Source organism: Rhodococcus sp. 15-725-2-2b, from assembly GCF_002259075.1.
Lineage (GTDB): Bacteria > Actinomycetota > Actinomycetes > Mycobacteriales > Mycobacteriaceae > Rhodococcoides.
Window position 1 is genome coordinate 57,414 of record NZ_NPFL01000009.1, and the last position, 111,418, is coordinate 168,831.

Annotated in this window: 110 protein-coding genes, 1 tRNA gene and 1 riboswitch (1 of these 112 running past the window's edge); of the genes, 75 read left to right on the forward strand and 36 right to left on the reverse strand. The window is 65.7% G+C overall.

Features of this window, described 5'->3' with window-relative positions; genetic code table 11:
• Window positions 1-668: the 5' portion of a DEAD/DEAH box helicase gene (locus CH306_RS11520; RefSeq protein WP_045198454.1), read on the reverse strand. It extends 1,702 nt beyond the left edge of the window; 668 of the gene's 2,370 nt are visible here — the first part of the coding sequence; the start codon lies at window positions 666-668; its stop codon lies off the left edge, out of view.
• 403 nt (window positions 669-1,071) lie between these two features.
• Here CH306_RS11520 and CH306_RS11525 point away from each other — a divergent pair, with 403 nt between their 5' ends.
• The 4 genes from CH306_RS11525 (at window position 1,072) to CH306_RS11540 (ending at window position 6,420) form a co-directional block, all read left to right on the forward strand.
• Complete coding sequence (locus CH306_RS11525) at window positions 1,072-1,275, forward strand: cold-shock protein (RefSeq protein ID WP_005248460.1); 204 nt, start codon at window positions 1,072-1,074, stop codon at window positions 1,273-1,275.
• A gap of 147 nt (window positions 1,276-1,422) precedes the next feature.
• Window positions 1,423-2,010, forward strand: coding sequence for a hypothetical protein (locus CH306_RS11530; protein ID WP_032395242.1), 588 nt, complete (start codon window positions 1,423-1,425; stop codon window positions 2,008-2,010).
• 109 nt (window positions 2,011-2,119) lie between these two features.
• Window positions 2,120-5,113, forward strand: coding sequence for a type I DNA topoisomerase (gene topA, locus CH306_RS11535; protein ID WP_032395241.1), 2,994 nt, complete (start codon window positions 2,120-2,122; stop codon window positions 5,111-5,113).
• A gap of 119 nt (window positions 5,114-5,232) precedes the next feature.
• Window positions 5,233-6,420 (forward strand): DNA polymerase III subunit delta', encoded by a 1,188-nt coding sequence (locus CH306_RS11540; protein ID WP_094646671.1) that lies wholly within the window; start codon window positions 5,233-5,235, stop codon window positions 6,418-6,420.
• Here CH306_RS11540 and CH306_RS11545 read toward each other — a convergent pair.
• The gene (locus CH306_RS11545; RefSeq protein WP_094646672.1) at window positions 6,417-6,935 is read right to left on the reverse strand and encodes a CGNR zinc finger domain-containing protein; all 519 of its coding nucleotides are present in this window, start codon (window positions 6,933-6,935) and stop codon (window positions 6,417-6,419) included. The two genes, CH306_RS11540 and CH306_RS11545, sit on opposite strands and share 4 nt — an antisense overlap.
• Before the next feature lie 88 nt (window positions 6,936-7,023).
• On the opposite strand from CH306_RS11545, the gene CH306_RS11550 reads away from it, so the two are divergent.
• The 4 genes from CH306_RS11550 to CH306_RS11565 all read left to right on the forward strand — a co-directional run bounded on the left by CH306_RS11550 (window position 7,024) and on the right by CH306_RS11565 (window position 9,839).
• Window positions 7,024-7,719, forward strand: a complete 696-nt coding sequence (locus CH306_RS11550; RefSeq protein WP_094646673.1) for an SDR family oxidoreductase — start codon at window positions 7,024-7,026, stop codon at window positions 7,717-7,719.
• Window positions 7,720-7,785: 66 nt separating this feature from the next.
• Window positions 7,786-7,861: transfer RNA gene (locus tag CH306_RS11555), tRNA-Thr, on the forward strand.
• 103 nt (window positions 7,862-7,964) lie between these two features.
• Window positions 7,965-9,008, forward strand: a complete 1,044-nt coding sequence (locus CH306_RS11560) for a zinc-binding dehydrogenase (protein WP_256981138.1) — start codon at window positions 7,965-7,967, stop codon at window positions 9,006-9,008.
• Between the two features lie 21 nt (window positions 9,009-9,029).
• Window positions 9,030-9,839 (forward strand): lipase family alpha/beta hydrolase, encoded by an 810-nt coding sequence (locus CH306_RS11565; protein ID WP_094646674.1) that lies wholly within the window; start codon window positions 9,030-9,032, stop codon window positions 9,837-9,839.
• Here CH306_RS11565 and CH306_RS11570 read toward each other — a convergent pair.
• The 4 genes from CH306_RS11570 to CH306_RS11585 are packed head-to-tail and all read right to left on the reverse strand — an operon-like array spanning window position 9,829 to window position 13,831.
• Window positions 9,829-10,641 carry an ABC transporter permease gene (locus CH306_RS11570; RefSeq protein ID WP_032395233.1) on the reverse strand — a complete coding sequence of 271 codons (813 nt, stop codon included), beginning with the start codon at window positions 10,639-10,641 and terminating at the stop codon, window positions 9,829-9,831. The two genes, CH306_RS11565 and CH306_RS11570, sit on opposite strands and share 11 nt — an antisense overlap.
• Complete coding sequence (locus tag CH306_RS11575) at window positions 10,638-11,588, reverse strand: ABC transporter ATP-binding protein (protein WP_094646675.1); 951 nt, start codon at window positions 11,586-11,588, stop codon at window positions 10,638-10,640. Before CH306_RS11575 ends, CH306_RS11570 begins: the two co-directional genes overlap by 4 nt.
• Entirely contained in the window at window positions 11,585-12,712 is a 1,128-nt protein-coding gene (locus CH306_RS11580; protein WP_094646676.1) for a LolA family protein, read from the reverse strand. Before CH306_RS11580 ends, CH306_RS11575 begins: the two co-directional genes overlap by 4 nt.
• Window positions 12,713-12,733: 21 nt before the next feature.
• Entirely contained in the window at window positions 12,734-13,831 is a 1,098-nt protein-coding gene (locus tag CH306_RS11585; protein ID WP_094646677.1) for a DNA alkylation repair protein, read from the reverse strand.
• 95 nt (window positions 13,832-13,926) lie between these two features.
• Here CH306_RS11585 and CH306_RS11590 point away from each other — a divergent pair, with 95 nt between their 5' ends.
• The gene (locus tag CH306_RS11590; protein WP_094646678.1) at window positions 13,927-14,544 is read left to right on the forward strand and encodes a hypothetical protein; all 618 of its coding nucleotides are present in this window, start codon (window positions 13,927-13,929) and stop codon (window positions 14,542-14,544) included.
• The gene (locus CH306_RS11595) at window positions 14,544-15,635 is read left to right on the forward strand and encodes a spore photoproduct lyase family protein (protein WP_094646679.1); all 1,092 of its coding nucleotides are present in this window, start codon (window positions 14,544-14,546) and stop codon (window positions 15,633-15,635) included. The genes CH306_RS11590 and CH306_RS11595 overlap by 1 nt, the downstream gene beginning before the upstream one ends.
• A 153-nt stretch (window positions 15,636-15,788) precedes the next feature.
• On the opposite strand, the gene CH306_RS29490 is transcribed toward CH306_RS11595, so the two are convergent.
• The gene (locus CH306_RS29490; RefSeq protein WP_306437705.1) at window positions 15,789-15,950 is read right to left on the reverse strand and encodes a hypothetical protein; all 162 of its coding nucleotides are present in this window, start codon (window positions 15,948-15,950) and stop codon (window positions 15,789-15,791) included.
• A gap of 214 nt (window positions 15,951-16,164) precedes the next feature.
• Between CH306_RS29490 and CH306_RS11605 the strand changes: the two genes are divergently transcribed.
• The 3 genes from CH306_RS11605 (at window position 16,165) to CH306_RS11615 (ending at window position 19,866) form a co-directional block, all read left to right on the forward strand.
• Window positions 16,165-16,722, forward strand: coding sequence for a dihydrofolate reductase family protein (locus tag CH306_RS11605; protein ID WP_045198477.1), 558 nt, complete (start codon window positions 16,165-16,167; stop codon window positions 16,720-16,722).
• A gap of 182 nt (window positions 16,723-16,904) precedes the next feature.
• Window positions 16,905-18,635: a diguanylate cyclase domain-containing protein gene (locus tag CH306_RS11610; RefSeq protein ID WP_094646680.1), complete on the forward strand. Its 1,731-nt coding sequence runs from the start codon at window positions 16,905-16,907 to the stop codon at window positions 18,633-18,635.
• 4 nt (window positions 18,636-18,639) lie between these two features.
• Window positions 18,640-19,866, forward strand: a complete 1,227-nt coding sequence (locus tag CH306_RS11615) for an AGE family epimerase/isomerase (protein ID WP_094628688.1) — start codon at window positions 18,640-18,642, stop codon at window positions 19,864-19,866.
• Between the two features lie 32 nt (window positions 19,867-19,898).
• Here the strand turns inward: CH306_RS11615 and CH306_RS11620 are convergent, their stop codons facing one another.
• Genes CH306_RS11620 through CH306_RS11635 form a run of 4 tightly spaced genes read right to left on the reverse strand, consistent with a single transcriptional unit; the run spans window position 19,899 to window position 23,755 of the window.
• The gene (locus CH306_RS11620; RefSeq protein ID WP_094646681.1) at window positions 19,899-20,726 is read right to left on the reverse strand and encodes a fumarylacetoacetate hydrolase family protein; all 828 of its coding nucleotides are present in this window, start codon (window positions 20,724-20,726) and stop codon (window positions 19,899-19,901) included.
• 3 nt (window positions 20,727-20,729) lie between these two features.
• Window positions 20,730-21,662, reverse strand: a complete 933-nt coding sequence (locus CH306_RS11625) for a VOC family protein (protein ID WP_094646682.1) — start codon at window positions 21,660-21,662, stop codon at window positions 20,730-20,732.
• 1 nt (window position 21,663) lies between these two features.
• The gene (locus CH306_RS11630; protein WP_218829674.1) at window positions 21,664-22,167 is read right to left on the reverse strand and encodes a DUF3237 domain-containing protein; all 504 of its coding nucleotides are present in this window, start codon (window positions 22,165-22,167) and stop codon (window positions 21,664-21,666) included.
• 1 nt (window position 22,168) lies between these two features.
• The gene (locus CH306_RS11635; RefSeq protein WP_094646684.1) at window positions 22,169-23,755 is read right to left on the reverse strand and encodes an MFS transporter; all 1,587 of its coding nucleotides are present in this window, start codon (window positions 23,753-23,755) and stop codon (window positions 22,169-22,171) included.
• 147 nt (window positions 23,756-23,902) lie between these two features.
• Here CH306_RS11635 and CH306_RS11640 point away from each other — a divergent pair, with 147 nt between their 5' ends.
• Genes CH306_RS11640 through CH306_RS11655 form a run of 4 tightly spaced genes read left to right on the forward strand, consistent with a single transcriptional unit; the run spans window position 23,903 to window position 29,373 of the window.
• Window positions 23,903-24,688 carry an IclR family transcriptional regulator gene (locus tag CH306_RS11640; protein WP_045198486.1) on the forward strand — a complete coding sequence of 262 codons (786 nt, stop codon included), beginning with the start codon at window positions 23,903-23,905 and terminating at the stop codon, window positions 24,686-24,688.
• Window positions 24,689-24,747: 59 nt separating this feature from the next.
• Window positions 24,748-26,367, forward strand: a complete 1,620-nt coding sequence (locus CH306_RS11645) for an FAD-dependent monooxygenase (protein ID WP_256981140.1) — start codon at window positions 24,748-24,750, stop codon at window positions 26,365-26,367.
• Window positions 26,360-27,904 (forward strand): carotenoid oxygenase family protein, encoded by a 1,545-nt coding sequence (locus tag CH306_RS11650; RefSeq protein WP_094646685.1) that lies wholly within the window; start codon window positions 26,360-26,362, stop codon window positions 27,902-27,904. Before CH306_RS11645 ends, CH306_RS11650 begins: the two co-directional genes overlap by 8 nt.
• Window positions 27,905-27,921: 17 nt before the next feature.
• Window positions 27,922-29,373, forward strand: a complete 1,452-nt coding sequence (locus tag CH306_RS11655) for an aldehyde dehydrogenase family protein (RefSeq protein ID WP_094646686.1) — start codon at window positions 27,922-27,924, stop codon at window positions 29,371-29,373.
• Between the two features lie 45 nt (window positions 29,374-29,418).
• Here the strand turns inward: CH306_RS11655 and CH306_RS11660 are convergent, their stop codons facing one another.
• Window positions 29,419-29,700 carry a hypothetical protein gene (locus CH306_RS11660; RefSeq protein ID WP_094646687.1) on the reverse strand — a complete coding sequence of 94 codons (282 nt, stop codon included), beginning with the start codon at window positions 29,698-29,700 and terminating at the stop codon, window positions 29,419-29,421.
• Window positions 29,701-29,798: 98 nt separating this feature from the next.
• Window positions 29,799-30,332, reverse strand: a complete 534-nt coding sequence (locus CH306_RS11665; protein WP_094646688.1) for a CGNR zinc finger domain-containing protein — start codon at window positions 30,330-30,332, stop codon at window positions 29,799-29,801.
• Between the two features lie 39 nt (window positions 30,333-30,371).
• Here CH306_RS11665 and CH306_RS11670 point away from each other — a divergent pair, with 39 nt between their 5' ends.
• Window positions 30,372-31,373 (forward strand): EamA family transporter, encoded by a 1,002-nt coding sequence (locus CH306_RS11670; protein WP_045198491.1) that lies wholly within the window; start codon window positions 30,372-30,374, stop codon window positions 31,371-31,373.
• A gap of 8 nt (window positions 31,374-31,381) precedes the next feature.
• Here CH306_RS11670 and CH306_RS11675 read toward each other — a convergent pair whose 3' ends face one another.
• Window positions 31,382-32,026 (reverse strand): TetR/AcrR family transcriptional regulator, encoded by a 645-nt coding sequence (locus CH306_RS11675; protein WP_032395220.1) that lies wholly within the window; start codon window positions 32,024-32,026, stop codon window positions 31,382-31,384.
• A 73-nt stretch (window positions 32,027-32,099) separates the two neighbouring features.
• On the opposite strand from CH306_RS11675, the gene CH306_RS11680 reads away from it, so the two are divergent.
• From CH306_RS11680 to CH306_RS11690, 3 genes are read left to right on the forward strand one after another with little or no spacing between them, the layout of a single operon-like run.
• Window positions 32,100-32,966 (forward strand): SDR family oxidoreductase, encoded by an 867-nt coding sequence (locus CH306_RS11680; protein ID WP_045198492.1) that lies wholly within the window; start codon window positions 32,100-32,102, stop codon window positions 32,964-32,966.
• Between the two features lie 27 nt (window positions 32,967-32,993).
• Window positions 32,994-34,484, forward strand: a complete 1,491-nt coding sequence (locus CH306_RS11685) for a flavin-containing monooxygenase (RefSeq protein ID WP_094628674.1) — start codon at window positions 32,994-32,996, stop codon at window positions 34,482-34,484.
• 37 nt (window positions 34,485-34,521) lie between these two features.
• On the forward strand, window positions 34,522-35,181 hold the full coding sequence (locus tag CH306_RS11690; RefSeq protein ID WP_094646737.1) for an NADPH-dependent F420 reductase: 660 nt from the start codon (window positions 34,522-34,524) through the stop codon (window positions 35,179-35,181).
• 14 nt (window positions 35,182-35,195) lie between these two features.
• Here the strand turns inward: CH306_RS11690 and CH306_RS11695 are convergent, their stop codons facing one another.
• The 5 genes from CH306_RS11695 to CH306_RS11715 form a co-directional block, all read right to left on the reverse strand.
• The gene (locus CH306_RS11695; protein WP_052049464.1) at window positions 35,196-35,477 is read right to left on the reverse strand and encodes a protealysin inhibitor emfourin; all 282 of its coding nucleotides are present in this window, start codon (window positions 35,475-35,477) and stop codon (window positions 35,196-35,198) included.
• 10 nt (window positions 35,478-35,487) lie between these two features.
• Complete coding sequence (locus CH306_RS11700; RefSeq protein WP_032395217.1) at window positions 35,488-36,540, reverse strand: M4 family metallopeptidase; 1,053 nt, start codon at window positions 36,538-36,540, stop codon at window positions 35,488-35,490.
• 94 nt (window positions 36,541-36,634) lie between these two features.
• Window positions 36,635-37,384, reverse strand: coding sequence for a 5'/3'-nucleotidase SurE (gene surE / locus CH306_RS11705; protein WP_032395216.1), 750 nt, complete (start codon window positions 37,382-37,384; stop codon window positions 36,635-36,637).
• Entirely contained in the window at window positions 37,381-38,334 is a 954-nt protein-coding gene (locus CH306_RS11710) for a 1-phosphofructokinase family hexose kinase (RefSeq protein ID WP_094646689.1), read from the reverse strand. The genes surE and CH306_RS11710 overlap by 4 nt, the downstream gene beginning before the upstream one ends.
• A gap of 44 nt (window positions 38,335-38,378) precedes the next feature.
• Window positions 38,379-40,052: a phospholipase D family protein gene (locus CH306_RS11715; RefSeq protein ID WP_032395214.1), complete on the reverse strand. Its 1,674-nt coding sequence runs from the start codon at window positions 40,050-40,052 to the stop codon at window positions 38,379-38,381.
• A gap of 54 nt (window positions 40,053-40,106) precedes the next feature.
• Here CH306_RS11715 and CH306_RS11720 point away from each other — a divergent pair, with 54 nt between their 5' ends.
• Complete coding sequence (locus CH306_RS11720) at window positions 40,107-40,955, forward strand: aldo/keto reductase (RefSeq protein ID WP_094646690.1); 849 nt, start codon at window positions 40,107-40,109, stop codon at window positions 40,953-40,955.
• Window positions 40,956-41,023: 68 nt separating this feature from the next.
• Here CH306_RS11720 and CH306_RS11725 read toward each other — a convergent pair whose 3' ends face one another.
• Window positions 41,024-41,665, reverse strand: a complete 642-nt coding sequence (locus CH306_RS11725) for a 3-oxoacid CoA-transferase subunit B (RefSeq protein ID WP_094646691.1) — start codon at window positions 41,663-41,665, stop codon at window positions 41,024-41,026.
• Complete coding sequence (locus CH306_RS11730; RefSeq protein ID WP_045198502.1) at window positions 41,662-42,423, reverse strand: CoA transferase subunit A; 762 nt, start codon at window positions 42,421-42,423, stop codon at window positions 41,662-41,664. The genes CH306_RS11725 and CH306_RS11730 overlap by 4 nt, the downstream gene beginning before the upstream one ends.
• A gap of 143 nt (window positions 42,424-42,566) precedes the next feature.
• On the opposite strand from CH306_RS11730, the gene CH306_RS11735 reads away from it, so the two are divergent.
• Window positions 42,567-43,349, forward strand: coding sequence for an IclR family transcriptional regulator (locus CH306_RS11735; protein ID WP_179272853.1), 783 nt, complete (start codon window positions 42,567-42,569; stop codon window positions 43,347-43,349).
• Here CH306_RS11735 and CH306_RS11740 read toward each other — a convergent pair.
• Window positions 43,346-43,618 (reverse strand): hypothetical protein, encoded by a 273-nt coding sequence (locus tag CH306_RS11740; protein ID WP_179272852.1) that lies wholly within the window; start codon window positions 43,616-43,618, stop codon window positions 43,346-43,348. The two genes, CH306_RS11735 and CH306_RS11740, sit on opposite strands and share 4 nt — an antisense overlap.
• 141 nt (window positions 43,619-43,759) lie before the next feature.
• Here CH306_RS11740 and CH306_RS11745 point away from each other — a divergent pair, with 141 nt between their 5' ends.
• Together CH306_RS11745 and CH306_RS11750 are read left to right on the forward strand one after the other, a co-directional pair.
• Window positions 43,760-44,446 carry a DUF222 domain-containing protein gene (locus CH306_RS11745; RefSeq protein ID WP_179272851.1) on the forward strand — a complete coding sequence of 229 codons (687 nt, stop codon included), beginning with the start codon at window positions 43,760-43,762 and terminating at the stop codon, window positions 44,444-44,446.
• A gap of 18 nt (window positions 44,447-44,464) precedes the next feature.
• A complete protein-coding gene (locus CH306_RS11750; protein ID WP_143545381.1) occupies window positions 44,465-45,967 on the forward strand; it encodes an HNH endonuclease signature motif containing protein in 1,503 nt (500 codons plus the stop codon).
• A 33-nt stretch (window positions 45,968-46,000) separates the two neighbouring features.
• Here CH306_RS11750 and CH306_RS11755 read toward each other — a convergent pair whose 3' ends face one another.
• Complete coding sequence (locus CH306_RS11755) at window positions 46,001-47,146, reverse strand: NADH:flavin oxidoreductase (RefSeq protein ID WP_032395209.1); 1,146 nt, start codon at window positions 47,144-47,146, stop codon at window positions 46,001-46,003.
• Window positions 47,147-47,211: 65 nt separating this feature from the next.
• On the opposite strand from CH306_RS11755, the gene CH306_RS11760 reads away from it, so the two are divergent.
• From CH306_RS11760 to CH306_RS11775, 4 genes are all read left to right on the forward strand, one after another.
• A complete protein-coding gene (locus tag CH306_RS11760) occupies window positions 47,212-48,033 on the forward strand; it encodes a sulfurtransferase (RefSeq protein ID WP_032395208.1) in 822 nt (273 codons plus the stop codon).
• 72 nt (window positions 48,034-48,105) lie between these two features.
• On the forward strand, window positions 48,106-48,927 hold the full coding sequence (locus CH306_RS11765; protein WP_094646694.1) for an SDR family oxidoreductase: 822 nt from the start codon (window positions 48,106-48,108) through the stop codon (window positions 48,925-48,927).
• A gap of 69 nt (window positions 48,928-48,996) precedes the next feature.
• A complete protein-coding gene (locus tag CH306_RS11770) occupies window positions 48,997-50,142 on the forward strand; it encodes an acyl-CoA dehydrogenase family protein (RefSeq protein ID WP_371828369.1) in 1,146 nt (381 codons plus the stop codon).
• 44 nt (window positions 50,143-50,186) lie between these two features.
• The gene (locus CH306_RS11775) at window positions 50,187-51,170 is read left to right on the forward strand and encodes an ABC transporter substrate-binding protein (RefSeq protein ID WP_094646696.1); all 984 of its coding nucleotides are present in this window, start codon (window positions 50,187-50,189) and stop codon (window positions 51,168-51,170) included.
• Here CH306_RS11775 and CH306_RS11780 read toward each other — a convergent pair.
• Both CH306_RS11780 and CH306_RS11785 read right to left on the reverse strand, forming a co-directional pair.
• Window positions 51,167-52,204: a TIGR03086 family metal-binding protein gene (locus CH306_RS11780; RefSeq protein ID WP_094646697.1), complete on the reverse strand. Its 1,038-nt coding sequence runs from the start codon at window positions 52,202-52,204 to the stop codon at window positions 51,167-51,169. The two genes, CH306_RS11775 and CH306_RS11780, sit on opposite strands and share 4 nt — an antisense overlap.
• The gene (locus CH306_RS11785; protein WP_032395205.1) at window positions 52,201-52,560 is read right to left on the reverse strand and encodes an ArsR/SmtB family transcription factor; all 360 of its coding nucleotides are present in this window, start codon (window positions 52,558-52,560) and stop codon (window positions 52,201-52,203) included. Before CH306_RS11785 ends, CH306_RS11780 begins: the two co-directional genes overlap by 4 nt.
• Window positions 52,561-52,652: 92 nt before the next feature.
• Here CH306_RS11785 and CH306_RS11790 point away from each other — a divergent pair, with 92 nt between their 5' ends.
• The 7 genes from CH306_RS11790 to CH306_RS11820 all read left to right on the forward strand — a co-directional run bounded on the left by CH306_RS11790 (window position 52,653) and on the right by CH306_RS11820 (window position 59,614).
• On the forward strand, window positions 52,653-53,297 hold the full coding sequence (locus CH306_RS11790; RefSeq protein ID WP_094646698.1) for a hypothetical protein: 645 nt from the start codon (window positions 52,653-52,655) through the stop codon (window positions 53,295-53,297).
• A gap of 40 nt (window positions 53,298-53,337) precedes the next feature.
• Entirely contained in the window at window positions 53,338-53,937 is a 600-nt protein-coding gene (locus CH306_RS11795; RefSeq protein ID WP_094646699.1) for a DJ-1/PfpI family protein, read from the forward strand.
• Window positions 53,934-54,398 carry a MarR family winged helix-turn-helix transcriptional regulator gene (locus tag CH306_RS11800; protein WP_094646700.1) on the forward strand — a complete coding sequence of 155 codons (465 nt, stop codon included), beginning with the start codon at window positions 53,934-53,936 and terminating at the stop codon, window positions 54,396-54,398. The genes CH306_RS11795 and CH306_RS11800 overlap by 4 nt, the downstream gene beginning before the upstream one ends.
• Before the next feature lie 7 nt (window positions 54,399-54,405).
• Entirely contained in the window at window positions 54,406-55,641 is a 1,236-nt protein-coding gene (locus tag CH306_RS11805) for a hypothetical protein (RefSeq protein ID WP_094646701.1), read from the forward strand.
• Between the two features lie 22 nt (window positions 55,642-55,663).
• Window positions 55,664-56,668, forward strand: coding sequence for an aldo/keto reductase family protein (locus CH306_RS11810; RefSeq protein WP_094646702.1), 1,005 nt, complete (start codon window positions 55,664-55,666; stop codon window positions 56,666-56,668).
• A 45-nt stretch (window positions 56,669-56,713) separates the two neighbouring features.
• Window positions 56,714-58,186, forward strand: coding sequence for a carboxylesterase/lipase family protein (locus tag CH306_RS11815; RefSeq protein WP_094646703.1), 1,473 nt, complete (start codon window positions 56,714-56,716; stop codon window positions 58,184-58,186).
• Window positions 58,187-58,249: 63 nt separating this feature from the next.
• Window positions 58,250-59,614 carry an NAD(P)/FAD-dependent oxidoreductase gene (locus tag CH306_RS11820; RefSeq protein WP_094646704.1) on the forward strand — a complete coding sequence of 455 codons (1,365 nt, stop codon included), beginning with the start codon at window positions 58,250-58,252 and terminating at the stop codon, window positions 59,612-59,614.
• 61 nt (window positions 59,615-59,675) lie between these two features.
• Here the strand turns inward: CH306_RS11820 and CH306_RS11825 are convergent, their stop codons facing one another.
• Entirely contained in the window at window positions 59,676-61,517 is a 1,842-nt protein-coding gene (locus CH306_RS11825; protein WP_094646705.1) for a flavin-containing monooxygenase, read from the reverse strand.
• A gap of 237 nt (window positions 61,518-61,754) precedes the next feature.
• On the opposite strand from CH306_RS11825, the gene CH306_RS11830 reads away from it, so the two are divergent.
• Window positions 61,755-62,540, forward strand: a complete 786-nt coding sequence (locus tag CH306_RS11830; protein WP_094646706.1) for a hypothetical protein — start codon at window positions 61,755-61,757, stop codon at window positions 62,538-62,540.
• 34 nt (window positions 62,541-62,574) lie between these two features.
• On the opposite strand, the gene CH306_RS11835 is transcribed toward CH306_RS11830, so the two are convergent.
• Complete coding sequence (locus CH306_RS11835) at window positions 62,575-63,690, reverse strand: hypothetical protein (protein ID WP_094646739.1); 1,116 nt, start codon at window positions 63,688-63,690, stop codon at window positions 62,575-62,577.
• Between the two features lie 182 nt (window positions 63,691-63,872).
• Here CH306_RS11835 and CH306_RS11840 point away from each other — a divergent pair, with 182 nt between their 5' ends.
• From CH306_RS11840 to CH306_RS11890, 11 genes are all read left to right on the forward strand, one after another.
• Window positions 63,873-64,931: a 2,3-butanediol dehydrogenase gene (locus CH306_RS11840; RefSeq protein WP_094646707.1), complete on the forward strand. Its 1,059-nt coding sequence runs from the start codon at window positions 63,873-63,875 to the stop codon at window positions 64,929-64,931.
• The gene (locus CH306_RS11845) at window positions 64,928-65,695 is read left to right on the forward strand and encodes an acetoin reductase (protein ID WP_094646708.1); all 768 of its coding nucleotides are present in this window, start codon (window positions 64,928-64,930) and stop codon (window positions 65,693-65,695) included. The genes CH306_RS11840 and CH306_RS11845 overlap by 4 nt, the downstream gene beginning before the upstream one ends.
• A gap of 44 nt (window positions 65,696-65,739) precedes the next feature.
• The gene (locus CH306_RS11850; RefSeq protein ID WP_094646709.1) at window positions 65,740-67,032 is read left to right on the forward strand and encodes a GAF domain-containing protein; all 1,293 of its coding nucleotides are present in this window, start codon (window positions 65,740-65,742) and stop codon (window positions 67,030-67,032) included.
• A 21-nt stretch (window positions 67,033-67,053) separates the two neighbouring features.
• Window positions 67,054-69,111: an FUSC family protein gene (locus CH306_RS11855; protein WP_094646710.1), complete on the forward strand. Its 2,058-nt coding sequence runs from the start codon at window positions 67,054-67,056 to the stop codon at window positions 69,109-69,111.
• Window positions 69,112-69,145: 34 nt separating this feature from the next.
• Complete coding sequence (locus tag CH306_RS11860) at window positions 69,146-69,790, forward strand: HEAT repeat domain-containing protein (protein ID WP_094646711.1); 645 nt, start codon at window positions 69,146-69,148, stop codon at window positions 69,788-69,790.
• 9 nt (window positions 69,791-69,799) lie between these two features.
• Complete coding sequence (locus CH306_RS11865) at window positions 69,800-70,774, forward strand: HEAT repeat domain-containing protein (RefSeq protein WP_094646712.1); 975 nt, start codon at window positions 69,800-69,802, stop codon at window positions 70,772-70,774.
• A 22-nt stretch (window positions 70,775-70,796) separates the two neighbouring features.
• Window positions 70,797-71,138 (forward strand): cupredoxin domain-containing protein, encoded by a 342-nt coding sequence (locus CH306_RS11870; protein ID WP_094628628.1) that lies wholly within the window; start codon window positions 70,797-70,799, stop codon window positions 71,136-71,138.
• Window positions 71,139-71,157: 19 nt separating this feature from the next.
• Window positions 71,158-71,568 carry a DUF2752 domain-containing protein gene (locus CH306_RS11875; RefSeq protein WP_094646713.1) on the forward strand — a complete coding sequence of 137 codons (411 nt, stop codon included), beginning with the start codon at window positions 71,158-71,160 and terminating at the stop codon, window positions 71,566-71,568.
• 112 nt (window positions 71,569-71,680) lie between these two features.
• Window positions 71,681-71,878 (forward strand): hypothetical protein, encoded by a 198-nt coding sequence (locus CH306_RS11880; RefSeq protein ID WP_032395188.1) that lies wholly within the window; start codon window positions 71,681-71,683, stop codon window positions 71,876-71,878.
• Window positions 71,879-72,028: 150 nt separating this feature from the next.
• Window positions 72,029-72,676: a GntR family transcriptional regulator gene (locus tag CH306_RS11885; RefSeq protein WP_179272866.1), complete on the forward strand. Its 648-nt coding sequence runs from the start codon at window positions 72,029-72,031 to the stop codon at window positions 72,674-72,676.
• A complete protein-coding gene (locus CH306_RS11890; protein WP_094646715.1) occupies window positions 72,673-73,923 on the forward strand; it encodes an MFS transporter in 1,251 nt (416 codons plus the stop codon). The genes CH306_RS11885 and CH306_RS11890 overlap by 4 nt, the downstream gene beginning before the upstream one ends.
• On the opposite strand, the gene CH306_RS11895 is transcribed toward CH306_RS11890, so the two are convergent.
• Window positions 73,844-74,524, reverse strand: a complete 681-nt coding sequence (locus CH306_RS11895) for a hypothetical protein (protein WP_179272850.1) — start codon at window positions 74,522-74,524, stop codon at window positions 73,844-73,846. The two genes, CH306_RS11890 and CH306_RS11895, sit on opposite strands and share 80 nt — an antisense overlap.
• A gap of 99 nt (window positions 74,525-74,623) precedes the next feature.
• Here CH306_RS11895 and CH306_RS11900 point away from each other — a divergent pair, with 99 nt between their 5' ends.
• Entirely contained in the window at window positions 74,624-75,238 is a 615-nt protein-coding gene (locus CH306_RS11900) for a hypothetical protein (protein ID WP_143544330.1), read from the forward strand.
• Window positions 75,239-75,337: 99 nt separating this feature from the next.
• On the opposite strand, the gene CH306_RS11905 is transcribed toward CH306_RS11900, so the two are convergent.
• Together CH306_RS11905 and CH306_RS11910 are read right to left on the reverse strand one after the other, a co-directional pair.
• Complete coding sequence (locus CH306_RS11905) at window positions 75,338-76,675, reverse strand: M1 family metallopeptidase (protein WP_094646717.1); 1,338 nt, start codon at window positions 76,673-76,675, stop codon at window positions 75,338-75,340.
• Window positions 76,676-76,681: 6 nt separating this feature from the next.
• Window positions 76,682-80,626, reverse strand: a complete 3,945-nt coding sequence (locus CH306_RS11910; RefSeq protein WP_235387266.1) for a Pls/PosA family non-ribosomal peptide synthetase — start codon at window positions 80,624-80,626, stop codon at window positions 76,682-76,684.
• Between the two features lie 212 nt (window positions 80,627-80,838).
• A riboswitch (SAM riboswitch) is annotated at window positions 80,839-80,954 on the forward strand.
• Between the two features lie 54 nt (window positions 80,955-81,008).
• Here CH306_RS11910 and CH306_RS11915 point away from each other — a divergent pair.
• A complete protein-coding gene (locus tag CH306_RS11915) occupies window positions 81,009-82,340 on the forward strand; it encodes an aminotransferase class V-fold PLP-dependent enzyme (RefSeq protein WP_094646718.1) in 1,332 nt (443 codons plus the stop codon).
• Window positions 82,341-82,495: 155 nt separating this feature from the next.
• Window positions 82,496-82,996: a hypothetical protein gene (locus CH306_RS11920; protein WP_094628608.1), complete on the forward strand. Its 501-nt coding sequence runs from the start codon at window positions 82,496-82,498 to the stop codon at window positions 82,994-82,996.
• Window positions 82,997-83,016: 20 nt separating this feature from the next.
• Here CH306_RS11920 and CH306_RS11925 read toward each other — a convergent pair whose 3' ends face one another.
• From CH306_RS11925 to CH306_RS11935, 3 genes are all read right to left on the reverse strand, one after another.
• Window positions 83,017-83,490, reverse strand: a complete 474-nt coding sequence (locus CH306_RS11925) for a YbaK/EbsC family protein (RefSeq protein ID WP_032395181.1) — start codon at window positions 83,488-83,490, stop codon at window positions 83,017-83,019.
• Between the two features lie 110 nt (window positions 83,491-83,600).
• A complete protein-coding gene (alc, locus tag CH306_RS11930) occupies window positions 83,601-84,584 on the reverse strand; it encodes an allantoicase (protein ID WP_032395180.1) in 984 nt (327 codons plus the stop codon).
• Window positions 84,585-84,588: 4 nt separating this feature from the next.
• Entirely contained in the window at window positions 84,589-85,593 is a 1,005-nt protein-coding gene (locus tag CH306_RS11935; RefSeq protein ID WP_094646719.1) for a hypothetical protein, read from the reverse strand.
• Window positions 85,594-85,645: 52 nt separating this feature from the next.
• On the opposite strand from CH306_RS11935, the gene CH306_RS11940 reads away from it, so the two are divergent.
• Window positions 85,646-86,290 (forward strand): TetR/AcrR family transcriptional regulator, encoded by a 645-nt coding sequence (locus CH306_RS11940; protein ID WP_176459165.1) that lies wholly within the window; start codon window positions 85,646-85,648, stop codon window positions 86,288-86,290.
• A gap of 28 nt (window positions 86,291-86,318) precedes the next feature.
• Window positions 86,319-86,543, forward strand: coding sequence for a DUF6480 family protein (locus CH306_RS11945; protein ID WP_032395178.1), 225 nt, complete (start codon window positions 86,319-86,321; stop codon window positions 86,541-86,543).
• A gap of 13 nt (window positions 86,544-86,556) precedes the next feature.
• Here CH306_RS11945 and CH306_RS11950 read toward each other — a convergent pair whose 3' ends face one another.
• Window positions 86,557-87,054 (reverse strand): 2-oxo-4-hydroxy-4-carboxy-5-ureidoimidazoline decarboxylase, encoded by a 498-nt coding sequence (locus CH306_RS11950; RefSeq protein WP_094646720.1) that lies wholly within the window; start codon window positions 87,052-87,054, stop codon window positions 86,557-86,559.
• Window positions 87,055-87,173: 119 nt separating this feature from the next.
• Between CH306_RS11950 and CH306_RS11955 the strand changes: the two genes are divergently transcribed.
• The 3 genes from CH306_RS11955 to CH306_RS11965 all read left to right on the forward strand — a co-directional run bounded on the left by CH306_RS11955 (window position 87,174) and on the right by CH306_RS11965 (window position 89,623).
• Entirely contained in the window at window positions 87,174-88,001 is an 828-nt protein-coding gene (locus tag CH306_RS11955; RefSeq protein WP_032395176.1) for a crotonase/enoyl-CoA hydratase family protein, read from the forward strand.
• 1 nt (window position 88,002) lies between these two features.
• Entirely contained in the window at window positions 88,003-88,467 is a 465-nt protein-coding gene (locus CH306_RS11960; protein WP_032395175.1) for a MarR family winged helix-turn-helix transcriptional regulator, read from the forward strand.
• An 85-nt stretch (window positions 88,468-88,552) separates the two neighbouring features.
• Entirely contained in the window at window positions 88,553-89,623 is a 1,071-nt protein-coding gene (locus tag CH306_RS11965; protein ID WP_094628598.1) for a GGDEF domain-containing protein, read from the forward strand.
• Between the two features lie 48 nt (window positions 89,624-89,671).
• On the opposite strand, the gene CH306_RS11970 is transcribed toward CH306_RS11965, so the two are convergent.
• On the reverse strand, window positions 89,672-90,121 hold the full coding sequence (locus tag CH306_RS11970) for a PAS domain-containing protein (protein WP_032395173.1): 450 nt from the start codon (window positions 90,119-90,121) through the stop codon (window positions 89,672-89,674).
• A 63-nt stretch (window positions 90,122-90,184) separates the two neighbouring features.
• Complete coding sequence (locus tag CH306_RS11975) at window positions 90,185-90,676, reverse strand: inorganic diphosphatase (RefSeq protein WP_032395172.1); 492 nt, start codon at window positions 90,674-90,676, stop codon at window positions 90,185-90,187.
• A 144-nt stretch (window positions 90,677-90,820) separates the two neighbouring features.
• On the opposite strand from CH306_RS11975, the gene dacB reads away from it, so the two are divergent.
• From dacB to CH306_RS12070, 19 genes are all read left to right on the forward strand, one after another.
• A complete protein-coding gene (gene dacB, locus CH306_RS11980; RefSeq protein ID WP_032395171.1) occupies window positions 90,821-92,224 on the forward strand; it encodes a D-alanyl-D-alanine carboxypeptidase/D-alanyl-D-alanine endopeptidase in 1,404 nt (467 codons plus the stop codon).
• Window positions 92,221-93,306 (forward strand): zinc-dependent metalloprotease, encoded by a 1,086-nt coding sequence (locus tag CH306_RS11985; protein ID WP_256981141.1) that lies wholly within the window; start codon window positions 92,221-92,223, stop codon window positions 93,304-93,306. The genes dacB and CH306_RS11985 overlap by 4 nt, the downstream gene beginning before the upstream one ends.
• Window positions 93,306-94,268, forward strand: a complete 963-nt coding sequence (tilS, locus tag CH306_RS11990; protein WP_094628592.1) for a tRNA lysidine(34) synthetase TilS — start codon at window positions 93,306-93,308, stop codon at window positions 94,266-94,268. Before CH306_RS11985 ends, tilS begins: the two co-directional genes overlap by 1 nt.
• An 11-nt stretch (window positions 94,269-94,279) precedes the next feature.
• The gene (hpt, locus tag CH306_RS11995) at window positions 94,280-94,831 is read left to right on the forward strand and encodes a hypoxanthine phosphoribosyltransferase (protein ID WP_032395535.1); all 552 of its coding nucleotides are present in this window, start codon (window positions 94,280-94,282) and stop codon (window positions 94,829-94,831) included.
• A gap of 289 nt (window positions 94,832-95,120) precedes the next feature.
• Entirely contained in the window at window positions 95,121-98,060 is a 2,940-nt protein-coding gene (gene ftsH / locus CH306_RS12000) for an ATP-dependent zinc metalloprotease FtsH (RefSeq protein WP_094646722.1), read from the forward strand.
• 218 nt (window positions 98,061-98,278) lie between these two features.
• Window positions 98,279-98,878 carry a GTP cyclohydrolase I FolE gene (folE, locus tag CH306_RS12005; protein ID WP_032395534.1) on the forward strand — a complete coding sequence of 200 codons (600 nt, stop codon included), beginning with the start codon at window positions 98,279-98,281 and terminating at the stop codon, window positions 98,876-98,878.
• Between the two features lie 19 nt (window positions 98,879-98,897).
• Window positions 98,898-99,746, forward strand: coding sequence for a dihydropteroate synthase (gene folP / locus CH306_RS12010; protein ID WP_176459166.1), 849 nt, complete (start codon window positions 98,898-98,900; stop codon window positions 99,744-99,746).
• Window positions 99,743-100,147 (forward strand): dihydroneopterin aldolase, encoded by a 405-nt coding sequence (gene folB, locus CH306_RS12015; RefSeq protein WP_094646723.1) that lies wholly within the window; start codon window positions 99,743-99,745, stop codon window positions 100,145-100,147. The genes folP and folB overlap by 4 nt, the downstream gene beginning before the upstream one ends.
• Window positions 100,144-100,686 carry a 2-amino-4-hydroxy-6-hydroxymethyldihydropteridine diphosphokinase gene (folK, locus tag CH306_RS12020; protein ID WP_094646724.1) on the forward strand — a complete coding sequence of 181 codons (543 nt, stop codon included), beginning with the start codon at window positions 100,144-100,146 and terminating at the stop codon, window positions 100,684-100,686. Before folB ends, folK begins: the two co-directional genes overlap by 4 nt.
• Window positions 100,683-101,153: a DUF3180 domain-containing protein gene (locus CH306_RS12025; protein WP_094628620.1), complete on the forward strand. Its 471-nt coding sequence runs from the start codon at window positions 100,683-100,685 to the stop codon at window positions 101,151-101,153. Before folK ends, CH306_RS12025 begins: the two co-directional genes overlap by 4 nt.
• Window positions 101,154-101,243: 90 nt before the next feature.
• Window positions 101,244-102,608, forward strand: coding sequence for a DUF6779 domain-containing protein (locus tag CH306_RS12030; RefSeq protein WP_094646740.1), 1,365 nt, complete (start codon window positions 101,244-101,246; stop codon window positions 102,606-102,608).
• A 114-nt stretch (window positions 102,609-102,722) separates the two neighbouring features.
• A complete protein-coding gene (locus tag CH306_RS12035) occupies window positions 102,723-103,637 on the forward strand; it encodes a Rossmann-like and DUF2520 domain-containing protein (protein ID WP_094646725.1) in 915 nt (304 codons plus the stop codon).
• Window positions 103,634-104,572, forward strand: a complete 939-nt coding sequence (gene panC, locus CH306_RS12040) for a pantoate--beta-alanine ligase (RefSeq protein ID WP_032395165.1) — start codon at window positions 103,634-103,636, stop codon at window positions 104,570-104,572. Before CH306_RS12035 ends, panC begins: the two co-directional genes overlap by 4 nt.
• A 9-nt stretch (window positions 104,573-104,581) precedes the next feature.
• Window positions 104,582-105,013: an aspartate 1-decarboxylase gene (gene panD / locus CH306_RS12045; RefSeq protein WP_032395164.1), complete on the forward strand. Its 432-nt coding sequence runs from the start codon at window positions 104,582-104,584 to the stop codon at window positions 105,011-105,013.
• Between the two features lie 4 nt (window positions 105,014-105,017).
• Window positions 105,018-105,818: a type III pantothenate kinase gene (locus CH306_RS12050; protein WP_032395163.1), complete on the forward strand. Its 801-nt coding sequence runs from the start codon at window positions 105,018-105,020 to the stop codon at window positions 105,816-105,818.
• A 122-nt stretch (window positions 105,819-105,940) separates the two neighbouring features.
• A complete protein-coding gene (locus tag CH306_RS12055; RefSeq protein ID WP_032395162.1) occupies window positions 105,941-106,510 on the forward strand; it encodes a cysteine dioxygenase in 570 nt (189 codons plus the stop codon).
• Between the two features lie 11 nt (window positions 106,511-106,521).
• On the forward strand, window positions 106,522-106,944 hold the full coding sequence (locus CH306_RS12060; protein ID WP_045200894.1) for a rhodanese-like domain-containing protein: 423 nt from the start codon (window positions 106,522-106,524) through the stop codon (window positions 106,942-106,944).
• Between the two features lie 36 nt (window positions 106,945-106,980).
• Window positions 106,981-108,504, forward strand: coding sequence for a lysine--tRNA ligase (lysS, locus tag CH306_RS12065; RefSeq protein WP_094646726.1), 1,524 nt, complete (start codon window positions 106,981-106,983; stop codon window positions 108,502-108,504).
• 274 nt (window positions 108,505-108,778) lie between these two features.
• Window positions 108,779-111,319 (forward strand): ATP-dependent Clp protease ATP-binding subunit, encoded by a 2,541-nt coding sequence (locus tag CH306_RS12070; RefSeq protein WP_032380134.1) that lies wholly within the window; start codon window positions 108,779-108,781, stop codon window positions 111,317-111,319.
• Window positions 111,320-111,418: the final 99 nt, after the last annotated feature.

A 111,418-nucleotide genomic window follows, 5' to 3' on the forward strand; every position in this document is an offset into this window, starting at 1 on the left:
AGCACCAGAGCGACGTTGGATCCGAAAACGCCTCGGTAGTAATGGCATTCGTCCACCACCACGTAGCGCAGATTGCGAAGGAACCGCGACCATCGCTCGTGCGAGCCGAGGATGCCGAGATGCAACATGTCGGGATTGGTGAAGATCCACCGCGCATTGGCGCGTGCCCACTGGCGAATCTCGATCGGCGTGTCACCGTCGTACGCGCTGGGGAACACTTCGGCGAGTTCTTCTGAGCACGAACGTAACTCGTCGGTGATCGAGATCGTGGTGCGTAGCTGGTCGGCACCGAGGGCCTTGGTGGGGGCCAGGTACAGCGCGGTCGCCCGGGCATCGGCGGACAGCGTCGTCAGAATCGGGAGTTGATATGCCAGCGATTTGCCCGACGCCGTGCTGGTCGAGAGCACCACGTGACTGCCTTCGGCCGCGAGTGTCGCCGCACGTGCCTGATGTGTCCACGGTTGTGCGATCCCACGAGAGGTGATCACCTGCACCACTTCCGGGCCGACCCACGACGGCCAGGAGGCGAACTGCGAGGCCCGTGCCGGCAGCTCCGCGACGTGGGTCAGCGGGCTCTTGTTCGCGGGCGAGCCCGCCAGCACCCGATCCAGCAACCGCTGCCCGTAAGTCTCTACATCCGCACCGCCCAGCGGATGCTTGTCGCTCACTGCCGGTCTCCATGCATTCGTTCGATCTACTGGCCACCCGTTCGAGCTCGATGCGACCTGGGGTCCTCATGCTATCGCGGACGCGAAACGGGCCGCTCGAGCCCTGGTGAGAGTGGTATTTCGCCCGTCCTGCGGTGTGTGCTCCCCCGACGCGGGCAATTTGTTCGAAAAGGGTCGGTTTTCGACTGTTGCGAACGCGGAGTTCATGGTTCACTTGACGCGGTCGCAGCTTCTGTGTTCGTTCTACGCTTCGCAGGATCTTATGTTGCGGGCGCGGTACTGGGAGAGCTCGTCCATCAGGGGGAATCCTGAGGGGGATTCGTACAAGTGCAGCGGTCGGAACCGGCCCGATGGATCGAAAGTGCGCTCCATCGAATCCGGTGTTAGAAAGAGAAGGAAAAGCATGGCACAGGGAACTGTGAAGTGGTTCAACGCCGAAAAGGGCTTTGGATTCATCGCACCAGAAGACGGCTCCGCTGACGTTTTCGTTCACTACTCCGAGATCCAGGGCAGCGGCTTCCGCACCCTCGAGGAGAACCAGCGCGTCGAGTTCGAGGTCGGACAGGGCACCAAGGGTCCTCAGGCCACGGGCGTTCGCGCAGTCTGATTCTCTTCTCTTCGGAGTCGAGATACTCATCCCCCTTTCCCATCGGCCTACTACAGGCGATGGGAAAGGGGGATGTTTCGTTCGGGCGAACCACCGGGGAGCGTCGAAAGCCGTGAGCGCGGACGCCGATGTCCTAATGTCCATGCTGTGAACCAGCTGTCCTTCTTCTCTGCCGAGTCGTTACCGCCCGCGGTGACCGATCTCAGCGGGCTGCTGGCTGCCACCGGGCATGTCGTCACCTCCTCGGGTTCGGCCCGTATCTCCGTCGTGGTCGACGCGCAGTGGCGCGCGGATGCCATCGCCGAACTCATCGAGCAATGCGGTCTGACGCCGGAGCTCGGTCGGTCGGAAGAGGACAGACCACTGGTGCGTACCGCGTCGGTGCCCGAACTGTCTGCACTGGCGTCTCTGTGGACCAAGGGCGCTGTCAAGGCCGTCCCGCCCGGTTGGGTACCGGGTTCCCGTGAACTGCGCGCCTGGGTGCTCGCATCGGGTCGTCCCGAGGCCGAGGGGGAGCGCTACGTGCTCGGCCTCGATCCCCATGCGCCGGAGACGCACGCCGTCCTGGCTCAGTCACTGATGCGCGCGGGTATCGCGCCGACGCTCATCGGCACGCGCGGATCCAATCCTGGCCTCCGAATCACCGGTCGACGTCGGCTGTTGCGACTGACCGAGAACGTCGGCGAGGCTCCACAGAACGTGGACGCACGTACCAATTGGCCCCACGCCGAGTAGAACGATCTGTGACTGATCTGCGAGTATTTGGCCGACGTATGTCAGTCTGTTAGTAGTGGGACAGGCAAATCTGCCTGTGAAAACGCACTAGGGAAGGTTCGGCAGCAAGGTGGCAGCACGTAACAACGGCACGGGGGACAGCTCCGCCGAGCCACGTCGTCTGGTCATCGTCGAGTCTCCGACCAAGGCAAAGAAGATCGCCCCGTACCTCGGGAGCAACTACGTCGTCGAGGCCTCCGTCGGCCACATTCGCGACCTTCCCCGCGGTGCCGCGGACGTTCCCGCGAAGTACAAGGGTGAGCCCTGGGCGCGTCTCGGCGTGGACGTCGACCACGACTTCGAGGCCCTCTACGTCGTCTCGCCGGAGAAGAAAGGCAAGGTCGCCGAGCTCAAGAGCCTGCTCAAGGACGCCGACGAGCTCTATCTCGCCACTGACCCCGACCGCGAGGGTGAGGCCATCGCCTGGCATCTCCTCGAGACCCTGAACCCCAAGATCCCCGTTCGACGCATGGTGTTCCACGAGATCACCAAGCCGGCCATCCTCGCCGCAGCGGCCGATACCCGCGACCTGGACCAAGACCTGGTCGACGCCCAGGAGACGCGTCGTATCCTCGACCGTCTCTACGGCTACGAGGTCAGCCCGGTGCTGTGGAAGAAGGTCATGCCGAAGCTCTCGGCAGGCCGAGTGCAGTCCGTCGCCACCCGCATCGTCGTCCAGCGTGAGCGCGAGCGAATGGCTTTCCGCAGCGCCGAGTACTGGGACATCTCCGCCACGCTCGACGCCGGAGCCGAGGCAACGCCGCGCAGTTTCGGTGCCCGTCTGGTCAATGTCGACGGCAATCGTGTCGCCGCCGGTCGCGACTTCGGGGCCGACGGCAAGCTCAAGTCCGACGCAGTGACCGTCCTCGACGAACCCCGTGCCCGACGCCTCGCCGAAGCTCTCGAGGGCGTCGATCTGACGGTCGCGTCCGCCGAGGACAAGCCCTACACCCGCAAGCCGTACCCGCCGTTCATGACGTCGACGCTGCAGCAGGAAGCCGCCCGCAAGTTGCGCTTCAGCTCCGAGCGCACCATGCGGGTCGCGCAGCGGCTGTACGAGAACGGCTACATCACCTACATGCGTACCGACTCGACGACGCTGTCGGCGTCGGCGATCTCCGCGGCACGCACACAGGCGACCGAGCTCTACGGGCCGGAGTACGTCCATCCCTCGCCGCGGCAGTACACCCGCAAGGTCAAGAACGCGCAGGAGGCCCACGAGGCCATCCGCCCGTCCGGTGACGTCTTCCAGACGCCCGGTCAGTTGCACTCGGCCCTGCAGACCGACGAATTCCGACTCTACGAGTTGATCTGGCAGCGCACGGTCGCGTCGCAGATGGCCGATGTTCGCGGCACCACGCTGACTTTGCGCATCACCGGAACGGCCGGAACCGGCGAGGAGTGCACGTTCTCGGCGTCCGGTCGCACCATCACGTTCGCCGGCTTCCTCAAGGCCTACGTGGAGAGCGTCGACGATCAGGCAGGCGGACAGTCCGACGACGCCGAATCCCGATTGCCTGCCCTGGTTCAGGGCCAGGCCGTCACCGCCACCCAGCTCGATCCCGACGGTCACACCACGAACCCGCCCGCACGATTCACCGAGGCGTCGCTCATCAAGACGCTCGAGGAACTGGGCATCGGTCGGCCGTCGACGTATTCGTCGATCATCAAGACCATCCTCGACCGCGGGTACGTCTACAAGCGCGGCAGTGCACTGGTGCCGTCGTGGGTGGCGTTCTCGGTGGTTGCCCTGCTGGAGGCGCACTTCGGGCGTCTGGTGGACTTCGACTTCACCGCAGGGATGGAGGACGACCTCGACGCGATCGCGGGAGGCCGTGAGCGACGCGGCAATTGGCTGCAGAGCTTCTACTTCGGCGGCGACACCGGTGCCGAGGGTTCGGTGGCCCGCTCCGGTGGTCTGAAGAAGATGGTGGGCCAGAATCTCGAAGAGATCGATGCGCGCACCATCAACTCCATTCGCCTGTTCGACGACTCCGAGGGTCGCGAAATCCATGTGCGCGTAGGCCGTTACGGCCCGTACCTCGAGCGCATGGTGCGCAACGACGACGATCCGGACGGCGATCCGATCAGCCAGCGCGCCAACCTGCCCGACGATCTTCCGCCGGACGAGTTGACGATCGACTTCGCCGAAAAGCTGTTCGCCACACCGCAAGAGGGCCGCAAGCTCGGTGTCGATCCGCTGACCGGTCACGACATCGTCGCCAAGGAAGGTCGTTTCGGGCCCTACGTCACCGAGATCCTGCCCGAGCCGGAGCCCGAACCGACGCCCCCCGAGCCCGACATCGTCCCGGTGCCGTCCGGCAACGACAGTGATGGCGGCGGCGGGGTCAAGACCGCGGTGAAGAAGGCCGCGGCCAAGAAAGCACCGGCCAAGAAGGCGGCTGCGAAGAAGGCGACCGGCCCCAAGCCGCGCACCGGTTCTCTGCTCAAGTCCATGGATCTGGCGACCATCACGCTCGACGATGCACTCAAGCTGCTGTCGCTGCCGCGTGTCGTCGGAGTCGATCCGGAGTCCAAGGAAGAGATCCTCGCGCAGAACGGTCGCTACGGCCCGTATCTGAAGAAGGGCACCGACTCTCGCTCGCTCGCCGACGAGGATCAGATGTTCACCGTCACGCTGGAAGAGGCGCTCAAGATCTACGCCGAGCCCAAGCGTCGCGGTCGTCAGGGTGAAGCCAAGCCGCCGCTACGCGAGATGGGCGTCGACCCGATCAGTGAGAAGCCGATGGTGATCAAGGACGGTCGCTTCGGGCCGTACGTCACCGACGGTGAGACCAACGCCAGCCTGCGCAAGGACGACGACGTGGAGTCGATCACCGACGATCGCGCGTCGGAGTTGTTGGCGGACAGGCGTGCTCGCGGACCGGTGAAGAAGAAGGCACCGGCGAAGAAGGCGGCTGCCAAGAAGGCACCGGCGAAGAAGGCCGCTGCGAAGAAGGCTCCGGCCAAGAAAGCTGCTGCGAAGAAGACGGCCACCAAGACCACTGCCGCGAAGAAGGCGCCGGTCAAGAAGGCTCCGGCCAAGAAGACCGACAGCGAATAGCTCGCGAGCTCGAAGTTATGGACGGGATTTCGGCCGAATGCGTCCATAACTTCGAGTTCGGCGCTGCTCGGGAACAGTGCGGCGGGGGGTAGTCGGTCCCAACCACTAGGGTTGCGTGCATGGCGGGTGTGTTCGATCGATTGGTCGGTCAGGAAGATGTCGAGGCCGATCTGACGGCGGCAGCGGTGGCGGCTCGCACCGGTGTCGACTCGTCGGCGATGACGCATTCCTGGCTGTTCACCGGCCCGCCCGGGTCCGGTCGTTCCATCGCGGCCCTGTGCTTCGCCGCGGCATTGCAATGCACGACCGAGGGCGTTCCGGGGTGCGGACACTGTCAGGCCTGCTCGACGACGATGGCCGGAACCCACGGCGATGTGCGACGCGTCGTGCCCGAGGGCTTGAGCATCAGCACCAAGGAGATGCGAGACATCGTCTCCATCGCCTCGCGTCGGCCGAGCACAGGTCTGTGGCAGGTGGTCGTCGTGGAGGACGCCGACCGCCTCACCGAAGGTGCCGGAAACGTGTTGCTGAAGGTGGTCGAGGAGCCGCCGGCGCGGACGGTGTTCCTGCTGTGTGCGCCGTCGGTCGATCCGCAGGACATCTCGGTGACCCTGCGCTCCCGATGCCGGCACGTCTCGCTGGTGACGCCCACGGTGCCGGCTATTGCCCAGGTGCTGCAGACCCGCGACAAGCTCGACGCCGAGACGGCGGAGTGGGCCGCATCGATCAGCGGCGGCCACGTGGGCAGAGCGCGTCGACTCGCCACCGACGAGGACGCGCGGGCGCGTCGCAAACGTGCGCTGGCTCTGGCGTCGGCTGCGGCTCGGCCCAATCATGCCTACCTCGCGGCCGAGGAGTTGGTGAAGGCCGCCGAGGACGAGGCCAAGGAGATGAGTGCCTCGCGCGACGAGGCCGAAACCGAGGAGCTGCGGACGGCCCTGGGTGCGGGCGGTACCGGTAAGGGTGCGGCGGGCGCGCTGCGCGGCTCGGCCGGGGTGCTCAAGGATCTGGAGAAGCGGCAGAAGTCGCGTGCCACCCGAACCGGTCGCGATTCACTCGATCGCGCGCTGATGGATCTGGTGGGCCTGTATCGAGATGCGCTCGCTCGCTCGTACGGATCGACCGCGACCGCGACGCACCCCGACATGGCCGAGCAGGTCGAACGCATGGCAAAAGCCGTCCCACCCGAGGCGTTGCTGAAGAGCATCGAAGCGATCCTCGAATGCCGAGAGTCGTTGGCGGTCAACGCGAAACCGAAGTTCGCGATCTATGCGATGGTCGCGACGCTGGGCGACGTGCTGCGTTAGTCCTGCGCTTTTTTCCGCGCCCGCGAAGCCCGAAGATTGGCGACGTTGCCGCAGGTCTTCACGTCGTGCCAGACGCCGCTGTTGTTGCGGGAGCGGTCGTAGAACGCTGATCCGCAGTCCGCGTTCCTGCATCGCTTGAGCCGACGCCACGTGTCCGCCTGTTGGGCGAGAAGCACTTCGGACCAGATCTGCGACGCGATCCAGTCGGCCCCGGTGCCGGTGGGGGAGAGCCGGACGGTGCCGTCGGTACCCGGAACGAGCTCGACTCGGACTGCCGGCTGCGCGGCCATATCGCCTGCAATGGCCGCTTCCACATCGGATCTCAGTATCCGTAGAGCGGCTGCGTCTGCGTCCGACAAAGACGTCCCCCAGGTAGCGGATGCTGACCTGCCGTCTGCGATGAGGTCGGGCAGGTCGTAGGCATCGATGGCCCGCGTGTTGAGCAGATCCTGAACCACCTGCAAGCCGTCGGGTGCCGGCGCGAGTCGGAAGCGCCCCGTCGGAGACAGTGACATAACTGAACTGTATTTGACTATGTCGTGTCGGTCAACTATGAATGACAGAATCAAAAGCATTTGACCTCTGTCTCGAAGGGTGACCGCCATGGTGGCGATTCACAGAGCAACAGTGTTGGTGACCGGCGGTCAGCGCGGTCTGGGCAAGGCGACGGTCGACGCGTTGCTCGAGCGTGGGGCCGCGAAGGTCTACGCGACAGCCAGAAATCCGCGAGAGGACACCGATCCTCGGGTGGTGCCGGTTGCCCTCGATGTCGCCGACGCCGATTCTGTTGCAGCGCTTGGCGATATCGCCTCCGACGTGTCGATCGTCTTCAACAACGCCGGCGCTCCCGGAACGACTCCGCTGCTGACGACGTCGATCGACGACATTCGCGCGGTGTTCGAGACCAACGTCTTCGGTGCCCTGCGAATCGCGCAGGAATTCGCCCCGATCCTGAAGGCCAACGGCAGCGGCGCGCTCGTCGACATCCACTCGGTGCTGTCCTGGCTCGGCGGTGCGGGTGCCTACGGTGCATCCAAAGCGGCGATCTGGTCGGCCACCAACTCACTGAGGCTCGAGCTCGCACGACAGGGAACCCTCGTCGTCGGGGTGCATCTCGGATACACCGACACCGACATGATCGCCGATCTGGACGTCCCGAAGAATGACCCACGCGACGTGGTGCGCCAGGTGCTCGACGCCGTCGAGGCCGGCGAGACCGAAGTGCTCGCCGACGACGTGACCAGGCACGTCAAGTCGATCCTGAGCGGGCCGGCGGAAGGACTCGGCCTCGCAGGCTGATCGCACGAGGAGGCGATTTTCGTTTCGATAGGATGCTCCGTTAGACTCACCAACGCCGAAAGGCACGCCGCCTTAGCTCAGTCGGTAGAGCATTTCACTCGTAATGAAAAGGTCAAGAGTTCGATTCTCTTAGGCGGCTCCACCAGCAGGCCCCTGACACGCATCAGCGTGTTGGGGGTCTTTTTGGTTGTTCGATTCTGCGTCGGATGGACCCCGTCGCCCCGTCGGTCCTGCAAGATCAGTTCATGCATACCGACAGCGCCCGCGGTGATCTGATGACGGCAATCGTCACCACCGGCACCGGTGGATACGACAAGCTCGTCGTGTCAGAGGTGCCGAGACCCGTGCCGGGTCCGGGGGAGGTGCTCGTTCGCGTGTTGGCGGCGGGGATGAACAACACCGAGATCAACACACGCGTGGGCTGGTACCCCGACGGCGGATGGAACGACGCGACGCCGTTTCCGTTGATTCAGGGCACCGACTGCTGCGGGGTCGTGTGTGCGAGTCCCGGTATCGACGAGTCCATCATCGGCCGCCGGGTCCTGGTTCGATCGTGCATGCGCGTCGACGGATTCTCGTCGGGCGAGACGCGTTGGTTGGGTTCGGACATGGACGGCGCGTTCGCCCAGTTCGTCGTCGTTCCCGCGAGCGAGGTCTTCGTGGTCGATTGCGGGTGGACCGACGAGGAGCTGGCGACGATCCCGTGTGCGTACGGTACGGCGGAGAACATGATCGCTCGCGCGGGAGTCCGCCCGGAGTCGACGGTGCTGATCACCGGCGCGTCGGGTGGAGTAGGTTCTGCCGCAGTGCAACTCGCCGTTCGGCGCGGCGCGCGCGTGATCGGCGTCGCGAGCCGCGCCAAACACGACCAGCTCCGCGAACTCGGCGTGGACGAGGTCCACGGGCGCGATGAGGACCTGGCGACCGCCCTCGGCAAGCGCAGCGTCGATGTGGTGATCGACAACGTCGCAGGCGACGGCTTCGGTCCTCTGCTCGACCTCCTCGTTCGCGGGGGAACCTACGTGTCCTCCGGCGCGATCGCAGGACCCCTCGTCGAGCTGGACCTACGCACGATGTACCTGAACGATCTGACGCTCCTCGGGTGCACGGCGTGGGACGAGGAGGTATTTCCGAACCTCGTGTCGTACATCGAGGCCGGTGAGATTCGTCCGTTGCTGGCCGAATCGTTTCCCCTCGAGCAGATCGCTGCGGCGCAGCAGCGCTTCCTGGAGAAGAACCACGTCGGAAAGTTCGTGCTCGTTCCGCCGGTGGTCCGCGAGCAGGACTAATTCCCAGGCACACTGGATGAAGTGTTCGCCTCCCTCGCCCCCGCGCGCCGTCGTCTCGTATTCGTCGTACTCGCTCTCGTCCTGGTCGGAATTCTCGCGGCCGTGGCGGCCTTCGTCGCATCACGCCCCACGAGCGACCCCGTCGCGAGCGTCGACCAGTCCGCTCCCGGCCCGGTGCTGCTGGTCCCCGGGTTCGGCGGGTCCACCGATGCATTGGATGTGCTTGCGGCGGAACTACGAGAGAACGGCCGCGACGCGACCGTCGTGGCCCTGCCCGACGGCGGCGTCGGCGACCTGACCGTGCAGGCGCAGACCCTGCGCGACGCCGTCGACGCAGCCCTGACTCGGACGGCAGCGACGTCGGTCGACGTCGTCGGGTATTCCGCGGGCGGGGTGGTGGCCCGGATCTGGGCTTCCGATCTGGGCGGCGTCGAGCAGGCTCGACGCATCGTGACCCTCGGCTCCCCACATCACGGCACCCAGGTGGCCGCTCTGGCGTCCCAGGTTTTGCCCGACCAATGCCCGACGGCCTGTCAGCAGCTCGTCCCCGACAGTTCCGTGCTCACCGCCCTGAACTCCGGCGATGAGACACCGGAGGGGCCGCAGTGGGTGTCGGTGTGGACCGAGCTGGACCAGGTGGTGACCCCGCCGTCCTCGGCCCGACTCGACGGCGCGATCGACATCCCCGTGCAGAGCGTGTGTGCGGACTCCACCGTCGATCACGGGAACCTGCCCCGCGATCCTCTCGTCGGCGCAATCGTGTCCGCCCAGTTGGACGGCGATTCCACCACCCAGCTCGGCGCAGCCGATTGCAGCCGTCTCAGCTCGTGATGTCCTTGGTCGTGAAGTTCGCCCACGCCGCACCCAGAAGCACGACGACGTAGACGCCCTGCAACCCGACCCCGCGCACCAGGTCCCGCGTGGGCACCGGGTCGCGGAAGAGGTCTACGAAAGCCAACCAGTATCGCGTCGGGAGGTACGGCGCGATGGCGTCGGCGGCGTCCAACGTCAGCAGCAGCGAGCTGGCGATGAGGAACGCCAGTGCGCCGAGCGTCGCGGCGAGCGGGGAGTCGGTCAGGGTCGAGAGGAACAGGCCCATGGCCGCCACTCCGAGCATCGAGAGCGTCACGTAGAGCACGGCGATGACGGTCCGCACGGCGACCTGTTGATCGGTCAGCACCGTGCCGGACACGCTGGCGACGCCCCCAACAGTCGAGACGTCGAACAGCGTCGTGCCGACGAAGTACGCGACAGCAGCCACGATGACCACCGCCAGCAGCACGAAGGCGGCCACCGAGATCAGCTTCGCCACCAGTAGCTTGGTGCGTCCCACCGGGCGCGCGAGCAGGTAGCGCAGGGTGCCGGCCTGGGCCTCCCCGGCAACGGCATCGCCTGCGATGACCGATACAGCGACAGGAAGAAACAACGGAAGCACGATGGCGAGCGCGGCGAGCGGGAAGAGCTGACCGTTGGTGAGCACCGCCGACAGGAAGGCGGGGCCTTCGCCGGGCCGCGGACCGACATCGGTGAGGGCCAACAGACCCGCGACGACGGTGGGCAGCAGATTGAGCAGGAGAATGACGACCCACGTGCGGGGTCGGCTCAGCATTGCGCGCAGCTCGACGCCGATCATGCGGTCACCTCCATCTCGGTGGAGCGGACGGGACCGTCGACGCGGTCGGCACTGGCACCGGTGACGGCCAGCACGGACTGCTCCAGACTCATCTGCTGCGGGCTCAGCTCGCTCACCCGGACGCCGCCTTCGACGAGCAGCCGATTGAGCAGGGCCGAGTCCGGGTGTTCGATCACCAGCTGCTGCCCTTCACGGTGGAACACGGTGGCGTTCTGGATTCCGGAGAGCACGGTGACGGCCTCGGCCGGGTCCGGGGTGGTCACGAGCACCCGACCGGTCGGCTGCTGGAACGCGGCGAGCTGATCCTGCAGAACGAGGCGACCTCGATCGAGAACTCCCACGCGGTCGCACAACTGCTCCACCTCGGCCAGCAGGTGGCTCGAGAGGAACACGGTGGTGCCCTTCGCATGCAGGCCCAGGAGCAACTCCCGAATCTCGAGGATTCCCTGTGGGTCGAGACCGTTGGTCGGCTCGTCGAGGATCAGCAGCTCGGGGGTGCGCATCAGTGCCGCAGCCAATCCGAGACGCTGCCGCATTCCGAGCGAGTACTGCTTGACCGGCCTCCGTCCCACCCCGCCGAGTCCCACCTGTTCGAGGGCCTCGCCGACGCGGGCGGTCCTGGTGCGCCGGGAACCTCCCGGCCCGGCTGCGTCGAGCAAGGTGAGATTCCGTCGTCCGGAGAGGTTGGGGTAGGCGGCGGGGTTCTCGATCAGCGCCCCCACCCGCGGCAGCACGCTCCTGCGTCGACGCGGCATCTCCTCGCCGAGCACCTGCATCTGCCCGGAGGTCGCCAGGACGAGCCCGAGCAGCATCCGCACGGTCGTCGTCTTACCGGATCCGTTCGCACCCACGAAGCCGTAGATGTCGCCGGCGCGCACGTCGAGGTCGACGCCGTCGACTGCCCGCACCGATCCGTAACTCTTGGTCAGGCCGGTCGTGCGGATCATGTGGCTGCTCCTTCGAGCTGCTGGGCGGCGGTGGCAAGGGTTTGCGCGGTGACGGTGCCGGAGAGCAGGTAGCGACGCCGGTCGGCGCTGGGCTCGGTGATCAGGACGTTGAGGGGGCCGATCGTCAGTGCGACGCTGCTACCGGTGACGACCGCCCCCGGCGCTGCCCGCAGCTGATCGACGAGCCCCCGCGCGGCGCGACGCGGTAGCGGAGCAGCGATCAACTCCGTCACCCCGCGGCCGTAGATTCCCACCGCACCCTGGACTCCGCGGTCCCTCAGATCGAGTCCCGACAGTGTCGAAGGGAGACCGGCAGAGTCGATCCCGTCGGCGAACGAGGCGATGTCGAGACCGTCCTGCTGCTGCACATCGGTACCCGGCGGCGGGACGAATCGGACGGTGTCCGCGTCCGGGGTCGCGGAGGAGAAGTCGAGGAACGCGGTGCTGACGATGGGGCGAGTGACCCCGTCGCCCAGCACGTCTACCTGCAGTGGAAGCCCGCTGTCGGGGTCGGCCCACACGTCGACCTCGGTGATCGTGCTCTGCGGTTCGCTGGGGATCAGCCGCAGGCCGGGGGCGTCGCGGCCGGCAATCCGACGGGCGGGCAGCCGGCTGACCTCATCGGCGGTCGCCTCGCTGAGCAACCGCTGCCCGAGCTCCGGGGGTAGCAGGTCGGCTTGGCGAGGCAGGCGGAGACTCGGCTCGGGGACGGGGGTCACCACGGCCGTGTTCTGTTCGTAGTCCCAGCTCCACAGCCGAGCCGGGCTCCGATAGAGACCGCGCTCACCGGCGAGGCGCACGGTGTCGACGCGCCAGCTGTCCGGGGCGCGATACCAAGCGCGCAGAGTCGTGGTGTCGCCCAGCAGATCCGGAAGTCCGCCGAGCCCGTCGGTGACGGGGAGGGTGACACCGCCGACGGCCTGGGCGTAGCCCGAGTACGGGGTGTCGGTCGAGGACTGGACGCGGGAGAGCAGTTCGGCCGCACTGATGTCCGACGCGTCGACGGGCCAGCGCTCGATCACCGCGGGCGTGGTGACGAGCACGGCGATGCCGAGCACCACCGCCAGCCACCGCCACTTCTTGTGCACCTCATCGACCGTACGGACGTACCCGTTGTGCTGCATGTGGGTAGTACAAAGCCCGCGTCAGTCGACGAGCACGAAATTCGCGAGACCGTAACTCACACCGTTGATCTGGAGCTCGATCGAGTGCGGGCCGGGGTAGTACTTCCGTGTGGTCAACGCTCGAAAGGAGTGTTGCCGCGCAACGTCGACGCCCTCACCGGGCGCGATCGTTTTCGTCGTCAGTTTGAACGTCTTACCCGTCACTCCACCGTTGGCCTTGGTGTGGTGGACGATGTAGTCGATCGCGACCTTGGCCGGTTCGGTGCCGACATTGTGGATCGACGCATCGAAGCGCACGCTGCCGCCGATCCGTAGCTCCGCGACATCGAGGGTGGGGCCTGTCACCTCCAAGGCGGCGGGCGCGAAACCCAGCAGGGCGAGTGCGTCGGTGTCGCCGTTCTTGATCACCGTCCGAAGTGCGTGTCGTACGAGCCGGTCGGTGTGCGCGTCCGGGTCGTCGAGCCACCGCGCCGCGGTCCGAACGACCAAGTCCGGGACGTCCCGGCTGAAGTCGTTGAGGTGGTTGGCGACCGACCGCCGAACGTAGTCACTGTCGTCCCGGTAGAGCTCGTCGAGGATCGCTACCGTGACGCCGGGCCGCGCGAGAATCTCGGGGACACGCACCGACCACGGCAGATACGGGCGTGTGCCCTCCGATGCCAGACGCCGCACGTGCTCGTCCGATGATCGAGTCCATTCCGCCGCGATGGCGAGAGCCCGATCCAGATCGGCTCGTAGGAACGTGCGGACGGCGAACTCGGAGCTGAGTCTGCCGGTGAGTTCGGCCAGCAGCGACATTCCGTCGTCGAACGCGGCCGAGGTCTGCTCCTCGACGGCCTTCGTCGCCACGGCGGTCGTGACCGGCCAGATCGACCAGCCCTGAAAATCCGGATCCTCGGCGGCCCGTCGGATGGTCCGAGCGAACTCTGCGTAATCGCCGGGCAATCCCACGAGAAGCGCGTCGCGCAGTAGATCGGCGCGCGCCCGCAGCGCGAGCGGTCCCAACTGATCGACCGATCCCGTCAGCAAGGACAGATCTGCACTCGGTGCGGCGTTGCGGATGGTCCGAAGCAGCGTGCGAGCAGCGTCCGGGCCGATGAGTTCGTCGGCGAAGGGCATGAGAGCTTCTTACCGGAGATCCATGAGCCGCGAAAATTCTTGGAGCTGAATTGGAGGGGCCTTGCGTCGATGGTCGGGCTGTACAGTCCGACGCTATGTCCGGGGTATCGAGGTTTCGAGACAAAGCCTGGCCGTGGTCGGTGCTGTTCTGGTGCACGGTTCCATTCTCTTTGTACGCAGCACTGTTTGCGCTCACCGACGAGTGGTGGTGGACGGCTGTCGTGACTGCTGTGGCCGTCGTTGCCCTCGGTGCATGGGCGGTGCGCTATCCCGAAATATCGATGGGCCGGACACGGCAGATCTGGCGGTGGACGTCCGCCGTCGTACTCGCCGTCTGCGCTCTCGGCCTGTTCGTCATTGCAGGCAGAGAAGTGTTGGGAGACAAAAGCAGTCGCGTCGGTGACTCTTCCGATCCACGGAGGGTCGCGTGCGGGTCGGTGTTGAATCCGAGACCGAACGACATGCTCACCGCTGACTTTCCGGAGGACTTTCCCGTCGAGGCGCGTGAGCAACTGGGTCCGATATCGACGGACAGCTTGGCGACGCGGTGTTACGAGCGACTCGATACATCGTCCAATTTCGGAATCGCGACCGCCTTGGGTGCGGCGCAGCTTGCCGTGCGCGCGATGGTGCATCTCAGGCGGCGGAAGTATCAGGACCGAGCTGCAGTTGACGGGAAGGATCGACAGTCCCCGGACGTTGACCAGAGGTAATGGACAACGTTCTCTCTGCCCCCACTCGACTGTGGACGCCCTCGCGTGTCCTGGTCACCCGGTCTGCGTCCGAGCTTCCCCATACCGCGGAGATCATCCGTCGATGCGAAGCAGCCGGAGTGACCGAGATCGATGTGTTGCAGGGGGACCGTCTGACCGGCCTGCGCGGTGAGTCCGAGCGGGAGACCTATGCGCGTGCCAAGACGACGATGGCGGTGGTGGTGGCACCACCGAGTGTGCTGAAGCCACAACCGATTCCGCCGAGTGCAGATTGGCGTATCGATCTGGCGAAGGGGTGCCCGGCGCACTGTCAGTACTGCTATCTGGCGGGCTCGTTGTCCGGGCCTCCGATCACCAGGGTGTTCGCCAACATCGACGACGTCCTGGCCGGTATCGGCACCCATGCCGGCCGCGGCACCATCACCTCGGGGACCGAGGAGCGTGGACACGAGGGCACTACCTTCGAACTGTCCTGCTACACCGATCCTCTGGGGATCGAGCACGTGACGGGATCACTCGCCGAGGCCGTACGCAGGGTGGGTGCAGGAACCTACGGCGACGACGTGTCGCTGCGTTTCACCACCAAGTTCGACGACGTCACCGAGTTGGTGACGCTCGATCACGGGCGACGAACCCGAGTTCGACTGTCGGTCAACGCCGATGACATCGCCCACCGATTCGAGGGTGGAACCGCGAGGATGCCCGCTCGGATCGACGCGCTGAGACGGTTGGCTCTCGCCGGATATCGAGTGGGGCTGACGATCGCTCCGATCATGCCGATACCGCAGTGGCGCGAACAATACGGTCGACTGCTCTCGAACGTCGCCGACGCGGTGCGCGATGTCCCTGATCTCGACCTGACTGCCGAGATCATCACCCATCGATTCACGCCGGCCAGCAAGGACGTGCTGTTGAGTTGGTACCCGGGGACCAAGCTCGAGATGGACGAAAGTGCCCGCACAGCAAAGAGAAACAAGTTCGGCGGCGTGAAGTACGTCTACCCCAAGGATACGATGACCGAGATGCGCACATGGTTCGTCGAAGAACTGGGGTCCGTGCTCCCCGACGCGAAGCTTCTCTATTGGACGTGACGAAGCCCGGCCTCCACCGGTGTGCGGTGGAGTCCGGGCTGCGAAAGAGGATGATTTACTTCATCTTTCCGAACGTGGCGTCGATGTCGGCCATCTCCATCTCGGCGGTCTGCTGAATCAGCTCCATGAGGTCGGTGTCCAGTCCGGGGCGAACTACTCCAGCCGTTCCGGTGAGATTTCCATCGGAACGCCTTCGGGTGCCTGCTCGCGCACGATCCGGTACGAAATGGTCGATCGCGCAGCCTTGTTGGCGGTCATCTCGTACATGCGGCACTTCTGCAGGCGACCGGTCGACTCGAGCATGAGGTCGTACATCAGGTCGAGGACCAGGTTGCCGGAGTTGTAACGTAGCTACCGCTCCACGGGTTGCCGACGGAATCGACCGGCAGTGCCCCCTCTGCCTGCACTCGAACCCTGGGCCCCCTCTGCATGGCCGTCGTGCAGGCGATCTATTCCTTGCCCAGCGCCCGGTGACAAATCGGGCTCGTCGAGGTCAGTACCCACGACCCCATCGGATTTCAGGAGTGACATGGCAATTCTGACGTACAACATGCACGTTTCTCTCGACGGCTTCATCGAGAATTCCGCAGGCAGTCTCGACTTCTCCGTGCCCGACGAGGAGTCCCATCGATTCTCGAACCGGCAGACGGAGGCCACTACTGCCTTTCTGTTCGGGCGTCGACTGTACGAGGCCATGGAGGACTACTGGACGGACCCGCTACGGGCGGAGGGTGACGACGTCGAGGCGGAGTTCGCGCGACTGTATGTGGACACCCCGCGGATCGTCTTCTCCGACACTCTCGATTCGGTGGCCGACGGGTGCCGGTTGGTGCGCAGTGCCGACGCTGTCGCCGAGGTCAAGCGACTGAAACGCGAGACCGAGGGGACATTGGCCGTGGGCGGTGCCGCATTGGCGGAGTCGCTGGTCGACGAGATCGATCAGTTCGAGGTCATCCTTCTGCCGACCATCCTGGGCGGTGGCAAACCGTACTTTCCGGTCGGTCACCATCTCGACCTGACACTCGCGGAGCAGAAGGTGTTCGCCGAGTCGGGGTGGCTGTATCTGCGTTACAGCGTGTCTCGCTGACATCTCGCAGGTACGGGCCGGATTGAGATACCCTCGCGGCACGACACCGGCGGGTGGTTCGTCCGCTTTGGTCGGTCCGGCCCACACCCAGCAGTTCAGACCCCGCGGAGGTCATCGATGCCGCACATGCCGCACCCCCACTCCGACGCGGACCCGGACGCGACCGCCAGAGAGGCCGTCGTATGAGCGGTTGGCTCTGGGTCGTGATCCTGAACGCGATCACTGCGTCGGCGTATCTCGGGATCGTGCTGTTCATCGTTCGTGGGCTGCGTCGCACCGCCCAGCTTCGGAAGAATCGATTGGCGCTGGCAACCGCCGCCATCTTCACCACCTGCGCGGCTCACCATGTGTTGCATGCGGTTCACCTGCTCGCGGGGGCCGGGCACAGCGAACATGCAGGCGGCGGAACGATCGCGATCATGCGGGAGTCCATGGGCGGCGATCTGGATGTCGCAGTGACCCTGTCGACCGCGTTGGCGGGTGTTGTGTATCTCGGAATGCGCCGCTCCTACGGTCCACTGCTTCGCTCGCCGGCGATGTTCGACGATGCCAGTGAGGCTCGGTACCGTCAGCTCGCCGCGAATCTGCCCCACACGACGGTGTTCATCGTCGACCGTGACCTTCGATTCGTCCTGGTCGAAGGTGCCGATCTGGTCGCGGAGGGCTACGACCCGCGCCGGATGGAAGGGAAGTTGCTCGAGGACACGGTGCCAACGGAGGTCTTCGCGCACGTCGCTCCGTACTACCGGGCAGCTGTCGCAGGGGAGGAATCCTCCTTCGATTCCGTCAGCGCCGGGACCGGAAGAGTCTTCCAGGTTCGAGCCCGGCCGCTGCGCGACGAGGCCGATGCCATCGTCGGTGCCATGGTGCTGTCGGAGGACGTGACGGCCGAGCGTGAGGCGCGGGCGGAGCTGGATCGTGCGCGAGCATTCCGGGACGCCGTGTTGACCGCGTCGCCGGATATCGCGACGGTCGTCGACGTCGACACGGGGCACCTGACGTGGGCGTCGCGCAGCCTCCGCTCGTTGATCGGTACCACGACCGCCGGTGATCCGGAGGGGCGGCCCGACGGAGATTCGACGGTCGACGGTGCCGAGGATTCGTCCGACATCGAGGTGCTTGTGGAGGACCTCGACATCGTTGCGGCGGCCGACCGGGCCGCTGCATCGTTGGCAGACGGGGAAAGCCTCACGACTCAGTACCGAGTGCGTGGCCTCGGCGGTGAGACCCGGTGGTTGTCGCGTCGAACCACGCCCTTTCGCCGGGGGCCGTCGGGTGAGGTGCTGCAGGTGCTTTCGGTCCTCCGAGAGGTGACCGACGTCGTCGAGGCCGAGCGTGCTCTCGAACGTGCGGCGCTGCAGGATCCGTTGACGGGACTGCCCAATCGCATGCTGCTGTTGGACCGGATCGGCTCTGCGATCGATCGGGGCGCGCGCACCGGCATCGCGGCGGTGGTGCTGTTCTGCGACCTGGACGGTTTCAAGAGCGTGAACGACAGCGGCGGACATGCTGCTGGCGACGCGGTGCTGGTCGAGGTGGCACGGCGTCTGCGCGCGATACTGAGAAGCGACGACTTCATCGCCAGGGTGGGCGGTGACGAATTCGTCCTGGTCCTCGACGCCCAGATGGACGACCCGGCCTCGGACGCGGACGGACTCGCAGGCAGCGTGGCCGCGCGGATCAAGGCCGCGCTGGCCTCGGCCATCGAGTTCGAGGGACGGCAGTACGAGGTGTCGGCGAGCATCGGAATGGTGCTTGCCCGCAGGGGTGCCACAGCTCAGGATGTGCTTCGGGACGCGGATTCCGCGATGTACCGGGCCAAGCAGAGCGGCAAGGATCGGATCGAATTGTTCGACGATTCGGAGGGAACTGTCGCGTCCGCCGAACAGGCGATCGCGGGCACAGCACAATGAACGCATGACTCCAGCAGACCCCGGCAACTGGTGGACACTGCCCTCTCATCGATCGTGGCTCGACACCGAGTCGTCTCGACTTCTGGATTTCGGAACCACACTCGACCACCCCGCCGGAGGCGCGGCGTGGCTGGACGATCGCGGTAACCCCGACCTCGACCATCCGGCGCATACGTACATCACCGCTCGGATGGCGCATGTGCACTTTCTCGGGTCCGTGCAGGGCCGACCGGGTTCCCGCAGGAGAGCCGATCGCGTCTTCGACGGACTGTCGACCACGTTGCGGGACAGCACGAACGGCGGCTGGTTCGAGTCCAGTGCCGACGCGGCCTCGCCCGATGCAGTGAAATCGGCGTACACGCATGCCTTCGTAGTGCTCGCCGCGTCGGCTGCCGCCGCGGTGGGTCACGCACGTGGCCGGGAACTTCTCGACGAGGCACTCGATATCGTCGACTCTCGGTTCTGGGACGAACGGTACGGAATGTGTTCGGACACCTGGACTGTCGACTGGTCCGAGCTCGATCCGTATCGCGGCATCAACGCCAACATGCACATGGTCGAGGCGCTGCTGGCCGCCGCCGACGCCGGTGCGCCCGAGCTCTGGCGCGAACGTGCACTGCGTATCTGCGACAACGTATGTCGATGGTCCGCGGCCAACGAGTGGCGCGTCCCGGAGCACTTCACGGCAGAGTGGATCCCGCAGCTCGAGTACAACCGCGACGACGTAGCGAACCAGTTCAAGCCCTACGGTGCCACCGTCGGCCACGGCTTCGAGTGGGCGCGACTCCTCGTGCAGGCAAGTCTCGTTGCGGGCGGGCGGGACTACGTCGACGCGGCCGAGTCCCTCTACGACCGGGCTGCCGTCGACGGCTGGCAGCCCGGGCCCACCCCCGGGTTCGTCTACACCACGGACTGGACAGGGCAGCCGGTTGTCACGGGTCGACTGCACTGGGTGTTGTGCGAGGCGATCGGAGCAGCCGCGACTCTCGGACGCGTTACGGGAGAAGAACGGTACGGCACCGACTATCGAACGTGGTGGGACGTTGCGGCCGACTACTTCGTCGACCGCGTCGACGGCTCCTGGCATCACGAACTCGACTCCCACAACGTTCCAGCGGCAACGGTGTGGAGCGGAAAACCCGATCTCTACCACGCCGTCCAAGCGACGTGGATCAGCCGACATGCGCCGAACACGAGCATGTTGGCTGCGCTGCAGCCCGATTCGGACTGACGAGTGCCACAGGCAGCGCAGACGCACTGATGTCAGTGCACCTCCGCCACCAATCGGTTGCTCACCGACCCGAGGTTGTCGATTTCCACACTCACGTGATCGCCCGGCTTCAGTAACAGCTGAGGCTTGCGGCGGTAGCCCACTCCGCCGGGCGTGCCGGTGAGAATGACATCACCGGGCTCGAGGGTGGTGAACGTGGAGATTGTTGCGATCAGGTTCGGCACCGTGAACAGCAACTGCGACAGATCCGATTCCTGTACCTTCTCGCCGTTGACGATCGTACGGATGCCGCAACTCGCGAGGTCGACCCCTTCGGGGCAGACGACGTACGGGCCGAGGGGAGTGCTTGCGTCCCAAGCCTTTCCCTGCATCCACTGATGCGTCTTGTACTGGAAATCACGCATCGTGATGTCGTTGGCGACGGCGTAACCCAGAACGTGATCGAGTGCGTTCTCCTCGGTGATGCGCCTGCCCGCGCGTCCGATGATCACCGCCATCTCGCCCTCGTAGTCCACCTCGGAACTCTCCGGTGGGACGGCGATGTCGTCGTAGGCCCCGATCAGGCTGGAGGCGAACTTGGGAAACATCACCGGGTACGTGGGGAACTCGCGTCCTGTTTCGGCAATGTGGTCGCGGTAGTTCAGTCCGACGCAGATCACTCGGGCGGGGTCGGTGACAGCCGGGAGGACGCGCACGTCGCCGATCGGTAGACGCTCCCCGGTCAGGCGATCTGCCCCGGCAAGTGCCTCGAGCGAACTGGTTCGCCCGAGTGCGTCGATTCCCTGCAGCGGGATCAGCGAATCCCCGTCGACCTCGCCGACTCCGCGAATACCGTTGTGCTCGTAGCTGATGTAAGCCATAGCTCAGATCTCGCTTTTGCTCGTCTTGCGCCAGCTCGCCAGCTGTCCGCCCCACAGATTCACCGACGCGGGTACCGGACGCCACTGCCGCGTCACGTACGTAGCTCGGTCGTCGTGAAACTTCTCCATCTCGGCCGAGAGCTCGATGTGGTTGCCCGCCGGATCGTCGAAGAAGACGAACAGATTGTTGCCGGGGCCATGGCGTCCCGGGCCCCAGACGACGTCGACACCGATCTCGGTGAGGCGATCGCACCAGGACTTGAAGTCCTCCCACTCGGCGAGGTCGTAGGAGTAATGGTCGAGATCGCCGGGCACACCGTTCTCGACGACGGCCAGAGTGTGGTGATCGCGGTCGCTGCGCAGCCACGCGAACTTGCCGTCCTCGAGCTGATCGGAGATGCGGAATCCGACGGTGTCGACGAAGAACGAGACCATCTGCGCCACGTTGTCGGTGCCGAGAGTGGTGTGCTGGAACTTGATCGGGCGTCGTCCCGGATCGGCAGCGTTCTCACCCTGGCGCGCGACCGGTCCGTGGAAATGCACCGTGGTGCCGTCGGGGTCGGTCACCGAGATGCCCGACGGTGCGCCGACGGCATGGTCGAGGACGGACGGATCCAGATCCGTGACGTCGTGGCCGGCGTCCTTCAATCGTGCGGTGATCCCGGCGATACCGTCGGCATCACGAACCTCGAAGCCGTAGTGAGACAGTGCCTTCGGACCCTCGGTGAGGTCCAGAACGTGGTGTCCGAGGCCCCAGCCGAGGCGCAGGCCGCCGCCTGCGAGCTCCTCCTGCACGGTCAGGCCGACGGTGCGGCCGTAGAAGTCGGCGGTGGCGGCGACGCAGGGAACGGTGAATCCGAGGTGCGAGACGGCGGTCCGGCGCAGTGTGCCCACGGCTCTACCTTCCTGCAGTCTGTTCCGGGTGGGAGTGGTCATGTCAGTGATCCGCCTTTCGGGGCGTCGATGGGGTGGGAACGGGGGCGTCGGTGTAGACGGTGATACGCACCCGGTCGCCGCGGGTGGGCGGTTCCAAGTGGCCGAGGAACACGCTGTGGTTCAACCACTTCCATCCTGGATCGGCCACCTCGAAGCGCGGGTTGGTGGAGCAGTACCAGTGGTCGATGTCGGCAGCACCGCCGGCGAAGATGCGCTCCATGGTGGCATCGTCCTGGGTGCCCCAGCCCTCGTTGGTGACCATGATGGTCACGTCGTCGTCGGTGACGATCGTGTAGCGAGCCCACAGGTGGGTGACGCCGTCGGTGCGCACCAGGTTCCAGTCCGCACCGCCGGGCAGGATCGTCCCGGATCCGGCCGGTCCCTGGAATCGGCCGCCGGTGATCGGGATGACCCGACGCATTCCGTGTGGGGTCGACCCGATCACCACCGGGGGAGCCAGCTCGACGTCGAGGGTGAAGACGTGATGGAGAGTGGGCGTGGACATGTCACTCACCGGCGGGCAGCAGTCGCCCGGCCGTAGGTGATGCTGCCGCGTCGATCGGGGCAGCATCGAGTCCCCTGGGGGCTCCGCCGGGAATGACGAGGGCGATGAGCGCAGCCAGGACGGTGGCTCCGGCACAGACGTAGATGCCGATGTCGAGGCCGGTCTCGAGAGCCGTCCTGGCAAGTGGTGCAACCAGATCCGAGATCGGACCGAGGTCGGCGTTGGCCACCGCCAACGGCCCGCCCTGCTCTGCGACGCCGGATGCCACGCCCACCGCCTCGGGAGGGAGAGAACCGTCGGACAGGGTGGAGGTCAGGGTGGCTCCGGCAACTCCGAACGCCACGGCGCTGACGATCGCGGGCCCGAGGCTCTGCCCGGTCTCGCGAACGAGACTGGTTACCGCGCTGGCCATTCCGGCGTAATCGATGGCGACGGCTCCGACGGCGACGGCCGTCAGTGCGGTGAACATGGTGATGAAGCCGGTTCCGAGCAACAGGATCGGGCCGGTCATCGCGAGCAGCGAGGTGGAGTCGCCGGGTAGCTGAGCCATCCATATCTGACCGACGGCCAATGCCGACAGTCCGGTGACCAACAGGGTGCGGGCCGCGACGCGCATCAACAGGCGCGGGAGCAGTGGCGTGAGGAGCAGCGGTACGGCTTGGATGAGAGCGAACGGCAGTGCAGCCTGCAGCGGGCTGACGTGCAGGATCGCTTCGAGCTTCACGCTGAGCGCGTAGGCGGTTCCGATGAAGCCGAACATCGCGAGCAAACCGATCAGCGCAGTCGCCGCGAAGGCAGGCGTACGGAACAGCGCGAGATTCAGCATCGGGGTGCGCGCTCGCTGCTCGCTGACGACGAACGCGACGCCTGCGGCGACCGCGAGAACGAAGGCACCCACGATGACGGGGCTCGAATAGCCGTCCACGGAGCCCTGGATCACCGCATACAGCAGGGCGAGCAAGGCGACGGCGATGGTGATCTGGCCCGGCCAGTCGAGTCCGCGTCCGGCGGGATGACGTGAGTCGACGATCACCGCGGCGCTGACCACGGCGGTGACGAGACCCAGAACGGCGGGAATGGCGAACGACCAGCCCCAGCTGAAGTGTTCGGCCGCGAAGCCGCTGATCAGCGGAGCGATCATGGCACCGAACGCCAGGCTGACTGCCCAGAGAGACAGAGCGCGGGCTCGCTCCTGACGATCGGGGGTTGCCGAGACCAGCATGGCCAGTGACGTGGGAAAGATTGCGGCGGCACCGAGTCCGGCGATGGCCTGCCCGGCGATCAGTTGTGTCAGGGTTCCCGACGTTCCGGCGACGACGTCGCCGACGAAGACGAGCACGCCGCCCCAGACGAGCAGCCTCTTGCGGCCGAACATGTCGCCCAGTACGCCGAAATTCAGCTCGAGTATGGCGGTGGGGAGGATGAACGCGGCCGGGATCCAGGCCAGCGCCGCTGCGCTCGCTCCGAGGTCGCGTTGGATCACGCCGAGAATGGGCGCTGCGAGTGAGACGCCCATCTGGGCGACGCCGATCGCGAGGCAACAGGCGATGAGCGTGCCGCGATCCAGTTTCTGGTGGGTGGGGTTCATGGGTTCCTCATCCTGAGGGAATGTCCTGTAAAGCAGGACCACTGTTGTCTAATACAGGACAGTGTTCATGGCCTGGATCACAGCTGTCAAGGGCGAAGATCCGTTTGATGACACTGCAGTCCTGACAATCAGAACTAGGATGGAGACATGGCTCCTGAGACGAGTGGATACCGAGAACGCAACAGCACGGCCGACCGCGCGCTGATCATCCTGGGAATGTTCACCGAGGATCGCCTGCAGATCAGCGCCAACGATGTCGCCGAGGCCCTGGGCAGCGCGCGCTCCACGGCGTACCGATATCTGCAGACGTTGGTCGGCGCATCGTTTCTCGAGGAAGCTCCCAATGGCGGCTTTCGGTTGGGTGTCGCAGTACTCGAACTTGCTCGATTGGCCAGGCGCGGTTACGGATTGACGACGATCGCCCAACCCGTGATGCGTGAATTGGCCGACGAGGTAGGGGAAACCGTGTTGCTCACCAGGCTCGTCGACGACACGGCTGTGTGCATCGAGCGGTGCGAGGGGGCCAAGCAGCTGGTGCGCCTGAGCTACGAGCGTGGGAGTCGGCTGCCCATCAATGCAGGTGCGTCGGCGTTGACGCTCCTGGCCTGGCTGCCGGAGAAGGAGATCCGCTCGATCCTGGGTCGGCATGTGCTGCAACGCTTCACCGATCGGACGTTGACCGACGTCGATCGCCTCGTCGACCGCCTCGAGCGCATCCGCACCACCGGCTACGGCGTCACCGTCGCGGAGGTGGACCCGGATGCGATGGGCATCGCCGCACCCATCTTCGACGAGTCCGGTTCGGTGGCAGCGGCATTGAGCATCGTCGCGATCAGACGTCGTGTTCCGGAGGATCGGACCGACGTGCTCGTCACCGCAGTGCGGGCAGCGGCGGAGACTCTGTCGACGAGGCTCGCCGTCGTCAGCTCGTAGTGTGTCCTATTTTGTGGGACACCATTCCTATTTAACGTGATGCGCGCTACCTTGGTGGTGTGGACACGAGATTCGACACCCTCTACGACGTAGCGATCTGCGGTGCCGGTCCGGTCGGGATGACCGCGGGCCTGCTGCTCGCTGCACGAGGGCTCCGCGTCATCGTTCTCGAGCGTCGTTCGACGACGAGCGACGAACCCAAAGCGATCAGCATCGACGACGAGGCACTGCGCACCTATCAGCAGGCCGGCGTCATCGACCGAATTCTGCCGATCGTCGTGCCGGGCACCGGAACTCGCTACTACGGCCTCGACGACGAACCGCTCTTCCACGGTGGCGCGGAGAGCGCCTACCGACTGGGCTACCCGTTCAAGAACCCGTTCGCGCAACCGGATCTCGAACGCGTGCTGGCAGCGGCTCTGCATACGGCACACCATGTCACCGTACGGTTCGACACCGAGGTCACCTCGATCGTGCAGGATGCGGACGCCGTGGCCATCGAAGCGGGTGGACGCACGGTGCGCGCCCGCTACCTCCTCGGCAGCGACGGCGGACGATCCACGGTTCGAAACCTGCTGAAGATCGGCATGACCGGACGCAGCCATCCGGAATTGTGGTTGGTGGTGGACACGCTCGGCGACCCTCACATCGAGCGTTACGGAATGCACCATGCCGATCCGAGCAGGCCGCACGTGGTGGTACCCGGACTCGACGGTCGCTGTCGATACGAATTCCGCCTGTTCGACGGCGAGGGCACGGCCACCGACTCGCCACCGTTCGAGCTCATCGAAAGACTCGTCTCGCGCTACCGCCCGATCACACCCGCTCAGGTCGAACGAGCCGTCAACTATCGCTTCCACGGTCTCGTGGCCGACCGATGGCAGCTCGGGCGCTGCTTCCTGCTCGGCGACGCCGCACACATGATGCCCCCGTTCGCCGGTCAGGGTCTGAACTCCGGCATTCGTGACGCCGCGAACCTGGCGTGGAAGTTGGCCGGGGTGCTCGACGGCTGTCTGCACGAAAGAGTCTTGGCCACATACGGATCCGAGCGTGGCCCGCACGCCGCCGCGGTGGTTCGCGCGTCCGAGCGGTTGGGCCGCGTGGTGATGACGACCAATCCTCGTGTCGCGGCCAGGCGCGACGAGTTGGTCCGAGCCGCATTGGCCACCGAGAACGGGCGACGCTGGTTCGAGACCATGGCCTACCGCCCGCCGTACCGATTCTCCGACGGACTCGTACTCCCCGGCGACGACACCGGGAGTGCGATCGGGCAACCCCTGGCCTTCGACTCGGCGACCCGAACCATCCGCCCGCTCGACGAGATTCTCGGAACCGGTTGGGCGCTGATGGGAATCGACGTGCGCGACGCGGGGGACTGGTCCCGTGCCCGCGGTATCGCGCGCGGCCTGCACGCCGTCGAGGCCGCAGTGCCCACCGATCGCACGGCACCGAGAATCGACGACGTCAACGTACTGCTCGACGTCGACGGTCGATTGGACGACGAGATGCGCACGTACACCGGCAGATTCGTCCTCGTCCGGCCCGACCGATTCGTCGCGGCCGCGTGGCTTCCGCACGAGGGTGACGACGTTCGAGCCGCGGTGGCGTCGTGGACCGGATCTTCCCCGAGCCCTTCCGAACTGTCCTGTCTCGAGACGAAAGGCGTCAGCTATGCGTGACCTACCCACCCCGCTCCCGACGACACTGGTCCGACGGACCGCGCCTGCGACTGCGCGCCACGAGGCGGATGTCGACTGGAACACGTCCAACAAGTTCCTGAACGGTCCGTTCGCGCCGTGGCACGAGGAGACCGAGGCATTCGACCTCGAGGTCATCGGGAAACTGCCCGACGACCTGGCCGGCGCCCTGTTCCGGGTAGCCGACAACCCCCGCTTCGAGCCGCTCGACACCGACCGCTACCACTGGTGGGAAGGCGACGGCGGAGTCGCCGGCACCTATATCCGCGACGGGAAGGCGTCGTTCCGGATGAAGTGGGTGCACACCGACACCATGAAGATCGAGGTCGAGGCCGGTGAAGCGTTGTACAGCGGTTTCGTCAACGGCTCGGGCAAGGCCAAGCGGGATCTGCCCGTTGGCGCACCGCCGTCCAAGAGCGTCGCCAATACCAACGTCGGCCTGTTCGCCGACCACCTGCTGGTGTACTACGAAGGCGGACTGCCGCATTCGATGCACCCCGAAAGCTTGGACACGCAGGGCACGTACGATTTCGGTGGCGCACTGGATATCCTGTGCACAGCGCACTACAAGATCGAACCGTCGACGGGCAACATGCTCTTCTACTCTGCCATCGGGCCGAATCTGACGTGGTACGAGGCCGATACCAGCGGCACCGTCGTCGATACCGTCACTTTCGAGATGGGCTGTCCGGCAATGGTGCACGATTACATCGTGAGCGAACACCTCGCGATCTTCCTGATCTCGCCCAACCAGTTCCGCCTCGACCGCATCATGGCGGGGCGGCCCGGGGTGCTCTGGGACGAATCGGCTACACCGAACGGCAGCAGGTTCGCCGTCCTCGACCGTCGAACCCACGAAGTCACGTGGTACGACACCGGCCTGATGCTGGCCCCGACGCACTTCTTCAACGCCCACGAAACTGCCACCGGAATCGTGGTGGACCTGCACGTCATTGCACGTCTGGGCAATCCGGCCGACGACTCGGACGAGCCGATCGACTCGCACTCCTGGTTTCCACCCGCGATGGCCTGGCGGTTCGTGCTCGATACCGCAACCAGGACGACCACCCAGCACATGCACAGCGGGGTGGCGGGCGAGTTCCCGAAGATCAACGACGCGTGGCTGGGCCAGGAGAATCGCTTCGGCTACTTCGCCACCACCCGAAGCCTGTCGCCGCTGACCCTGACGGATGGGCTTGCGCGCCATGACTTCTCGACCGGACAGACGATCGTGCTCGAAGGGCCGGACGGTTTGACCAGCCCCAGTGAACCGGTCTTCGTTCAGCGTCGAGGCGCGAGCATCGAGAACGACGGCTACCTGCTGACCCTGTGGTGGAATCCGGCGTCCGGCCTGTCCGAACTATTGGTGCACGAGGCCGACTCGTTCACCCGCGAACCACTCGCACGCGTCAAGCTCCCCGTCCGAGTGCCGTTCGCATTCCACGGATCCTGGGCCGAGGCCGAGGTGCTCGACGCAGCGATCGCAGCCCAACCTCGACGAACGAAGAACACCGAGTAGGAAAGAGCAGGACTGACATGGCGAACACACAGGCGTGGACGGCAAAGATCTTCGACGGCGGATGGGTGGACGGCGGTGGTGGAACCCTCGACGTGACCGCGCCGTCCGACGGGTCGGTCGTGGCCACCGTCGGTGCCGCCGACGTCGCCGACCTCGATCGAGCAGTCGCGAAAGCTGCACGTGTGCAGAAGGAATGGGCCGCCAAGCCGTACACCGAGCGAGCGTCGGTCATGACGAGGGCCGCGGAGCTTCTCGCGGACGATCCCGAGCGTCTGACGCGGTGGTTGGTTCCCGAATCGGGATCGAGTCACGGCAAGGCGGGGGCCGAGATCGGACTGGTTCTCGCCGAGCTGACCGAGGCCGCCGCTCTCGCGTCGCAGCCCTACGGGCAGGTGCTGCGGAGCGCGAAATCGCGTTTCTCGGTGGGCCGTTACGTTCCGATGGGCGTCGTCGGCGTGATCAGTCCGTTCAACTTCCCCTCGGTACTGTCCATGCGGTCGGTCGCACCTGCTCTGGCCGTCGGCAATGCCGTCGTTCTCAAACCCGATCCTCGAACGCCGATTTCGGGTGGTCTGATCCTCGCCGAGATCTTCGCCGAAGCAGGCCTGCCGGACGGTCTGTTGCACGTACTGCCCTCGGGTGCCGATGTGGGAGCCGCTCTCGTCTCGCACCCCGATGTCCCGTGCATCTCGTTCACCGGGTCCACGGCAGCCGGCCGGCGAATCGCGGAAGCTGCAGCGCCACTACTGAAGAAGGTCCACCTCGAACTCGGCGGGAACAACGCGTTCCTCGTGCTGCCCGACGCAGACATCGAGGCCGCCGCATCGGCGGGCGCATGGGGATCGTTCCTGCACCAGGGGCAGATCTGCATGGCGTCGGGCCGGCACCTCGTTCCCGAGCATCTCGCCGAGCAGTACACCGCGGAGCTTGCGAAGATCGCTGCACGCATCACCGTCGGAGACCCGACCGACCCGTCGAATGCGTTGGGGCCCATCATCGACGAGAACCAACTGAAGCGAGTCGACGGCATCGTGCAGTCCACGGTGACGGCCGGTGCCGAACTGGCTGCAGGCGGAACGTTCGACGGTCTCCACTATCGGCCGACCGTGCTCGGCAACGTGCCGAAGGATTCGCCGGCGTTCACCGAGGAGATCTTCGGCCCAGTCGCACCCATCACCACGTACCGCACCGTGGACGAGGCGATCGAGATCATCAATTCATCGGAATACGGCCTGTCCGTTGCGATCGTCACCGCGAATCCGTTCGCGGCGTACGAGTTGGCGGACCGAATCCGTTCCGGCGCAGTGCACATCAACGATCAGACGGTCGACGACGAGGCGGTCGCTCCGTTCGGTGGCGTGAAGGCCTCGGGTTCGGGTGGGCACTTCGGCACCACCGTCAACCTCGACACCTTCTGTGACCTGCAGTGGGTCACGATGCAGTCGGACATCCAGAGATATCCGTTCTGAGCCCCACAGCCGTTTCGAACCTGCAGCGGCCCCGCATCCAGTGCTCTACTCGCGGTGTGGGGTCCGCTCGCCGGTGTTGGGGTCGACGTCGAACAGTTCGTCGGTGTGGTCCGGCGCGTAGACGAACTGCGTGGACTCGCTGGATCGACGACGAGCGCCCTCGCGTACGGCCAGATATCCGCCGGCGAACAGCGCGATTATCGCGATGCCCGCAACGATGGCCCAACCCTCGAAGCCGCCGGCCAATGCGGCGATCAGGCCGCCGATTGAGGCAATTCCGGCAAAGATCAGTACGACGGCCAACATGTTGACGACAGCTCTGGACATGCTTGATACGGGAGGCCTTTTCTCGACCATGGGAGTAATTCCTTTCGATCAGTTCGATCGTGGAATACCCGAAAGCCGATCGACTAAGCCCCGCGGTCCTACTGGGCCTTGCGCGCTCGATACGCAGCAACCGCCGCGCGGTTGCCGCACGTGGTGCTGCAGAACCGACGCGACCGGTTGCGTGAGAGGTCGAGCACCAGCCCGTTGCAGTCCGGATCGGCGCAGACGTCGAAGCGCGAGAGCTCGTCTGCCCGGATGACGTCGATCATGGCCATCGCGGTCTCGACCACGATGCGGGTCACGAGGGGACTGTCGTCGGCGACGGCATGGACGTGCCAGTCGAGATCTCCGTGACGAACCAGTCGGGGCAGGGCCGAGGACTCGGCCAGCAATCGGTTGACCTCGACCACCGCGTCGTCGCGGCTGCTGGTCAGCAGTGCGCGCAGGGTCGGCCGCAGTGCCCGCACCGCTTCTAGCTCGGCGTCGTCGCCGTCGAACCGGCCGGAGTACCCCTGTTCGGTGAAGAACTCGGCGAGCTGCTCCCGCGTGGTCAGCGTGTCCGGGTCCTCGGCCGAATTGACCAAGGCCACGGCGGACAGCAACGACAATTCCGCGTCATGAGCAAAAAGCATGTTGACACCTTACCAAGTCACTCCCTACTGTCACATGTCATGACGGCTTACACTCATGACGCGCAGGTAGATCTCGCGGCCACCCACGACGCTGCGGCGCGGTCGCGTCGACTCTCGGGACTCGGTTTCGCGCTGCTCTCGGCGGCGTCCTTCGGCCTCTCCGGGTCGCTCGCGACGGGACTGCTCGACGCCGGCTGGACGGCCGGGGCTGCGGTGACCGCGCGAATCCTGCTGGCGGCGGCCGTCCTGCTGATTCCGTCGATTCTCGCGTTGCGTGGGCGATGGAGCCTGCTGGCGAAGAACTGGAAGCTGCTGCTCGCCTACGGAGCTTTTGCGGTGGCAGGCTGCCAGCTCGCGTTCTTCAACGCCGTCGGACGGATGGAGGTGGGGGTGGCGCTGCTGATCGAGTTCACCTCGCCTGTGGCCGTCATCGGCTGGATGTGGTTCCGTCACCAACAGCGACCGGGTCGGCTGACCGTGGTGGGCGCACTGCTGGCCGCGATGGGTCTGGTGCTCGTGCTCGACCTGATCTCCGGTGCCGACGTCGACACCGTCGGTGTGCTGTGGGCGCTGGGCTCGATGGCCGGTGCGGCCGTCTACTGGGTGCTGTCGGCGGACGAGAGCAACGGACTCCCGCCGATCGTGCTCGCCGGGGCCGGCCTGCTCACCGGTGGTCTCATCCTGTTGGTCGCAGGGCTGATCGGTATCGTACCGTTCGCCGCCCCGCTCACCGATGTCACCTTCGTCGATGCGGTTGTGCCGTGGTGGGTCCCGATCATCGGCCTCGGCGTCGTGACGGCCGCACTGGCCTACGTCCTCGGGATCGCCGCGGGCCGACGCCTCGGGTCACGGTTGGCGTCGTTCATGGGATTGATGGAAGTCGTTGCCGCACTTGTGTTCGCGTGGTTGCTGCTCGGTCAGGCTCCGGCACCGATCCAATTGGCCGGTGGCGCACTGGTTCTGCTCGGCGTGGTCGTCGTCAAGTCCGGCGAGCGAGCCACGGCGGAGGAGCCGGTGGAGCCGCTGCAGAGCAGGCCGTGACCTGACGCTCAACCGTCGACGCGGCCGAAGACCACTGCGGCCAGGATGGTGTGGGCGCTGGCGATCACCGAATCCAACGGTTCGCGCTCGGGAGAGAGCAGCCATTGTTGGGCGATGGTGAGGACCGCGCCCACCAGGCCCATGGCCAGTGTTCGACGGTTCGGCCCGGCGAGCCCGTGGCCGGAACCGACCGCCTCGGCCACCTGGAGCACGGTCTCCGAGAACGAGGTCGTGGTCTTGCGGTAGAGCGCATCGACGGTGGACGAGACCCCGAGAATCTCGACGAAGGCGATGCGCGCAGATTTCGGATTCTCGGCGACGAAGGTGAAGAAGCCGGTGAGAGCGGCTCGAAGCACCTGCTCGGTGGAGTCGGCCTCGGCGGCGGCACCGGCCAGGATGTTCTCGCGCATGGCGTCGGTGGCGCGGGCGTAGGTCGCCATCAGCAGGTCCTCGCTGTTGGTGAAGGACTCGTAGAAGTAGCGCTTGGTCAGGCCCGCCTCGCTGCACACCTTCTCCACGGTTGCGGTCCGGTAGCCGGTGGTGCCGAAGACTTCGACGGCTGCGTCGAGCAGGCGAATCCGACGCTCCTGCTGCCGCTGCCGAGGATCGGCACCTCGGTAGGTGCGGCCGACTTCACTGTGAGGGATGGTCACAGACAGATCTTGACACCGCTCGGTATCAGATGCAAAGTGTTCGCAGACAAGCATTCCGATGGAGGGGGAGCACATGGCGGCGTCGACGCTACGGAACAAGGTCGTTCTGATCACCGGGGCGGCACGGGGGATCGGTGCCGCGACCGCGCGGGCGCTCGCCGGCCGAGGTGCCCAGCTGATCCTCGTCGATGTCGACGAAGCCCCGCTCCGTGAGGTCGCGGCCCAGTTGAAGGCAACCGCGTTCGTCGCCGACGTCCGGAACCTCGACGACATGCAGCGGGCCGTCGACGGCGGAATCGAGGCGTACGGCGGCATCGACCTGGTGCTCGCGAACGCCGGAATCGCCAGCTACGGATCGATCATGCAGGTCGATCCCGCCACGTTCCAACGTGTCATGGACATCAACGTGATGGGCGTGTTCAACACCGTCCGCGCTGCGCTGCCGTCGCTCATCGAACGCAACGGCTACATCCTCGTCGTCTCCTCGCTCGCGGCGTTCACCCCGTGCCCCGGCCTGGCCGCGTACAACGCCAGTAAGGCTGCAGCAGAACACTTTGCGAATGCGCTCCGGCTCGAGGTCAACTACCGAGGCGTCGACGTCGGCTCGGCACACATGGCCTGGATCGATACGCCGATGGTGCAGGACGCCAAGTCCGACCTCACCGCATTCCAGGATCTGCTCGCGGTGCTCCCGGGCCCGCTGGGCAAGACGATGACCGTCGACCAGTGCGTCGACGCCTTCGTCGACGGCCTGGCCAAGCGCAAGCGTCGCGTCTACGTGCCGCGGTGGGTGGGAGCAGCGTCGTGGTTCAAAGCCGTCATCACCTCGCGGGTCGGCGATCGCAGCATGCTCGAACACGTGCCGACGATCCTGCCGAAGATGGACGAGGAAGTGGCCCGCCTCGGCAGGTCCGAGAGCGCTCGCAACAAGACCAGCTGATCGAAAGACATCGAAGGAATCGTTGACATGACTGCCGTACTGCCCACTCCCGAGGTCGACGTCCTCATCATCGGTGCCGGCCTGTCCGGGATCGGTGCCGCGCGCCACCTCGGGCACGATCTGCCCGGCAAGACCTACGCAATTCTCGAGAGCCGCGGTGCTATCGGGGGAACGTGGGATCTGTTCCGCTACCCCGGGATTCGCTCCGACTCCGACATGTACACCCTCGGATACAGCTTCAAGCCGTGGATGGGGGAGAAATCCATCGCCGACGGCACCGATATCCGCAACTACATCGTCGAGACCGCGCGAGAAGCAGGCGTCGAGAAGCACATCCGGTTCCATCACAAGGTCGTCGCTCTCGAATGGTCGTCCGAGCAGCAGTTCTGGACGGTGACCGCGCATCGAAGCGATACGAACGAGACGGTCACGGTCACCGCGTCGTTCGTGTTCTCCTGCAGCGGCTACTACGACTACGACAAGGGCTTCAGTCCCGAGTTCGCCGGACAGGACAAGTTCGGCGGCCAGGTGATCCACCCGCAGCACTGGCCCGAGGATCTGGACTGGTCGGGCAAGAAGATCGTCGTGATCGGCAGTGGTGCCACGGCAATCACGTTAGCCCCCAATCTGGCTCGCGATGCCGAGCACGTCACGTTGCTGCAGCGCTCGCCCAGCTACGTCCTCTCGCTTCCGTCGCAGGATCCGATTGCGCTGACCCTTCGCAAGCGCCTGCCGAAGAAATTGGCGTACAGCGCCACTCGGCTCAAGAACGTATCCATGGCGATGCTGATCTACACCCTGAGCCAGAAGTACCCGGAGTTCATGAAGAAGCGGATCCGGACGATGCAGGAAGGGTGGCTGCCGAAGGGATACGACCTCGACACCCACTTCACCCCGTCCTACAACCCGTGGGATCAGCGGCTGTGCCTGGTGCCCGACAACGATCTGTTTCGCTCGATTCGCAAAGACGAGGTCTCGATCGTCACCGACCACATCGACACGTTCACCGAGACCGGACTGAAGCTGAAGTCCGGCCAGCACCTCGATGCCGATATCGTCGTCACCGCAACGGGATTGAATCTGTCTGCATTGGGCGGCGCGACGTTCCGCGTCGACGGCAAGGACGTCGACCTGCCCAGCACCATGGCCTACAAGGGCATGATGCTCACCGGTATCCCGAACTTCGCCTTCGTCGTCGGATACACCAACGCCTCGTGGACGCTCAAAGCCGACATGGTCTCGAACTACGTGATGCGACTGCTCGCGCACATGGACGAGAAGGGATACAGCACCGTCGAACTCGAGCGCGACCCGTCCATCGACGAAGAACCGTTCCTCGACTTCGCCGCGGGCTACGTTCTGCGGGCGGTGGACAACTTCCCCAGGCAGGGCAGCGAGACCCCGTGGAAGCTGCGCATGAACTACTTCCGCGACCTTCCGGTACTGCGCTACGGCAAGGTGGTGGACAAGGCCATGAAGTTCGGCCGTCCGCGCGCGAAGGTCTCGATCGGATCCTGACGGGAATTGTTTCGGGTCGAGTGTGTTGGTTCTCGATATGAAAATTGGAATCATCGGAAGTGGACTGATCGGCGGCACCCTCGTTCGGCGTTGGGCGGCGCTCGGTCACGAGATCAGATTCTCGAATTCACGTGACCCGGAAACGCTGGCGGACCTGGCAGCGGAGACCGGAGCGACGGCCGTCTGGGCCGCGGAGGCCGCGCAGGACGCAGACCTGGTGCTGCTGAGCATTCCGCAGAAGAACGTTCCCGATCTCGCTCCGGGAATTGCTTCCGCCCGCAAGCCCGGGGCCCCGATCATCGAGACCAACAACTACTACCCGCAGCAGCGGGACGGGTTGATCGAGGACATCGAGGGTGGGACGCCCGAAAGCGTGTGGGTCTCTCAGCAACTCGGCGAGCCGGTCATCAAGGCGTTCAACGGAATCTGGTACAAGCACCTGCTCGAGAAGGGTGTGCCCGCTGGGACCAGAGGTCGAATCGCACTACCGATCGCAGGCGACGACGACGATTCGAAGAAGCTGGTCTTCTCGGTCATCGACGAGCTCGGATTCGACCCCGTCGACGGCGGAACCCTCGCCCAGTCGTGGCGTCAGCAGCCGGGAACGCCGTCGTACGGCAAGGACTTCGGAATCGACGCTCTCGTCGAGGCGCTGGGTCAGGCGACCGACGAACGCAGTGCGGAGTGGAAGGCCTGAACGAGGTTCTCGCGCTACCGGACGCGACCCTCGCGGAGTGTGCGCTCCGCGAGGTCGCGTAGCGGGCCGGTCAGGCTGGAATCGCCCACCCGGCACGAGTGCTCACCCACCGACACACTCCACACGAAGGTGTCGCGGGCGTTGGACTCGGCCGGATCGGCGGCCTGCTGATCGGCGATGTACGGCTGCGCGGCCTCGACCAACGACTGCCATTCCGGCTCGTCGGTCTCGACGACGCCGCGCTTGGACATCCCGGCGACACCACCGGTTCGCAGTACCTCGATGCGCAGGCTCATCTGCTCTCGATCACACCCGATCGTCGCTCGGCTTCGGTAGGGACTCGAGCCCTGTTGTCTTCACCCCCACGGTAGACCAACCCGTGGCCACGGCCTCGGCAACGTCGGAACCGGCTCCGAATCGCTTGGTTGCTGCGGCGAGGGTCGCGGCCGAGAACCCGGCGAAATCGACTGTCGGGGACAGTCCGCCGACGGTCATCGTGTCGAACCACACCTGCCCGATGCGGTCCCAGGCCGGACCGCCGAGCGTGGTGGCCGCAACGGCGAACGCACGGTTCGGGATACCCGAATTGATGTGCACGCCACCGTCGTCCTCGGTGGTGACGACGAAATCGTCCATGCTGGCCGGCTGCGGATCCTTGCCGAGCACGTCGTCGTCGTAGGCGGTTCCGGGCTCGAGCAGCGAGCGCAACGCCTTACCTTGCACTGCAGGCAGGAACAGGCCTTCGCCGATCAGCCACGAGGCGTCCTCGGCGTTCTGCCCGGCCGTGTACTGCTCGACCAATGCGCCGAACACATCGGAGATCGACTCGTTCAGCGCGCCGGCTTGGTCCTTGTACTCGAGCGGGGTGGTGTACTGCGTGAACCCGTGCGCGAGTTCGTGTGCGATGACGCCGAGCGAGACGGTGAATCGAGCGAACACCTCACCGTCACCGTCGCCGAACACCATGCGCGAGCCGTCCCAGAACGCGTTGTCGTAGTCCTGGCCGTAGTGCACGGTCGCGTCGAGGGGCAGGCCGCTTCCGTCGAGACTCGAGTAGCCGTAGACCTCGTCGAAGAACGCGTATGTGGCACCGAGGCCGTCGTACGCCTCGTCGGTCGCGGCATCGCCCGTGGGATCCTCGCCCTCGGCACGTACCTGCCGGCCGGGTAGATCACGAGTGGACTGCGCGTCGGAGATCGTGCGCTCGAGCGTGCCGCCGGTGCGCGGGGCGATGGCGGTGCGAGCCTGCACCACCTCGCGGCCTGCGCGCATCTCACGATCGGCGAGCAGAGTGGCGCGAGCACCCGGCCCCTGCAGCCGCTCGAGCAGAAACGGTGGAACTACAGAATGAAACGTCATACGCGGTGACCCCCTAGGTCCGTGGCATGTGCGGTGATGGTTCCCAGTGTGCACGAGCTCACCGACACATCTCGGTGAGCTCGAACGAAACAGGTCAGCCGCGCATCGCAGACAGGTCGATTCCCTCCACCTCGCTGGGCGGACGGATCGCCGTCAACGTCGCCCAGTTGCGGGCCAACAGCGACGCGTCGGAATCGTCGTCCTCGGCTCGGATCTCGTCGAAACGAACGGTGACGAAATCCTCCCCGCGATCGCCTATTTCGGCCTGGACCGCGCCGTAGCGGGCCAGAGATGCGGGCACGATTCCCGCCAACTCCGCGAGCGGAACGTCCGGGACGTTGACGTTGACGACGGCATCGGACGGGCCGTGGGACATCATCCACGTCACCGCGATGCGGGCCACGTGCTCGGCCGTCGCCCAATGGGTAGGCTCCGTGGCGATCGACGACAGCGCCATTGCCGGGACCCGATGCGTCAGTGCCGTCAACGCGGCTCCGACCGTGCCCGAATGCAGTACGGCGGCACCGGTGTTCGGTCCGTGATTGATTCCGGAGAGCACCAGATCCGGGGGGTCGCCGAACGCCCCGCGGGTGGCCACGAACGCGATGAGAGCGGGTGACGCCTGCACCGCGTATGCCGGGACGTCGGGAAGACCGGCAATGGCGACGGATCCGATACCGAGGTGATCGTCGACGCCCATGCCCGTCAAGGACGCGCTGGCCCCGCTGCGCTCCTCGTGCGGCGCGGCGACGACGACGTCGAGACCGGCTTCCACTGCCACGCGTGCGAGCAGGGCGATGCCCTCACTGGATACGCCGTCGTCGTTGGTGATCAGGGCTCTCATTTCTTGCCTGCCTTCTCGTACGGACGAACCTCCACCGCTTCGGTGAGGCCGAGAACCAGGTCGCGTCGCCCGCTACCGAGGCCACGGCGCGTGACGTTGGCCGTGCCCGCTCCACCGCCGAGTCGCAACGCCTCGGGGACCGACAGTCCCTGAGCCAGCCCCGCGGCGATGCCTGCACTCATCGAATCGCCTGCTCCGTGGTGATCGACCATGCGCAGCCCCGGCGTGACGATCTCGAGCACGTCGCCGTCGACCAGCGCCAGGGCCGGATCTCCGGCCCGCGAGATCACGACGATCTCCGCGCCGTCGTCGTGCATCTGCCGCATCGAATCGATCAGGTGCGCCGGGTCCTCGGACTCGGCCCGGCCGTCGGCGATGAGGTCCTCGTGGCTGACCTTGAGCACCGTCAGGCCGCCGGCGAGCGCGGCGATCATGGTCGGTCCGGAGAGGTCGGCCACCACCGTCTTGCCCAGGGCGGTGAGGTCCGCGCACAGCCGCTCGTACACCTCGGGCGGAACGATGTCGTCTTCGTGCGGTCCGCCCAGAATGGCGACGTCGCTGCGGGCACCGGCGGCGAGGGCGGCGCTGAACAGGTCGTCGAGGGCGTGCCGGGCCAGCGGCGGCGGGTCGACAGTGGCCAGGATCTCGCGCTCACCGCTGCGGCGATCGTGAACGTACGAGCCGCTCTCCTGGCCGATGTCGACCGAGACGACGGTGATGCCCTCCCGCTCGACGATGTCGCGAAGAATGCCCCCGATCTCGCCGCCGAACACTCCCGTCAGTGTCACGTCGAGGCCGAGCACCGTGGCCATCCGGGCGATCCAATGGCCTTGGCCGCCTGCGTGCACGTGCAGTTCGGTGTTGCCGTTGGGGGCTCGGTCGAGGGTCACCGTCAACAGTGGGGATGGGGCGAAGACGAGAGCACTGAGTTCGCGAGGGGAGGGAGACATCGAGGGCGAATGCCCGATATGTCAGGTCCGAAACGGCAAGCACGTCAGAAGCGACGACGCAGGCGCATTCCGATCGGGCGGCCGTCGGGGTCGACGAACAGCCGGTACGCGAACGCAGCGAGTCGCTGCTGCCAGACCGGCGGCACGGAGATCTCGTGTCGGCGCAGCCTGCCGGTCGGGCGCGGGCCCGAGGACGGGTTGCGGTGCCATTCGTCGAGTGCCGTCGCACAGGCCGAGATCGCATCGAAGAACTGCTGTGGATCCACCAGGTCGGCGTCGTCACCATCGGCCCGGCCGAGGTGTTCGCGAATGAGCTCCAGGCGCAGGTTGCGGGCATGGGTACGGGCACCGTCGCCCAGGCCTGCGGGGTCGAGGGGCTCGCGGGTGTCGCGTTCTTCGTCGACGATGGCCGCCGTCAGCTCCGAATCATGGGTCCACGAACGACGATTGAAGTTGTCCGAGCCCACCGCGGTCCACACGTCGTCGATGATGCAGACCTTCGAGTGCACGTACACAGGTATTCCGCGGTCGTTCTCGATGTCGAGAACCAGTACGCGATCACCGCCGGCAGCGCGGATGACCTCGAGCGCGGCCGAGTGCCCCAGCAGCGCAGAGGGAATGGTGAGTGCGCTGTCGTCGTCGAGGTGCTTGGGAACCACCACCACCAGCTTCAGGTTCGGCTTGCGACGCAACGCAACCGCGAACACGCGGGCGACATCGACCGACCACAGGTACTGATCCTCGATGTAGATCAATTCGGTGGCGCGGTCGAGTGCCTTGGCGTACGCCCGGGCTGCACTGCGCTCGCCCTTGGTCGCGAACGGGTAGGCGGGACGCCGCCTGGGGTAGGTGCGCAACAGCTGCACCGAGCACGTGCCCCGAGGTTCCGGAGCCGGTGCCGCAGGCGGCAGTTCCGACGGCTCACGCGTCACGCCTCGGATCATGTCGGGTATCGCGTGCCAGGGCAGTCGGGACAGGGCTGCGGGATCCTCCCACCGCTCGCGAAAGACGTCCTCGACGTCCCGCACCGCCGGGCCCTCGAGCTGCACCTGCACGTCGTGCCAGGCCGGGATCTCCCCGTACTCGGGCGGGAAGGGGCGTGAGATCGGATCACCGAAATGATCGGCGTCGTCGCGTCGGGCACGGGCCAGGTCGATCCCGCCGACGAACGCGATGTCGGGCAGATCTTTCCTGCCGTACCGCACGACCACGAACTTCTGGTGGTGGCTTCCGGTCACCAGCACGCGCTGGTCGAGGATCACCTCACCACCGGCCTCCTCGAGGCGAAGGGCGAGCTTGCGATTCTTCGGTCCGGTGAAACCGAGCGTCTCGATGTGCGAGCGCCACACCATGCCTTTGACGACACCACCGCGGTGCGCGACGTCGGCGAGTGCATCCTCGACGGTCACGCCGTCGTCGGTGAGCATCTGCTCCGGGTCGCCGCGCCAATCGGTGAAGAGCACCAGATCGTCGCGCTCGGTCTTCTCGAGCGCCTTCGCCAACGCCGCGAAGTACGTCTTGCCGTGCACGAGATTCTGGACGCGGTTGCCCTCCGTCCAGGCCGTGATTCGAGTGTCGTCGTTGCCGCGTTCGGTGGCAGTGAGGAACCACGGATGAGCGGGGTCGAAGTGCCGCTCCGGAGAGATCAAGGCTGAGGAGGATCGGCCGAGGCTTTCGGAGACACGGTCGACGACGCGCCGGATGCGCTGCACTATCACGACCGCATCATTTCATCCGGTTTGAAGCACCGAGAGGGCGGGCACCCGAGCGTCATGACTCAGGTACCCAACGTCACGCTCAGAAACGGCAAGCAGATCCCGCAGCTCGGTTTCGGCGTGTTCCAGATCGATCCCGACGAGACGGCGAAGGCTGTCGAAACGGCACTAGAAATCGGCTACCGCCATATCGACACGGCCGAGATGTACGGCAACGAGAAGCAGGTCGGCGAAGGTATTCGCAATTCCGGCCTCGACCGCGAGTCGGTCTTCGTCACCAGCAAGCTCAACAACGGCTTCCACAAGCCCGACGACGCGCGAACGGCATTCGACAAGACCCTCAGCGACCTCGGAACCGACTACGTGGACCTCTTTCTGATCCACTGGCCGCTCCCGACTCGCTACGACGGCGACTTCGTCTCCACCTGGAAGACGTTGGAGGAGTTCGTCGCCGACGGGCGCGCCCACAACATCGGCGTATCCAACTTCCAGCCCGCCCACCTCGACCGGTTGGCGGAGGAGACCGAGACTGTCCCCGCGGTGAACCAGATCGAGGTGCACCCGTACTTCGTCAACAACGACGTGTGGGCCTACGGCCGTGAGCACGCCATCCCCACCGAGGCGTGGTCGCCGATCGCTCAGGGCAACGTTCTCGACGACCCCGAACTGAAGCGAATCGCCGACGCGACAGGCAAATCCGTCGCTCAGGTGGTGCTGCGCTGGCACATTCAGCGGGGCAACATCATCTTCCCGAAGTCGGTGACGCCGGAGCGTGTCAAGGCCAACTTCGAGATCTTCGACTTCGAGCTCAGCTCCGCCGACGTCGACGCCATCACGGCCCTGGACAAGGGCGAACAGGGTCGTAACGGCCCGAACCCGGACACCTTCGACATGATTCCGGACTAGATACCTCGAACTGTGGGCTCGAACGTTGTCGATACGTTCGAGCCCACAGTGGTATCACGACATCTGTGTCACGGGATCGTGAGTGCGGATCCCGTTGCGGCGGTGACCTCTTCGGAAGTGACACCGGGTGCGAGCTCGGCCAGTGCGAGGGTACCGTCGCCGACGACGTCGATGACGGCGAGGTTGGTGATGATGCGATTCACGACGCCCTGTCCGGTCAACGGCAGAGTGCAGGCGTCGAGGATCTTCGGGTTCCCGTCGCGGTCGGTGTGTTCCATGACGACGATGACGCGCCGGGCACCGTGCACGAGGTCCATCGCACCGCCCATGCCCTTGACCATCTTGCCGGGCACCATCCAGTTGGCGAGGTCGCCGGTGCGTGAGACCTGCATACCGCCCAACACGGCGGTGTCGATGTGGCCGCCGCGAATCATGCCGAAGCTCAACGACGAATCGAAGTACGCGGCACCGGGATTGACGGTGACCGTCTCCTTGCCCGCGTTGATGAGATTGGCGTCGACCTCGTCCTCGGTGGGGTACGGCCCGGTGCCGAGGATGCCGTTCTCCGAATGCAGGGTGACCTTGACCGCGTCGGTGAGGTACCCCGGGATCAACGTCGGCAGTCCGATGCCGAGATTGACGTACTCCCCGTCGACCATTTCCGCTGCGGCGCGTTCGGCCATCTGGTCGCGTGTCCACCCTGTACTCATGCTCGAACTCCTGAACTGACGGTGCGCTTTTCGATGCGCCTGTCCTGTGGCCCGGTGTGCACGACACGTTGGACGAACACTCCGGGAAGATGTACGTGGGCCGGATCGATCTCGCCCGGCTCGACGAGATTCTCGACCTGCGCGATGGTGATCTTGCCTGCCATCGCGGCGAGGGGGTTGAAGTTCATCGCCGTCTTGTCGAATACGAGATTTCCTGCGGTGTCACCGATCTCGGCGTGCACCAGTGCGAAGTCGGCATTGATGGACTCCTCGAGAACGTAGCGCTTGTCGCCGAACACCCGAGTCTCCTTGGGCGGCGACGCGATCGAGACGGATCCGTCGGCGGCGTAGCGCCACGGCATTCCGCCGTCGGCGATGGGGCTGCCCACTCCGGCCGGAGTGAAGAACGCGGGAACACCGTTGCCGCCGGCGCGAAGTCGCTCGGCGAGCGTGCCCTGCGGGGTGAGCTCGACCTCCAGTTCGCCGGCGAGGTACTGGCGGGCGAACTCCTTGTTCTCACCGACATACGACGCGGTGACACGGCGAATGCGTCCGGCTGCCAGCAGGATTCCGAGCCCGTAGCCGTCGACGCCGCAGTTGTTGGAGAACACTTCGAGCTCGGTGGCGTCGGTGTTCGCGATGGCCTCGATGAGGGCGTCGGGGATGCCGCACAATCCGAAGCCACCGACCGCGATGGTCGCTCCTCGGCCGATGTCCGCGACCGCCTCGGCGGCGGACGCGTAGGTCTTTCCAGTCACTTGCAGCTCCTGATGTGTTCGTTGAGCAAACGTTGCACCCAGTGAACCTGAGCTGTGCATTTGGATGCGGAGAATGCTGGCTTTTGCTCGTTCGGTGAACAGATGCGGGCTCGGCGTCCACTGAGTGGACGTAGTATGGGCGGGTGACCTCAGCGGAAGCCAACGCAAGTGTGATCGGCAAGATCTGTTCGTTGCTGCGCGCGGCGGGAAGCGAGGATCCGTCGGGTGCCTCGACCACCGCGCTCGCTCGGGCGACCGGTATCGCGCGACCGACTGCACATCGCCTCTTGGCGTCTCTGGCCGACCAAGGGTTCATCGACCGCGACGCCGCCACCGGCCACTGGTCACTGGGCCCGGAGATCTACCTGCTCGGGTCGATGGCGGCATTGCGCTACGACATCACCGACCAGGCTCGAAAGATAGTGCAGGCGTTGGCTGCCGAGAGCGGAGAGAGTGCGTTCCTGTCGGTCCGGCGCGGAGCGGAGACCGTGTGCCTGCTTCGAGTGGAGGGGAGCTTTCCGCTGCGTTCGCACGTGTTGTACGAGGGCATTCGGCTTCCGCTCGGGGTGGCGTCCGCAGGTCTGGCCATTCTCGCTCACCTTCCCGATCGGGAGGTGGACGAGTACCTGGGTGGAGTCGACTTGGTTCCCGAGTGGGGAGAGACGCACTCGGACAACGCGATTCGACATCGCGTGGGACTCACCAGGACAACAGGCTTCGCCGTGAACCCTGGATTGCTGGTGGAGGGCAGCTGGGGTCTCGGTGCTGCCGTGTTCGACCGTGCCGGAGGTCCTGCGTGGGCGCTGAGCCTGACGGGTGTCGAGACGCGATTCCGTGATGATCGACGACGTGAGCTGGGCAAGCTGCTGCTCGACGCCGCCCATCGACTCACCGTGCAACTGGGGGAGCGTCCCAGCCCCGGCTAACTGTCCATCTCTTCGAGAATGTCCGCGGCGTCCTGACTGCCTGCGGTGGCCAACCTCTGCAACTCCTCGCGGTCGCCGCGTTCACCGGCGAGCTCGACGAGGATGTCGACGGCATCGCTGCTGCCCGCATCGGCGAGAGAGCGGAGTTCGTCGAGGTCGTTTCGAGAACCTGCGAGTTCGACCAACTGGTCGAGGGCGTCGTGATCGCCCTCGTGTGCCCGAGCTCGCAACTCGGCCATCTCGGACGCCGTGGAATCAGGCTCGCTCATGGGGTGGAGTGTAGAACGACGCGGCGAACAATGGCAGGTCAGTCGCCTGCTGTTCGGCTCCAGCAATCTTGTCGGTGGCCCGGGTTACTGTTTTTCTTGTTCGAACAGGCGTTCTTGTTTCGGCTCACCGGGGGGTGGAAGATGGGTGCTGTACCGATCGTGTCACTGGAGGCGTTGACCGCTGCCGCGCGTGCGGAGAATCGGCAGGCGGCCCGCAAGATCACCGCCTGTTACGAGGTTCATCGGAGCTGGATCACCCACGACATCAAGTTCAAGCATTACAGCCGGTACGGGCGCACCGAAATGGCGGCCGCGTTGGGGTGCTCGGCGACGGTCGCCGAATCGTATATCTCGGTCGGCGTCGCCTTGCACACGCGATTGCCCCTGTTACGGAAAGCATTCGAGGGCGGGGAGATCGACCTTCCGCGGGTGCGGACGGTGTGCCGGATCCTCGACAACCTCTCCGACGACATCGTCACCTCCGTCGAAGCCGAGGTCGTCGAAGCAGCCCACCGGTTGTCGCCGGGTCCGCTCGAGAAGGAGATCTGGGACATCCTGTTCCGGGTCGCCCCGGAAGAAGCAGCGGCACTACGCGAGTTCGCGAAGAGGTTCCGGACCGTCACCTACACCCCGGCCGGGGAACTGGCGCGAATCCGGGCGGAGTTGACCGCCCCGGAAGCTGCCGCTGCGTGGCAGTTGCTCGAGGAGATGGCCGACACCTTGTGCCCGAAAGACCCGCGCGGTAAGAAGGAACGACTGTGCGATGCGTTCATGGCCCGCATGCACGGCGAACCCCGCTTGGCGTGCCTGTGCCGACGGGAGGACTGACCCAAGGCGGATGCGGCGTTGCCCGATCGGCGGGTGCCGTTGACGATGGTCACCGTCGACATAGCCACCCTGATCGGGCTGCTCGCGAACCCTGCGTATCTGGCCGGGCACGGTTCCATCGATCCTGACCTCGCTCGGGAGTTGGCGCGCAACAGTCAGTGGCAGATCCTGCTCACCGACGCAGTTACCCTCGCTGGAAAACTCGGACTGGCTGTGCAGAACCCGGCAACCGGGGAATGGGAACGAACACCGAAAATGCAGACGCAGGAGTCGGACTCAGGGGCGGCAGCGACAGCGGACACGGACACGGACACGGACACTGCAACAGTGAACACGGACGCGGACTCAGGAACGAACGCTGCGTCGGGAACACGCGCTACCGAGACCCACAGCCGCACCGACAGCAACCCGGAGCCCCAGACCGAGATCGAGTCGGAACCCGAGACTTGCACGTCCACAGGCACTTCCGTCGATGTCGACACCGATGCAGCACCGATCCCCGCGCAAGCGCCTGGGCCCATGCTCTCACCGGAGTCCGGCACTGCACCCGACCGAACCGAAACAGGGTCCGCTCCAGAGCGACCCGGGACGGTCCCGCCGACACCAGTACCACCACCGACACCAGTACCACCACCGACAACAAGCCCCACGCGAGGAACAATTCTCCCGCCGGAACCGGGGACGGCGACATCACCGACTTCGATGCACGACCAGACGGAGAATCATCAGACGGAGGATCCCGCGGGGGACACCCCTGCCCGCTCAGCGGCCGATCCAGCTCCTTCCGAGACCGAGACCGAGATCGGGGCAGGCGCGGACAGGCAACGGCGGACGCAATCGCTGACCTCCGCCGCAGCGCTGTTCTGTACCCACACTCCCGTCGGCAGGGGCACACGGCACAGCTCTGCCCTCGACCTGCCCTTCGCAATCCGGCCCAACAACCGCACGATCCACACATCGGTAACCCGCACACCCGCCGGCCTCTATCTCGGCAACGCCTCCCTTGCCGCCGCACTCGAAGCCGCCATCGCCGCCGACCCCACCCTCGGCAACTCTGTACCCCGCGACCCACTCACCGACCGGGCCCTGATCTACCGACCCGACGCCCTCACCACCGCAGCCGTCCGATTCCGCGACAAACACTGCCGCTTCCCCGGCTGCCACCGCCCCGCCGCACGCTGCCAACTCGACCACATCAACCCGTTCGACCACAGCAACCCCCTCGGCGGCGGCTGGACCACCGTCAACAATCTGCAGTGCCTCTGCGACTACCACCACACCGTCAAAACCGCCGGCTACTGGAAAGCCGTCATGCTCCCCGGCGGAGCGATCCTGTGGACATCGACATCAAAGACCACCCGAATCACCCTGCCCGCCAACGGCACCGCCGTCCCGATCCTCGGAAACGACCTCAGACCACACATCCCCACCCAACCGAGAAACTCCGGCATCATCGCCTACCCCGACCCGCCAGACAACCAACGGCCCGAGACAGACGACACGGCAGCACCGCCGTTCTAGGCGATGCTGCCGTGGATACCAGTACCCGTTGGGTCAGATCAGGTGCTGAATGTGGTCGCGGGTGAATTCGATGCGCTCGTCTACGCGGCCGTCTCCGACCTTGTTCACCCACTCGGGGTCGGACAGCAGCGCACGTCCGACGGCCACCAGATCGAATTCGTTGTCCTGGAACTGACCGACCAGCGCGTCGAGTCCGGTGACACCGGATGCGGCGTCCTCCGACCATGCCGAGGTGAACACCGAGTCGAGGCCGACCGAACCGACAGTGATCGTCGGAACGCCGGTGAGCTTGCGGGTCCACCCGGCCAAGCCCAGCTTTCCGTCGTTGCCGTCCAGCTCCGGGAATGCCGGATCCCAGTGGCGACGGGTCGAGGCGTGCAGGATGTCCACTCCGGCGTCGACCAGGGGAGTCAGGACTCGTCCGAGTTCCTCGGGGTTCTGCGCGATCCTGGCGTCGAAGTGATTGCTCTTCCACTGCGAGAATCGGTACACGATGGCGAAGTCCTCGCCCACCGCGGCGCGGATCGCGGCGACGACCTGCGCCGGGAAGCGCGTCCGAGCTTCGAGGGAACCGCCGAACTCGTCGTCGCGTACGTTGGTTGTGGCCCAAAGGAATTCGTCGAGCAGATACCCGTGCGCGCCGTGCAGCTCCAGGCCGTCGAAACCGGTGTTCTTCGCGTTGACCGCGGCCTGTACCCACTGCGAGGTGAGTTCGTCGAGGTCGGTGTCGGTGAATGCTCGACCCACCGAAGAACCGTCGAGTGCAATCCCCGACGGGCTGACGGTAGTGACGTCCGGGAACAGGCGGGGTTCGGTGCCGCGCTCGACGCCGAGGTGCCACAGCTGCGGGATGATGGCGCTGCCCTCGGCGTGCACGGCGTCGACGACGCCCTTCCAGCCCTCGAGGCTGGCGTCACCGTAGATCCGCGGGACGCGGGTGTGAGGGCCGGCTGCGGGATCGGGAATGTAGGTGCCCTCGGTGATGATGAGGCTCGTGCCACCGGCAGCGCGTTTGCGGTAGTACTCGGCCACATCGGGACCGGGGACGCCGTCTGGGGAAAAAGCGCGCGTCATCGGGGCCATGGCGAAGCGGTTGCGCAGCTTCAGCGATTTGACCTCGAACGGCTCGAAAAGCCCGGCGGTGGACAGATGCTGTGTTGTGGATGCAGTTTCGGTCACGCCTGCGGGCAACCTGCATCGACACCGAGCTATTCCCGACGCGAGGCTGTTAGCGTCGAAGCCTTATGAGCCCTTCGCCGCTGATCTCTGCCGCCGAACTGCACGACCTCTTCGAGATGGGGCGCGGCCCGGTCCTACTCGACGTCCGATTCACGCTCCTCACCGGCAGCGACCGAGCCGGATACGAAGCCGGCCACATCCCGAACGCGCAATTCGTGGACCTCGACGCGGAGCTGGCGGCTCCGCCGGACAGTCGCGGACGCCACCCGTTGCCCGACGCCGAGACGTTCGTCGCAGCGATGCGCGGCGCCGGGGTCGACGACGACTCCTCCGTGGTGGTCTACGACGCAGGCCCAGCAACCGCCGCGGCGCGCGCGTGGTGGCTGCTGCGCTACTTCGGGCACCGCGACGTTCGGGTCCTCGACGGTGGCCTCGCCCAGTGGGTCGCAGCCGGATTTCCGATCGGGACCGAGCCGTCGATAGTGGCGGCCGGATCGTTCACCGCCCGACCATCGCTCGCACGCGTCCTCGATGTCGACGATGTGCTCGACTTCGCGCAGAACAACATCCTGCTCGACGCCCGCGCACCCGAACGGTTTCGTGGAGAAGTGGAGCCGGTGGATCCCGTCGCCGGTCACATCCCCGGTGCGGTCAATCGTCCGACGACCGAGAACGTCGATGCGGACGGGCGTTTCCTGCCTCCCGAGGTACTCGATGGCACATTCGGTGGACTCGTACCCGAGGGGAAGGACGTCGCCGTCTACTGCGGATCGGGGGTGACTGCGGCACATCAAATTCTCGCGCTCGAGTTGGCGGGCATAGATGCGGCGTTGTACCCGGGGTCGTGGTCGGGATGGATCACCGATCCGGCGCGCCCACGGGCGTAGGACACGTCCCCTGACCAGCGCGTTCATGCAACCAGGGTTGAACTTGAAACTGACTTCAACTATACCTGGGGCATGAAGGTTGAAGGCAGAGTTGCCATCGTCACCGGGGGTGGTGGCGGAATCGGCGGTGCCATCGCTGCCCGGCTCACCGAACACGGGGCACGCGTCGTCGTCTCCGACCTCGACGAATCCACGGCCCGGTCCGTGGTCGACGCCATCGAACGCGATCGGCCGGGAACGGCCGTCGCCGCTGCGGCGGACGCGTCGAACACCGAGGACATTCGACGGCTGATCGCGGTGGCCGAGGATTCGTTCGGACCCGTCGATCTCTACTTCGCCAACGCAGGCATCAGCGGCGCACCCGGACTCGACGCCGCCGAGCAGGACTGGGACCTCTCGTTCGACGTCAACGTGCGCGCGCACATTCGCGCCGCGCAGTTGCTGGTGCCGGGTTGGCTCGAACGCGGTGAGGGGTACTTCGTCAGCACCGCGTCCGCGGCCGGTCTGCTCACCCAGATCGGCTCGGCGACCTATGCAACGACCAAGCACGCGGCGGTCGGATTCGCCGAATGGATGAACGTCACCTACGGCAACCGTGGCATCCGCGTCAGCTGCCTGTGCCCGATGGGTGTCAACACCAAACTGCTCTACGAGGGACGTGAATCCGGAGATGCATTGGGAGCGGCGGCAACTGCCGCGGTTCTCAGTGCCGGTGCCGTGCTCGAACCGCTCGACGTCGCCGATGTGGTGCTCGACGCAATGGACCGCGAGCAGTTCCTGATCCTGCCGCACGAGAACGTACTGGACATGTACCGCAACAAGGGTGCCGATTACGACCGGTGGTTGCGCGGCATGCGTCGCTACCAGGACAGCTTGCTCGACAACAACCGATAGGGGCCCACCGTGGCATTTTTCGAGACCTCCGACCGCGCGAAGAAGTACGAGTCGGATCTGTTGGAGTTCATGGACTCTCACATCTATCCGGCCGAGGCAGTGTACGAGCAGCAGATGCTCGAGTCGGGTGACCCACACTTTCAGCCGCCGATCATCGAGGACCTGAAGAAGGAAGCGCGCTCGCGTGGACTGTGGAATCTGTTCCACCCGCATCCCGAGTGGGGCCCGGGCCTGACCAACCTCGAATACGCACCGCTGGCCGAGATCATGGGCCGCAGCCTGCTCGCTCCCGAGGCATGCAACTGCAACGCTCCGGACACCGGCAACATGGAGGTGTTCACGCTCTTCGGCACCGACGAGCACAAAGAGAAGTACTTGAAGCCGTTGCTGGACGGCACCATTCGTTCTGCCTTCGCGATGACCGAGCCCGACGTGGCCAGCTCCGATGCCACCAACATCGCGATGAAGATGGAGCGCGACGGTGACGATTTCATTCTCAACGGGCGCAAGTGGTGGACGTCCAATGCGATGCACAAGAACTGCAAGGTGCTCATCGTGATGGGCAAGACCGATCCCGAGGCGGCTACGCACCGCCAGCAGTCGATGCTGGTGGTACCCATCGACGCACCCGGTGTCACGGTGCTGCGCAACCTGCCGGTGTTCGGGTACATCGACCGCGAAGGCCACGCCGAGGTGCTCTTCGAGGACGTGCGGGTGCCGGCGAAGGATGTGCTGAAGGGGCCGGGTGAGGGCTTCGCCATCAGCCAAGCCCGCTTGGGGCCGGGCCGGATCCACCACGCCATGCGCACGATCGGCGTGGCCGAGCGTGCACTCGAATTGCTCTGTCGCCGTGCGGTATCGCGAGTGACGTTCGGCAAGCCGGTGGCGATGCGCTCGAACATTCAGGACTGGATCGCCGAGGCGCGCATCGAGATCGAGAAGACTCGACTGCTCACGTTCAAAGCCGCGTACCTGATGGACACCGTCGGGAACAAGGAAGCGCGTACTGAGATCGCCGCCATCAAGGTTGCGGCACCGGAGATGGCGCTGAAGATCATCGATCGTGCCATCCAGGTTCACGGCGGAGGCGGAGTGTCCAACGACTTCCCGCTCGCGATGATGTACGCGCACATCCGCACGCTGCGGCTCGCCGACGGTCCGGACGAGGTGCACAAGATGTCTATCGCGAAGATGGAGCTGAAGAAGTACCTGTGAAGGTAGCCCACCGTAGCAAGGTGAGCCTGTGCTAACTTCTGCGGATGAAACGGACATTCCTCGGGTGTGTGCTCGTTCTGACAACCGCGTCGGCGCTGGTCGCGTGCAGTAGCGGGGCAGCCGACGACGCCGGAACCGATGCCCGCACCGTCACGATCGACACACTTGGCGGGCCGACACAGATCAGGGGAACGCCGGAGCGCATAGTCGCCTTCGGGCAGCAGTGGGTCGACGCGCTGCTGGAATTCGATGTGCAACCCGTCGGGTACGTCTCTGCCGGATCGAACGGCGACGAACGGGGGCTCTACCCCTGGCAGTCGGCAGTGAGTTCCGATGCCGAGATGCTCGACTCGGCTGCGGTCGGCCAGATGGACGGTGCGGTGCCGACCGAGCAGATCGCGGCGCTGCAGCCGGATCTGATCTTGGTGTCGGGGATCGCGTCGATCGAACCGTATGCAGGTCTGGCGGATTTCGCACCGACAATCTTGCCCAAGTCGGACAGGGTCGAGACCTGGGAATCGCAGATCGAGACCCTTGGCCTTGTGCTCGATCGGGAAGACGACGCTCGGCGAATCATCGACGAGGGCCACGCCGTCACCGACGACATCAAGAAGGACTATCCGGGACTCGACGGAAAGACAGCGGTGCTCTCTCAGTTCGTCTTCGACTCCCAGCAGCTTGCTGTCGTCGCCGACCCCGAAGACGGCGCTGCCCAAGTGTTCGGCAGCATCGGGCTCAGTGTGCCGCAGAGTCTGGTCGATTCACCCGACATCTCGCACGGACGCATCGTGCTCAGCCCCGAGCGTCTCGACGTGTTGACGGCCGATCTGGTCGTGATGCTTCCCAATGGGGGAACGCGGGAAGACCTGGAGAAGCTTCCGGGATTCTCAACTCTGCCTGCGGCGGCGGGTGGTGGAGTAGCCGTGGTGGACTACGCTACGGTCGTCGGTTTCAATACACCGTCGAAGGCGTCGGTCGAGCACTCGCTGAACAAGATTCGGCCACAACTCGAGGCGGTGGCGACTTAGCTCCGGGGTGACCAAGCCGGGTCCCGTCCGATGAAGGCCATCAGCTTGTCCTGTGGGGATGCGTCGTCGGCGACGGGGACGGCGGGGCCGTACTGCCCACTGTCCCGCAACATCTGCTCCATCGGTCGCATGGCCTCCAAGGCTGCAGCGCAGCGCTCCTGACCCAGATCAGGCTCTCGGCCAAGGGCTTTCGCCAGGTCCCAGGAGTGCATCCAGACGTCGGCGGTATAGAACATCTCGATCGCCTTGTCCACCGGCATGTCTCCGGTGTGCGGGTTGCTCAGAATCCGGCCGGCGGGGTCGTCGAGAATTGCTTGGATGTCGGCGACGTGCTGGGTCCAGGCCGCGGCCGGGTCGGCTTCGACGTCCAGGGTCTGCAGTTCGACACCGGCCCCGCCGGCGAGAAAACCGCGAGACCACTCGATCAGGTGCTTCACGACATCGATTGCCGCCCAGCTTGATACCGGACTCGGGCGTGACCAGTCCTCGGGCGACGCGAACAGGACGAGTGCGGTGAAGGCTGCCGCGTCCTGCAGGTGCTGCCCAGCCGGCCCCGTTCGTTGCGCGAGCAGTTCGTCGAGCTTGTCGTAGCCCTCCTTCATGCCTACGTCCATTCCACTGGAGAGCATGCCGTCGCGAGAGGCGAAGTCCGACATCACACTGAGCACTCTGAGCAGCGTGCCCCCGCCTTCGCGGTTCTCGAACGTGAGCGTCTCGAGCGCGACCGAATCTGGCTGGCCCTCGTAGGTGAAGGTCCACACGATTCGTTCGTTCGGGCGCACCTCGTGGAAGCTGCCGAAGAAGGAGGCAATTTCCTCACCGTCACGGTCGTTGGCGAACGCCCACGCGCCTCCGGTGTGGCCCTGCCACTTCAGGATTCGGGTCGTCAACGATCGCGGACCAACCCACTGGCGATACAGCTCGGGGTCGATGTGAGCGCGAAACACCCGCTCCGGTGCCGCATCGAACTCTCGAATGATCTCGATCGTGGGGACTTTCTCGTCCGCAACGATCTCGGTTTCGTGCGCGGTCATGACACTTCCTTCGTCTCGGTGGTCTTGTCGTCTGCGATGGTTTCCAGCAGGGCATCGAGGCGTCGATACCGTTGCTCTGCTTCCTGGCGATAACGCTCGATCCATTTCGTCATCAGGCCGAACACCTCGGCGTCGAGATGCACCGGACGACGCTGGGCATCCTTGCTGCGGGTGACCAATCCGGCCGCTTCGAGCACCTTCACGTGCTTCGACACCGCTTGCAGGCTGATGTCGTACGACTCGGCCAGCTCGCTGACGTTCGCATCCGCCCCGGCGAGTCGAGCGACGATGTCGCGTCGCGTCGGGTCGGCCAAGGCAGCGAACGTCCTGTTGAGCTGCTCAGTTCGATCGTCCATGGTGTCCTCACTGTGTCGTGCCGCCGAGAATAGGCCGCCCGCCGAACGTAGTCAACCAATTGGTTGATAAAGGGATCGCCTACCCTGGCCCCATGAGCGTCGGTGATGACATGGTGCGAGACGTGCTCTCCCATGCTCCGGGCCATCCGCTACGGGTGGCCATCGACGGAGTGACGGCTTCCGGTAAGTCCACGTGCGCACGATGGCTTGTGGATGCTGTTGCAGCACATGGTCGTCCGTCCATGCATGTGACGATGGACGGTTTTCATCACCGGCGCGCCCACCGTTACCGACAGGGTCGGGCGTCGGCCCTCGGCTACTACCGGGATGCCTACGACTTCGACGCGCTCCGAACACACGTGCTGATTCCGTTGGGGCCGAACGGAAGCAATTCCATTCGGCGGCGGATCATCGATCTGGCGTCCGACGAGCCGGTCGACGATTCGCTGGAATCGGTGCCTGCCGATGCGATCGTGGTCGTGGACGGAACATTTCTCCATCGGCCGCCGCTGCCCGACTATTGGGACTACACCGTCTTCGTCGACACCCCCATCGAACTCGCGCGAGCCCGAGGTGTCGCCAGGGATGCGGATGCGCTCGGCGGCACGGAAGCGGCAGGTAGAGCCTTCGATCAGCGCTATCACGCGGCGTGCCGGATCTATCTCGACGAGGTGGGTCCACGCGAGCGAGCTACTCGGGTGCTTCCGGGTATTGACAGTCTGCTGTCAATCGCGTGATGATTGACAGCATCCTGTCAATCGATGCGAGGACGTTCCGATGACCACCATTGCGCTCTATGCCACCGACACCATGGCCGACTGGGAGTACGGATACCTCATCGCCGGACTTGCCATGGCCCGTGAACAAGACCCGGACGCCAACCGGCTGATCATTGCCTCCGAGACCGGGGAGGCTGTCACAACGATGGGAGGTGTCCGCATCGTTCCCGACGTCTCGGTCGCCGATCTTCCGACCCTCGATGCCCTGATTCTGCCCGGTGCGGACACTTGGGACTCCGGGCACGACACGGTTCTGACGCTGGCCGCCGAACTGGTTGCGGCGGGGAAACCGATCGCGGCGATTTGCGGTGCCACCTACGGGCTCGCCCGGACCGGACTGCTCGACAACAGGCCGCACACCTCGAATGCAGCCGAGTTCCTCACGCAAGCAATCGAATACCGCGGTGCCGAGCATTATCGGGACGACCGAGCGGTGTCCGACGGCACAGTGATCACCGCGGGAGGCGTGAACCCGCTCGAGTTCGCAAAGCTGGTGTTCGAGCGGTTGAACGTGTTTCCGCAGCCCGTCGTCGATGCCTGGTACGGCCTCTACAAGACGGGCGATCGCAAGTACTACGACCAGCTCGTGAACGCATGAAGCATCGCACACCCGAGGGCGATGCGCTGACAGAGTTGGTGTTGCCCGTCTTCGAGCTCAACGGCGAATTCCTCGCTGCCGCACACGACATCACCGAGCCGACGGGTCTGACGCCGGCGTGGTTGCAGGTTCTCGGTGCCACCCTGGACGAGCCGTTATCGGTCGCCGACATCGCGCGACGCGTCGGGCTCGGGTTGGCGCGGCAAAGTGTGCAGCGGACGGCAAATCTGTTGGTGGACAAAGGTTGGGCCGTCTACGTCGACAATCCGAACCACAAGCGCGCAAAGCTGTTGGAACCCACCCCCAAGGGGCGGGACACCGTTGCACAGCTGCGGGATGCGCAACATGCATGGTCCGATGCCGTGGGAGCCGCTGTGGGAGAGAGTGAACTGCGTGCCTTCTCCGCCACCCTCGGCAAGATCCTGGCGGCATCCCGGCACTATCGCGGCGGCAGTGCATAATTCGGGCATGACTGCGCTCGGGGTACTGCTGACCGGATTGCTGGCAGGATTGTCGATGCAGCCGGACGGGATCGATATTCTCGGCGACACCGGCTTCGGCGGGGTGCTGTTCTCCAGTGGCGGCGGAGGAGTCGCGGTGGCAGTGATTCTGGCGTCGGGTCTGGCGATGTTCGTTCGTCGACGCACGGTGCTGGCCGGTCTGTCCATCGCCGCTGCTGTCGCCATCGGTGGCTCGGTGCTGCTGCTCTCGTCCGACTTCGTCGAGGTGGTGGCAGGCGGAGTTCTGTTGGGATGCAGCGCAGTACACGCCAATCGTGAACGAGTTCGTCAGGCGCTGCTGGCCGCGTCGTTCGTTCTCGGACTGCTCAGCACAGGCGCGATCGAAGCGTTGCAGTACCCAGGCATTCCACGGCGTTACGCCGACTACCTCACCGAATCCGAGCTGGGTACACCGGTGGTCGTGCCGGTGCTCTGCGTGCTCGTGGTGTTGGCAGCGGCGTGGGCGGCTCGCGTCGAAAGCCAGGCCCACAGCCCGGCCACCGATCGTGGTGTTCGCACGGTCTCGGCGATACTGCTGGTGGCGATCGGTGGGCTACTGCTCGATATGTTGTTCGGGCACAGCGCGTTCCATGGTGAGTACGGGTTCAGCGGCCGATGGTATTTCGGCCTCTTCGTCGTACCCGTGTTGTTCGGGGCGGCCGGCTTGCTGCCGGGTCGCGGTGGCGTGACGGTTCTCGCCGGAACGGCCGTGTCGCTCGCCTCGACCACCACGTCGGGTGTGGGTATCGAAGTGTCGGACGGAGTCTGGACACTCGGAATCGTGGCCGTCATCGCACTGTCGGTTGCGGCCGGCGCTGCACTCGGATTGCGTTGGGGGCGTCCGATGGTCGGTGTCGCAGTGCTGGCGGTGGTCTGCTCGACGGCACTGTTCGCGCAGCCGCCGCTGGACAACGTTCACTATGTGGCGTCTCTGATCGTGTTTCCGGCCGCTACGGCCTACCTCTACGTGGCGTGCACACCCGCCGACCCTGCACCGGCGACCCTCGGCCTCGCGGTGCCGGTCGCGATCACCGTGCCGATGGTGGTCACCTACGGCTGGACGGCGTATATGCCGCTGACGTCTGTCGTGCACAGTAGTTGGCCCAGCACCGAGCTGTGGTTGTCGACCGGTGCGGCCGTCGTGACGGTCGTCCTCTGCGGCGTCGGGATGTGGGCTCTCGGTCGTCGGCCACTATCGAACTGACCACCGGAGTACCGTTTTCTGTATGGCTTACAGATACCTCGGAAACAGTGGACTGAAGATTTCGGAGATCACCTACGGCAACTGGTTGACGCACGGATCGCAGGTGGAGAACGACATCGCAACCCAGTGCGTGCGCGCGGCGCTCGATGCGGGCATCACCACCTTCGATACCGCCGACGTGTACGCCAATGGGGCGGCAGAGGCCGTCCTCGGTGACGCGCTGAAGGCCGAGCGTCGGGAATCGCTGGAGATTTTCACCAAGGTCTACTTCCCAGTCGGGCCCAAGGGTCCCAACGACACCGGACTCTCTCGCAAGCACATCCTCGAAGGCATCGACGCCTCGCTGCGTCGGCTCGGCACCGACTACGTCGACCTCTACCAAGCGCATCGCTACGACGTCGAGACCCCGCTCGAAGAGACCATCGCTGCCTTCGGTGACGTCGTCCGCCAGGGCAAGGCGCTCTACATCGGCGTCTCCGAATGGACCGCCGACCAGCTCCGGGCCGGTCAGGAACTCGCCCGCCAGAACGGCTTCTCGATCATCTCGAACCAGCCGCAGTACTCGGCGCTGTGGCGCGTCATCGAGGATCAGGTGATCCCGACGTCGAAGGAACTGGGCATCTCGCAGATCGTCTGGTCGCCCATCGCCCAGGGCGTGCTCACCGGAAAGTACCTCCCCGGTCAGCCTTTGCCCGACGGCTCTCGCGCCAAGGACGACAAGGGCGGCGACAAGATGATCGCGCGCTACCTCGACGATCAGACGCTCACCCGAGTGCAGCAGCTGAAGCCGATCGCCGACGATCTCGGAATCACCATGGCGCAGTTGGCCGTTGCGTGGGTACTGGCCAACGACAACATCGCCGCCGCACTCGTCGGGGCCTCCCGCCCCGAGCAGATCGCCGAGAACATCAAGGCCTCCGAAGTGACGCTCGACGCCGACGTGCTCGCCAAGATCGACGACGCCCTCGGCGATTCCGTCGAGCGCGACCCGGGCAAGACGGGTTCACCCGAGGCACGTCTGGTCTGACCGCCTGAGGGCGTCGGTCCGATCCGAACAGAGTAGTAATGAGGTATGGACACGATCACCGTCGATACACCTCAGGGCCAGGTTCGCGGTCGGACCGACGCAGGCATCATCTCGTTCCTCGGAGTTCCGTACGCCGAGGCCCCGTTCGGGCCCCGCCGATTCCAGGCACCCTCGCCGCCGCCGACCTGGAACGGTGTGCGCGACGCCCTCGAACTCGGGGCCACCGTCCCCAAGGTGGGCTACCGGCCGCCGACCAGCGAGATCCTCAGCGAGCCGGTGGTACCCGGCGAAGAGTGCCTCAACGTCAACGTCTTCACCCCCGACGTCGCGGGATCGGCACCGGTCTTCGTCTGGATCCACGGCGGCGCATTCGTCAACGGCAGCAACGCCATTCCCACGTACGACGGTTCCGCCTTCGCCCGGGACGGTGTCGTCGCCGTGGTGATCAACTACCGCCTCGGAGTCGACGGTTTCGCACTGATCGACGGTGCCCCGGCCAATCGCGGAATGCTCGATCAGGTCGCAGCCCTCGAATGGGTACGTGACCACATCGCCTCCTACGGCGGCGACCCCGCGCAGGTGACCATCGCGGGGGAGTCGGCCGGTGCGATGAGCGTCGGCACCCTGATGTCGATGCCCCGTGCCGAGGGACTCTTCCACCGGGCGATTCTGCAGAGCGGAGCCGGGCACCACGTCATCACCGCCGAGACCGCCGCAAAGGTCTCTGCGGCGTTGGCGTCCTCGCTCGGCGTCGATGCCACGGTCGACGGCCTGGGTTCGGTACCGGTGGACGCGTTGGTGGACGCACAACGCGAACTGTCCGATCGGATCACCGCCGAGGCCCCGACCGGAGCGTGGGGTGAGCTGGCCCTGAACGTGATGGCCTTCGAACCGTACATCGACGGCGATATCGTTCCGGCACTGCCCTTTTCGCGTATCGGCGACGGCGCGAGCGCGCAGGTGGACGTGTTGATCGGGACCACCAGCGAAGAGCACGCCTTCTTCATCGTCCCGGCCGGCCTGGTCCCGCACCTCACCGAGGACTACGTGAAGATGGTCCTCGCCGGGTACCGAGCCGATGCGTCGGCGCTGGAGAAGTACCGCGAACAGCTGCCCGACGCCTCTGCCGGCGAGCTGATGATCGCCGTCATGACCGACTGGTTCTTCCGTATCCCGGCGACGCGTCTGGTCGAAGCCCGCTCCGGCAACGCCTTCGTCTACGAATTCACCTGGCGCTCATCGCTGTTCGACGGTGCCCTCGGTGCCTGCCACGCACTCGAGATCCCGTTCGTGTTCGACATGTTGCACAAGCCCGAGACCTCGCGCATCACGGGACCGAACCCGCCTCAGCAGGTGGCCGACCTGATGCACCGCGCCTGGGTCGACTTCGTGCGCGACGGCACCCCCGGCTGGGACTCGTACGGCACCGACCGCGCCGTGATGATGTTCGGCAACGAGCCCGGCGTCGCCCTCGATCCGAGGCCGGCGACACGCGCGGTGTGGGACGGGGTGCGCTGACCTCCGCTCCACAACCTCCGAACGTCGTCTGCGAGGCCTCCCGCCGTCGGGTTAATCTCGGATATGCGCAGATTCCTTCCCGGTTTCGGTTCGAGTTCTCCGGCCCCCGCGCGGCCTGCTCGCGTCGTGGTGGTCGGTGGCGGCTTCGGCGGATTCAACGCTCTGCAGCGGCTGACGAAGCTGCTGGGGCCCGACCGCGCCGTGCTGACGTTGGTGGCTCCCACCGACTACCTGCTCTACAGTCCGCTGCTGCCCGAGGTTGCCACCGGTGTGCTCGATCCGCGGGACATCGCCGTCTCCACTCGTCAGGCACTGCCGGGCGTCAAGTTGGTGCTCGGTCACGTCACCACCGTCGATTTCGAGGCGCGTGAGCTGACGGTGACCGGCCCCGACGGTGAGTCGACGCTCGAGTGGGACAAGCTGATACTCGCGCCCGGTTCGGTGACCAAGCAGTTCGACATCCCCGGCGTCGACGAGCACGCGTACGGGCTCAAGACGTTGAGCGAGGCCGTCTACATCCGCAACCATGTGCTCGCGCAACTCGACGCGGCCGATGCCCTGCCCGACACCCCTGAAGGCCGGAGCGAACGCGCCGAGCGGTTGACCGTGGTGGCCGTGGGCGCGGGCTACACCGGCACCGAATTCGTTGCCCAGATGCAGAATTGGGTTCGCGGTATCGCATCCCGATGGGCGACCGTCGACCCCGACGAGGTGCGCTGGGTGCTCGTCGACGTGGCCGATGCGGTACTTCCCGAGCTCGGTGAGCGACTCGGTCGAGAAGCGCTCGCCGTGCTCGCCGAAAGGGGTGTGGACGTGCGGCTCGGTGTGTCGGTGGCCTCGGCCACCGCAACGTCGGTGACGCTCACCGACGACGAGGTCATCCCGTCCCGAACTCTCGTCTGGGGAGCAGGCGTCGCACCGAGCCCTCTCATCGCGCAGCTGGGTCTACCGACAGCGGGCGGACGCCTCGTCGTGCGGGCGGACATGACCGTCCCCGACGTATCGGACGTCTGGGCGATCGGCGACGCGGCCGCAGTCCCCGACCTCGCCGCCGACCCGTCGAAGCCGACACCACCGACGGCTCAGCACGCCCAGCGGCAGGGCGTTGCCGTCGCACGCAATGTCGCGGCGTCGATGGGCGTCGGGCAGGCACGTCCGTACAAGCACAAGGATCTGGGGTTGGTCGCCGACCTCGGCGGATTCGACGGTGTCGCAAAACCACTCGGCATTCCGCTGACCGGACCGGTGGCGAAGTTCGTCGCGCGCGGATATCACCTCTACGCGTTGCCGACGGTCTCCGCCCGAGTGCGGGTGGCGACGGACTGGCTGTATTCCTCGGTGCTGCCGACACGGGTCGTCAACCTCGCGCAGGTGCGATCCGAGGATGCGCTGATCAAGAAGGCTCAGGCAATCGATCTCTACGACTAGAGCGGCTGCGCCGCACGTGAGCGGAAATTCGTAGCAGGCTACGAACTTCCGCTCACATGAGTCACCGCAGGTGATGCACTTCCTGCAACCCGTAGACCGGGGTGTCGATGCCCTCGTAGCGCGCCTTGATCTGCAGTGCCAGGTACAGCGAATAGTGCCGGGACTGATGCAGATTGCCGCCGTGGAACCAGAAGTTCTCCTGCTGCGTCGGCTTCCACATGTTGCGCTGCTCGCCCTCCCACGGACCGGGATCCTTGGTGGTGTTCGAGCCGAGTCCCCAGCACTTGCCGACCTTGTCCGCGGTCTCCTGATCGATCAGGTCGGCGACCCAGCCGTTCATCGAGCCGTAGCCGGTGGCGTAGACGATGAGATCCGCCGGAAGCTCGGTGCCGTCGTCGAGTACGACGCCCGTCTTGCTGATCCGTTCCACCTGTCCGGCAACGAGTTTGATCTTCCCGTCCGCGACCAGCTCGGATGCGCCGACGTCGATGTAGTAGCCCGAGCCGCGCCGCAGGTACTTCATGAACAGACCGGATCCGTCGTCACCGAAATCGAGTTGGAACCCGGCCTTCTCCAACCGATCGTAGAAGTCCTTGTCCTGCTCCGCGATCTGCTGATACACCGGAATCTGGAACTCGTGCATGATCCGATAGGGCAAGGAAGCGAACGTCAGATCGGCCTTGCCCGTGGTCATTCCGGACTCCACGGCCCGCTCGGAGTACAGATCTCCCAGCGCGATCTCGCACAGTGAATCGGACTTGACGATGTGCGTCGACGAGCGCTGCAGCATCGTCACGTCGACGCCCGTCTCGTACAGTGCCTTGCAGATGTCGTGCGCAGAATTGTTGGAACCGACCACCACGACGCGCTTGCCGACATACGCGTCGGGACCGGGGTGTTCGCTGGAATGATGCTGCTCGCCCTCGAACTCGTCCATGCCGGGGAAGTTCGGAACATTCTTCTTGCCGGACATTCCGGTGGCCATCACCAACTGCTTGGGCCGCAGAATCACTTCCTCACCGTCGCGATCGACGACGACCGTCCACTCCTTCGCCACCTCGTCGTAGGTCGCGGACTTTGCGGTGGTCTTGCTCCAGTACGGCACCTCCATGACCTTGGTGTACATCTCGAGCCAGTCGCCGATCTTGTCCTTCGGCGCGAACACCGGCCAGTTCGGCGGGAACGGCAGGTAGGGGAGGTGGTCGTACCAGACCGGATCGTGCAGGCACAGCGACTTGTAGCGTCCGCGCCACTGGTCGCCGGGACGGTCGGCGCGGTCGACGACGATCGCGGGCACACCGAGCTGCCGGAACCGCGCGCCCAGAGCGATGCCGCCCTGGCCTCCGCCGATCACGAGGGCGTACGGCTGCACGCTGTAGCCGAGCTCGGACTCCTCGACCTCCTTCTTCTCCGCCCAGTTCTGGGTGTCGGCATTCGAGCCGTGCACCGCACCCTTGATGCGAGTCCTGCCCTGCCGTTCCTCGTATCCCTTGAGCTCCTGCATCGTGGTCAGCAACGTCCAGGCCACGTCGTCGCCCGTGTCCGCGTCCACCGTCAGTCGCAGATGTCCTTTGCCGCGGCTCGTGGCGGTCTCGAACTCGATCCACGCCGAGACGACGCCGTCCGCCTCGTCGGGAACCTCGGTGGTGTGAAAGCCCGTGGGATCGGTGTCGTCGAGGCGCTCGGACAGCATGTCGCTGACGCCGTCACGGCCTTCGACGGTCTTGAGATTCCAGGTGAACGTCACGAGATCGCGCCAGAAGCTGCTGACGGCGAACATGCCGGCAACGCGAGGGATATTACGTGCGACCAGGGCTTCCTCGAACTTCGACAGCCAGGCGTCGACCCGTTCCTGCGGGGTGTGCGTGCGGGTGATCTCGATCGGCTCGATGGTCTGGGTCATGAAAACTCCTAGCGATTCGTGGTTCCAGCGATGTGACCCAGCACACTCCTGATGCGCGCAGGGGTCGAGAGTTGCAGTGGGTTGCAGTGCGAATCGGGTGCAGACGACCGCGCTCACCGCGGTCGTCTGCACCGGATTTTTCCGATTTGCGACAGGCGCACTGGGTTGTATTTCACGTCCCGCTGACTGGGGCGTTAGAGTCCGAGAAATTTCCGGGGGGAAACAATGATTCGTCGTATGGCTGCAGCTCTTGTTCTGGTCGCTCTGACAGGGTGTTCCTCGTCATCGCAGGACGAGCCTGCCGTCGCTTCCGGCACACGGTCTCCGTTGGTCCCGTGCATCGACTCCGTCGGCGAGAACTCGACGTTGACCGTCATGGGTGACGCGCTTCTTCACACGCCGTATCTGCGGGTGCGGGGCAAAGTGCGCACGCAATTCGAGGAAGAGTTCTACTGGCGTAACGGTCAGCTCGACGACCCTTTCGACGTGCGCCGTCTGAGCGCGTTCGTACCCGGTGGAAGCAAGACTGCCTTGCTGTACCCGAACACACCTGCCGGCGGCGATGCGCAATTCGCCGCAGCCACGTGCGGTCTCGAATTCGAGTGGAAGGCAGGCCTGTCGTCCAGCGAGTTCGAGTCGGTGGTCTCGACCCCGGGGTTCTTGCGCAGTCTGGGCCGTCGACTCTGCACCGACATCGAGATGTCGGGCGATACTGTCGATTACCTGGCCAGGGCCGATGAGGAGCTGGCCGAATCCGAGGACAACGCTGCCGGTGCCGTCGACTTCATAGGAGCGATGCACCGGAACTCGCTGCAGGACCGCCTCGACTACCTTGCCTCTCCCGTGGAGCCGGGTGAGCTTCCGGAGAATCGGCGCAGTGCCCGACATGATGTGATCGAGTTGCAGGACATCCTCGGGCGACTGGAGAAGGAAACCGATGAACATCTTCTGCAGATCGAACGGGATCGGGTCGAGTTCATCAGGGCCGCACTGACATTTCAGTGTCCAGCGCTCGACGACTGATCGGGTCTTCGGTGGTGGAGTACCCCGATCGAACTCAGCCGGCCGACAGCTTTTTCAACCCCAACGACTGGAATCCGACGACGTAGATCAACGTCCACAGCACCAGCCAGTCGACGAACCCCAGCGCGTTCCCGGAGATACCGGCGGCAACCGCGGGCTCGTGCAGGATGTGCTCGGCAAGGACGAAGTAGTAGGCCAGGAACGTGCCGATGGCCAGGGCGAATGTCAGCATCGCGCGCCCCGCCGGGGGAAAGCGGTTACCGAAGCCGTTGGCCCAGAAAATCATCCAGAACGCCCAGCACACGCCGATCTGCGCAGGGAACTGGTTGATCACGGAGCCGAGTTCGGCCGTGGCATCGGACCCGACGAGCAGCTTCGCCAGTGGAACCATCAGGAAGTAGATCGCCGTACCGAGAACGGCGTTGCCGACCGTTGCCGCCAGTGCGGTACGTCCGCCGCCGCCTGCCAGTTTCCACGGCCAGTTGTCTAGGGTCTGGCCGGTGAGGATCACCGAGACGACGATCGAATAGAACCAACCCAGGGCAGTGTCGACGGACATCACAGGATCTGTGGCCGAGAGCGAGACCGAGGGCAATCCGAACACGAAGTACAACGCGAGAGTCGGGACGGCGACGAAGGCGATCTCGCACAGCCCGATCAGCGGTTGCTTCATGCGCAGTACGGTCCACGGCCAGTGCTGCCAGTTGAGGACCACCATCACCCAGGTGCCGAATCCGAAGAGTACGAACAGAGCACCAGCGAAATATCCCAGTCCGCCTGCACGAGAGCCGGCGAAATCCGGATACAGCGCACCGAGCCCGTTGCCGAGGATCCAGGTGACCGCAACGGCGAAGACGCTCGTGGAGACGAGGATGGCGAGTCCGCGCATCGGTTGCTTCAGGGAGTCGAAACCGGCGAACTCGCAATCGAATCCGATGAACACGATGAACAGAATTGCCCAGAACAGCGCCGCGTTGAACGGGAGGGGATAGAAGTTCCACGGGCTGGTGGTGGGGTCGGCCAGCAGATACCAGGTCGCCAGAGAAACGACGACTACGACGGCGAGGTTGGCGATTCCGAGCAGGAGCCAGTTGCCCTGTGGGGTATCGATTTTCGGCTTGCTCACAGGTCGATCTGCGGTTGCGGTCATGTGGTGCTCGTTTCCGTGAGGCGACAGTGTCGCCGTCACTATGAGCTCGATCACAACCGCGCGTCAGGGTTGCGGCAGGTTGCAGCTCGGCCGCGGCACTGCAACGCGCTGCAACCCTGGCGCTTGTGCTCCGGGTCACATAGACCTGTGTGCATATCCGATCCAGTCAGGAGTGAGAACCGATGCGCGCAGCTGTGTATTACGGACCCAACAAGGTGGAGATCACCGACGTTCCCGAGCCCAGTCCCGGTGAAGGCCAGGTCAAGGTCAAGGTCGGGTTCAACGGAATCTGCGGAACCGACCTGCACGAGTACTACGCGGGCCCCATCTTCATCCCCACCTCGCCGCATCCGCTGACCGGACAGGAGATGCCGCTGGTGCTGGGCCACGAGTTCTCGGGAACGGTCACCGAGCTCGGGAAGGGCGTGACCGGCATCGCGGTGGGCGACCGCGTGGCCATCGAGCCGCTGTACCGCTGCGGCCACTGTGGACCGTGCCGGGCCGGCAACTACAACATCTGCGCGCAGATCGGTTTCCACGGACTGATGTCCGACGGCGGAATGGCCGAATACACCGTGGTGCCCACCGACATGATCCACGCCTTGCCCGACAACGTCTCGCTCGAACTCGGAGCCCTCGTAGAACCGATGTCGGTCGCCTATCACGCTGCGACACTGGGAGATCCGAAGCCCGAGGACACCGCGATGGTGTTCGGAGCCGGCCCCATCGGCATCGGACTGTGGTTCGCCCTGCGCGGCAAGGGACTGGGCAACGTCTACGTCGTCGAACCGTCGCCGACGCGTCGGGCATCGATCGAAGCTCTGGGCGCGAAGACGCTCGATCCGACGGCCGTCGACGTCCCCGCGTTCATCGCCGACCTCACCGACGGCAACGGGGCCGACGCCATCTACGACGCGGCAGGCGTGCAACCTGCCGTCGAGACCGCCCTCGGGTGCATCGGTGCGCGTAAGCCGCTGGTCAGCGTCGCGATCTACGAAAAGCCTTTGACCACACCGCTGCAGAAGCTGGTGATGAACGAATCGAGAATCCAGGGCTCGCTCTGCTACACCGCCGCCGACTACGAGGCCGTCATCGACCTGATGAGCCAGGGCCACTACGACACGACGGGGTGGGTGGACAAGATCACGCTCGACGGCGTCATCGACGACGGATTCGAGGCGCTGCATGCGGGCACCAAGATGAAGGTCTTGGTGGACCCTTCCACCGGAGCATCGTCATGAGCGCGGTGTTGGTGACGGGCGCCGGGCAGGGCATCGGCCGGGCCATCGCGTTGCGGTTGGCGAACGACGGCCACGACATCGCCCTGGCCGACCTGAACGAGGACAAGATTGCAGACGTGGCCGACGAGGTGCGTCGAACAGGCTCGAAAGCAACGACATTCGTGGCCGATGTCAGCGATCGCGATCAGGTGTTCGCCGCCGTCGAACACACCAACGAGGCACTCGGCGGCTTCGACGTGATCGTCAACAACGCGGGCATCGCGCAGGTCGCCCCACTCGACGATGTGCGCCCCGAGGACGTCGCGAAGATCTGGGCCGTCAACGTCGACGGCGTGCTGTGGGGAATCCAAGCTGCCGCAGCGAAATTCAAGGTTCTCGGCCGGAAGGGCAAGATCATCAACGCGTCCTCGATCGCCGGTCACGACGGGTTCGCGATGCTCGGGGTCTACAGCGCAACGAAATTCGCGGTTCGTGCCCTGACCCAGGCGGCGGCGAAGGAGTATGCCGCCGAGGGAATCACCGTCAACGCGTACTGCCCCGGTGTGGTCGGAACCGACATGTGGGTCACCATCGACAAGCGATTCGCCGAGTTGACCGGTGCCGCCGAAGGCGAGACGTACGACAAATTCGTCGGCGGTATCGCCCTAGGTCGCGCGCAGACGCCCGAGGATGTCGCAGCGTTCGTCTCGTATCTCGCTGGGCCCGACTCGGACTACATGACGGGCCAGGCACCGTTGATCGACGGTGGTCTGGTCTATCGATGACCCCCGTTCATTCCGATTTGTGAGCTGGAGCACAATTGACTGTGATGACGCAGTCGACAGGCCCCGAACCTGCGCTGGCGGCCGGCGAAGACCCGCGCCGCTACGCGCAGATTCTCACGGCCGTGTACGACGCGACCATGACCGGCGGCAAGTCGCCCGCACGGCCCCGTGAGGTCATCGGGGACTCGTGGCGGCGGTTGCAGACCCTGGGTATCGATCCGGAGTTGGGTAACCCCGCCGAGACGCAGATGGACGTCTCCGACCTCGAGCTCAGCCGTCGAGAATCGGGATTGTTCGACATCCTCGACGACCTTGCGCGCGGACTGGAGTCGGTGGTGCAGGACGGCGACAACATTCTCGTGGTCGCCGATCGGCACGGCAGGGTGCTGTGGCGCAGCGGATCGACCTCGGTGCTGGACCGGGCCGACGACCTCGGCTTCGTGGAAGGCGCGAACTGGGCCGAGGATTCGGTGGGTACCAACGCCATCGGAACTGCTCTGGTCTCACGCCGCGCGGTACAGATCTTCTCGGCCGAACATTATGTGCGCAGCCATCATTCGTGGACCTGCGCCGGCGCGCCGATCCGTGATCCGCGAACCGGTCAGGTGCTGGGCGCCATCGACGTCAGTGGGCCGGCCAAGACGGTGCACCCCACCACCATCGCGCTGGTCGACGCCGTCGCACGATTGGCCGAATCCCAACTGCGAGAATTGCATCGGAGCACACTCGATCGACTGCGGTCGGTGGCCGCACCGATGCTCGCGCGACTGCAAGCCCCGGCCCTGGCCGTCGATGCGAACGGCTGGGTGGCGGCCGTCGAATCGGTGGCGCTGCGCAATCGCATCCTGCTGCCCGAGGATCTCGCGACCGGACGCTTCTGGCTGCCGACCCTGGGCGTGTGCGACTTCGAACCCCTGCCCGGTGGATGGCTCGTCCGACCCACCAGCACGATGGATTCCGGCGTCGCCGACATCGGATCGACGAGAATCCGTATCGACCTGCGCAATTCGCAGAAGCCTCGCATCGAAGTGCGCAGCGAGGTGGGGGAGTGGACCCACGAACCGACACCCCGGCACGCCGAAATCATGTACCTGCTCGCCACCCATCGCCAAGGACGTACCGCCTCACAGATGGCGGCCGATCTCTTCGGCGACGACGGCCGCGCGATCACGGTACGGGCCGAGATGTCGCGGCTGCGCAAACACCTCGCCGGAATCATCTCCACGCAGCCGTATCGGTTGGACGAATCGGCGACCGTGGAGGTGATCACGCCGTCGGAGATGAGTCGGTTGCTCCCGCATTCGTCGGCTCCTGCGATCCGGGCGGCACGGGGCTGAGCCGTAGCGCAGAATCGGGGAATGAAGCGCCTCGCCCGGATCCTCGACGCCTCGGACCCCGGGCAGGTACGGCTGCGCAGTGCGTCGGCTACGACGCTGACGGTGCTGTTGGCGATGGTGACGCTGGTGCTGACCACACGCGCCATCGGCCAACCGGTGACGGTGGCGATGCTCGGAACCGTCGTGGCGATGCAGGCGTCGGCGGCGGTGAAGGACAGAGATCAACGCAGTCGGCTGATCACCACCGCGCTGATGGCATTGCCTGCGTCGGCGGCAGTGACGTTGGCGGCGTTGCTCTCCGAACTCGGCAAGGTGGCCGACGTCGGATTCATCGCGGTCCTCTTCACGGCGGTGTGGGTGCGCAGATTCGGCCCTCGCGGTACGGCGTTGGGGATGGTGTCGTTCATTTCGTACTTCTTCGCACTGTTCCTGCGCGCGACACCGGAGCAACTGCCGATGTTGATCGCGGCCATCCTCGGCGGCTTGCTGATCGCCCTGTTCGTGCGGGCCGTCGTCTTCCCGGACCGGCCGGTCGTGGAGGTGCGCCGGTTGCTGTTCGCGATGCGAGCGGTATCGGCCTCGGTGCTCGAGGCGGCCTCTGCAGGGCAGAGCCGCGACCTGAACCTGGTGCGCCGCAGACTCGACCGGCTCGGCAACACCGCACTGATGATCGACGACTGGCTCGACCGACACGATGCCGGACAGCTGCTCAGCGTCACCAGCGCCGATCTGTCGCTCCGAGTGTTCGACGCCCAGATCGCGACCGAGCAACTCGTCAGCTCACTGTGGGCTCTCGATCCCAGCAAGCCGTGGCCGACGGCCCTGGGGCAGGCGACCACCGCGCTCGGATCGTGTCTGCAGAACACGCCGTCCTCGGAGCAGCTGCGGGCCGCTCGACGGTTGGCGGCTGCAGCGGCCGAGCGGGCCGATCCGTCCACCCCCGCCGGAATCGCGACGGTGTCCGCGCAGCGAGCCGTCCAGGCGCACATAGCCATTCATCACATCACCACCAATGCCGTCTCGGCGTCGACGGCCCCCGATATCGGCCCGTCCGAACCCGCGGCCGAGGACACCCCGAGTGGTCTGCATCCCAGCACCAAGGCCGCCGTTCAGGTAGCCGTCGCCACGAGTGCCGCAACGGTACTGGGCGAACTCGTCTCTCCCGACCGCTGGTACTGGGCGGTGCTGACGGCCTTCCTGGTGTTCACGGGGGCGTCGACTCGGGGTGAAATCCTCACGCGGGCAGGCCAACGCGTTCTCGGAACGATTGCGGGCGTGCTCGCCGGGGTGGTGATCGCCGCGTTGGTGGGCAGCAACCAGCCCGTGCAACTGGTGCTGATCGTGGTCTGCGTCTTCTTCGCGTTCTACCTGGTGACGGTCGCGTATGCGCTGCTGTCGTTCTTCGTGACCATCCTGCTCGCGATGCTCTACGGGTTGCTGGGCACGTTCAGTATCGAGGTGCTCGAGCTTCGCATCGTCGAGACTGCTGTCGGTGGTGCCGTCGGAATGGCGTCGGCCTACTTCATCTTCTCGACCAGCACCCGAAAGACACTGGTGAGCAACGTCGACACCTACCTCGAGCAATTGGATGCGTTGATCGAGTCCAGTGTCGAATCCGTTCTCGCGCCGGGAGGTGCAACCGACCTGGTGGCATCGACGAGGACGCTCGACAACGCCCTCAAAGACGTTCTGACGTCCGGTAAGCCGCTGGTACTCGGGCCGACGACCCGCAGCAGACGCGGCGCGAAGCGACTGTTACGGGTGCTGGCCGTCAGCGGTCGGTCAGCGCACGCACTGGCCCGGGCCGGTGTGCTGGCCTCGCGTGCCGACCCGGACACGGCACCCTCGGCAGAGACCGCCGGAGCTCTACGCGACGCCGCGGCCCTGGTACGCGAGACCGCACGCCAGGTGGAGGCAGTTGTCGCCGGGGATCACGTCGACCCGCCCGAGAAAATCACCGAGACAACAGTATTGGATGTACTGCTCACCTCCACCAACGCGCCCGGTCCGCTGCGCGGCGCGGTGCGGGCACTGAACACGATGAACCGAACACTCGCCGATGTGTTGACTCGGGCTTGACCTTCACACCGTGACAAGGTCTTGGCTGACCGTCATGAACTCGATGAATCTCGTAGGTGGGGCACTTCAGCACAGCAATCCGTCGGCCCGGCTGCGGGCCGCGCTCGACATCGGTACGACACCGGATCCGCAATTTCTGGACGCCCTGGTGCAGCGGTGCGCCGTCGAACCCGATTTTCAGGTGCGGGAGATGTTGACCTGGGCCCTGATTCGCCATCCCGCGTCGCTGACGGTTCCGCGGCTGATCGATCAGGTGCGATCCGGTGGAGCTCTGGCTCGCAGCCAGGCGCTGCACACGTTGTCCAAGATCGAGGACCCGTCGGCGTGGCCGGTGATCACTGAGGATCTGATCTCCGACCCCGACGACGAGGTGGCACGAAGCGCATGGCGAGCCGCGGTGGTCCTGGTGCCGATCGGTAGTGAAGGGCAGTTGGCGGCGATGCTGGGTACCCAACTCGGTCGAGGCGGGTACGACGTTCAGCGAAGCCTGAGCCGTGCGCTGGTTGCGCTCGGATCGGTGATCGAACCGATGGTGCGCCGGGCCGCGTCGAGCACGAATGATTCGGTTCGTGCCCACGCGCTGGCCACCGAGGCGCTGCTCCGAGACCCGGATGCGGGGTTCGCAGTGTTCGAGGCCAAGCGCATCGATGCCCTTGGCGTAGACGACACGGCGGGGTGAGATGGAGCGATGTTGATCGGTGAGGTGGCGCAGCGGTCGGGCGTCAGTGCGCGCATGCTCCGGCACTACGACCGGTTGGGGCTCGTGTGCCCCACCTCGCGCAGCAGCACCGGTTACCGCGAGTACGCGCCGGAGGATGTTCGACGCCTGTTCCACGTCGAGTCGCTGCGTTCGCTCGGGTTGTCGCTGAGCGACGTCGGTCGCGCGCTCGACGACCCGAGTTTCGCGGCCTCCGGACTCGTCGACGAGCTCGCCGCCCGAGCCGAGGAGCGAATCGCGCGCGATACCGAGTTGCTCACGCGGTTGCGTCGAATCGGCGACGCGCGGCCGGAGGACTGGGAAGACGTACTGGGAACCGTCGCGCTGCTCGGTGACCTGCAGTCGGTCAGTGCTGGGACCCGACAGGCAGCGGCGCTGGCCTCGGTCGGCGATCGGCCCATCCCGGCGGACGCGTTGGCCGAAGCCGTGCTGCGTGAGCCTGCGCCCAACGTCGCGGGGGCACTTCGATGGGCACTCGCGCAGTCGGGCGGCGATTCTCTCGAGGTGCTCCGGCAGGGTCTCGGTTCACCGGACCCCCAGATTCGACGCCGCGCGGTGGATACCGTCGTCGAGATCGCTCACCCTGACGCCACCGACGTGCTGCGAGAGGCGCTCACTCACGACGACGAGCAGGTCCGGCGGATCGCGGCGCTGGAACTCGGTGCGCGCGGGGTGGCCGACGCGATCCCGACGCTGATCGAGATGGTCTTCGAGGGCACCAACGACGTGGACGCCGCCGATGCCCTGGGCATGCTGGGACCCGCAGACTCGATCGTGGCGGCACTGATGGACGGGCCGAGTGATGCGTCGACGCGGCTGCGAGTGACCCAGGCACTGGCGAGTATTCCGGGGAAGGCAGCCTCGCGCGCCCTGCGGGAGCTGACCCGAGACACCGACCGCTCGATCGCGCTGACGGCCGAATACGTCCTCGGCCGACGGGAATGACCCTTTGGGTACCGTCGACGGTATGAAGGCTTTCGGACTCCTCGCAGTCCTGACGATCACGTTGACGGCGTGCTCCACCGCAACCACCCCCGCCGCACCTGCCGAACCCGTTGCCGAGAACCAGGTGACCGTCGCCGATCGGATGTACTCGCCGAAGACACTGACGATCTCGGTGGGAGACACCGTCACCTGGGTGTTCGCCGACCGCGGTATGGCCCACAACGTCGTCGCCGACGACAACTCGTTTCGCAGTCAGATCATGGAAACCGGACAGTTCACGCACACCTTCGACACCGCGGGCACCTTCACGTACCACTGCACTCCGCATCCGGACATGACGGCATCCATCGTCGTCGAGCCCTGAAACTCCTAGGCTCAGGGGCATGACGGCACCGACACGAGGACGCAGCATCGTCGCACCCCTCGGCGTGGCCGCTGCCGCTGTCGGTGGGGCAGTACTGCTGCACGTCCGCGACCCCCGCACCTCGACGTACCTTCCCTGCCCGTTCCACGCTCTGACCGGACTGTGGTGCCCCGGATGCGGCGCGACCCGGGCTCTCGGTGACCTCACCCGGGGAGACATCGCCGCGGCCGCGTCGAGCAATGTCGTTGCGGTGATGTGCGTCGTCGTGGCGGTCGGACTGTGGGGCCTGTGGCTCAGGGCTCGCTGGATGCAGATACCTCTGACGTTGCCTGGCCCGAATCGTCTGGCTGCCGCTGTGATGCTCGCCCTGCTGACCGTCTTCACCGTGGTGCGCAACACCCCATGGGGCACCGCGATCGCCCCGACCTGACACGACTAGGAGTAGCTGTGCTGCTGGAAATTTTCTCGATCATCGTGCTGCTGGGCGTGCTTATCGCGCTCATCCCCACGGCCCGCCGCGTGTTCAAGAAAGGTGACGACGAATGAGCGACTCTCTGCGGGATCGCGTCCGCGCGAAACTCCTCGCACAACTCGCCGACGACGGAGGCACCGCCGCCGAACAGGCCGAGGGAGACGACCCACGGTTGAACGCCCTGCGCGACGACCTCGACGCACTCGACGCGGCACAGGACGGGGATCCGGTGATCGACGACATCGCCGCACGGCACTGGGTGCCCTGACCGACCCCGCCCCGCCGCCCCGCCGCCCTTGGGGAGTCAATGTGACGTTCAGTGGCCTTTTCGACGGTCGATGTCACGTTGAGTGGACATTTGGGGTGGCCGAAATTGGTGCACAGTTGAGGTGCATCTAGTATCTATGTTGTGTCCGAGATGAGATCTGCCGCCGATACGGCGTATGCGACGGTCAAGGAGCTCATTGTCTCGGGGGAGCTTCCCGGCGGTGAGCTCGTCAGTGAGGGCGAGATCGCGTCGCGCCTCGAGATCAGTCGCACTCCCGTACGCGAGGCATTTCTGCGCCTTCAGGTCGAAGGATGGATGCGCCTGTATCCCAAGCGTGGGGCACTGGTGGTGCCGATCGCGGTGGGTGAAGCAGAGAGTGTCGTCGATGCGCGCAGACTGGTCGAATCGGGCAGCGTCCGAGCGTTCATCGCGGACGCCAGTGCCCGCGAATCCGTGGTGGCCGCCCTGCGCGAGAACCTGCAGCTACAACAGCAGCTGGCCGTGAACGGCACCGCCGCACAATTCAGTGCCGTCGACGCCGACTTTCATCGCACCGTCGTCCACGCCGGCGGCAACCCGTTGCTCGACGCGTTCTACGACGGACTTCGCGAGCGTCAGCGGCGGATGACGGCAGCCTCGGTGACGCGTGATCCGGGTCAGATCTCGCGCATCGTCGACGACCATCGCCGACTCACCGACCTGATCGAGGCCGGCGACGCGGACGGATTCGAGCAGGCCGTCGAACGACACATGCTCGGGGTGCACGGCCTACGACCGGACAAAGGGGGAGCGCGATGAGCGAAACGCTCACGAACGATCGAGACCTCGAGCTGACTGCACGACGCTGGCTGCTGGTCGCGTCGGGCATGTTCGCCGTGGCATGGGGCGGCAACGAGTTCACGCCGTTGCTGGTGATGTATCGGCTCGATCATGGCTTCTCGGCCGTTGTGGTCGATACGTTCCTGTTCGCATACGTCCTGGGCATCATTCCGGCGATGCTGATCTGCGGTCCGCTCTCGGATCGGCTCGGTCGACGCCCGATCATGTTGCCCGCCCCCGCAATTGCCGCGGCCGGGTCCATTCTGATCGCACTCGGACCCGACAACGCCTACATGCTCTTCGGTGGCCGTGTGCTCAGCGGCATCGCGCTCGGAATCGGTATGGCCGTGGGCGGCAGCTGGGTCAAGGAACTCTCGAGTCGCGACTCCACCGCCAAGCCCGGTGCCGGAGCGCGCCGCGCCGCGATGTCGCTGACGGCGGGCTTCGCCCTCGGTGCCGGAGTCGCAGGCGTGCTCGCACAATGGGCACCCTGGCCGACGCACCTCGCCTACGGCGTGCACGTGGTGATCTGCATCGCCGCCGGTGTCGGCATGCTCTCGGTCCCCGAAACGCGCACTGCCACAGCGGCGTCGAAGAACAAGAGGTTGCTCCGCGACCTGAGGATTCCGTCCGCATCGCATCGCCGGTTCCTGTTCGTCGTGTTGCCTTTGGCCCCATGGGTGTTCGGTGCGGCGAGCGTCGCCTACGCGGTGCTGCCGTCACTGATGGCGGATGCTCTGGCCGACGAGCCCGGTGGCGGCTATCCCGTCGCGCTCTCCGCTGCGATGGCCGTGATCGCCCTCGGCTCCGGCTTCGCGATTCAGGCCGTCGGACGTCGGATCGACACACCCGCCAATGCGCGAGGGGCACTGGTTGCACTCACTCTCCTGGTGGTCGGCATGGCCGTTGCTGCCTGGGCGGCGTCGGTGCTCACCATTGCTGCGGCGCTGATCGCGGCAGCGGTCCTGGGCTGTGGGTACGGCATGGCGTTGGTCTCGGGTCTGCAAGAGGTGCAACGCATTGCGGGCCCCGATGACCTCGCCGGCCTCACCGCGGTGTTCTATTCGCTGACCTACCTGGGCTTCGCGGTGCCTGCCGTTCTGTCTGCGCTCACCGAGACGTGGCCCGGGGTGGTCACGTATCCGATCATCTTCGGATTCGGCGCAGTGATGGCGGCGCTGTGCGGACTGGTGGTCCGGTCGAAGACATCTGCTCACTTGCCCTAGGACGGAGTCTGGAACTGTTCTGCGATCCGAGCTGCTTTCGTCGCCGGCGCATCAGCACCGCGGCACCGACCGTTCCCGCTGCGATGAGGACTACGCCCGCGGTGATACTGGCGACGCGCTCCGGCCACGGCAGTATCGTCGGCACGCTGAACATGCCCCGAAAGAACGGCTCGATCACCGCCCCAGCGGGGACGACCAGACGCGCGATCGAACCTGACGGGCCGCCGCCTCGTGCTGCGACCCCGACCAGACCCAACGGGCCGCCCATGACAAGGGCGAGAGCGAACCATACTCGGTTCCCCGCCCACACGGTCTCGTCGAACATCCCGAACAGCTGACCGACACCGTAGTGCACCAGCAGACTCGCGACGATCCCCGCCGCGAATGCATGCAGCGGACGGCGGACCAGCCAGCCGGACAGGATGGGCAGGCCGGCCCATACGGCACCCGAATTCACCAACTTGCTGAAGGTCGAGCGCACGGCCAGCAATGTGTTTGCCTCAGCGGACAACTGGCTTTCGCTCGTGATGTTCGAGGCGAGCGACACGAGAGCCACCGTGATCGCGGCTGCAATGACAAGTCCCCACCACCGTTTCGCCATCAGCGGATGGTACGCAGGCATCGTGCGGTTTTCCGAACAGGCGGAGGTCTCCGCGAGTGGGTGCGAGCCGACCCGTTCGGCTCTAGGATCAGCGGCATCATGCTGCAGTCCTCGCGCACGGTCCCGCCGCATCGGGTACCTCCGACGGTGGCGCTCGCGGGTGCGACCGTATGGAACCGGCGCGAGGCGTACTGGTTCCTGATCGCCGTGATCGTGCCGGCGGCTTGCTGGTCCGAATATCCGACGGTGGTGCCGTACGTCTTCGCGATCGTTCTGCTCGGGGCCCTGGTGTTTCGCAGCCGACGGATTGCCTGGTGGGTTTCGATGCTGCGGTGGGGGGTGATCGCCGACGTCGAGAGCGTGGACACCGCTCTGCGCGGCGACCGTAACCTTCGCCTCGCGCACGCCACGGGATGGAACGTCCAACGACGTTGGTACACAGGGGTTGTCACTCAATCCACGGTTCGGTACCGGGCAGGGGAAGCGCGCGGGCACCTGTTCGTTCGGGGATTGCCGTTCACCACCGGTGTGGTGCTCGCGCACTCGAAGCAACCGTCGTGTGCCATGGCTATCAGCGACTTCCCCTGCGATCTGCAACTGGACGGCAAGGGACGCTGGGCGGCGTCGTTCCCGAGAGGTTTCTGGCTGCAGGCACTGGCGACGTCGGCGATGTACGGCTACACCGTGGCAGGCCTCGCCCTGTCGCTCGGGTAATCGCTGACGTCACCGGGGATCGGCTCCCCAGACTTGGATTCCGGCCCTCGATTGCAGGCCGATATCCGAAACTGGGGAGCCGATTGGCGACGCCGGGAACTACGGCAACGACGGCATCTGCTTGTCCACTAGCCATGCGTCCCAAAGACTTCGGGGGCAACCGAAGCGGGAGGCGAGGTCGGTGAAGTCCGCCGTCGCGACCGTCGAGTAGCGGTACTTGGAGGTCCATTCCTGGATCAGTCCGAAGAAGCGCTCGTCGCCGATGGTGCGCCGCACGGCGTGCAGTGCCAGTGCACCGCGCTTGTACACGCGGTCGTCGAAGATGCGGGCGGGCCCGGGATCGCTGAGCTGTAGGTCCATGGCCAGTCCGCGCTGAATGGTGTGTGCGCGCTTGGCCTTGTCGTGAGCCGTTGCGCCGCCGGAGTTCTCGGCCCAGATCCACTCGGAGTAGCAGGCGAATCCCTCGTGCAGCCAGATGTCGGCCCACTTGCCGAGAGTCAGCGAGTTGCCGAACCACTGGTGCGCCAGCTCGTGCGCGACGAGACGCTCGTAGTACCGGGAACCGGAACAGTGATTGGCTCCGAAGATCGACAGCCCCTGCGCCTCGATCGGAATCTCGAGATCGTCGTCGGTCACCACCACGGTGTACGACGCGAAAGGGTAAGGGCCGTAGAGCCGTACGAACGTATCCATCATCTGCGGTTGACGACCGAAGTCGTGATCGAACTGCGCGCGCAGGCGCGGCGGAGTGATGGCCTTCATCGGCACCGGCCCCGGGCTGACGATGCGATGCTCGTACGGACCGATCTGAATGGTCGCGAGGTAACTGGTCATCGGCTCGGGCTGCTCGTACACCCAGGTGGTGCGGCTGGCGCGAGTCTGCTTGCGCACCAACGTTCCGTTGGCCACCGCGTAGTACGGCGAATCGGTGGTGATGGTGATGCCGTAGCTCGCCTTGGACACCGGATGGTCGTCGCACGGGAACCACGACGCGGCCCCGTTGGGCTGGCTGGCGACGATCGACCCTTCGGTGAGCTCGTCCCAGCCGACCTCACCCCAGAAACCGTTGATGGGCTTGGGGGTTCCGCCGTACGACACCGTCACCACCAGTGCCGCGCCCGACGCGATGGGCTTGGCGGGCGTGATCTTCAGCTTGCCGCGCTGGTGGCTGAACTTCACCGATCGCGAGCCGTTGACCGACACCTTCGACACGTTCATCGCCGGGCCGAGATCGAACGCGAACTTCGACACCGTCGCCGTGGTGACCGCGGTGATCTTCGCCTTGCCCGTCAGCCGGTTGCTCTCGACCTTGTATTCGAGATCGAGTTCGTAGCGCGAGACGCGGTAGCCCCGATTTCCGTTCTGCGGAAGGTATGTATCGATCGGATTGTCGCTGGCATCGACGTCGAACACCGGTGCCACCAGCCTGTCTGGCACGAAAGATCACCCCTCGTTTCGGTCGTCGCGGATGCGCGGGAAGGGATCCCCCTTGGCCCAGGGCGCGATCGGATTGCCCTGCCAACGAGTATGCGCGGGAACCGTATCACCGCGCATCACCAGGGAGGCGGGCCCCACCGTCGCGCCGTCACCGATTCCCGATGCAGGCAGCGCGACACAGTGTGGTCCCAGTGTTGCGCCTCTACCGAGATCGACCGTGTCCATGGACATGATCCGATCATGGAACAGGTGCGTCTGCACAACGCACCCTCGGTTGACGGTCGCACCGTCGGCCAATGTCACCAGATCGGCCTCGGGAAGCCAGTACGTCTCGCACCAGACTCCGCGGCCGATATCGGCACCGAGCCATCGCAACCACATGTTCAACACCGCTGTGCCCTCGGCAGCGCGCGCGAACCACGGCGCAGCGACGGTCTCGACGAAGGTGTCGGCCACCTCGTTGCGCCAGACGAACGAACTCCACAACGGATGATCGGTCTTGCCGATCCGGCCCACCCACAGCCACTTCGCCAACGCCGACACCGCAGCGGCCACGAAACCGGCGACGAGAAGCACGAGGCCACTGACCAATGCCGCCAACCAATATCCGACGGCGTCGGCGACGGCGGTCAGCCCGAACAACACACCGAGTCCGATGCCGAACGTCACGACGACAGGAATCAACCGACACGTCTCCACGAGCGAGCGGGCGACCTTCAGCTTGCGTGCCGGATCGAACGTGCGTGACGAGTCCGCGCTACCGGCGGCTCGACGCAGCCGCACCGGCGGGCTGCCGAGCCACGACGAGCCGGACTTCGCCTTGTCCGGAGTGGCGGACAGCACGGCGACCAGACCGTTCTTCGGGACGGTTCGGCCGGGACCGGTCATGCCGGAATTGCCGAGGAACGCTCGCTTGCCCACCTTCGCATCGCCCAGATGCATCCAGCCGCCGCCGAGTTCGTAACTGGCGACCATGGTGTCGTCGGCGAGGAATGCGCCATCCGCGACCGTGGTGAACTTGGGGATCATCAGCACCGTCGACGCCTCGACGTCCTTGCCGATCTTCGCGCCGAGCAGCCGGAGCCAATGGGGCGTCAACAGCGACGCGTAGAGCGGGAACAGGAACGTGCGCGCCGAGTCCATCAGGCGCTCGGTGGCCCACACCTGCCAACCGATGCGGCTGCGCACCGGGTGGTAGCCGCCGACGAGGCCGATGCTGAGCACCCGCACCGCAACGACGGTGATCAGCGCGAACACCGCCAACGACACCAGCGTCGCCACGGGCAACATCACCAGACCACGCTCGAAGGCGTCGAGCACGGAGTCGGCGGTGTGAATCCACCAGCCCATCAGCACCAGGCTGACGCCGATCGAGAACAAAGCCATGCCGGACAGGAACAGAGATGCGACGCCGTAGGCGAAGACCCAATGGGTTGCCCGTGGTGGAGCTTCCGCGGGCCACGGATGATCGGCCTTGCCGACCTTCTGAGCCGGCGAACCGGACCACATCTGGCCGGCCTTCACGCGTCCGACGACGGCGGAGCCTGCCGTGACGACCGCGTTCTTGCCGACCTTGGTGCCGGGCAGCAGCGTCGAGCGGGCACCGACGGTGGCACCGGCACCGATCTCGATGCCGCCGATGTAGACGAGATCGCCGTCGATCCAGTGACCGGACAGGTCCACCTCCGGCTCGATGGAGCAGCCGTCACCCAACTCGAGCAAGCCGGTGACCGGCGGGAGGGTGTGCAGGTCGACGCCCTTGCCGATCTTGGCACCGAGAGCGCGCGCGTAGTAGACCATCCACGGTGCGCCCGACAGGTTCGACGCACCACTGGCATCGGTCAATCGCGTTGCGGCCCAGAGCCTGATGTGCATACTCCCGCCGCGCTCGTACGCGCCCGGTTTCAGCCCGGCCAACAGGATGCGCGATCCGATCACCGAGATCGCCATGCGGCCGACCGGGGTGATGAACAGGACGAATGCCAGGAGCACCCACCACCAGGACAGCGTCGGAGCCCAGGGCACGTCGCCGAACCAGGACATGACGTTGAACAGCAGTCCGAGCCAGGTGACCCACTGCAATCCGGTCAGGGTGGTCAACGGAACCGTTGCCGCGATCTGCGCCCATTGCGCGGTGCGCGAGGTCGGGGCGACTTCACGGGGAACGGCCTCGACGACCGGCTTCAGGTCGTCGAGATACTGCGCCAGCGAACCCAGCCGCGGGTGGTCGTAGAGCTGCGCGACGGTGATCTCGGGGAACCGCTCGCGCAGCGCCGTCACCAATTGCGCGGCCGACAGCGAACCGCCACCGTTGGCGAAGAAATCGGCGTTCTCGTCCGCGATCTGCGCGCCGAGGATGTTGGTCCACAGTTCGGCCACCCACCCCGCCGTGCCGCCGAGCGAGGATGCCCCCGCCATGCCGGGCAGGGGCCACGGCAGCGCATTGCGGTCGACCTTGCCCGAGGTACGCGTTGGCATCTCGTCGACCAACGCCAGGCGCGGAACCAGCGCCGCAGGCAACTGTTCGGCGAGCAACTCGCGAGCGGCTTCGAGATCGAAATCGGGGTTGGTGCTCGCGAGATACCCGACGAGCACCGAGTTACCGGCAGCCGTCTTGCGGATGGCGGCCGCCGCACCGCCGACGCCCGGAAGTGCTTGCAGCGCATTGTCTATCTCGCCGAGCTCGATGCGTCGACCGCCGAGCTTGACCTGGTCGTCGGCGCGACCCTGGAACAACAGACCTTCGAGCTCCAGCTTGACCAGATCGCCGCTGCGATACGCCCGTTCCCACCCGAGGGACGGCATGGGCGCGTACTTCTCGGCGTCCTTGGCCGGATCCAGATACCGAGCGAGTCCGACGCCCCCGATGACCAGCTCACCGACTTCGCCGACCTGCACCGGGGTGCCGGAGCCGTCGACGACAGCGAGGTCCCACCCGTCGAGGGGGAGCCCGATCCGGACCGGACCCTTGCCGTCCATGATCGCCGCACACGCGACGACCGTCGCCTCGGTGGGGCCGTAGGTGTTCCAGACCTCACGGCCCTCGACGGCGAGTCGCTCGGCCAACTCCGGCGGGCAGGCTTCGCCGCCGAAGATGAGCAGCCGCACCGCTTCCAGAGCCACCGCGGGCCACAGCGACGCCAGCGTCGGGACCGTCGAGACGACACTGATGTCGCGGGAGACGAGCCACGGGCCGAGGTCGAAGCCGGACCGCACCAGAGACCTGGGCGCGGGAACCAGACACGCGCCGTGCCGCCACGCCAGCCACATCTCCTCGCACGACGCGTCGAACGCCACCGACAATCCGGCCAGCACTCGGTCGCCCGGACCGAGCGGATCCTTCTGCAGGAACATGCGGGCCTCGGCGTCGACGAACGCCGCCGCGTTGCGATGACTGACGGCAACGCCCTTGGGAGTGCCCGTCGAACCCGAGGTGAAGATGACCCACGCGTCGTCCTGCGGGGTGGGCGGTCCGGCATTGTGTTCGGTGAGGTCGTGCTGAGGAACGTCCTGCTTGGGGGCAGTACCGGCCGCGATGCCGCCCGCGGTGACGATGGCCGTCACCTGCGCCTCGCCGAAGACCAACTCGGCCCTTTCCTCGGGATCGTCCGCGTCCACCGGCACGTAGGCAGCACCGACCGCGAGGATCGACAGGATCGCGACGTAGAGGGAGAACGAACCCGACGGCATGCGGATTCCGACGCGATCGCCGCGCCTGACACCGGCGTTGGCGAGCCACTGAGCGCCCTCGGCGATGTCGTCCAACAACTCGGAGTAACTGACCGACACGGCACCGTCGTCGATCGCGGGGGCGTCGGGGAAACGATGTGCCGTGTCGCGGAGGATGTCGATGAGCGTCCGGGCGGGTGGAGCCTGCGGCGAGCGAAGAAACGCCGCCGGGGCAGGTGCTGTGTCCGCGCTCGAACCCGGCAGATCGTTCTCTCGATGCACAGACAACCGGGCGTCCTTCTCATTCGTTGCAAGTAACTCTGCGTTGGCAAGTGATTCTGTGGTGCTGGCGAGCAGCAGCGCCGTTGGTTATCTCACGTTCTGTTTGCCAGCAGGTGAACGAGCGCGCCTTCCCACCGCGGGAATCCTACTGCGGCGCAGGGGCGAGTCCCGGCTTGACAAAACGGCAGCGAGTTTGCGAGTGTCTTTCCCACGGTCACGAGTACCAGCATCAAGCCCCGGCTAGCTGGTCGGCAACCCTCCTCCGCGGTGGGGTGCTCCGGGTGACGACCAGGCTGATGCCGGAAAACCGGCGCGGCAAGCGCGGACTCGTTCACCACGTCCTTCGGTTGCGGGTCCCTCGAACGTGAGGGCTTGATCTGTCATGACATCTGTACTCTCCCGCCCCTGTGCTCCTTTTGCCCCTGTTTCGGGCACGGATCTGCAGGTACCGCTGGTCCACGGCGGCACATGCACTTACGCGAACTTCGATTACGCCGCCAGCGCGCCGGCCCTGGACGCGGTGACCGATCGAATCGCCGAACTGCTGCCGTTCTACTCGAGCGTGCACCGGGGTGCCGGCTACGCCTCACGGGTCTCGACGGCGGCGTACGAGAAGGCTCGGGTGACGGTCGCTGATTTCGTTGGTGCGCACAGTGATTCGGTGGTGGTGTTCACACGGAACACCACCGACTCGCTGAACCTGCTGGCCGCCTGCGTGCCGGGCGATACCGTGGTGCTCGACATCGAACACCACGCGAACCTGCTCCCGTGGCGCGATCGACGAGTGGTGGTGGCGGCGTCGACCCTCGCCGAGACCATCACCCGGCTCGACGTGGAGCTCGCCGCGAAACCTGCTGCACTACTGGCGATCACGGGCGCATCGAACGTCACCGGTGAGGTACTTCCCATCGCGGAACTCGCAGCACTGGCGCACCGGCACGGCGCACGCATCGCGGTGGACGGTGCCCAGCTGGTTCCGCATCGGCGGGTCGACATCGCCGCACTCGGCGTGGACTACCTCGCGTTCTCCGGCCACAAGCTCTACGCCCCGTTCGGCGCGGGAGTGCTTGTGGGCACACGTGATTGGCTCGACGCCGGTGAGCCGCACCTGGCCGGCGGCGGCGCGGTGCGCAGCGTGAGCATCGACAACACCGACTGGGCTCCGGCACCGCAGCGGCACGAGGCGGGCACGCCCAACGTGCTCGGGGTCGCCGCACTCGCCGCGGCCTGCGAGGCAATCGCCGGATTCGACGATGCCGAACTGCAGGCGCACGAGCAGGAATTGTCGTCCCGACTGCGGCGCGGCCTGGCGGATCTGGACGGCGTCGAGCAGCTCCGGGTCTGGGCCGACGCGCCCGACAGTGTGGGCATCGTGACGTTCACCGTTGCCGGACGCGATCCCGGTGAGGTGGCTGCGTACCTGTCCGCCGAACACGGAATCGGTGTGCGCGACGGCAAGTTCTGCGCACACCCCCTGCTGAGCCGGCTGGGGCACGCGGCCGGAGCGGTTCGAGCCAGTATCGGCCTCGGCAGCTCGTCGGCCGATGTGGACCGACTCGTCGACGCTCTCGACGCCCTGGTCGAGTCGGGACCGAACTGGCACTACGCGGAGGACGCCGGCTGGTGGAACCCGGTACCCGACCCGCGGCCCTTCCCCGAACTGGCCGACGGGGCCGCCGGGGTTGGATCCCCGTGCAGCCCCGCAGGCCGTTAGCATGGCGTCATGACCGTGAGTGTCGTGTGGACGGGCAACCGTCACTGGAGCAACAGATACGTGGATCTGTGCCGCACTGCGTCCGGGTCGTGTTCGAGTTCGGCTCCGCTCCGACCGAATGCGTTCACCGACTTCCAGAAACAGGACCACCACTCATGTCGCACAATTTCACCCGTGTCGCCGTCGAATTCTCTGCAGGTTGGACCGAACTGACCCTGCCGTCGGACGGTGACGTAGTCCGGATCCAGGCCTCCGACCTGCGCGAATCCCAGCAACACCGGGCCCGGGTGCGGGCCGAGGCAGTCGAGCGCGGCGAATCTGCCGACAGCGCAGCAGTGTTTCTCGACCTCGAGATCCACATCGCAACCGATGCCCGGACAGCACGTCGGGAATTCGCCGCATTGGACGCGCCGACCAGCCCGGCGTCCATCCGCTACGTCGGAACACCGGCGGGCCTGGCCAGTTTGATCTCCGATGTCACCGCGGCCGATGTGGCCGACGGCGTGACGCTGACGGTGCCAGGCGATGTCGCTCGCCAGTCGGTACTGATCAACAACGCAGTGTTGCCGCTGCTCGAATCGCGCGGCACCCGACTCGACATCGACGTCGTCGACTCGGTCCTCGGCGCACCCATCGCCCCGACACTCGCGTCCTGAGCCCCGACAGTGGGGCAGGGTCAGGTGACGTCGATCGCCAGACCCGCGGTGATGCGCACCAACTCGGTGAACGTGGACCGAAAGATCGTGTTGGTGTGACCGGCGGCCGCCCACACCTCGGCGTATCCGGCCAGATCCTGGTCGACGAACGTGTCCAGATTGGTGGGGTGGCCGACCGGTGCGATCCCCCCGATCGGCTGCCCGGTTGCGTGCTTGGCCGTGTCCAGGGGCGCGCGCATCAACGTCCCGCCCAGACGCTCACCGGTGTGCTCGAGATGAACGTTGTGGGCACCGGAAACCAGTAGCAGTACCGGCTCGTCGTCGAGCAGAAACACCATCGACTTCACGATCGCACCCACTTCGACGCCCAGCGCCGCGGCAGCATCGGCGGCGGTGTGCGTGCCCTCAGGGCTGTTGACCACCACACCGTGATGGCCGCGAGAGATCAGAGTATCGGCAACATGGGCTGCATTCGGATGAAGTAGCCGGGTCATGTGCCAACCCTATTTCCCCGCGACCGTTTACGCAGATGCTTGCTTATCCGGTCATTCCGCAGGCTCCACTCCCGCCTTACTGGGTCGTTCCTGCAGGCTCCACTCCCGCCCTACTGGGTCGTTCCTGCAGGCTCCACTCCCGCGAGATCACCGAACAGTCTCAATCGCGCCATCCCGCCGTCGGGGAAGATGTCCATGCGCACCTCGGAGACCGGGGTGTCGTGGGTGAGGACGAAGCGATGCCGGGTGTCGGGCTGCAGCGTCGTACGTGGCAACAGTTCGATCCACTCGCCGTCGCCGAGCCGGCCCCGCAGAGATGCCGCACCGGGCGCGTTTCCGAGGAAGCAGGTGGTGTCGAGTTCGGCCAGAGAGATGAGTCCGGTGCCGGCGAGCTGCACCTGGACCCAGTCGTTCGCCTCGTTGCGTCGACGCGAGGTCTCCCAGCCTTCACCCATCGACCGTGGGGGTCCGGGGAAGAGCAGGTTGTTGGGCGAGCTGTAGAACATGTTCGAGCATGCCGAGACGTACGCGCCGTTCTCGAGTGCAGCCAGGTCCACCGGCCCGGCAGCGAGAAATTTCGGGTCGGGCTTGCCGCGGCCGAGCACCCGCAACCGCGCCACTCCGCCGTCGGGATAGATCGACAGCTTCACGTGCGTCCACCGAGCATCGGAGGCGACGGTGAACCTGTTCTCGCTGTCGCCGTCGACCGAGCTGCGCGGGACGATCGTGGTCCACTCCGTCTGGGTGTGAAGCTCCTCCGGTGACGGAAAGCCGTCGACCTCGGCGGCCTCGATCGAGATCTCCGGCGGATAGTTTCCGGTGAACCACGCGGTGTCGACAACGACCGCCGAGACGACACCCGGCGCTCCGAGACGAACGATGGCCTCGTCGTAGCCGGCCTCGCGTCGGCGTCGTGTCTCCCACCCGTCGTAGATCTGGCCCTTGTGTCCGAACGTCGCCGTCGAGTAGTCGGCTTTTCCGGGCCGAACGAGATTCTCCTTCTCCGCGAACGTCTCGTCGTTCGCCCACACGACTGCGCCTCCGAGTGTGCGGACGGCGAGATCGGGCAGTGGCAAGGGGAAGTTGGCGGTCATGGGATCACACTTTACTGGTCGCGCGTGGAGCCACCGGGTTGTGTTCGGACCGGCGACGCAGTGCTGCCGCGCCCATCAGCAGCGTGCCGATCACGATGTACAGAGCAAGTGCGAGTGCGGGTTGCCCCAGTCCGGTGCCGGAGAAGTACACGATGCTGCGCACGCCCTCGGTGCCGATGCCCGGAGTGATCCACCGGCCGATGGAAGCGTAGAGCGAGGGCAGGACGTCTGCCCCGAAAGCGCCTCCTGCGCTCGGGTTTCCGAGAATGACGAACAGTACGATCGCGGCCGGAACCGCGGCGACCCCGATCAGTGCGCGCAGGCCCATGGTGAACAGGCCGGTGGCGAAGACCACGCCGGTGCCCAGTAGCGCGAGCGGAAACCAATGGCCGGCAAACGTTTCCAGGACATGGGTGGTGAGGAAGGCGCCGAGTGCACCCGAGGCGACGGCGTAGGCAGCGAGAATTCCGACGTGCGAACAGGTTTCGCGACGCGACTGTGGTGCCCTGATCAGCAGTCCGAATGCTGCCGCCAGCAGGTAGCCGCCGACGACCCAGCCGACCGAGAGGTAGAAGCCGGACAGCCCCCGGTTGTCGTGTACTCCCACCGGAATCTCGTCGCGGACCACGATCTGGCGACCCTGCGAGGCCTCGACCTCGGTGAAGATCGATTCGAGCGCAGTGGCCACGGAACTGCCCGCCGCGCTCGCGGTGATGAGGGTGTCCGTTCCGTCGGCACCGAGGACGTACGCCCCGAGAATGTCTCGGTCGCGGAGCAGTGAACGGACCTCTGCGGTATCGGCTGCGGTGCGTGCCGCGAGCGGGGTGCCGTCGATGGCGTCGAGGCGGTCGGCGGTCTGCTGGTCCAGTCCCTCGGGGAGGCCGGGCTCGGTCACCACCGCGATGGGGATCGCGTGCGGCGTCGGCTGATGGAAGGCCGAGACGTAGCTGAGGATGAAGCCGAGCTGAAGTACCAGCACCGCGGCAGCGAGCAGTGGCATCTTGCGCATGGGTGACTCCTGAATCTTGTCGATACCCGAGGTATTCAATACTCTAGGTATCGTGAATGCGGAGGAGCAAGAAAAGTGGGGGCCGACACAGGATCGGCGACGACCCCAACGCACCGACGTTCGGGACCGACTGCTCGCCGCGGCAGCCGACGAATTCACCGAACGTGGCTATGCCGCAGCGAAACTCACCGATATCGCCGACAGAGCCGGCTTCACCAAGGGAGCCGTCTACTCCAATTTCGAGTCCAAGCAAGCGCTGTTCGCCGAACTGCTCGCCCGCCGTTCCCTCGACCTCGCCGCCCGCGTACTGGCCCACGTATCCGATCTGGACTCCGGTGCAGCGGCAGGAGCGGGCGGCGGCGAGATAGCGTCCTGGGTGGTGGCCGAACCCCGGTGGCCCCTGCTGACCGTCGAGTTCGGCATCCTCGCCGGACGCGACCCTGCCGTCGCCGAGCGCTACCGCACCGACCGTCGCGCGCTGCGCGGGGAGCTCGAACGCCTCATCGCCGAGCACGCAGGGCGGTGGGGAGTCGGCAAGAACTTCGATGCCCGACGCCTCGCGACGTCACTGGCGGCATTGATCTCCGGATTGGCCGTCGAACATTCGGTGGATCCGGAGGAGATCGACGAGGGAGTCATCGCCGACGCGGTGTCGGAACTGTTCGCGGGAGCGATAGCCAGGACACATCTCGATTGAGCGAGACCGCACCGGGTAACCGCACAAGATGAATGCCCAGAATCCAGACCCCGACGTCACCACAGGACTCGAAGCGGGAGGCGGCGTCACGCCAGGAGACACCCCGCCCGCCGAAACCGGAATCGGCGGTCCGAATCACGAGCCGCCGCAGCGCAGCCGGGTGATGCCCATCGTCGTCATCTGCGTCGTGGCATTGCTGGCGATCCTGATCGCCGGTGGACTGATCGGTCGCGTCGTCGGTCTGTTCGGCTGATCCCCGACCGAGCTCAGTACTGGGGCCAACCGCCTTCGGGCCCCAGCAGGCGATCCAATCTTGTGTGGTTGATCTTCGCCAGCTCGTCGCGCATGATCTTGCGCTCGGTCTGATCGTCGTTGTCGAGGCGATGGCCCAGATCGACCAGGATGTCTCGCGGCTCGAAGCCCTCGGGCTCGAACAACCGGCTGGACGCGTACGGGTAACCGAACCGGTCCTCGTACGCCCTGGCGGCAGTTCGCAGTGCACCGCGAGTGTCGGTGTCCATGGCCGCGCACACCTTGCTCGGCTCCGGCAGCGTCGCGGCGAGCGAATCCACATCCCCGTCCGAGAGTTCGGTCAGTTCCGCGTCGGCTGCGGCGAACAGGTCAGCCCGTGAGCGGTACCTGCGGCCGTCTGCCACCCTGGACGCCCACGCCACCGAGCAGCAGCACTCGTACAGCGCATGGACCGCCTTGCGGCGCGGCAGATCGTTGAACGTCTCCAGGCCCAGTCCCTGATGCATCAACATGAGTCGATGATGGGCGCGATTCGATGCATGTACCAGAGCTGAGCAGGGACTTAGCGCAGACGTTACGCGCCGTAACATGCGGTGCAGCATTGTGCGACGCTGCCGCTAGGCTCGCAGGCATGACGGAACGAACCTGGAACGCCTTCTCCGTGGAGATCGCGGACCACATCGCGAACGTGACACTTCTCGGCCCGGGCAAGGGCAACGCCATGGGCCCGGACTTCTGGAGCGAAAGCCCCGAGCTGTTCGCGCAGCTCGACGCCGATCCCGAGGTTCGGGCTGTCGTGCTCGCGGGCTCGGGTAAGAACTTCACCTACGGACTCGACCTCGCAGCGATGGCAGGAACATTCGGTCCGCTGATGGCCGACAAGGCATTGGCCGGTCCCCGAACGTCGTTCCACGACACCATCAAGACGATGCAGAAGGCCATCAACGCGGTTGCCGACTGCCGCAAACCCGTCGTCGCGGCGGTTCAGGGCTGGTGCATCGGCGGCGGCGTCGACCTCATCACCGCCGCGGACGTGCGGTACGCGAGCGCCGACGCGAAGTTCAGCGTGCGCGAGGTCCGGGTCGCGATCGTCGCGGACATGGGGTCGTTGGCCCGACTGCCTGCGATCATCGGCGATGGCCACATGCGTGAGCTCGCTCTGACGGGCAAGGACATCGATGCCGCGCGCGCCGAGAAGATCGGCCTGGTCAACGACGTGTTCGAGGACCACGACGCCACCCTGGCCGCTGCTCGTGACTGCGCCGCCGCCATCGCTGCGAATCCGCCTCTGGTGGTGCAGGGCATCAAGACCGTGCTCGACCATTCCCGATCTTCCAGCGTCGACGACTCGCTTCGCTACGTCGCGGCCTGGAACGCCGCCTTCCTCGCCTCGCACGATCTCACCGAGGCGATCACCTCGGTGTTCGAGAAGCGACCGGCGCAGTTCACCGGTAACTGACGTGGTCGAGTTCGCCGAGGAACTGGGCACGCAGCTGGTTCGGCTGCAACGCTTGCGCGAGCGGAACATCGCCCAGATCTCGTCTTCGGGCGGTGTCGACGGGGCTGCTTACGTATGCTTGTTTCGCCTGCTGCGTGACGGGCCGATGAGATCCAGTGAGCTGGCCACGATGGTGAACTCGGATCCGTCGACGGTGAGCAGGCAGGTGGCTCAACTGGTCGAACGGGGGCACGTCGAGCGTGTGCCCGACGAGAGAGACGGAAGGGCCTTCGTTCTCGCCGTGACGCAGTCCGGGCGGGACGTGGCCGCGGCAATTCAGCAACGCCGTACCGAATCTCTCGGTCGGGTGATCGAGGGGTGGGATCGCGAGGACCGGGCGTCACTGGTCGCTTTGCTGGATCGTTTCTTGACCGATTACGAAGAAATGAGACCGGACCTTCCGGCCCGACGCGCAGGTAGCGTCTGAGCCGCCGACAGTCGACAAGGGATCGTTTCGTAGAAGTGCGCGACGAGTCGGGACAACCGGTTCGGACGGAGGGGGCGCGGTGCCAATGGATCGCGATCGACCGCCGCACGGTCCGGCGAGCGGACCGCGAGTCGGTTCGGTGAGGCTCGAACGTCGCGTCGCGCTCGGGATCGCCGCCTTGGTTCCCTCGTTCGGTCTGATCGGGGCCATCGCGATGTTCTCCGACGACGGTCCCGCGTGCACGACCGCGAAGGTCGTCTGTCTGCTGGTGCTGATCTCGACCGTCCCGGTGGGAGTGTGGTGGCTTCGGCGTTCGCTGGATGCGTCGCACATGCCCGGGTGGTTCGTGGTTTACGCCGACGTGGGCGTCGCAGCGATGTTGCTCACCTTCGCCGGCCGCGACCTGGCTCTGAACGGGGCGGCCCTGTTCGCGGTGATCGGCATCTACATCGTCTACTTCGCCCGGCGGCGAGTGCTCGGATTCCACATGCTGTTCGTCAATGTGACGGTCGTGGTTCTGGCGGCGCTGGCGCTGGCGGAGGACACTCACGATCTGGCGTCGACCGCCGCCAGGACCCTCGCGACACTGCTGGTGGTCAATTCGGTGCTGGTGTTTCGCGCCGTGATTCAGCATCAACTCGATCTCGCCAACACCGACTCGCTGACCGGCCTGCTCAACAGGCGCGGCCTCGAACTGCGGTTCGAACGCATGATGGCCTCGCTCGACGCGGATCGTTCGGTGGCGTTGATGGTGGTCGATCTCGATCAGTTCAAACAGGTCAACGACACCTACGGCCATGCAGTGGGCGACCGCGTGCTGCGTCGCACGGCTCGTAGATTGAAGAGCGCCACGGGGGCGCGGCCGTGTGTGGCCCGCACCGGAGGTGAGGAATTCACCATCGCGCTGCCGGTCACGGAAGCCGCGGCGCACTCGATTGCCGACGAGATCCGCGAATCCGTCCACGATTCGCTCGACGACGTACCGGTGACGGTCAGCGTCGGTGTGGCGATGATCAACGGCAGCCGCTGGTCGGACGCAGCAGAGTCGGGTGACGGGGAGGACCTGCTGCACAACGTTCTGCTCGACGCCGACGCCGCGATGTACGAGTCCAAGCACGCGGGCGGAAACAGAGCGACGGTGTATGCCGGCGAATGATCCGCCGGCGTACACCGTCGTCGTTCGGGGAAGAACGTGTGACTTCCGTCAGCGCAAGGCGCTCTTGGGGTCGTTCCACAGCTGATCGGTGAAGTCCTCCAACGCGACGAGCACGATGGTGTCCTCGGTGCGGCGCAGAATCGACTTGCTGGCGCGGACCTGCACGATATCGCCGGTCTTGTCGGTCATCCGCCACAGAGAATCCGCGCGGGTGGCCACCGTGGTGAGGAACATGTCCGCGACATTGACGCCCTCCGGTGCCCGGTCGGGGAAGATGTCGTGCAGGTGGAAGTCCTCCCGCTCGGTGCGGTCCAGGCCGAACAGATCGTCGAAGGCCTCGTTCGCGAACACGATGGCACCGGTGGGATCGACGGCAAGGATCGGCACCGGAATTCGGTCGAGGACGACCGTGACCGGCAGATCGGGAAACTGCGTCGGATCCGAGATCGGTCGCGAATCCAGATTGCGCCGATCACCGTTGGAAGTGCTGTCGGTCATGCGTTTCCCCAAACTAGTTTCGTCGGCGTTCGGCCGAGGGCGAGGTGTGTGATGCCGAAACGATCAGTGCTCCGGATTGTCCGCCAAGCGCTTGAATGATGCAGCGATTTCGGCCTCTGCCTCTGCGCGGCCCACCCAGTCTGCCCCGGTGACGTGCTTGTTGGGTTCGAGATCCTTGTAATGGACGAAGAAATGCTTGATCGCATCGAGCTCGAACGTCGAGACGTCGCTCAGATCCTGGATGTGGTCCCAACGAGTGTCGCCTGCGGGAACGCACAGCACCTTGTCGTCGCCGCCGGCCTCGTCGACCATCTTGAACATCGCCACGGGACGGGCTTCGACGATGACGCCGGGGAACACCGACTCGGGCAGCAGAACCAGTGCGTCGAGCGGATCGCCGTCCTCGCCGAGCGTGTTCTCGATGAAGCCGTAATCGGCTGGATACGCCATCGCGGTGTAGAGGTAGCGATCGAGTCGAACACGTCCGGTGACGTGGTCGACCTCGTACTTGTTGCGCTGCCCCTTGGGGATCTCGATGGTGACGTCGAACGGCACGTGCAGTCCTCACTGTCTTCGTTCGGGCCCGACCGGGCCCGAACCGTTGCGAATGTGTCGATGGTGGCGGCGCAAGGCTACCGGACCCGAGGATACTGTTGACTGAACGATCGTGGGTACGACCACGGCAGATACGGAGGAACAGTGGCGGGGCTGACACGACGGTTCCTCGGCCCCACAGCGGGCCGACGGCGCAGGAAGAAGCGCGTGATCCTGACGCTGTGTGCGCTGTTCGTCGTGATCCTCGCCGCGACGACCGCCGCCCTCGTGTTGCCGTCGGTGTCCGACGGAGCCGAGACCGCGATCGAGCCCCCACCCGAGACGGTGCTGCCCGACCCTGCGATCACCCCGTTCCCGGAATCGGCACCGGTGCCGAACTCGGCAGCTCTGGCAGCTGCGCTGGCCCAGGTGGTCGACGATCCCGCCCTCGGCACGTTCACCGGCACCGTCGCCGACGCACGGACCGGTCAGGTGCTCTGGTCCCAGAACCCCGACACTCCGATGACGCCTGCCTCGACCACCAAGGTCCTCACCGCTGCCGCGGCGATGCTCGCGCTCCCGGCCGATCACCGCGTCACCACCCGCGTGGTCCAGGGCAACGGCGAGGGGAACATCGTGCTGATCGCGGGCGGCGACCCCACACTCACCGCGCTTCCGGTCGGAACGGACGGGTTCTATCCGGGAGCGGCGCGCATCGACGACCTGGTGGAGCAGATTCGGCGCAGCGGAACGGTGGTGCGCAGCATCGGCGTCGACACCTCCGTCTATTCCGGTGACACGATGGCGCAGGGCTGGTTCCCCGCCGACATCGCCGCCGGTTCCATCACACCGATCGAACCGATCATGCTCGACGGCGGACGATCGGACCCACTCGTCGACGAGTCGCCGCGCAGCACAACCCCGGCGCTGGACGCAGGCCGCGCACTGGCCGCTGGGCTGGGCGTCGACCCGGCAGCGGTGACGATCGGCAAGGCCGTCGACGGGGCCGATCAGATCGCATCCGTCGAATCCGCGCCGCTGCGGAACCGCTTGCAGCAGATGATCTATCGCTCCGACAATGTCCTCGCCGAGGCCGTAGGACGCGAGATCTCTCTCGAAATGAACACGGCGGCAAGCTTTTCCGGAGCGGTGGCGTCGATCGGGCAGACCCTGTACTCGGCAGGCTTCGACATGGCCGGACTCACGCTCGAGGACGCCAGCGGACTGTCGGTCGACGGCAAGATTCCGGCCAGGCTGCTCGATCAGGTGCTGACGTCGGCAGCCGGAACCGAGCAGCCTGCACTGCGTCCGATGCTCGACTATCTTCCTGTGGCCGGCGCGACCGGAACCCTGACGGATCGGTACGCCTCGGGGGATCGAACCGGAGCGGGCTGGGTTCGCGCCAAGACCGGAACCCTTTCTGCTGCAAGCGCTTTGGCGGGGTACGTCGTCGACGTCGACGGCCGCATCCTGACCTTCGCGCTGATGTCCAACGACCGGCCGCCCGACGTCAGTCGTCCCGCCCTCGATGCCGTCGCATCGACCCTGAGATTGTGTGGTTGCCAGTGAACACGGACGCAGCAACGAAGGCCGAAGACGGCGAATCCACGTCCGGTTTCGCCGGTGCCGTCGACTGGTCGGTGGCGGCGAAGACCGGAGCGAAGCTGGCCCGCCCGGGTCCGGCCACTTCGCGCTACACCGCCGATGCGGCCGTGGAAGAGCTTGCCGCCGCATCGATTCGGGCCGAGGGGCCGGTTCGCGAGACCACCGGCCTGGCCGACGGCCTCCCCGTGCCCGACGCCCAGGTGGTCGACCGCGCCGGCTGGATCGCCGCGGCCGCGTCGTCGATGAAGCACCTGACCGGAGACGACGACGGTACGCCGCCGTCCGGTCTGCTCGGCGGAAAGCCGGCCGGACTGCAGGCCGGAGCGATGCTGGCCTTTCTGTCCAGCGCCATTCTCGGACAGTACGACCCCTTCACCGGCGAGAACGGAACGCTGCTTCTGGTCGCGCCCAACGTGATTGCCGTCGAGCGGGCGCTTCGTGTGTCGCCGAGCGACTTCCGGTTGTGGGTGTGCCTGCACGAGGTGACGCACCGAGTGCAGTTCTCCTCCGCGCCGTGGCTCGGCGGCTACATGCGCGAGAACGTCGGGGTGCTCTCCGACGGCACCGACGAGCCGCTGACAGATGTCGCCAACCGGCTGACCGGTGCGCTGAAGGCCCGCAAGAATCCGAGCGGGTCCACCAGGTCCGAGGACGCAGGCATCGTCGGACTCCTGCGCGCCACCCAACCGCAGCCCCAGCGCGACGCCATCGACCGACTCCTGGTGCTGGGCACCCTGCTCGAAGGCCACGCCGACCACGTGATGGACGCCGTCGGACCGGCCGTCGTGCCGACCGTGACGCAGATCCGCGGTGCATTCGATCAGCGCAGGCAACGCAAGGTGAACCCGCTGCAACGCGTCGTCCGGGCACTGCTCGGCATGGACGCGAAGATGGCGCAGTACGTGCGCGGCAAGGCGTTCGTCGATCACGTCGTCGCCACGGTGGGGATGGAACGCTTCAACACCGTGTGGACCGGGCCCGACACACTGCCGTTGCTGTCGGAGATCGAGGACCCCGACGCCTGGATCGCCCGAGTTCTGGGCTGATGCCCACGCGGCTACCCGAAGGCCCCGCGCTGCTCGAGGTCAGGCATGCGGTGCGCGCGTGGCTCGCCGCCCACCCCGGTCCTGTCGCCGTCGCGTTGTCCGGTGGAGCGGATTCGTTGGCGTTGACCGCCGCGACCGTGGCGGAGGCTCCGGGTGTGCTCGCGTTGATCGTCGATCACGGTCTGCAGGCCGGCTCCGCGCAGGTGGCCTCGACAGCGGCGGCGCACGCTCTCGAGTTCGGTGTCGCCGACGCGCGGGTTCTGACGGTGCAGGTGAGCGGTTCGGGAGGGATGGAAGCAGCCGCCCGCCGAGCCAGGTACGACGCGTTGAACCGGGCCCGCGGCGACGCGTCGGTGCTGGTGGCGCACACCCTCGACGATCAGGCCGAAACGGTGCTGCTCGGGTTGGGGCGCGGATCGGGACCGCGGTCGATCGCCGGGATGGCGGCATTCGATGCGCCGTGGGGCCGGCCGCTGCTCGGAGTGAGGCGGAGCGTGACCCGGGCTGCCTGCGTCGAGCTGGGGATCGAGCCGTTCGAGGATCCGCACAACATCGACACCGACTTCACTCGGGTTCGGTTGCGTCACGAGGTCCTGCCCCTGCTCGAGGATGTGCTCGGCGGTGGTGTCGCCGCTGCACTCGCGCGGACCGCCGAGCAGTTGCGCGAGGACGGCCTGGTCCTCGACGCGATGGCCGAGTCCGTCGTCGATACCGATGCGCCGGACCTCGAGGTCGCTGCACTCGACCCGCTCGCTCCCGCCGTTCGCAGGCGAGTGCTGCGTCGATGGTTGCTCGGTCGAGGTGTGACGTCGCTGACCGACCGGCAGATTCGGGCCGTCGATGCCCTCGTCGGACGGTGGACGGGTCAGGGCGGAGTCGCGCTGCCAGGAGGAACGTCCGACGCCAGGTTGGTGTGCTCGCGTCGGCATGGCAGGCTGAGCGTCGGCCTGGAGAACGAATGAAGGGAAACCCCGTGTACGAGGGCGACATCGAATCGGTTCTCATTTCCGAGGAACAGATCAAAGCACGCACTGCAGAACTCGCAGAAGAGATCGCCCAGCGGTATCCCGAAGGCTCGCCGGAAGGTGACCTGCTCCTGGTCGGCGTCCTCAAGGGCGCGATCATGTTCATGACCGACTTCGCGCGCGCATTGCCCATCCCGGCGCAGCTCGAGTTCATGGCGGTCAGCTCCTACGGGTCGTCCACCTCGTCGTCGGGCGTCGTCCGGATTCTCAAGGACCTCGACCGCGACATCACCGGACGCCACGTGCTGATCGTCGAGGACATCATCGACTCCGGTCTGACGCTGAGCTGGCTCAAGCGCAACCTCGCGACCCGCTCGCCTGCCTCGCTGTCGGTGGTGACGTTGCTGCGCAAGCCCGACGCCATCAAGGTCGACGTGGAGGTCGCGAACGTGGGCTTCGACATCCCCAACGAATTCGTCGTCGGCTACGGCCTCGACTACAACGAGCGCTACCGGGACCTGCCGTACATCGGCCTACTCGATCCCAAGGTCTACAGCTGAGTTCGTTCGTTCGGTCCACCCCGCCCGCGTGAATAGACCATTGCCGCGCGGAGACGCATGCAATGGTCCATCGATGCGGATAAGGTGCCCATCAGGTGGGGAACTGCCGGGGGAGTGCAGTCGTTGGAGGGGAAGGAGCGTCGACGCAAACAGGTGCGTGGACGCACAGCGCCAGGTAAGAGCGAGTCAGATGTCCGAGTCTCGCGCTAGCCTGGAGTATCCGGCGGGCAGGGAGCAGCCAGCGCGCTGGAGCGGACTGAAAGGACACGGCCGACTCGGCTGAAGCTGTATGAATCGGAAGACAGTAATACGAAATCTTGCCATCGTTTTCGGCATTCTGTTGGTGATCTATGCCTTCAGCTACTTCGGTAACGACACGCGGGATTGGAAGACGGTCGACACCTCGGTGGCGATCGCCCAGCTCGACGACCGCAATGTCGAGTCCGCGCAGATCGACGACCGTGAGCAACAGATTCGGCTGACGCTCAAAGAGGCCAACGAGGCCTCGGGCAACGAAACTCAGATCATTGCGAAGTACCCGGACTCGGCGTCCGAGCAGATCTTCGACAAGGTCGACTCCCAGGGGTTGACCAGCTACAACACCACCGTCACCCAGGAGAGCTGGTTCAGCTCGTTCCTGCTGCTGATCCTGCCGATGGTGCTGATCCTCGGCGTGATCATCTTCGTGATGAGCCGCATGCAGGGTGGCGGACGCGGTGGCGTCATGGGCTTCGGCAAGTCCAAGGCCAAGCAGCTGACGAAGGACATGCCCAAGACCACGTTCGCCGACGTCGCGGGCGCGGACGAGGCAGTCGAAGAGCTCTACGAGATCAAGGATTTCCTGCAGAACCCGTCTCGCTACCAGGCCCTCGGTGCCAAGATTCCGCGCGGCGTACTGCTGTACGGCCCTCCCGGAACCGGCAAGACGCTGCTCGCGCGCGCCGTCGCGGGCGAGGCAGGCGTGCCGTTCTTCACCATCTCCGGCTCGGACTTCGTCGAGATGTTCGTCGGTGTCGGCGCGTCCCGCGTGCGCGACCTGTTCGAGCAGGCCAAGCAGAACAGCCCCTGCATCATCTTCGTCGACGAGATCGACGCCGTCGGTCGTCAGCGCGGCGCAGGCATGGGCGGCGGTCACGACGAGCGCGAACAGACGCTCAACCAGCTCCTCGTCGAGATGGACGGCTTCGGTGAGCGCACCGGCGTCATCCTCATCGCCGCCACCAACCGCCCCGACATCCTCGACCCCGCACTGTTGCGTCCGGGCCGCTTCGATCGGCAGATCCCGGTCGGTGCCCCCGACCTGGCCGGCCGTCGGGCGATCCTGAAGGTGCACTCCGCGGGCAAGCCCGTTGCGCAGGACGCCGACCTCGAAGGTCTCGCCAAGCGAACCGTCGGAATGTCCGGTGCCGACCTGGCGAACGTCATCAACGAAGCGGCACTGCTCACCGCCCGCGAGAACGGCACCGTCATCACCGAGGCATCCCTCGAGGAGTCGGTGGACCGCGTCGTCGGTGGCCCGCGCCGCAAGAGCCGCATCATCAGCGAGCACGAACGCAAGATCACCGCGTACCACGAGGGTGGTCACACTCTCGCGGCGTGGGCGATGCCCGACATCGAGCCCGTCTACAAGGTCACCATCCTCGCTCGCGGTCGCACCGGCGGTCACGCGATGACGGTGCCAGAGGACGACAAGGGCCTGATGACGCGGTCGGAGATGATCGCTCGCCTCGTCATGGCCATGGGTGGCCGCGCGGCCGAGGAGCTCGTCTTCCACGAGCCGACCACCGGTGCGTCCTCGGACATCGACCAGGCCACCAAGATCGCTCGCGCGATGGTCACCGAGTACGGCATGAGCAGCAAGCTCGGAGCCGTCCGGTACGGACAGGAACAGGGTGACCCGTTCCTCGGCCGTTCGATGGGCCAGCAGTCCGACTTCTCGCACGAGGTCGCCCGCGAGATCGACGAGGAGGTGCGCAAGCTCATCGAGGCGGCGCACACCGAGGCGTGGGCCATCCTCAACGAGTACCGCGACCTGCTCGACACCCTTGCCTCGGAGCTGCTCGAACGCGAGACGCTCACCCGCAAGGACCTCGAGAAGATCTTCCACAGCGTCACCAAGCGTCCGCGCATCACGCTGTTCAACGACTTCGGTGATCGCAAGCCCTCGGACAAGCCGCCGGTCAAGACTCCTCGCGAACTCGCCGCCGAGCGCGGCGAGCCGTGGCCTCCGGTGCCGCCGGCCCCGAAGCAGCTTCCGCCGCAACAGTTTCCGCAGCCCAGCTACGCCGGTTCGCCGCAGCTGAGCAAGGGTGGCTACCCGAACGGAAGCAACGGATACAACGGGTCTCCGACCAACGGCGCTCCGACCAACGGTGCCCCGTCGAACGGCGCTCCGACCAACGGTGGCCCGGTCAACGGATCGCCGAGCACCGGCGACGTCGATGCGCCGAACACCGGTGGGCGACGCAGCGCCCCGGTAACCGGCGGCTTCAACGGCGGCGGCTACAACGGCGGGCCCAACGGAGGTTACGGCGGCCCGGTCAACGGAGGAGCTCCCAACGGGGGCGGATACTCCGAGGGCTATCGCAGGCAGGATCCGCGCCCGAGTGGCCCGAGCCAGGGCTCGCGTCCCGATTACGGTGCCCCGGCCGGATGGTCGGCTCCGGGATGGCCTCCGCGTGAGCAGTCCGCGGTTCCCCGTTACCAGGGACCGACCACGCCGCCTGCTGCGAACCAACCGAATCGCGAGCAGTCGGAATCGGATCGGCCGGACCAGAATCGGTACGAGCCGCCGCAGGGACAGCCACCGGCGTACCGACAGCACCCCACCTATCAGCAGCCACAGGCGTATCAACCGCCGACCGCTGCACCGTCGAATCAACCGCCTTCGAATCAACCGCCTTCGAATCAACCGCCTTCGAATCAACCACCGGAATATCAGCAGCCGCAGTATCAGCCGGATCCGTTCCGGCCGGACGCTCGGGACCAGGGTCGTACCTCTCGGCACGAGCCCCCGTACGGCCAGAACCAGAACGATGCTGCACCGGCCGAGGCGTCACCTCCCACCTGGGAGGTTCCGACTCCGTCGCAGAGCTATCCGCTGCCCGGAGACGATCGTTCCGCGAGCAGCCCGTCCGAGGACTCGCGGCGAGACGAGCGAGCCGAGGACGACGGCGACGAAGGTCCGAGGACGCAACGCTGGGAAGGGCCGGGCGGTTCGTACCGCTAGGTCCATCATTAGGCTGGCTGGGTCGACCCTTTCGGTCGGCCCAGTCCGTCGTTCGAACCGTGCTGAAGGTCGACGCAGCTGCTCGTGAAGAACAGGTGCAGTTCGGCCCAGCTGTCACATTCGCGGAGCCCAACCGGAGGTACGTTCTCGTGTCAGTCAACCGGACCGACGAGTCGGCAATCGACTCGGCAGAAGTCCCAGCAGCGCAGCAGAGGGCAGTGGAAGAGACAGTGGCCTACGCCACCGGCGCGGTCTTCGACCAGCCTCGCGCCGAGGCCGCCGTGCGGGAGCTGTTGATCGCCGTCGGCGAGGATCCCGACCGTCCAGGTCTGCTCGACACCCCGGCCCGCGTCGCGCGTTCCTACCGCGAAATTTTCGCCGGGCTCTACACCGACCCGGACACTGCGCTGAACACGACGTTCGACGAGGGGCACCAGGAACTGGTTCTCGTCCGCGACATCCCCATGTTCTCCACGTGCGAGCATCACCTGGTCTCGTTCCATGGCGTTGCACACGTCGGCTACATCCCTGGCAAGAGCGGCAAGGTCACCGGCCTGTCGAAGCTGGCGCGCGTGGTCGACATGTACGCCAAGCGCCCGCAGGTGCAGGAGCGTCTGACCAGCCAGATCGCCGACGCGTTGATGCGCAAGCTCGACCCGCGCGGTGCAATCGTCGTGATCGAGGCCGAGCACCTGTGCATGGCCATGCGCGGGATTCGCAAGCCGGGTGCCAGTACCACCACCTCCGCGGTGCGGGGTCTGTTGCAGTCCAGCGCGGCGTCGCGTTCGGAAGCTCTGGACCTGATTCTGCGGAAATGACGCGTCCGGTCGATTCCCGATGAGCCCGGCGCGAAGTATCCCCCCGGCACCCGTCGTCATGGGTGTACTCAACGTCACTGCCGATTCGTTCTCCGACGGCGGTCGATACCTCGACGTCGACGCTGCCGTCGAACACGGGTTGGCGATGCATCGTCGCGGCGTCGACATAGTCGACGTCGGTGGTGAGTCGACGCGGCCCGGAGCAGACCGGATCGATCCGACACTCGAGGCGCAGCGTGTCGTACCGGTCATCGCTGCGCTCGCCGAAGCAGGGGTGGCCACCAGCGTCGACACCATGCGTGCCTCGGTCGCCGAGGCCGCAATCGAGGCCGGGGTATCGATCGTCAACGACGTCTCGGGCGGTCGGGCGGATCCGGCCATGGCCGGGGTGGTTGCGGACGGCGGATTGCCGTGGATCCTGATGCACTGGCGAGCCGCCGGATCCGAATACCGGCACGCCGGTCCGGCCGATCGGTACCACGACGTGGTCGCCGACGTCCGCAGCGAACTGCTCGAACAGGTCGACCACGCAGTGGCCGCAGGAGTGGACACCGCGATGCTCGTGCTCGACCCGGGCCTCGGCTTCGCCAAGAACGCCGAGCACAACTGGCAACTGCTCCGTGGCCTCCCCGATCTGGTGTCGGCCGGCTTCCCGGTTCTCGTCGGTGCCTCCAGGAAGCGATTCCTCGGATCACTGCTGGCGGACGACGACGGTTCTCCGCGACCGCCGGACGGGCGAGAGGTCGCCACGGCCGTGGTGTCGGCGCTCGCCGTCGCCGGGGGAGCGTGGGGTGTGCGCGTGCACGACGTTCGAGCGTCACTCGACGCGGTGGCGGTCGTACGGGCATGGCAGGGTGATCGGGCATGAGCGAGATCAGCAGCCGCGTCGGCACCGGGACGCGTCGCGGCGACCGCATCGAACTGCGTGGCCTGACGGTGCGCGGCAATCACGGCGTCTTCGACTTCGAGAAGCGAGACGGGCAGGACTTCGTCGTCGACATCACCGTCTGGATGGACCTGCGGCCCGCGGCCGAGACCGACGACCTGACGCGAACCTTGCACTACGGAGAACTGGCCGAGCACGCCGCGGCTGTCGTCGCTGGCCCGTCGAAGGACCTGATCGAGACGGTCTCGGCCGAGATCGCCGAGGTCGTGCTGGCGTACGACTCACGCGTCGACGCGGTGGAGGTGGTGCTGCACAAGCCGTCGGCACCCATCCCGTTGACGTTCGGGGACGTTGCCGTGGTGGCGTACCGGGAGCGGTCGTGACCCGGGCGGTGCTGTCCATAGGCAGCAACGTCGGTGATTCGCTGGCCCACTTGCGTTCTGTCACAACCGAATTGGGGTCACGGCTGGTGGCCTGCTCGCCGGTCTATCGCTCCGCTCCCTGGGGCGGCGTCGAGCAGCAGGACTTCCTCAATGCCGTCGTGGTGGCCGAGGACGAAGCGTTCGACGCCTGGGATTGGTTGCGCTTCGGGCAGCGCCTCGAGGAGGCGGCCGATCGCGTTCGAGTCCAGCGGTGGGGGCCGCGGAGCCTCGACGTCGACGTGGTCGTGTGCGAGAACCTGATCAGCGAGGACCCTCGTCTGATCCTTCCGCACCCGCGCGCGCACGAGCGGGCGTTCGTCCTGCTGCCGTGGCTGGACGTCGAACCGGACGCCACCCTGCGGGTCGGCGACGACGATGTGCCGGTGACCGAATTGCTCGCGCGACTGTGTCCGGAGGAGCGTGCGGGAGTTGTCCAGCAGGAGTGGAGCCTGCAGGAACGACCGGAAGAGCAAGAGGGCGTCGGTGATGGGTCGTGGTGACCAATCCCACCAAGGTCTGGGATGTGCTGGGTCTTTTCCTGGTCGCCTCGATAGGCACGTGGTTGCTGGTTCGGGTCTTCTACGGCTCGTTGCCTCCGATTCCGGTGTACGCCGGGGCGTCGTTGTATCTGGTCGCGGTGGTGCAAGTGGTCACCGCGGTGATCGTTCGCAACCGCATCGCCGAGCATCGGGTGGGCAGCGGTCTGCACGATCTGCACCCGTTGACTGTGTTCAGGGCGTTGGTGTTGGCCAAGGCATCGATGCTGGTGGGGACCGCTGTCGTCGGAGTGTGCGTCGGGTTTCTGGTGTACGTGATACCGCGTGCGGCGACGGTGCGGGCAGCGTCGTCGGACAGGGCCGGAGCCGTCGTCGCGCTCGTGGCGGGACTGGCCGTCGTCGCTGCCGCGGTGTGGCTCGAACAGTGCTGCCGTACCCCGGAAGACCGTGACGACGAGCGTTCTCGGTAACGCTCGAAACATTTGATTGTTACCTCGGTTGTGTAAGTGATCGGTCGAGGATGACTATTTGCGAACGATTTGCCAGTTACCCTTGTGAACATGACAGATCAGACTCGCGCAAAGAAGGGACGCCGTAAGAGGCGTAGTGCGAGCCAGCTGTTCCTCGCGGCGCTCGTCGTGTTCGGCATCATCGCCAGTGTGTTGTTGCTCTTCACCGAGAGCGTGCAGTGGATGAGGGTCGGTGTCCTTTCGGCGCTGTGGGCTGCGGTGATCGGTGCGTTCGCGATGACCAAGTACCGGCGCGAGGCGGCCGCCGATCAGATCAAGGCCAAGGATCTGCAGACGGTCTACGAGTTGCAGTTGGCTCGGGAGATCTCGGCGCGACGCGAGTACGAGATGAACGTCGAAGCCCGGGTTCGCAGCGAATCGCAGCTCGAGATCGACGAGGTCGCAGCACTGCGCAACGAACTCGCTGCCCTCCGCCAGAACCTGCAGGTGCTCTTCGACGGCAATCTGCCCACCGAACGTGTCGCACTGCGTGCCGAAGCGATGAGGATGCAAGAACTCGGCGGACGCGGGTACGACAGCTACCAACCTGCACCGTCCGGCCTGTACGTCCCCGGTCGCGGCAACGGTTCGATGGCACCGGGAACCGGCCTCAACGGAGTCGGAACTCCCTACGACGAGCCGGTCACAGCCGAGACGTCGGTGGTGTACCCCGAGGATCCGGACGAGATGCCGCAGGCCACGGCTTCAGCAGCGGCATCGTCGGCTGCCGAATCGGCCCAGGATTCGTACGCCGATGATTCGTTCGAGGAGACGAGTCACGACACGGACGCCTCCGACACGGACGCGGACCCGTACGAGCGACCTGCAGCGCAGGCCCGCCCCTACGGCGCACCGAGACCGGCGGGGCGCGTGACGCCGCCCAGCTCCCCTTTCACCGCATACGACTTCGAGCAGACGCGTCGACCTGCGGCCGAGCCGGAACCCGAGGCGGAGCCAGAGCCGCAGGCCACAGCCGAGACCGAACACACGGAGGTCGATTCGGTCGGTTCGTACTCCACGGGTTCGTTCTCCGCGGACTCGTTCTCCGGGGACTCGTATTCCACGGAGTCCTATGCTGCGGATCCTTTCTCCGCGGAGCCGAACACGCAATCCGAGAACGAGCCCGCCGCGGACCGGAACGGCGACGCCCTCTCTGCGTCGCGCGCCTCGCTGCGTGAATCGGCGGACGCGTTCTTCGCGGCCGATCACGACTACCGGACATCGGTTGAGGACACGTCCGTCTCGCCCCGACGCGGCCGTAGGCGCGCGGAGTCGACCGACGACGAGGATGCGTCGGGCGCACACTCGAACGGTCGATCCGTCGCCGAGATCATGGCCGGACTGCAAGGCGGAGGGTCCGGAGATGCGGCCACGACCGACCCGGGCACACGCCGCCGTCGCCGTCGCGCACACTGAGAACCAGATCACACAGTTCTTCCATGGCCCGCGAGGGGTCGCGGTCGCTATTGTTCCGTGCAGGACGTCCGGTACCCGCAGAGCGGGACTGGAACGAACGAGAGGAAATTTTCGGTGACCTCATCCGGGTTCACTGGTGGTCTGTCTCCGGCTCGCTTGACGGTAGGTGTCGTCTCGGCGGGACGGGTCGGTACCGCATTCGGTGAGGCGCTCGAACGCGTCGGGCATGTGGTCGTCGGTTCCGCTGCCGTGTCGGACGCGTCCATCACGCGGGTGCGTGAGCGGCTCCCCGAGTCCCAGGTGCTGCCCGTCGACGAGGTTGCTCGTCGCGCCGAACTGCTGATCCTGGCGGTACCGGACAGCGAGTTGGCATCGATCGTGGCGGGCCTGGCGTCCACCGGAGCGGTGGCACCGGGAAAGTTGGTGGTGCACACCTCCGGCGCGAACGGGATCTCGGTGCTCGAGCCGCTGTCCGCTCTCGGTGCCGTGCCGTTGGCGATCCACCCGGCCATGACGTTCAGCGGCGGAGTCGAGGACACCGACCGGATGACGGCGGCGTGCTTCGGCATCACCGCAGGCGACGAGATCGGCTACGCGGTGGCGCAGGCCCTGGTGCTCGAGATCGGCGGCGAGCCGGTGCACGTGCCCGAGAACAATCGGCCGCTCTACCATGCCGCGCTCGCGCACGGCAGCAATCACCTCGTCACGCTTGTGGTCGACGCGGTCGAAGCCCTCCGAGTTGCATTGGCCGGACCGGGTTTTCCCGGTTCGGATTCCGAACGCGGTGTGCCCGAGCGTGTTCTGGCTCCACTGCTCGAAGCTGCGCTGGACAATGCTCTGCGCAACGGACAGTCGGCGCTCACCGGGCCGGTGGCCCGCGGCGATACCGCGGCCGTCGGCAAGCATCTCGACGTACTCGAATCCGTGGATTCGAGGATCGCAGCCGGATACCGCGCGCTGTCCTTGCGATCGGCGCAGCGGATCGGTGCCAAGGCAGACCTGATCGAACTTCTGGAAGGCAATCGATGACCCTCGCGGGGAGCTACACCAAGGGGCAGTTGACGGTTCACCACGATCCTGCGGTGATCACGTCGGTGTCGAAAGCACTTCGGGGCGTCGGGAAGCAGGTCGCTCTGGTTCCGACCATGGGCGCGCTGCACGCCGGGCACGTGCAGTTGGTGCGGCAGGCCAAGCTCACCGGTGCGGTGGTGATCGTGTCGATCTTCGTCAACCCGCTGCAGTTCGGTGTGGGCGAGGACCTCGATGCCTACCCGCGCACCCTCGACGCCGATGTCGCGTTGCTGCGTGAGGAGGGCGTCGAACTGGTCTTCGCGCCGTCGGCGTCGGACATGTATCCGTCGGGTCCGCGCACCACCGTCAATCCCGGACCGCTCGGCGCAGAGCTCGAAGGCTCGAGCAGGCCAACGCATTTCGCCGGAATGCTCACCGTGGTGGCCAAGCTGCTGCAGATCGCGGCTCCGCATCGCGCGTACTTCGGCGAGAAGGACTACCAGCAACTGACACTGATCCGGCAGATGGTGCGCGATCTGAACTTCGACGTCGCCGTCATCGGGGTCCCGACGGTTCGCGAGCAGGACGGTCTTGCGCTGTCCTCGCGTAATCGCTACCTGGACCCCGAGCAGCGTGACGCTGCGATGGCGCTGTCGGCCGCGCTGGTCGCCGGGGCGCACGCCGCGGCCGGGGGAGTCGAGGCCATCATCGCCACTGCGCGTGCAGTTCTGGACGAGGCTCCGCTGGTGCAGGTCGACTACCTGGAGGTGCGCGACCCGCATCTCGGTCCGGCTCCCGAACGTGGGGACGGCAGACTGCTCGTGGCGGCCAAGGTCGGCACCACGAGATTGATCGACAATGTCGGTGTCGCAGTCGGCACCGGTTTTCTGGAGGCAGGAGTGGAGCCTGCGGAACGACCAGAAAAAATTAGTCCCGACGATCCGAAGAGCTGAGGGCACAACATGTTTCGAACAATGATGAAGTCCAAGATCCATCGCGCCACCGTCACGCACGCCGATCTGCACTACGTGGGCTCGGTGACCGTCGATCAGGATCTGATGGAGGCAGCCGACCTGCTCGAAGGCGAACAGGTCACCATCGTCGACATCGACAACGGTGCGCGGCTCGAAACGTACGTGATCACCGGTGAGCGCGGCAGCGGTGTCATCGGGATCAACGGCGCTGCAGCACATCTGGTCGATCCGGGTGACCTGGTGATCCTGATCGCCTACGGCGTGATGAACGAGCAGGAGGTGGCCGACTACGCGCCGAGGGTGGTGTTCGTCGACGAGAAGAACCGGCCCGTCGAGCTGGGAAGCGATCCGGCTCATGCGCCCGCGGGCTCGGGTCTGATCACACCGCGCGATCTGCGGGCCGATTCCGTGCTGGTCTGATTCGATGCTCCTCGCGATCGATGTACGCAACACCAGTACCGTGGTCGGCCTGTTCACCGGCACCGGTGATCATTCGAAGCTACTGCGAGACTGGCGCATTCGAACCGACCCTCATGTGACGGCCGATGAACTGGCACTGATGCTGCGCGGCCTGCTGGGTGAGGACGCGGAACAGATCACCGGAATCACCGCACTGTCGACCGTTCCGTCGGTGCTTCGAGAGATGCGGACGATGCTCGCGCGCTACTGGGATCACGTGGTGCACGTGATGGTCGAACCCGGCGTGCGGACCGGCGTGCCGTTGCTGGTCGACAATCCCAAAGAGGTCGGTGCCGATCGCATCGTCAATACCCTTGCCGCACACGACCTGTACGGAACGGCGTGCATCGTGGTGGATTTCGGAACCACCACCTGCGTCGACGTCGTCTCGGCCAAGGGGGAATTTCTCGGCGGTGCCATCGCTCCCGGGCTGGAGATGTCCGCGTCGGCCATGTCCACTCGCACGGCCACGCTGCGTGAGGTGGAGATGATCCGGCCCCGTTCGGTACTGGGCAAGAACACCGTGGAGTGCATCCAGTCGGGCACCATCTTCGGGTTCGCCGGTCTGGTCGACGGCCTCGTCGGGCGAATTCGACGAGAGGTTCCCGAGGTGACGGGCGCGGACGTCGCCATCATCGGTACCGGAGACATCGCAGCGTTGATCTTGCCCGAGTCGACGACCATCGAGCACCACGAACCCGACCTGACCCTCGAGGGGCTGCGTCTGGTCTACGAACGCAACATGGCCAAACGACGCCCCCGCTGAACGGCTGGCGCATCGTGCGATGGTGTGCCAGAATCGTCGGCGTGATGACGTGCATGGCCACCCAGGAGTGTTGTCGAGGCTGAACCCTGCCTCGTTCGTACACACCCCTGGAGTAGAGCTTCATGCTTTCCACACCTGTACTTTCCGTACCTTCGCGCACCCCTTTGTCGTCGCGCTCGGTCTCGACGCTTCCGACCCGGTTGCGCCCACCCGACCTGCTTCGCATCACCGACCAGGGCGCATCCGACGTCCTCGAGGGCCGCTTCGACCACCTGCTTCCCGGCGGCGGCCGCTGGCCGACCGACGAGCGTTGGGCCGCCCGACTGCATTCCGACGACGACCTCGACGTCTGGTTGATCAGCTGGGTTCCCGACCGTTCCACCGAACTGCACGATCACGCGGGATCGCTCGGTGCGCTCACCGTTCTCAGCGGTTCGCTTCTCGAATATCGTTGGGCCGGAACAGGACTGAAGGAGCGTCACCTCGACGCCGGTGATCAGGCGTCGTTCCCGCTCGGTTGGGTTCACGACGTGATGCACGATCCGGCGTCCACCACGACCGGCCCCACCCTCAGCGTCCACGCCTACTCGCCGCCCCTGACGGCGATGTCCTACTACGAAGTGACCGAACGGTCCACGCTGCGTCGCACCCGTAGCGAGCTCACCGACGAACCCGAGAAGGCCACGCTGTGACCATCCCCGCCATGACCATTGTCGAAATGCTCGAATCCGCACGCGAAACCATCGATCGAATGACCGTCTTCGAGCTGCGCGACGCCGTCGACCGCGGAGCCGTCGTCGTCGACATCCGCCCCCAGGCGCAGCGCGCCGTCGAGGGAACGCTGCCCGGTGCGCTCGCCATCGAACGCAACGTCCTCGAATGGCGTCTGGACCCGACGAGCGATGCGCGCCTGGCGATCGCCGTCGACCACGACGTCGAATGGATCGTCATCTGCTCCGAGGGTTACACCTCGTCTCTCGCCGCCGCGTCGCTCAAGCTGCTGGGTCTGCACCGGTCCACCGATCTGGTCGGCGGTTACCAGGCGCTGAAGTCGGCAGGACTGCTCGGTGTACTCACGCAGGCGAAGCACTGCGTCCGTGAGGCCGAGGCCGTCGCTGCGCACTGATCGTCCGCACCGGATCGGACTGTAAAGTGTGTGCGCGTGACTGACACAGCTTCCACCCAGCAGGCCGACGACACCCCGGAGCAACTACGGATTCGTCGTGCCAAGCGCGCCGCGCTGCTCGAGCGTGGGGTCGAGGCGTATCCGGTGTCGGTTCCACGCACGCACTCCTTGCTCGAGATCAGGACCGAATTTCCCGAACTCGAACCCGACACGACGACCGGCCTCATCGTCGGCGTCGTCGGCCGGGTCATCTTCGTGCGCAACACCGGCAAGCTGTGTTTCGCCACGCTGCAGGAGGGCGACGGCACCCAGCTGCAGGCCATGATCAGCCTGGCAGGTGTCGGCGAGGACGCTCTCGCCCTGTGGAAGTCCGATGTCGATCTCGGCGACTTCGTGTTCGTGCACGGCGAGGTGATCAGCTCCCGCCGCGGCGAGCTGTCCGTGATGGCCGACGCGTGGCAGATCGCATCGAAGTCGTTGCGGCCGTTGCCCGTCGCGCACAAGGAACTGAACGAAGAGACGCGCATTCGGCAGCGGTATCTGGATCTGATCACGCGTCCGGAGGCCAGGGAAACCGCCCGCAAGCGCATCGCCGTCGTCCGGGAACTACGCAACGCACTCGAGCGTCGCGGCTTCCTCGAGGTCGAGACTCCGATGTTGCAGACCTTGCACGGCGGCGCGGCGGCTCGGCCGTTCGTCACCCATTCCAATGCCATGGACACCGACCTCTACCTCCGGATCGCGCCGGAACTGTTTCTCAAGCGCTGCGTCGTCGGCGGCATCGAGAAGGTGTTCGAGATCAACCGGAACTTCCGCAACGAGGGTGCCGACTCCTCGCATTCGCCGGAGTTCGCGATGCTCGAGACATACGAGGCCTACGGGACGTACGACGACTCGGCGAAAATGACGCGTGAACTCGTCCAGGAAGTGGCCATGGCCGCACTCGGGTCCACAGTCGTCACGCTGCCCGACGGCACCACCTACGACCTCGGCGGCGAATGGACGACGCTCGAGATGTACCCGTCGCTGTCGGAATCGCTCGGATTCGACGTCACCCCCGACACCACCGTCGACGAACTGCTCGCGATCGCCGACAAGGTCGGGGTCGAGGTGCCGCGCAAGGACGGCGTCCCGATCTACGGCCACGGCAAGCTCGTCGAGGAACTGTGGGAACACCAGGTCGGCGACGCGTTGACCGAGCCCACGTTCGTCCGTGACTTCCCGGTCGAGACGTCCCCGCTGACGCGTCAGCATCGCAGCAAGCCCGGCGTCACCGAGAAGTGGGATCTCTACGTTCGCGGATTCGAGTTGGCCACCGGTTACTCCGAACTGGTCGACCCGATCATCCAGCGTGAGCGTTTCGAGGATCAGGCGCGTCAGGCCGCGGCGGGCGACGACGAGGCCATGGTGCTCGACGAGGACTTCCTCGCCGCGATGGAACAGGGCATGCCGCCGACCACCGGAACCGGCATGGGCATCGACCGCCTCCTGATGGCACTGACCGGCTTGGGAATCCGCGAAACGATCCTGTTCCCCATCGTCAAGCCTTCCCAGGCCTGATCGAACGGAGAAGAGCTGTTCGCCAGCAGCGGACAGTGAACGGGAAACGTTTTGCATAGTGCCTGCGTTATGAACAATAAGCAGGCAAGGCAGTCCGCACACGTGGGCCGTCGCGCAGCATTTCAGGGGTGGAGGGTCGGCGTTCGTCACGTCGGCCAACTACAGTGAGAAGCAGTCTTACCTTCAAATGCACAAGCGACCCGGCGTGTTGGACACTGCGGCGCTAGAAGAACTGGTGGGCGAGCTACCACCCGCCAAGAAGTGAGGGAGAGCGATGTTCGAGAGGTTCACCGATCGCGCGCGGCGTGTTGTCGTCCTGGCTCAAGAAGAAGCCCGGATGCTCAACCACAACTACATCGGCACGGAGCACATTCTGCTCGGCCTCATCCACGAGGGCGAAGGCGTCGCAGCCAAGTCTCTCGAGTCGCTGGGCATCTCCCTCGAAGGAGTACGCAGCCAGGTAGAGGAGATCATCGGCCAGGGTCAGCAGGCTCCGTCCGGTCACATTCCGTTCACCCCGCGCGCCAAGAAAGTACTCGAGCTCAGCCTGCGTGAAGCACTGCAGCTCGGCCACAACTACATCGGCACCGAGCACATTCTGCTGGGACTGATCCGCGAAGGCGAAGGCGTCGCAGCTCAGGTTCTGGTCAAGCTCGGAGCCGACCTCAACCGCGTGCGTCAGCAGGTCATCCAGCTGCTGTCGGGCTACCAGGGCAAGGAGCCGTCCGAGAGCGGCAGCGGCCGCGGCGAGGCGGGCACCCCGTCGACGTCACTGGTTCTCGACCAGTTCGGCCGCAACCTCACCCAGGCGGCGCTCGAAGGCAAGCTCGACCCGGTCATCGGTCGCGCGAAGGAAATCGAGCGCGTCATGCAGGTGCTGTCGCGTCGCACCAAGAACAACCCGGTGCTCATCGGCGAGCCCGGTGTCGGTAAGACCGCGGTCGTCGAGGGCCTGGCTCAGGCCATCGTCAACGGCGAGGTTCCCGAGACGCTCAAGGACAAGCAGCTCTACACTCTCGACCTCGGCTCGCTCGTGGCCGGCAGCCGTTACCGCGGTGACTTCGAGGAGCGCCTGAAGAAGGTGCTCAAGGAGATCAACACCCGCGGCGACATCATCCTGTTCATCGACGAGCTGCACACGCTCGTCGGCGCAGGTGCCGCCGAAGGTGCCATCGACGCAGCATCGATCCTCAAGCCCAAGCTGGCTCGTGGCGAGCTGCAGACCATCGGTGCCACCACCCTCGACGAGTACCGCAAGTACATCGAGAAGGACGCCGCTCTCGAGCGTCGTTTCCAGCCCGTCCAGGTCGGCGAGCCGACCGTCGAGCACACCATCGAGATCCTCAAGGGTCTGCGCGATCGCTACGAGGCACACCACCGCGTCTCGATCACCGACGGTGCCCTCGTCGCTGCCGCCACTCTGGCCGACCGGTACATCAACGACCGGTTCCTGCCCGACAAGGCAATCGACCTCATCGACGAAGCGGGCGCGCGGATGCGCATCCGCCGGATGACCGCGCCGCCAGACCTGCGCGAGTTCGACGACAAGATCGCCGACGCGCGCCGGGAGAAGGAATCGGCCATCGACGCACAGGACTTCGAGAAGGCTGCGAACCTGCGCGACAAGGAGAAGACGCTCGTCGGTCAGCGCGCCGAGCGGGAGAAGCAGTGGCGCTCCGGTGACCTCGACGTCATCGCCGAGGTGGACGACGAGCAGATCGCCGAGGTTCTGGGTAACTGGACCGGCATCCCCGTCTTCAAGCTCACCGAGGAAGAGACCACTCGTCTGCTCCGCATGGAGGACGAGCTGCACAAGCGGATCATCGGTCAGGTCGAGGCAGTCAAGGCCGTCTCGAAGGCGATCCGTCGTACCCGTGCAGGACTGAAGGACCCGAAGCGTCCGTCGGGCTCGTTCATCTTCGCCGGCCCGTCCGGTGTCGGTAAGACCGAGCTGTCGAAGGCTCTGGCGAACTTCCTCTTCGGCGAGGACGACGCACTCATCCAGATCGACATGGGCGAGTTCCACGACCGCTTCACCGCGTCGCGCCTGTTCGGTGCTCCTCCCGGATACGTCGGGTACGAAGAGGGCGGCCAGCTCACCGAGAAGGTCCGTCGCAAGCCGTTCTCCGTCGTGCTGTTCGACGAGATCGAGAAGGCACACCAGGAGATCTACAACACCCTCCTGCAGGTGCTCGAAGACGGTCGTCTCACCGACGGCCAGGGACGCACGGTCGACTTCAAGAACACCGTGCTCATCTTCACCTCGAACCTCGGTACCTCGGACATCTCGAAGGCAGTCGGCCTCGGCTTCTCCTCGGGCGAAGGCACCGGATCGAACTACGAGCGGATGAAGCTGAAGGTCAACGACGAGCTGAAGAAGCACTTCCGCCCCGAGTTCCTCAACCGTATCGACGACATCGTCGTGTTCCACCAGCTCACCAAGGACGAGATCATCCAGATGGTCGATCTCATGCTCAACCGAGTCGAAGGTGCGCTCAAGAACAAGGACATGGCGATCGAGGTCACCGAGAAGGCGAAGTCGTTGCTCGCCAAGCGCGGATTCGACCCCGTCCTGGGTGCGCGGCCACTGCGTCGCACCATCCAGCGCGAGATCGAGGACCAGCTGTCGGAGAAGATCCTCTTCGGCGAAATCGAAGCCGGCCAGATCATCCTGGTCGACGTCGAGAACTGGGACGGCGAAGGCGCAGGCGAGGACGCGAAGTTCACCTTCCGCGGTGAGAAGAAGGCGATCATCGTCCCCGACGAAGTCCCGGTCGATCTGGCCAAGGCCACCGGAGACAGCGACAGCGAGTAGCTCCACCAGCTCCACACAACGGGCGATCCTCTTTCGAGAGGATCGCCCGTTGTCGTCTGTCCACCCGTCCACCCACTCAGCCCGCCTACCCACCCGCCC

Coding starts and splice junctions, on each gene's coding strand:
- CH306_RS11950 (WP_094646720.1), bottom strand. CDS start 87,054: ATGTTGATGCATCAGGGACTGGGCCTGGAGACGTTCAACGATCTGCCG.
- CH306_RS11965 (WP_094628598.1), top strand. CDS start 88,553: ATGGATCGCGATCGACCGCCGCACGGTCCGGCGAGCGGACCGCGAGTC.
- alc (WP_032395180.1), bottom strand. CDS start 84,584: ATGACCGCCAACTTCCCCTTGCCACTGCCCGATCTCGCCGTCCGCACA.
- CH306_RS11810 (WP_094646702.1), top strand. CDS start 55,664: ATGGCTTACAGATACCTCGGAAACAGTGGACTGAAGATTTCGGAGATC.
- CH306_RS11815 (WP_094646703.1), top strand. CDS start 56,714: ATGGACACGATCACCGTCGATACACCTCAGGGCCAGGTTCGCGGTCGG.
- CH306_RS11860 (WP_094646711.1), top strand. CDS start 69,146: ATGAACTCGATGAATCTCGTAGGTGGGGCACTTCAGCACAGCAATCCG.
- CH306_RS11745 (WP_179272851.1), top strand. CDS start 43,760: ATGGGTGCTGTACCGATCGTGTCACTGGAGGCGTTGACCGCTGCCGCG.
- CH306_RS11800 (WP_094646700.1), top strand. CDS start 53,934: ATGAAGCATCGCACACCCGAGGGCGATGCGCTGACAGAGTTGGTGTTG.
- folB (WP_094646723.1), top strand. CDS start 99,743: ATGAGCGAGATCAGCAGCCGCGTCGGCACCGGGACGCGTCGCGGCGAC.
- CH306_RS11615 (WP_094628688.1), top strand. CDS start 18,640: ATGACTCCAGCAGACCCCGGCAACTGGTGGACACTGCCCTCTCATCGA.
- CH306_RS11660 (WP_094646687.1), bottom strand. CDS start 29,700: ATGTCCAGAGCTGTCGTCAACATGTTGGCCGTCGTACTGATCTTTGCC.
- CH306_RS11575 (WP_094646675.1), bottom strand. CDS start 11,588: ATGATCCGCACGACCGGCCTGACCAAGAGTTACGGATCGGTGCGGGCA.
- CH306_RS12055 (WP_032395162.1), top strand. CDS start 105,941: ATGCTTTCCACACCTGTACTTTCCGTACCTTCGCGCACCCCTTTGTCG.
- CH306_RS11765 (WP_094646694.1), top strand. CDS start 48,106: ATGAAGGTTGAAGGCAGAGTTGCCATCGTCACCGGGGGTGGTGGCGGA.
- CH306_RS11770 (WP_371828369.1), top strand. CDS start 48,997: ATGGACTCTCACATCTATCCGGCCGAGGCAGTGTACGAGCAGCAGATG.
- CH306_RS11630 (WP_218829674.1), bottom strand. CDS start 22,167: ATGTCCACGCCCACTCTCCATCACGTCTTCACCCTCGACGTCGAGCTG.
- CH306_RS11525 (WP_005248460.1), top strand. CDS start 1,072: ATGGCACAGGGAACTGTGAAGTGGTTCAACGCCGAAAAGGGCTTTGGA.
- CH306_RS11685 (WP_094628674.1), top strand. CDS start 32,994: ATGACTGCCGTACTGCCCACTCCCGAGGTCGACGTCCTCATCATCGGT.
- CH306_RS11885 (WP_179272866.1), top strand. CDS start 72,029: ATGAGATCTGCCGCCGATACGGCGTATGCGACGGTCAAGGAGCTCATT.
- CH306_RS11785 (WP_032395205.1), bottom strand. CDS start 52,560: ATGGACGATCGAACTGAGCAGCTCAACAGGACGTTCGCTGCCTTGGCC.
- CH306_RS11635 (WP_094646684.1), bottom strand. CDS start 23,755: ATGAACCCCACCCACCAGAAACTGGATCGCGGCACGCTCATCGCCTGT.
- CH306_RS11625 (WP_094646682.1), bottom strand. CDS start 21,662: ATGACCACTCCCACCCGGAACAGACTGCAGGAAGGTAGAGCCGTGGGC.
- CH306_RS12030 (WP_094646740.1), top strand. CDS start 101,244: ATGACAGATCAGACTCGCGCAAAGAAGGGACGCCGTAAGAGGCGTAGT.
- CH306_RS11540 (WP_094646671.1), top strand. CDS start 5,233: ATGGCGGGTGTGTTCGATCGATTGGTCGGTCAGGAAGATGTCGAGGCC.
- CH306_RS11725 (WP_094646691.1), bottom strand. CDS start 41,665: ATGAGTACAGGGTGGACACGCGACCAGATGGCCGAACGCGCCGCAGCG.
- CH306_RS11720 (WP_094646690.1), top strand. CDS start 40,107: ATGACTCAGGTACCCAACGTCACGCTCAGAAACGGCAAGCAGATCCCG.
- CH306_RS11680 (WP_045198492.1), top strand. CDS start 32,100: ATGGCGGCGTCGACGCTACGGAACAAGGTCGTTCTGATCACCGGGGCG.
- CH306_RS11855 (WP_094646710.1), top strand. CDS start 67,054: ATGAAGCGCCTCGCCCGGATCCTCGACGCCTCGGACCCCGGGCAGGTA.
- CH306_RS11895 (WP_179272850.1), bottom strand. CDS start 74,524: ATGGCGAAACGGTGGTGGGGACTTGTCATTGCAGCCGCGATCACGGTG.
- CH306_RS11935 (WP_094646719.1), bottom strand. CDS start 85,593: ATGCGCAAGATGCCACTGCTCGCTGCCGCGGTGCTGGTACTTCAGCTC.
- CH306_RS11710 (WP_094646689.1), bottom strand. CDS start 38,334: ATGTCTCCCTCCCCTCGCGAACTCAGTGCTCTCGTCTTCGCCCCATCC.
- CH306_RS11590 (WP_094646678.1), top strand. CDS start 13,927: ATGTCCGGGGTATCGAGGTTTCGAGACAAAGCCTGGCCGTGGTCGGTG.
- CH306_RS11830 (WP_094646706.1), top strand. CDS start 61,755: ATGGCTGCAGCTCTTGTTCTGGTCGCTCTGACAGGGTGTTCCTCGTCA.
- CH306_RS11890 (WP_094646715.1), top strand. CDS start 72,673: ATGAGCGAAACGCTCACGAACGATCGAGACCTCGAGCTGACTGCACGA.
- CH306_RS11700 (WP_032395217.1), bottom strand. CDS start 36,540: ATGACGTTTCATTCTGTAGTTCCACCGTTTCTGCTCGAGCGGCTGCAG.
- CH306_RS11780 (WP_094646697.1), bottom strand. CDS start 52,204: ATGACCGCGCACGAAACCGAGATCGTTGCGGACGAGAAAGTCCCCACG.
- CH306_RS11690 (WP_094646737.1), top strand. CDS start 34,522: ATGAAAATTGGAATCATCGGAAGTGGACTGATCGGCGGCACCCTCGTT.
- CH306_RS11850 (WP_094646709.1), top strand. CDS start 65,740: ATGACGCAGTCGACAGGCCCCGAACCTGCGCTGGCGGCCGGCGAAGAC.
- CH306_RS11580 (WP_094646676.1), bottom strand. CDS start 12,712: ATGCAGCACAACGGGTACGTCCGTACGGTCGATGAGGTGCACAAGAAG.
- CH306_RS11670 (WP_045198491.1), top strand. CDS start 30,372: ATGACGGCTTACACTCATGACGCGCAGGTAGATCTCGCGGCCACCCAC.
- CH306_RS11655 (WP_094646686.1), top strand. CDS start 27,922: ATGGCGAACACACAGGCGTGGACGGCAAAGATCTTCGACGGCGGATGG.
- CH306_RS11920 (WP_094628608.1), top strand. CDS start 82,496: ATGTCGCACAATTTCACCCGTGTCGCCGTCGAATTCTCTGCAGGTTGG.
- CH306_RS11805 (WP_094646701.1), top strand. CDS start 54,406: ATGACTGCGCTCGGGGTACTGCTGACCGGATTGCTGGCAGGATTGTCG.
- CH306_RS11955 (WP_032395176.1), top strand. CDS start 87,174: ATGACGGAACGAACCTGGAACGCCTTCTCCGTGGAGATCGCGGACCAC.
- CH306_RS12050 (WP_032395163.1), top strand. CDS start 105,018: ATGCTCCTCGCGATCGATGTACGCAACACCAGTACCGTGGTCGGCCTG.
- panD (WP_032395164.1), top strand. CDS start 104,582: ATGTTTCGAACAATGATGAAGTCCAAGATCCATCGCGCCACCGTCACG.
- CH306_RS11915 (WP_094646718.1), top strand. CDS start 81,009: ATGACATCTGTACTCTCCCGCCCCTGTGCTCCTTTTGCCCCTGTTTCG.
- CH306_RS12060 (WP_045200894.1), top strand. CDS start 106,522: ATGACCATTGTCGAAATGCTCGAATCCGCACGCGAAACCATCGATCGA.
- CH306_RS11760 (WP_032395208.1), top strand. CDS start 47,212: ATGAGCCCTTCGCCGCTGATCTCTGCCGCCGAACTGCACGACCTCTTC.
- CH306_RS11595 (WP_094646679.1), top strand. CDS start 14,544: ATGGACAACGTTCTCTCTGCCCCCACTCGACTGTGGACGCCCTCGCGT.
- CH306_RS11970 (WP_032395173.1), bottom strand. CDS start 90,121: ATGACCGACAGCACTTCCAACGGTGATCGGCGCAATCTGGATTCGCGA.
- CH306_RS11865 (WP_094646712.1), top strand. CDS start 69,800: ATGTTGATCGGTGAGGTGGCGCAGCGGTCGGGCGTCAGTGCGCGCATG.
- CH306_RS11840 (WP_094646707.1), top strand. CDS start 63,873: ATGCGCGCAGCTGTGTATTACGGACCCAACAAGGTGGAGATCACCGAC.
- CH306_RS11795 (WP_094646699.1), top strand. CDS start 53,338: ATGACCACCATTGCGCTCTATGCCACCGACACCATGGCCGACTGGGAG.
- CH306_RS11845 (WP_094646708.1), top strand. CDS start 64,928: ATGAGCGCGGTGTTGGTGACGGGCGCCGGGCAGGGCATCGGCCGGGCC.
- CH306_RS11640 (WP_045198486.1), top strand. CDS start 23,903: ATGGCTCCTGAGACGAGTGGATACCGAGAACGCAACAGCACGGCCGAC.
- CH306_RS11545 (WP_094646672.1), bottom strand. CDS start 6,935: ATGTCACTGTCTCCGACGGGGCGCTTCCGACTCGCGCCGGCACCCGAC.
- CH306_RS29490 (WP_306437705.1), bottom strand. CDS start 15,950: ATGTACGACCTCATGCTCGAGTCGACCGGTCGCCTGCAGAAGTGCCGC.
- CH306_RS11585 (WP_094646677.1), bottom strand. CDS start 13,831: ATGCCCTTCGCCGACGAACTCATCGGCCCGGACGCTGCTCGCACGCTG.
- CH306_RS11870 (WP_094628628.1), top strand. CDS start 70,797: ATGAAGGCTTTCGGACTCCTCGCAGTCCTGACGATCACGTTGACGGCG.
- CH306_RS11825 (WP_094646705.1), bottom strand. CDS start 61,517: ATGACCCAGACCATCGAGCCGATCGAGATCACCCGCACGCACACCCCG.
- CH306_RS11945 (WP_032395178.1), top strand. CDS start 86,319: ATGAATGCCCAGAATCCAGACCCCGACGTCACCACAGGACTCGAAGCG.
- CH306_RS11605 (WP_045198477.1), top strand. CDS start 16,165: ATGGCAATTCTGACGTACAACATGCACGTTTCTCTCGACGGCTTCATC.
- CH306_RS11650 (WP_094646685.1), top strand. CDS start 26,360: ATGCGTGACCTACCCACCCCGCTCCCGACGACACTGGTCCGACGGACC.
- CH306_RS11880 (WP_032395188.1), top strand. CDS start 71,681: ATGAGCGACTCTCTGCGGGATCGCGTCCGCGCGAAACTCCTCGCACAA.
- CH306_RS11875 (WP_094646713.1), top strand. CDS start 71,158: ATGACGGCACCGACACGAGGACGCAGCATCGTCGCACCCCTCGGCGTG.
- CH306_RS11665 (WP_094646688.1), bottom strand. CDS start 30,332: ATGCTTTTTGCTCATGACGCGGAATTGTCGTTGCTGTCCGCCGTGGCC.
- CH306_RS11740 (WP_179272852.1), bottom strand. CDS start 43,618: ATGAGCGAGCCTGATTCCACGGCGTCCGAGATGGCCGAGTTGCGAGCT.
- CH306_RS11610 (WP_094646680.1), top strand. CDS start 16,905: ATGAGCGGTTGGCTCTGGGTCGTGATCCTGAACGCGATCACTGCGTCG.
- CH306_RS11560 (WP_256981138.1), top strand. CDS start 7,965: ATGCATACCGACAGCGCCCGCGGTGATCTGATGACGGCAATCGTCACC.
- CH306_RS12070 (WP_032380134.1), top strand. CDS start 108,779: ATGTTCGAGAGGTTCACCGATCGCGCGCGGCGTGTTGTCGTCCTGGCT.
- ftsH (WP_094646722.1), top strand. CDS start 95,121: ATGAATCGGAAGACAGTAATACGAAATCTTGCCATCGTTTTCGGCATT.
- CH306_RS11925 (WP_032395181.1), bottom strand. CDS start 83,490: ATGACCCGGCTACTTCATCCGAATGCAGCCCATGTTGCCGATACTCTG.
- tilS (WP_094628592.1), top strand. CDS start 93,306: ATGCCCACGCGGCTACCCGAAGGCCCCGCGCTGCTCGAGGTCAGGCAT.
- CH306_RS11570 (WP_032395233.1), bottom strand. CDS start 10,641: ATGATCGGCGTCGAGCTGCGCGCAATGCTGAGCCGACCCCGCACGTGG.
- CH306_RS11695 (WP_052049464.1), bottom strand. CDS start 35,477: ATGAGCCTGCGCATCGAGGTACTGCGAACCGGTGGTGTCGCCGGGATG.
- CH306_RS11775 (WP_094646696.1), top strand. CDS start 50,187: ATGAAACGGACATTCCTCGGGTGTGTGCTCGTTCTGACAACCGCGTCG.
- CH306_RS11550 (WP_094646673.1), top strand. CDS start 7,024: ATGGTGGCGATTCACAGAGCAACAGTGTTGGTGACCGGCGGTCAGCGC.
- CH306_RS11820 (WP_094646704.1), top strand. CDS start 58,250: ATGCGCAGATTCCTTCCCGGTTTCGGTTCGAGTTCTCCGGCCCCCGCG.
- panC (WP_032395165.1), top strand. CDS start 103,634: ATGACCCTCGCGGGGAGCTACACCAAGGGGCAGTTGACGGTTCACCAC.
- CH306_RS11900 (WP_143544330.1), top strand. CDS start 74,624: ATGCTGCAGTCCTCGCGCACGGTCCCGCCGCATCGGGTACCTCCGACG.
- CH306_RS11620 (WP_094646681.1), bottom strand. CDS start 20,726: ATGGCTTACATCAGCTACGAGCACAACGGTATTCGCGGAGTCGGCGAG.
- surE (WP_032395216.1), bottom strand. CDS start 37,384: ATGAGAGCCCTGATCACCAACGACGACGGCGTATCCAGTGAGGGCATC.
- folP (WP_176459166.1), top strand. CDS start 98,898: ATGAGCCCGGCGCGAAGTATCCCCCCGGCACCCGTCGTCATGGGTGTA.
- CH306_RS11835 (WP_094646739.1), bottom strand. CDS start 63,690: ATGACCGCAACCGCAGATCGACCTGTGAGCAAGCCGAAAATCGATACC.
- CH306_RS11790 (WP_094646698.1), top strand. CDS start 52,653: ATGAGCGTCGGTGATGACATGGTGCGAGACGTGCTCTCCCATGCTCCG.